This is a genomic window from Erythrobacter sp. W36 (assembly GCF_057364935.1).
The window spans coordinates 1,212,987-1,326,720 of sequence record NZ_CP200281.1 but is presented as its reverse complement, the minus strand read 5'-3'; the positions used below and the strand labels follow the sequence as shown (position 1 = coordinate 1,326,720).

General features: G+C 58.6%; 98 protein-coding genes, 2 tRNA genes and 12 pseudogenes (1 of these 112 running past the window's edge). 63 read left to right on the top strand and 49 right to left on the bottom strand.

All coding sequences use genetic code 11. The features are described from left to right. The 4 genes from AC0V6U_RS06545 to AC0V6U_RS06530 form a co-directional block, all read right to left on the bottom strand. Positions 1 to 883: the 5' portion of a TraB/GumN family protein gene (locus AC0V6U_RS06545; RefSeq protein WP_486169406.1), read on the bottom strand. It extends 74 nt beyond the left edge of the window; only the first 883 of its 957 coding nucleotides appear in the window; it begins with the start codon at positions 881 to 883; the stop codon falls past the left edge of the window. After that, entirely contained in the window at positions 822 to 1,772 is a 951-nt protein-coding gene (locus tag AC0V6U_RS06540) for a TraB/GumN family protein (protein WP_472645366.1), read from the bottom strand. Before AC0V6U_RS06540 ends, AC0V6U_RS06545 begins: the two co-directional genes overlap by 62 nt. 93 nt (positions 1,773 to 1,865) lie before the next feature. Beyond that, positions 1,866 to 2,294 carry a hypothetical protein gene (locus tag AC0V6U_RS06535; protein WP_472645365.1) on the bottom strand — a complete coding sequence of 143 codons (429 nt, stop codon included), beginning with the start codon at positions 2,292 to 2,294 and terminating at the stop codon, positions 1,866 to 1,868. Continuing rightward, positions 2,281 to 2,475, bottom strand: coding sequence for a helix-turn-helix transcriptional regulator (locus AC0V6U_RS06530; RefSeq protein ID WP_472645364.1), 195 nt, complete (start codon positions 2,473 to 2,475; stop codon positions 2,281 to 2,283). Before AC0V6U_RS06530 ends, AC0V6U_RS06535 begins: the two co-directional genes overlap by 14 nt. A gap of 356 nt (positions 2,476 to 2,831) precedes the next feature. Here AC0V6U_RS06530 and AC0V6U_RS06525 point away from each other — a divergent pair, with 356 nt between their 5' ends. From AC0V6U_RS06525 to ppdK, 3 genes and pseudogenes are all read left to right on the top strand, one after another. After that, positions 2,832 to 3,746, top strand: a complete 915-nt coding sequence (locus AC0V6U_RS06525) for a glycine--tRNA ligase subunit alpha (protein ID WP_472645363.1) — start codon at positions 2,832 to 2,834, stop codon at positions 3,744 to 3,746. A gap of 117 nt (positions 3,747 to 3,863) precedes the next feature. After that, the gene (gene glyS / locus AC0V6U_RS06520; RefSeq protein WP_472645362.1) at positions 3,864 to 6,071 is read left to right on the top strand and encodes a glycine--tRNA ligase subunit beta; all 2,208 of its coding nucleotides are present in this window, start codon (positions 3,864 to 3,866) and stop codon (positions 6,069 to 6,071) included. A 61-nt stretch (positions 6,072 to 6,132) separates the two neighbouring features. Beyond that, a pseudogene (gene ppdK, locus AC0V6U_RS06515) lies at positions 6,133 to 8,797 on the top strand (pyruvate, phosphate dikinase). On the opposite strand, the gene AC0V6U_RS06510 reads toward ppdK, so the two are convergent. Next, positions 8,794 to 9,543 (bottom strand): class I SAM-dependent methyltransferase, encoded by a 750-nt coding sequence (locus tag AC0V6U_RS06510; protein ID WP_472645361.1) that lies wholly within the window; start codon positions 9,541 to 9,543, stop codon positions 8,794 to 8,796. The pseudogene ppdK and the gene AC0V6U_RS06510 sit on opposite strands and share 4 nt — an antisense overlap. A 58-nt stretch (positions 9,544 to 9,601) precedes the next feature. Here AC0V6U_RS06510 and AC0V6U_RS06505 point away from each other — a divergent pair, with 58 nt between their 5' ends. The 4 genes from AC0V6U_RS06505 (at position 9,602) to AC0V6U_RS06490 (ending at position 13,541) form a co-directional block, all read left to right on the top strand. Further along, positions 9,602 to 10,396: a double zinc ribbon domain-containing protein gene (locus AC0V6U_RS06505; protein ID WP_472645360.1), complete on the top strand. Its 795-nt coding sequence runs from the start codon at positions 9,602 to 9,604 to the stop codon at positions 10,394 to 10,396. 378 nt (positions 10,397 to 10,774) lie between these two features. Further along, complete coding sequence (hisI, locus tag AC0V6U_RS06500) at positions 10,775 to 11,173, top strand: phosphoribosyl-AMP cyclohydrolase (RefSeq protein ID WP_472645359.1); 399 nt, start codon at positions 10,775 to 10,777, stop codon at positions 11,171 to 11,173. Positions 11,174 to 11,218: 45 nt separating this feature from the next. Continuing rightward, on the top strand, positions 11,219 to 11,689 hold the full coding sequence (locus AC0V6U_RS06495; RefSeq protein WP_472645358.1) for a MerR family transcriptional regulator: 471 nt from the start codon (positions 11,219 to 11,221) through the stop codon (positions 11,687 to 11,689). Positions 11,690 to 11,735: 46 nt separating this feature from the next. Then, complete coding sequence (locus tag AC0V6U_RS06490; RefSeq protein ID WP_472645357.1) at positions 11,736 to 13,541, top strand: acyl-CoA dehydrogenase C-terminal domain-containing protein; 1,806 nt, start codon at positions 11,736 to 11,738, stop codon at positions 13,539 to 13,541. Between the two features lie 77 nt (positions 13,542 to 13,618). Here the strand turns inward: AC0V6U_RS06490 and AC0V6U_RS06485 are convergent, their stop codons facing one another. The 5 genes from AC0V6U_RS06485 to tyrS all read right to left on the bottom strand — a co-directional run bounded on the left by AC0V6U_RS06485 (position 13,619) and on the right by tyrS (position 17,892). Continuing rightward, complete coding sequence (locus AC0V6U_RS06485; RefSeq protein ID WP_472645356.1) at positions 13,619 to 13,804, bottom strand: hypothetical protein; 186 nt, start codon at positions 13,802 to 13,804, stop codon at positions 13,619 to 13,621. Between the two features lie 76 nt (positions 13,805 to 13,880). Beyond that, positions 13,881 to 14,801: a cysteine synthase A gene (cysK, locus tag AC0V6U_RS06480; RefSeq protein WP_472645355.1), complete on the bottom strand. Its 921-nt coding sequence runs from the start codon at positions 14,799 to 14,801 to the stop codon at positions 13,881 to 13,883. A 1-nt stretch (position 14,802) separates the two neighbouring features. After that, positions 14,803 to 16,116: an MFS transporter gene (locus tag AC0V6U_RS06475; protein WP_472645354.1), complete on the bottom strand. Its 1,314-nt coding sequence runs from the start codon at positions 16,114 to 16,116 to the stop codon at positions 14,803 to 14,805. A gap of 91 nt (positions 16,117 to 16,207) precedes the next feature. Further along, complete coding sequence (locus AC0V6U_RS06470) at positions 16,208 to 16,549, bottom strand: PilZ domain-containing protein (RefSeq protein WP_472645353.1); 342 nt, start codon at positions 16,547 to 16,549, stop codon at positions 16,208 to 16,210. Positions 16,550 to 16,662: 113 nt separating this feature from the next. Beyond that, positions 16,663 to 17,892, bottom strand: coding sequence for a tyrosine--tRNA ligase (tyrS, locus tag AC0V6U_RS06465; protein ID WP_472645352.1), 1,230 nt, complete (start codon positions 17,890 to 17,892; stop codon positions 16,663 to 16,665). Between the two features lie 138 nt (positions 17,893 to 18,030). Between tyrS and AC0V6U_RS06460 the strand changes: the two genes are divergently transcribed. Then, on the top strand, positions 18,031 to 18,495 hold the full coding sequence (locus AC0V6U_RS06460; protein WP_472645351.1) for a DOMON domain-containing protein: 465 nt from the start codon (positions 18,031 to 18,033) through the stop codon (positions 18,493 to 18,495). On the opposite strand, the gene AC0V6U_RS06455 is transcribed toward AC0V6U_RS06460, so the two are convergent. Next, positions 18,492 to 18,986 carry a TspO/MBR family protein gene (locus tag AC0V6U_RS06455; protein ID WP_472645350.1) on the bottom strand — a complete coding sequence of 165 codons (495 nt, stop codon included), beginning with the start codon at positions 18,984 to 18,986 and terminating at the stop codon, positions 18,492 to 18,494. The two genes, AC0V6U_RS06460 and AC0V6U_RS06455, sit on opposite strands and share 4 nt — an antisense overlap. Before the next feature lie 94 nt (positions 18,987 to 19,080). On the opposite strand from AC0V6U_RS06455, the gene AC0V6U_RS06450 reads away from it, so the two are divergent. Together AC0V6U_RS06450 and AC0V6U_RS06445 are read left to right on the top strand one after the other, a co-directional pair. Further along, entirely contained in the window at positions 19,081 to 20,286 is a 1,206-nt protein-coding gene (locus tag AC0V6U_RS06450) for an exo-beta-N-acetylmuramidase NamZ family protein (protein ID WP_472645349.1), read from the top strand. Between the two features lie 26 nt (positions 20,287 to 20,312). After that, positions 20,313 to 21,428, top strand: coding sequence for an aspartyl/asparaginyl beta-hydroxylase domain-containing protein (locus AC0V6U_RS06445; RefSeq protein ID WP_472645348.1), 1,116 nt, complete (start codon positions 20,313 to 20,315; stop codon positions 21,426 to 21,428). On the opposite strand, the gene AC0V6U_RS06440 is transcribed toward AC0V6U_RS06445, so the two are convergent. Further along, positions 21,314 to 22,498: a vWA domain-containing protein gene (locus AC0V6U_RS06440; protein WP_472645347.1), complete on the bottom strand. Its 1,185-nt coding sequence runs from the start codon at positions 22,496 to 22,498 to the stop codon at positions 21,314 to 21,316. The genes AC0V6U_RS06445 and AC0V6U_RS06440 overlap by 115 nt on opposite strands. Before the next feature lie 161 nt (positions 22,499 to 22,659). On the opposite strand from AC0V6U_RS06440, the gene AC0V6U_RS06435 reads away from it, so the two are divergent. Further along, entirely contained in the window at positions 22,660 to 24,057 is a 1,398-nt protein-coding gene (locus AC0V6U_RS06435) for a methyl-accepting chemotaxis protein (RefSeq protein WP_472645346.1), read from the top strand. A gap of 21 nt (positions 24,058 to 24,078) precedes the next feature. On the opposite strand, the gene AC0V6U_RS06430 is transcribed toward AC0V6U_RS06435, so the two are convergent. Beyond that, the gene (locus AC0V6U_RS06430; protein ID WP_472645345.1) at positions 24,079 to 24,942 is read right to left on the bottom strand and encodes an AAA family ATPase; all 864 of its coding nucleotides are present in this window, start codon (positions 24,940 to 24,942) and stop codon (positions 24,079 to 24,081) included. Between the two features lie 127 nt (positions 24,943 to 25,069). After that, positions 25,070 to 26,359, bottom strand: coding sequence for a serine hydrolase (locus tag AC0V6U_RS06425; protein WP_472645344.1), 1,290 nt, complete (start codon positions 26,357 to 26,359; stop codon positions 25,070 to 25,072). A 100-nt stretch (positions 26,360 to 26,459) separates the two neighbouring features. Here AC0V6U_RS06425 and AC0V6U_RS06420 point away from each other — a divergent pair, with 100 nt between their 5' ends. Then, complete coding sequence (locus tag AC0V6U_RS06420) at positions 26,460 to 27,680, top strand: bifunctional alpha/beta hydrolase/OsmC family protein (protein WP_472645343.1); 1,221 nt, start codon at positions 26,460 to 26,462, stop codon at positions 27,678 to 27,680. Here AC0V6U_RS06420 and AC0V6U_RS06415 read toward each other — a convergent pair. The 3 genes and pseudogenes from AC0V6U_RS06415 to AC0V6U_RS06405 all read right to left on the bottom strand — a co-directional run bounded on the left by AC0V6U_RS06415 (position 27,677) and on the right by AC0V6U_RS06405 (position 31,300). Next, positions 27,677 to 28,093: a hypothetical protein gene (locus AC0V6U_RS06415; protein ID WP_472645342.1), complete on the bottom strand. Its 417-nt coding sequence runs from the start codon at positions 28,091 to 28,093 to the stop codon at positions 27,677 to 27,679. The two genes, AC0V6U_RS06420 and AC0V6U_RS06415, sit on opposite strands and share 4 nt — an antisense overlap. Next, positions 28,086 to 30,078: pseudogene (gene parE / locus AC0V6U_RS06410) on the bottom strand (DNA topoisomerase IV subunit B). Before parE ends, AC0V6U_RS06415 begins: the two are co-directional and overlap by 8 nt. A 58-nt stretch (positions 30,079 to 30,136) precedes the next feature. Then, complete coding sequence (locus tag AC0V6U_RS06405) at positions 30,137 to 31,300, bottom strand: penicillin-binding protein activator (RefSeq protein WP_472645341.1); 1,164 nt, start codon at positions 31,298 to 31,300, stop codon at positions 30,137 to 30,139. 37 nt (positions 31,301 to 31,337) lie between these two features. On the opposite strand from AC0V6U_RS06405, the gene rsmI reads away from it, so the two are divergent. The 4 genes from rsmI (at position 31,338) to AC0V6U_RS06385 (ending at position 34,125) form a co-directional block, all read left to right on the top strand. Next, positions 31,338 to 32,195, top strand: a complete 858-nt coding sequence (rsmI, locus tag AC0V6U_RS06400) for a 16S rRNA (cytidine(1402)-2'-O)-methyltransferase (protein WP_472645340.1) — start codon at positions 31,338 to 31,340, stop codon at positions 32,193 to 32,195. Further along, positions 32,192 to 32,542 (top strand): YraN family protein, encoded by a 351-nt coding sequence (locus tag AC0V6U_RS06395; protein WP_472645339.1) that lies wholly within the window; start codon positions 32,192 to 32,194, stop codon positions 32,540 to 32,542. The genes rsmI and AC0V6U_RS06395 overlap by 4 nt, the downstream gene beginning before the upstream one ends. 28 nt (positions 32,543 to 32,570) lie before the next feature. After that, on the top strand, positions 32,571 to 33,527 hold the full coding sequence (gene gshB, locus AC0V6U_RS06390; RefSeq protein ID WP_472645338.1) for a glutathione synthase: 957 nt from the start codon (positions 32,571 to 32,573) through the stop codon (positions 33,525 to 33,527). A gap of 85 nt (positions 33,528 to 33,612) precedes the next feature. Continuing rightward, positions 33,613 to 34,125, top strand: coding sequence for a hypothetical protein (locus tag AC0V6U_RS06385; RefSeq protein WP_472645337.1), 513 nt, complete (start codon positions 33,613 to 33,615; stop codon positions 34,123 to 34,125). Between the two features lie 216 nt (positions 34,126 to 34,341). Here the strand turns inward: AC0V6U_RS06385 and AC0V6U_RS06380 are convergent, their stop codons facing one another. From AC0V6U_RS06380 to hemW, 3 genes are read right to left on the bottom strand one after another with little or no spacing between them, the layout of a single operon-like run. Further along, positions 34,342 to 34,725, bottom strand: coding sequence for a hypothetical protein (locus AC0V6U_RS06380; RefSeq protein ID WP_486169405.1), 384 nt, complete (start codon positions 34,723 to 34,725; stop codon positions 34,342 to 34,344). A gap of 49 nt (positions 34,726 to 34,774) precedes the next feature. Next, a complete protein-coding gene (locus tag AC0V6U_RS06375; protein WP_472645335.1) occupies positions 34,775 to 35,677 on the bottom strand; it encodes a tyrosine recombinase XerC in 903 nt (300 codons plus the stop codon). Continuing rightward, the gene (gene hemW / locus AC0V6U_RS06370) at positions 35,674 to 36,825 is read right to left on the bottom strand and encodes a radical SAM family heme chaperone HemW (protein ID WP_472645334.1); all 1,152 of its coding nucleotides are present in this window, start codon (positions 36,823 to 36,825) and stop codon (positions 35,674 to 35,676) included. Before hemW ends, AC0V6U_RS06375 begins: the two co-directional genes overlap by 4 nt. Positions 36,826 to 36,918: 93 nt before the next feature. Between hemW and AC0V6U_RS06365 the strand changes: the two genes are divergently transcribed. Continuing rightward, positions 36,919 to 37,410 (top strand): CAP domain-containing protein, encoded by a 492-nt coding sequence (locus AC0V6U_RS06365; protein ID WP_472645333.1) that lies wholly within the window; start codon positions 36,919 to 36,921, stop codon positions 37,408 to 37,410. Positions 37,411 to 37,441: 31 nt separating this feature from the next. Beyond that, positions 37,442 to 38,095, top strand: coding sequence for a CAP family protein (locus AC0V6U_RS06360; RefSeq protein ID WP_472645332.1), 654 nt, complete (start codon positions 37,442 to 37,444; stop codon positions 38,093 to 38,095). A 9-nt stretch (positions 38,096 to 38,104) separates the two neighbouring features. On the opposite strand, the gene rdgB is transcribed toward AC0V6U_RS06360, so the two are convergent. Then, the gene (gene rdgB, locus AC0V6U_RS06355; protein WP_472645331.1) at positions 38,105 to 38,734 is read right to left on the bottom strand and encodes an RdgB/HAM1 family non-canonical purine NTP pyrophosphatase; all 630 of its coding nucleotides are present in this window, start codon (positions 38,732 to 38,734) and stop codon (positions 38,105 to 38,107) included. After that, the gene (gene rph, locus AC0V6U_RS06350; protein ID WP_472645330.1) at positions 38,731 to 39,444 is read right to left on the bottom strand and encodes a ribonuclease PH; all 714 of its coding nucleotides are present in this window, start codon (positions 39,442 to 39,444) and stop codon (positions 38,731 to 38,733) included. Before rph ends, rdgB begins: the two co-directional genes overlap by 4 nt. A 111-nt stretch (positions 39,445 to 39,555) precedes the next feature. Between rph and hrcA the strand changes: the two genes are divergently transcribed. Both hrcA and grpE read left to right on the top strand, forming a co-directional pair. Further along, positions 39,556 to 40,599: a heat-inducible transcriptional repressor HrcA gene (hrcA, locus tag AC0V6U_RS06345; protein ID WP_472645329.1), complete on the top strand. Its 1,044-nt coding sequence runs from the start codon at positions 39,556 to 39,558 to the stop codon at positions 40,597 to 40,599. 17 nt (positions 40,600 to 40,616) lie between these two features. Continuing rightward, complete coding sequence (gene grpE / locus AC0V6U_RS06340; RefSeq protein ID WP_472645328.1) at positions 40,617 to 41,207, top strand: nucleotide exchange factor GrpE; 591 nt, start codon at positions 40,617 to 40,619, stop codon at positions 41,205 to 41,207. A gap of 7 nt (positions 41,208 to 41,214) precedes the next feature. Here grpE and AC0V6U_RS06335 read toward each other — a convergent pair whose 3' ends face one another. From AC0V6U_RS06335 to AC0V6U_RS06325, 3 genes are all read right to left on the bottom strand, one after another. Next, entirely contained in the window at positions 41,215 to 41,787 is a 573-nt protein-coding gene (locus AC0V6U_RS06335) for a hypothetical protein (protein WP_472645327.1), read from the bottom strand. Then, on the bottom strand, positions 41,784 to 42,239 hold the full coding sequence (locus AC0V6U_RS06330) for a vgr related protein (protein ID WP_472645326.1): 456 nt from the start codon (positions 42,237 to 42,239) through the stop codon (positions 41,784 to 41,786). The genes AC0V6U_RS06335 and AC0V6U_RS06330 overlap by 4 nt, the downstream gene beginning before the upstream one ends. Before the next feature lie 120 nt (positions 42,240 to 42,359). After that, on the bottom strand, positions 42,360 to 42,794 hold the full coding sequence (locus AC0V6U_RS06325) for a copper chaperone PCu(A)C (RefSeq protein ID WP_472645716.1): 435 nt from the start codon (positions 42,792 to 42,794) through the stop codon (positions 42,360 to 42,362). Between the two features lie 170 nt (positions 42,795 to 42,964). Between AC0V6U_RS06325 and dnaK the strand changes: the two genes are divergently transcribed. The 4 genes and pseudogenes from dnaK to AC0V6U_RS06305 all read left to right on the top strand — a co-directional run bounded on the left by dnaK (position 42,965) and on the right by AC0V6U_RS06305 (position 48,343). Then, positions 42,965 to 44,899, top strand: coding sequence for a molecular chaperone DnaK (gene dnaK / locus AC0V6U_RS06320; protein ID WP_472645325.1), 1,935 nt, complete (start codon positions 42,965 to 42,967; stop codon positions 44,897 to 44,899). 87 nt (positions 44,900 to 44,986) lie between these two features. Then, positions 44,987 to 46,128: pseudogene (gene dnaJ, locus AC0V6U_RS06315) on the top strand (molecular chaperone DnaJ). 4 nt (positions 46,129 to 46,132) lie between these two features. Then, complete coding sequence (locus tag AC0V6U_RS06310; protein ID WP_486169404.1) at positions 46,133 to 47,389, top strand: 2OG-Fe(II) oxygenase family protein; 1,257 nt, start codon at positions 46,133 to 46,135, stop codon at positions 47,387 to 47,389. A gap of 66 nt (positions 47,390 to 47,455) precedes the next feature. Continuing rightward, on the top strand, positions 47,456 to 48,343 hold the full coding sequence (locus tag AC0V6U_RS06305; RefSeq protein ID WP_472645323.1) for an MBL fold metallo-hydrolase: 888 nt from the start codon (positions 47,456 to 47,458) through the stop codon (positions 48,341 to 48,343). 14 nt (positions 48,344 to 48,357) lie between these two features. On the opposite strand, the pseudogene AC0V6U_RS06300 reads toward AC0V6U_RS06305, so the two are convergent. Beyond that, positions 48,358 to 50,675 (bottom strand): annotated as a pseudogene (locus AC0V6U_RS06300) (patatin-like protein). A gap of 71 nt (positions 50,676 to 50,746) precedes the next feature. Between AC0V6U_RS06300 and radA the strand changes: the two are divergent. From radA to rnr, 9 genes and pseudogenes are all read left to right on the top strand, one after another. Continuing rightward, a pseudogene (gene radA / locus AC0V6U_RS06295) lies at positions 50,747 to 52,115 on the top strand (DNA repair protein RadA). A gap of 12 nt (positions 52,116 to 52,127) precedes the next feature. Continuing rightward, positions 52,128 to 52,667, top strand: coding sequence for a CvpA family protein (locus AC0V6U_RS06290; protein WP_472645322.1), 540 nt, complete (start codon positions 52,128 to 52,130; stop codon positions 52,665 to 52,667). Between the two features lie 10 nt (positions 52,668 to 52,677). Continuing rightward, positions 52,678 to 53,106 carry an iron-sulfur cluster assembly scaffold protein gene (locus tag AC0V6U_RS06285; RefSeq protein ID WP_472645321.1) on the top strand — a complete coding sequence of 143 codons (429 nt, stop codon included), beginning with the start codon at positions 52,678 to 52,680 and terminating at the stop codon, positions 53,104 to 53,106. Between the two features lie 67 nt (positions 53,107 to 53,173). Continuing rightward, positions 53,174 to 54,849 (top strand): annotated as a pseudogene (locus tag AC0V6U_RS06280) (MFS transporter). After that, on the top strand, positions 54,839 to 55,897 hold the full coding sequence (gene alr, locus AC0V6U_RS06275; RefSeq protein ID WP_472645714.1) for an alanine racemase: 1,059 nt from the start codon (positions 54,839 to 54,841) through the stop codon (positions 55,895 to 55,897). The pseudogene AC0V6U_RS06280 and the gene alr overlap by 11 nt, the downstream one beginning before the upstream one ends. A gap of 75 nt (positions 55,898 to 55,972) precedes the next feature. Next, a complete protein-coding gene (gene phaR / locus AC0V6U_RS06270) occupies positions 55,973 to 56,575 on the top strand; it encodes a polyhydroxyalkanoate synthesis repressor PhaR (protein WP_472645320.1) in 603 nt (200 codons plus the stop codon). A 92-nt stretch (positions 56,576 to 56,667) separates the two neighbouring features. After that, positions 56,668 to 58,212 carry a proline--tRNA ligase gene (proS, locus tag AC0V6U_RS06265; RefSeq protein WP_472645319.1) on the top strand — a complete coding sequence of 515 codons (1,545 nt, stop codon included), beginning with the start codon at positions 56,668 to 56,670 and terminating at the stop codon, positions 58,210 to 58,212. A 39-nt stretch (positions 58,213 to 58,251) separates the two neighbouring features. Beyond that, positions 58,252 to 59,658, top strand: a complete 1,407-nt coding sequence (locus AC0V6U_RS06260) for a M28 family peptidase (RefSeq protein WP_472645318.1) — start codon at positions 58,252 to 58,254, stop codon at positions 59,656 to 59,658. Positions 59,659 to 59,740: 82 nt separating this feature from the next. Next, on the top strand, positions 59,741 to 62,050 hold the full coding sequence (gene rnr / locus AC0V6U_RS06255) for a ribonuclease R (protein ID WP_472645317.1): 2,310 nt from the start codon (positions 59,741 to 59,743) through the stop codon (positions 62,048 to 62,050). Between the two features lie 27 nt (positions 62,051 to 62,077). On the opposite strand, the gene AC0V6U_RS06250 is transcribed toward rnr, so the two are convergent. Next, positions 62,078 to 62,527, bottom strand: a complete 450-nt coding sequence (locus tag AC0V6U_RS06250) for a universal stress protein (protein ID WP_472645316.1) — start codon at positions 62,525 to 62,527, stop codon at positions 62,078 to 62,080. Between the two features lie 121 nt (positions 62,528 to 62,648). Between AC0V6U_RS06250 and AC0V6U_RS06245 the strand changes: the two genes are divergently transcribed. From AC0V6U_RS06245 to lpdA, 4 genes are read left to right on the top strand one after another with little or no spacing between them, the layout of a single operon-like run. After that, positions 62,649 to 63,938, top strand: a complete 1,290-nt coding sequence (locus AC0V6U_RS06245; protein WP_472645315.1) for a pyruvate dehydrogenase complex dihydrolipoamide acetyltransferase — start codon at positions 62,649 to 62,651, stop codon at positions 63,936 to 63,938. A 38-nt stretch (positions 63,939 to 63,976) separates the two neighbouring features. Further along, on the top strand, positions 63,977 to 64,345 hold the full coding sequence (locus tag AC0V6U_RS06240; protein ID WP_472645314.1) for a hypothetical protein: 369 nt from the start codon (positions 63,977 to 63,979) through the stop codon (positions 64,343 to 64,345). Positions 64,346 to 64,378: 33 nt separating this feature from the next. Continuing rightward, on the top strand, positions 64,379 to 64,546 hold the full coding sequence (locus AC0V6U_RS06235) for a hypothetical protein (protein WP_472645313.1): 168 nt from the start codon (positions 64,379 to 64,381) through the stop codon (positions 64,544 to 64,546). Further along, positions 64,539 to 65,951: a dihydrolipoyl dehydrogenase gene (gene lpdA, locus AC0V6U_RS06230; protein ID WP_472645312.1), complete on the top strand. Its 1,413-nt coding sequence runs from the start codon at positions 64,539 to 64,541 to the stop codon at positions 65,949 to 65,951. The genes AC0V6U_RS06235 and lpdA overlap by 8 nt, the downstream gene beginning before the upstream one ends. Before the next feature lie 48 nt (positions 65,952 to 65,999). Here the strand turns inward: lpdA and AC0V6U_RS06225 are convergent. After that, a tRNA-Ser gene (locus tag AC0V6U_RS06225) sits at positions 66,000 to 66,089 on the bottom strand. A gap of 69 nt (positions 66,090 to 66,158) precedes the next feature. On the opposite strand from AC0V6U_RS06225, the gene AC0V6U_RS06220 reads away from it, so the two are divergent. From AC0V6U_RS06220 to mazG, 11 genes and pseudogenes are all read left to right on the top strand, one after another. Next, on the top strand, positions 66,159 to 67,076 hold the full coding sequence (locus tag AC0V6U_RS06220; protein ID WP_472645311.1) for an aminotransferase class IV: 918 nt from the start codon (positions 66,159 to 66,161) through the stop codon (positions 67,074 to 67,076). After that, entirely contained in the window at positions 67,073 to 67,810 is a 738-nt protein-coding gene (locus AC0V6U_RS06215; protein WP_472645310.1) for a sulfotransferase-like domain-containing protein, read from the top strand. The genes AC0V6U_RS06220 and AC0V6U_RS06215 overlap by 4 nt, the downstream gene beginning before the upstream one ends. A 79-nt stretch (positions 67,811 to 67,889) precedes the next feature. Then, positions 67,890 to 68,937, top strand: a pseudogene (locus tag AC0V6U_RS06210) (lytic murein transglycosylase). A 151-nt stretch (positions 68,938 to 69,088) separates the two neighbouring features. Further along, positions 69,089 to 70,171, top strand: a complete 1,083-nt coding sequence (locus tag AC0V6U_RS06205; RefSeq protein ID WP_472645309.1) for a D-alanyl-D-alanine carboxypeptidase family protein — start codon at positions 69,089 to 69,091, stop codon at positions 70,169 to 70,171. Continuing rightward, positions 70,168 to 70,818: a dTMP kinase gene (gene tmk / locus AC0V6U_RS06200; protein ID WP_472645308.1), complete on the top strand. Its 651-nt coding sequence runs from the start codon at positions 70,168 to 70,170 to the stop codon at positions 70,816 to 70,818. Before AC0V6U_RS06205 ends, tmk begins: the two co-directional genes overlap by 4 nt. Then, the gene (locus AC0V6U_RS06195) at positions 70,815 to 71,777 is read left to right on the top strand and encodes a DNA polymerase III subunit delta' (protein WP_472645307.1); all 963 of its coding nucleotides are present in this window, start codon (positions 70,815 to 70,817) and stop codon (positions 71,775 to 71,777) included. The genes tmk and AC0V6U_RS06195 overlap by 4 nt, the downstream gene beginning before the upstream one ends. Beyond that, on the top strand, positions 71,770 to 73,365 hold the full coding sequence (metG, locus tag AC0V6U_RS06190; RefSeq protein ID WP_472645306.1) for a methionine--tRNA ligase: 1,596 nt from the start codon (positions 71,770 to 71,772) through the stop codon (positions 73,363 to 73,365). The genes AC0V6U_RS06195 and metG overlap by 8 nt, the downstream gene beginning before the upstream one ends. Then, entirely contained in the window at positions 73,352 to 74,128 is a 777-nt protein-coding gene (locus AC0V6U_RS06185) for a TatD family hydrolase (RefSeq protein WP_472645305.1), read from the top strand. Before metG ends, AC0V6U_RS06185 begins: the two co-directional genes overlap by 14 nt. Beyond that, complete coding sequence (locus AC0V6U_RS06180) at positions 74,125 to 74,892, top strand: MBL fold metallo-hydrolase (protein ID WP_472645304.1); 768 nt, start codon at positions 74,125 to 74,127, stop codon at positions 74,890 to 74,892. Before AC0V6U_RS06185 ends, AC0V6U_RS06180 begins: the two co-directional genes overlap by 4 nt. Then, positions 74,889 to 75,053: a hypothetical protein gene (locus AC0V6U_RS06175; protein WP_472645303.1), complete on the top strand. Its 165-nt coding sequence runs from the start codon at positions 74,889 to 74,891 to the stop codon at positions 75,051 to 75,053. Before AC0V6U_RS06180 ends, AC0V6U_RS06175 begins: the two co-directional genes overlap by 4 nt. Before the next feature lie 89 nt (positions 75,054 to 75,142). Beyond that, positions 75,143 to 75,919, top strand: coding sequence for a nucleoside triphosphate pyrophosphohydrolase (mazG, locus tag AC0V6U_RS06170; RefSeq protein ID WP_472645302.1), 777 nt, complete (start codon positions 75,143 to 75,145; stop codon positions 75,917 to 75,919). Positions 75,920 to 75,925: 6 nt separating this feature from the next. Here the strand turns inward: mazG and hflX are convergent. From hflX to dusB, 7 genes and pseudogenes are all read right to left on the bottom strand, one after another. After that, a pseudogene (gene hflX, locus AC0V6U_RS06165) lies at positions 75,926 to 77,249 on the bottom strand (GTPase HflX). Beyond that, positions 77,246 to 77,801, bottom strand: a pseudogene (gene hfq / locus AC0V6U_RS06160) (RNA chaperone Hfq). Before hfq ends, hflX begins: the two co-directional pseudogenes overlap by 4 nt. Before the next feature lie 193 nt (positions 77,802 to 77,994). Then, the gene (gene ntrX, locus AC0V6U_RS06155) at positions 77,995 to 79,383 is read right to left on the bottom strand and encodes a nitrogen assimilation response regulator NtrX (RefSeq protein ID WP_472645301.1); all 1,389 of its coding nucleotides are present in this window, start codon (positions 79,381 to 79,383) and stop codon (positions 77,995 to 77,997) included. Between the two features lie 69 nt (positions 79,384 to 79,452). Continuing rightward, a complete protein-coding gene (locus AC0V6U_RS06150) occupies positions 79,453 to 81,597 on the bottom strand; it encodes a sensor histidine kinase (RefSeq protein WP_486169403.1) in 2,145 nt (714 codons plus the stop codon). 140 nt (positions 81,598 to 81,737) lie between these two features. Beyond that, positions 81,738 to 83,150 carry a sigma-54-dependent transcriptional regulator gene (locus AC0V6U_RS06145; RefSeq protein WP_472645299.1) on the bottom strand — a complete coding sequence of 471 codons (1,413 nt, stop codon included), beginning with the start codon at positions 83,148 to 83,150 and terminating at the stop codon, positions 81,738 to 81,740. Continuing rightward, positions 83,147 to 84,268, bottom strand: a complete 1,122-nt coding sequence (locus AC0V6U_RS06140) for a two-component system sensor histidine kinase NtrB (RefSeq protein ID WP_472645298.1) — start codon at positions 84,266 to 84,268, stop codon at positions 83,147 to 83,149. The genes AC0V6U_RS06145 and AC0V6U_RS06140 overlap by 4 nt, the downstream gene beginning before the upstream one ends. After that, positions 84,265 to 85,281 (bottom strand): tRNA dihydrouridine synthase DusB, encoded by a 1,017-nt coding sequence (gene dusB, locus AC0V6U_RS06135; RefSeq protein ID WP_472645297.1) that lies wholly within the window; start codon positions 85,279 to 85,281, stop codon positions 84,265 to 84,267. Before dusB ends, AC0V6U_RS06140 begins: the two co-directional genes overlap by 4 nt. A gap of 80 nt (positions 85,282 to 85,361) precedes the next feature. Between dusB and AC0V6U_RS06130 the strand changes: the two are divergent. From AC0V6U_RS06130 to AC0V6U_RS06120, 3 genes and pseudogenes are all read left to right on the top strand, one after another. Beyond that, a pseudogene (locus tag AC0V6U_RS06130) lies at positions 85,362 to 86,520 on the top strand (bifunctional 2-C-methyl-D-erythritol 4-phosphate cytidylyltransferase/2-C-methyl-D-erythritol 2,4-cyclodiphosphate synthase). Positions 86,521 to 86,532: 12 nt separating this feature from the next. Beyond that, entirely contained in the window at positions 86,533 to 87,099 is a 567-nt protein-coding gene (locus AC0V6U_RS06125) for a hypothetical protein (RefSeq protein WP_472645296.1), read from the top strand. Next, positions 87,096 to 87,596 (top strand): CinA family protein, encoded by a 501-nt coding sequence (locus AC0V6U_RS06120; protein ID WP_472645295.1) that lies wholly within the window; start codon positions 87,096 to 87,098, stop codon positions 87,594 to 87,596. Before AC0V6U_RS06125 ends, AC0V6U_RS06120 begins: the two co-directional genes overlap by 4 nt. On the opposite strand, the gene AC0V6U_RS06115 is transcribed toward AC0V6U_RS06120, so the two are convergent. Together AC0V6U_RS06115 and lipA are read right to left on the bottom strand one after the other, a co-directional pair. Next, on the bottom strand, positions 87,557 to 88,018 hold the full coding sequence (locus AC0V6U_RS06115; protein WP_472645294.1) for a type II toxin-antitoxin system RatA family toxin: 462 nt from the start codon (positions 88,016 to 88,018) through the stop codon (positions 87,557 to 87,559). The two genes, AC0V6U_RS06120 and AC0V6U_RS06115, sit on opposite strands and share 40 nt — an antisense overlap. After that, positions 88,018 to 88,983, bottom strand: a complete 966-nt coding sequence (lipA, locus tag AC0V6U_RS06110) for a lipoyl synthase (RefSeq protein WP_472645293.1) — start codon at positions 88,981 to 88,983, stop codon at positions 88,018 to 88,020. The genes AC0V6U_RS06115 and lipA overlap by 1 nt, the downstream gene beginning before the upstream one ends. Positions 88,984 to 89,094: 111 nt before the next feature. Between lipA and AC0V6U_RS06105 the strand changes: the two genes are divergently transcribed. From AC0V6U_RS06105 to AC0V6U_RS06090, 4 genes are read left to right on the top strand one after another with little or no spacing between them, the layout of a single operon-like run. Then, positions 89,095 to 90,087, top strand: a complete 993-nt coding sequence (locus tag AC0V6U_RS06105; RefSeq protein WP_472645292.1) for a sodium-dependent bicarbonate transport family permease — start codon at positions 89,095 to 89,097, stop codon at positions 90,085 to 90,087. Beyond that, positions 90,084 to 90,392 (top strand): P-II family nitrogen regulator, encoded by a 309-nt coding sequence (locus AC0V6U_RS06100; RefSeq protein WP_472645291.1) that lies wholly within the window; start codon positions 90,084 to 90,086, stop codon positions 90,390 to 90,392. The genes AC0V6U_RS06105 and AC0V6U_RS06100 overlap by 4 nt, the downstream gene beginning before the upstream one ends. Further along, positions 90,392 to 91,033, top strand: a complete 642-nt coding sequence (locus AC0V6U_RS06095) for a carbonic anhydrase (protein ID WP_472645290.1) — start codon at positions 90,392 to 90,394, stop codon at positions 91,031 to 91,033. Before AC0V6U_RS06100 ends, AC0V6U_RS06095 begins: the two co-directional genes overlap by 1 nt. A gap of 55 nt (positions 91,034 to 91,088) precedes the next feature. After that, the gene (locus AC0V6U_RS06090; protein WP_472645289.1) at positions 91,089 to 91,814 is read left to right on the top strand and encodes an NYN domain-containing protein; all 726 of its coding nucleotides are present in this window, start codon (positions 91,089 to 91,091) and stop codon (positions 91,812 to 91,814) included. Positions 91,815 to 91,903: 89 nt separating this feature from the next. On the opposite strand, the gene AC0V6U_RS06085 is transcribed toward AC0V6U_RS06090, so the two are convergent. Next, positions 91,904 to 93,289, bottom strand: a complete 1,386-nt coding sequence (locus AC0V6U_RS06085) for a hypothetical protein (RefSeq protein ID WP_472645288.1) — start codon at positions 93,287 to 93,289, stop codon at positions 91,904 to 91,906. Positions 93,290 to 93,646: 357 nt separating this feature from the next. Between AC0V6U_RS06085 and gyrA the strand changes: the two genes are divergently transcribed. Together gyrA and AC0V6U_RS06075 are read left to right on the top strand one after the other, a co-directional pair. Further along, positions 93,647 to 96,403: a DNA gyrase subunit A gene (gene gyrA / locus AC0V6U_RS06080; protein ID WP_472645713.1), complete on the top strand. Its 2,757-nt coding sequence runs from the start codon at positions 93,647 to 93,649 to the stop codon at positions 96,401 to 96,403. A 224-nt stretch (positions 96,404 to 96,627) separates the two neighbouring features. After that, positions 96,628 to 97,950, top strand: coding sequence for a S41 family peptidase (locus AC0V6U_RS06075; protein WP_472645287.1), 1,323 nt, complete (start codon positions 96,628 to 96,630; stop codon positions 97,948 to 97,950). Positions 97,951 to 97,962: 12 nt separating this feature from the next. Here the strand turns inward: AC0V6U_RS06075 and AC0V6U_RS06070 are convergent, their stop codons facing one another. After that, the gene (locus AC0V6U_RS06070; protein WP_472645286.1) at positions 97,963 to 98,658 is read right to left on the bottom strand and encodes a lysoplasmalogenase family protein; all 696 of its coding nucleotides are present in this window, start codon (positions 98,656 to 98,658) and stop codon (positions 97,963 to 97,965) included. Between the two features lie 65 nt (positions 98,659 to 98,723). On the opposite strand from AC0V6U_RS06070, the pseudogene trmFO reads away from it, so the two are divergent. Further along, positions 98,724 to 100,108: pseudogene (trmFO, locus tag AC0V6U_RS06065) on the top strand (methylenetetrahydrofolate--tRNA-(uracil(54)-C(5))-methyltransferase (FADH(2)-oxidizing) TrmFO). A gap of 7 nt (positions 100,109 to 100,115) precedes the next feature. Here the strand turns inward: trmFO and AC0V6U_RS06060 are convergent. Further along, entirely contained in the window at positions 100,116 to 100,580 is a 465-nt protein-coding gene (locus tag AC0V6U_RS06060; protein ID WP_472645285.1) for a CREC-EF hand family protein, read from the bottom strand. 46 nt (positions 100,581 to 100,626) lie between these two features. After that, a complete protein-coding gene (locus tag AC0V6U_RS06055) occupies positions 100,627 to 101,289 on the bottom strand; it encodes a squalene/phytoene synthase family protein (protein ID WP_472645284.1) in 663 nt (220 codons plus the stop codon). A gap of 188 nt (positions 101,290 to 101,477) precedes the next feature. Here AC0V6U_RS06055 and AC0V6U_RS06050 point away from each other — a divergent pair, with 188 nt between their 5' ends. Genes AC0V6U_RS06050 through AC0V6U_RS06040 form a run of 3 tightly spaced genes read left to right on the top strand, consistent with a single transcriptional unit; the run spans position 101,478 to position 104,841 of the window. Further along, complete coding sequence (locus AC0V6U_RS06050; RefSeq protein ID WP_472645283.1) at positions 101,478 to 103,511, top strand: TadE/TadG family type IV pilus assembly protein; 2,034 nt, start codon at positions 101,478 to 101,480, stop codon at positions 103,509 to 103,511. Beyond that, positions 103,508 to 104,125, top strand: a complete 618-nt coding sequence (locus AC0V6U_RS06045; RefSeq protein ID WP_472645282.1) for a TadE/TadG family type IV pilus assembly protein — start codon at positions 103,508 to 103,510, stop codon at positions 104,123 to 104,125. Before AC0V6U_RS06050 ends, AC0V6U_RS06045 begins: the two co-directional genes overlap by 4 nt. Then, positions 104,122 to 104,841, top strand: coding sequence for a TadE/TadG family type IV pilus assembly protein (locus tag AC0V6U_RS06040; RefSeq protein WP_472645281.1), 720 nt, complete (start codon positions 104,122 to 104,124; stop codon positions 104,839 to 104,841). Before AC0V6U_RS06045 ends, AC0V6U_RS06040 begins: the two co-directional genes overlap by 4 nt. A gap of 84 nt (positions 104,842 to 104,925) precedes the next feature. On the opposite strand, the gene AC0V6U_RS06035 is transcribed toward AC0V6U_RS06040, so the two are convergent. The 3 genes and pseudogenes from AC0V6U_RS06035 to AC0V6U_RS06025 all read right to left on the bottom strand — a co-directional run bounded on the left by AC0V6U_RS06035 (position 104,926) and on the right by AC0V6U_RS06025 (position 107,947). Further along, the gene (locus tag AC0V6U_RS06035) at positions 104,926 to 106,290 is read right to left on the bottom strand and encodes a pyruvate dehydrogenase complex E1 component subunit beta (protein WP_472645280.1); all 1,365 of its coding nucleotides are present in this window, start codon (positions 106,288 to 106,290) and stop codon (positions 104,926 to 104,928) included. 3 nt (positions 106,291 to 106,293) lie between these two features. Next, positions 106,294 to 107,308 (bottom strand): annotated as a pseudogene (pdhA, locus tag AC0V6U_RS06030) (pyruvate dehydrogenase (acetyl-transferring) E1 component subunit alpha). A gap of 321 nt (positions 107,309 to 107,629) precedes the next feature. After that, positions 107,630 to 107,947, bottom strand: a complete 318-nt coding sequence (locus tag AC0V6U_RS06025; protein ID WP_472645279.1) for an FtsB family cell division protein — start codon at positions 107,945 to 107,947, stop codon at positions 107,630 to 107,632. 251 nt (positions 107,948 to 108,198) lie between these two features. On the opposite strand from AC0V6U_RS06025, the gene AC0V6U_RS06020 reads away from it, so the two are divergent. Beyond that, positions 108,199 to 109,113, top strand: a complete 915-nt coding sequence (locus AC0V6U_RS06020) for a haloalkane dehalogenase (RefSeq protein WP_472645278.1) — start codon at positions 108,199 to 108,201, stop codon at positions 109,111 to 109,113. A 5-nt stretch (positions 109,114 to 109,118) separates the two neighbouring features. Here the strand turns inward: AC0V6U_RS06020 and AC0V6U_RS06015 are convergent. From AC0V6U_RS06015 to grxC, 4 genes are all read right to left on the bottom strand, one after another. Continuing rightward, positions 109,119 to 109,195, bottom strand: a tRNA-Arg gene (locus AC0V6U_RS06015). A 62-nt stretch (positions 109,196 to 109,257) separates the two neighbouring features. Further along, positions 109,258 to 109,863, bottom strand: coding sequence for a DUF1178 family protein (locus AC0V6U_RS06010; RefSeq protein WP_472645277.1), 606 nt, complete (start codon positions 109,861 to 109,863; stop codon positions 109,258 to 109,260). 8 nt (positions 109,864 to 109,871) lie between these two features. Continuing rightward, positions 109,872 to 110,702, bottom strand: a complete 831-nt coding sequence (locus AC0V6U_RS06005) for a carbon-nitrogen hydrolase family protein (protein WP_486169402.1) — start codon at positions 110,700 to 110,702, stop codon at positions 109,872 to 109,874. A gap of 10 nt (positions 110,703 to 110,712) precedes the next feature. Further along, positions 110,713 to 110,976, bottom strand: coding sequence for a glutaredoxin 3 (grxC, locus tag AC0V6U_RS06000; protein WP_472645275.1), 264 nt, complete (start codon positions 110,974 to 110,976; stop codon positions 110,713 to 110,715). 208 nt (positions 110,977 to 111,184) lie between these two features. Between grxC and AC0V6U_RS05995 the strand changes: the two genes are divergently transcribed. Continuing rightward, positions 111,185 to 111,661 (top strand): Hsp20 family protein, encoded by a 477-nt coding sequence (locus tag AC0V6U_RS05995; RefSeq protein ID WP_472645274.1) that lies wholly within the window; start codon positions 111,185 to 111,187, stop codon positions 111,659 to 111,661. 375 nt (positions 111,662 to 112,036) lie between these two features. Here AC0V6U_RS05995 and pyrG read toward each other — a convergent pair whose 3' ends face one another. Further along, positions 112,037 to 113,671, bottom strand: a complete 1,635-nt coding sequence (gene pyrG, locus AC0V6U_RS05990; RefSeq protein ID WP_472645273.1) for a CTP synthase — start codon at positions 113,669 to 113,671, stop codon at positions 112,037 to 112,039. Positions 113,672 to 113,734: the final 63 nt, after the last annotated feature.

Sequence of the window (113,734 nt, the reverse complement as noted above, 5' to 3'; positions counted from 1 at the left end):
CGGCACCAACGGCGACGAGCGGACGTTCATCACCTACTAGCATCGTCTCAAGCTGTTTCGCCCAATCGCGATTGCGCCCGACCAGCAAAGCCTCGCGCAATTCCGGATCGGCCATGATGCCTGTCTCGGTCGCGTCGATTAAAGTGGCTGTGTCACCGGTTAGCCAGGCATTGCGCAGGCGTGCTGGATCGGCCTGAAGCTGTTTTGCCTCAGCAATAATGCCGGAAAGTAGATCGCGCTGATCCTGTTCGGGCAGGCTGTCAAAGATGCGCAGCTGCGCGATTGCGCCCTCGAATTCTCGCACGGGTCGGCCCTTGAATTCGCGCACCACCGCGCGGTCAACGCCGTTTGCGGGATCACCTTGTGCGCCAACTTGCGCCAGTTGCAGCGCGGCGGCCCATGTTTCAGTTGATCCGAACTGCGCCGCAGAGAAGTTTGATTTGGATATCAGGTCGAACAGGGCAGGGCGCTTATCCTCGCTAACCCGCATCGCAAGGTCGGGTAGGTTCGGCGTGTAGGCAAGCTGGGCAAAAACCGCGGCGATTGGTTCGTTGTCTTCCAGATTGGCGACCTCAACAACGACCAAGTCGGCGGTATCAATAGCCGTCTTTATCTCAGGCGTGCGCCAGTTCGTGCCATCAGGAAGGGCGTGTATCGTGCCCAGCATCCACCCCTCGGTTTCACCTTGTGCGTTGGTGATTTCAAACAGCGGCGGAGCTGCTTCGTCAGCAGCAGGAGGGGCTGGGTCTGAGCCGCAGCCGGCATGAGCGCCAACAAAGCTGCCAGTGGGGCAGCAATGCGGACGCTCGCCAAGCGGTGCATTATTGGATGCGAGCGGAGACGATGCCGCGCTCTTCGAGATAGTCCTGAACGCTTTTCTCACCGGCAAGGTGACCTGCGCCCACTGCGATAAACAGAGTGCCAGGGGTTTCCATGCGGGCTTCAATCCAATCGGCCCAGTTGCGGTTGCGGGCATAAAGCAATTGCTCTGCCAGTTCTGGATCGCTGAAGCCTTCGTTCATAAGCTCAGCCAATCCGTCGGCATCACCGGCAACCCATTCAGCGACCATTTTGTCGAGGAACGGCTTGACCTCGTCGACGCCTTCAGCGGCCTCCATCAGGAATTCGATTTGCGAGGCCTGCGGCAGCCCGTCAAAAATACCGAACTGAAATTCGATTGTCTCGAGCGCTTCGGTCTTCTTGTCTCCAGCCTTTTCCAGCAGCACGTTTTCAACGCCTGCATCTGGTGAATAGCCCTGCTGAAGTAGCGGCAGGGTTGCGAGCGTGATGCCAGCGAACCATGGTTCGACTTGGTCGAAGGCCGCGGCTGGTGCGCCGAGTTTTGCCAGAGAGGCTTCGTAAACGGCGGTTTGCTCTTCGCTCAGCAGCGAACGCAATGTGGTGCCAGCAGGCAAAATCGCCTTGGACATTACCAATTGCTGGGTTTGCGCTTGCATGTCCGGGCCCATCTCAATCTCTGTGACGATGGTGTCGGAAGAGGTCAGAGCGTTTTCGATAACGCCATCATACCATTCCAGCTCTTTTGGCAGAGCGTGGACGGTGCCGAACAGGTAGATCGTGGTGTCTTCATCAGAGACCGACCAGAGCGCCGGGCCAGAGCCGGTCTCTGTGCCGAGTTCCAGCTCATCTGCAGGCGCTTTGGTGTCCGGGACGGGCGCGGGCAGGGTTTGCGTTTGAGCGCATGCGGCTGTGCCAGCGAGCAGAGTAATCGGGGCGAGGGCAGCGGTGACTGCGCGTGGGAAGTTTTTCATAATGCGTTCCTAGATAGAGAAAGTTGATTGGAAGGGAATGGGTAATTTTGCCCTTGAAGAAGTTGAAAGTGCGACGCGCTAACTACGCCCGCTTCAGACATATTTGCGGTAGAACCAGACAGCGGTCCAAACGACGCAGACAATTGTGAAAACGATCATCGGTTGCTGCTCTGGCACCCAGCCAGCTCGGGTGGCCAGCCACCAGGTTGGCGCCATGAAAAGGTATAGATGCGCAGCAACCATCGCGCCCTCGCGGTAGGCGCCTGCTTCATGTTCATCGACGGCGCGCCACCAAAGCCAACTGATCAAGGGCACAATGACGAGCCAAACAGCGATCGCAATTATCGCGAACGACGGAGAGATAGGGTCGTTTGATAGCATAACGTCCATGTCTCCTTCTGCCGTTGCACCAGAATAGATGCCGAGAACGGCGCCAACGGCGATGGCAATCCAAAGGAGATTGCGCGCCTTGCGGATCTTCGGTGACACAGGAATCGAGGCTTCTTTTTCATTTTTGGTCATCGAAAATCTCCTCGATTTGCATTTCAAACAGGCGCGCAATTCGGAATGCGAGCGGGAGGGAGGGGTCGTGCTTGCCAGTCTCGATGGCATTGATCGCCTGACGCGACACGTCGAGATGAAGCGCCAGTTCGGCCTGACTCCAATCTCGCTCTGCACGCAGCACTTTCAGCCTATTGTTCATGAGGTAAAACTCCATTGGCTCAGAAGCTTATCGCAAGGCGAGCGCGACTGTAGCGGTGATATGGCCTAGGCCATAACCCGCCAGCACGAATGTCATCGTCGCGAGAAATGCAGCTATCTTTTCCTTATGATTGTGATGTTCAAGCACTCAAAACTCCTGTCGCCGGTTTATGACATTATGTCAGGTATACATGACTATATGTCGTGATTTGCTGACTGTGTCAAGAGAACCTGACTTTTTGTTTGGAGAAGTTGACCCCCGATCTGCGGATAAATCCACTTTTGGGTGGGCACATCTGTTCTCATGCTGCGCTGCGGCATTGACGCTGGTTGGGGCATCCGCCAAAGCCTGCCGCCATGACTACCCAGCTTCTTCAGCGTGACCCCAAACGCTCGTTTCAGGACATGATTCTGACGCTGCATGATTTCTGGAGCGCCAATGGCTGCGTTATCTTGCAGCCTTACGATATGCGGATGGGCGCGGGCACGTTTCACACCGCGACAACTTTGCGCGCGCTTGGCCCAGAGCCTTGGAATGCGGCGTTTGTTCAGCCCTGCCGCCGTCCGACCGATGGCCGCTATGGCGAGAACCCCAATCGCCTCCAGCATTATTATCAATATCAAGTGATCCTGAAGCCGAGCCCGTCGGACATTCAGGAACTTTACCTTGAGAGCCTGCGTCAGATCGGGATCGACCCGCTGAAGCACGATATTCGCTTTGTCGAGGATGACTGGGAATCGCCGACGCTCGGCGCATGGGGCCTAGGCTGGGAAGTCTGGTGCGACGGGATGGAAGTCACCCAGTTCACCTATTTCCAGCAGATGGGCGGATTTGATTGCAAGCCTGTGGCCGGAGAGCTGACTTACGGTCTCGAGCGCCTCGCCATGTATATCCAGGGCGTCGACAGCGTCTACGATCTGGCGTTCAACCAGAACGGAGTTTCCTACGGCGACGTGTTTCTCGAAAATGAGAAACAGATGTCGAAATGGAATTTTGAGGTCGCCGACACAGACGCTTTGTTTGACCTGTTCAACAAGGCTGAGGCGGAATGCCAAAATGCCTTGGCGGCCCAAGTGCCGATCGCTGCCTATGAGCAAGCGGTTGAGGCGAGCCATATCTTCAACCTGTTGCAAGCGCGCGGCGTGATCAGCGTGCAGGAACGCGCAAGCTATATGGCCCGCGTCCGCGACCTCGCGCGCGGATCATGCGAGGCGCATATGGAGAAGGAAGCCGCTGACTGGGCTGAGAAATATCCGGAGTGGTCGAAATGAGTGGCTGTTTCGCAGATCCGTCTGCCCTGAGCCTGTCGAAGGGCTGCTCTTCACGTCTGGTACTCCAAATCAAGAAAATTCACTGCTTCGACAAGCTCAGCACAAACGGGAATTGTGATGGCTGATTTTCTCCTAGAACTGCGCAGCGAAGAGATCCCGGCGCGGATGCAAAAGGGCGCGCGCGCTGAGCTGGAAAAGCTATTCCGCCGTGAGCTGGATGCCGCTGGCGTTTCCGTCGGTGAGCTGACCGTGTGGTCGACCCCGCGCCGCCTTGCGCTGATCGCGCGTGATCTGCCGACTGCAACCGAGGCGGTGCGCGAAGAGGCCAAGGGCCCGCCAGAAGGCGCGCCGGATCAGGCGGTCGATGGGTTCTGCCGCAAGAACGGCGTGACGCGCGACCAATTGGAAGTGCGCGAAGTAAAGGGGCGCAACACCTATTTCGCGGTGATCGGAAAGCCGGGGCAGGCGGTCGCTGATCTGCTGTCTGCGGCGATCCCGGCGATTATCCGCGATTTTTCCTGGCCCAAGTCTCAGCGTTGGGGCGCGGCGTCGATCTCGACCGAGAGCCTCAAATGGGTGCGGCCTTTGTCTGGCATTATCGCACTGCTCGATGGCGAAGTCGTGCCGTGCGAAGTGGACGGCATTGTCAGTGGCCGCGAGACCAAGGGGCACCGGTTCCATTCGAACGGCAATATCGAGATTGCGAACGCGGACCACTATGCTGGCGATCTTCGCGAGGCGAGCGTGGTTGTCGATCATGTTGAGCGTGAAGCGATGGTGCGCGAAGGCGCGAAGGCGGCGGCGGAGGCGGCTGGTCTAAAGCTGGTTGAGGACGAAGGACTGGTGGTCGAAAACGCGGGCCTCACCGAATGGCCTGTGCCGCTGCTCGGGCGGTTTGAGGATGATTTCCTCGATGTGCCGCCAGAGACGATCCAGCTGACCGCGCGGGTGAACCAGAAATATTTTGTTTGCGAGGACGCGGACGGCAAACTCGCTAACGCGTTTATCTGCACCGCCAATATTGAGGCGGGAGACCCCGCAGTGGTGGTCGACGGCAATCGCAAAGTTCTGGCCGCGCGGCTGGCCGATGCGCGCTTCTTCTGGGAATTGGATCAGAAGAAAACGCTGGCCGAGCACGCCAAGGGACTGGAGCGGATTACGTTCCATGAAAAGCTAGGGACGGTCGCCGATAAGGTCGACCGCGTGGCGAAGCTTGCGCGCTGGCTGTGCGAAGAGGGTATTGTCGAACCATCCGCGAGTCCTCGCGAAGGCGGGGACCTCCTGCAACAAAGTGCCAATGGGAATGAGGTCCCCGCCTTCGCGGGGACTCGCGAGGAACTAGCCGACCTCACCGAGCAAGCCGCGCGTTTGTGCAAGGCCGATCTGGTCACCGAGATGGTCGGAGAGTTTCCTGAGCTTCAGGGCCTAATGGGCGGATATTACGCGGCGAAAGAGGGCCTGCCGGTCGAAGTGTCAGAAGCCATCCGCGATCATTACAAGCCGGTTGGGCAGGGCGATGAAGTGCCAACTGCTCCGGTGACGGTGGCGGTGAGTCTGGCGGATAAGCTGGATACGTTGATGTGCTTTTTCGCCATCGATGAGAAGCCGACAGGTTCAAAAGATCCGTTTGCACTGCGCCGAGCTGCCTTGGGCGCTATTCGTACGATTCTCGAAAATGCGCTTCGTTTCAGCATCGATCACACCCTTGAGACCATGACCGATGTTGTCGCCGCTAACCGCGACCGTGATGTGGAAACGCCAGAGCAATGTCATTCACGTGATGAAGTCGAGGCAGCGCAGCTTGCGAATATTGCATCGGGTGAGGCCGGGCTACATTGGTTTGTCCTTGAGCGTCTGAAGGTTCAGCAGCGCGAAGTTGGCACTCGGCATGATTTGGTCGATGCGGTTGTTGCACTCAAGGACGACGATCTCGTCCGCCTGCTCGCCCGTGTGAAAGCCCTCCAAGCCTTCGTCGAAACCGAGGACGGCACAAACCTGCTCGCAGGCTACAAGCGCGCGGCCAATATTCTCAAGAAAGAGGAATGGGACAGCGGCGCTTCCAATCCGTCACCTGAACCCGCCGAAAAAGCCCTCATCGACGCACTCGACCTCGCTGCGCCCAAAGCGGCCAGCGCCATCGAAAGCGAAGACTTTGCGGCGGCCATGTCCGCTCTCGCCACATTGCGTTCGCCAATCGACCAATTTTTCGAAGACGTGATCGTCAATGCTCAAGATGCGGATATTCGCAGCGCCCGCCTCGATCTGCTCGACCGGTTCCGCGATGCGGTGCACAAAGTCGCCGATTTCAGCCGGATCGAAGGATAATGTCTCTCCCCAGGACAAACCCGCAAGTGTCCAATTTCGCTACCAAAAAGGTACAAGTAACGTGAACACGGTTTATCCATTTGGCGGAAACGCCGCTCACGATGATGCCCGCCAAAAAGACAAGACCGTCACCGGCGGCAAGGGCGCAAACCTGGCGGAGATGGCGGCGATTGGCCTGCCGGTTCCTCCTGGTTTCACGATCACGACCGAGGAATGCGTCCGCTATTTGCAGGAAGGCGCGGATTTCTCCGATGATCTGCGCGCGAATGTAGCGAAGGCGTTGGCGCATATCGAAAGCGCGGTGGGCAAGAGCTTTGGCGATGCGAGCGATCCCTTGCTCGTATCGGTGCGCTCTGGCGCGCGGGTGAGCATGCCGGGCATGATGGACACAGTGCTCAACCTCGGCCTCAATGACGACACGGTAGAGGGGTTGGCGAAAACGTCTGGCGACGAGCGGTTTGCCTGGGACAGCTATCGCCGCTTTGTGCAAATGTATTCCGATGTGGTGCTGGGCGTGGATCACGGCCTGTTCGAAGAGGCGCTGGAAATCTGCAAAGAAGACAATGGCTTTTACGCCGACACTGAACTGAGCGCGGATGATTGGCGCGCTTTGGTGAGCGAATATAAGGGCATCGTCGAAAGCGAACACGGCAAGCCATTCCCGCAGGATGTCGCAGAGCAGCTGTGGGGCGCAATCGCCGCTGTTTTCGATAGCTGGGATGCGGACCGGGCGAAGGTATACCGCCGTCTCAATGACATCCCCAGCGATTGGGGTACCGCCGTCAATGTGCAGGCCATGGTGTTTGGCAATATGGGGGAAACCAGCGCGACCGGCGTCGCCTTCACCCGCGATCCGGCAACCGGCGAGCGGGCGTATTACGGCGAATATCTGATCAATGCTCAGGGTGAAGACGTGGTCGCGGGCATTCGCACGCCGCAATATCTGACAAAAGCGGCCCGCGAGGCGGCGGGTGCAAAACCGCTATCGATGGAAGAGGCCATGCCGGAAGCCTACGGCGAGCTGGCGCGCGTGTTTGACCTGCTCGAGGGGCATTACCGCGACATGCAGGACATCGAGTTCACCGTGGAGCGCGGCAAGCTGTGGATGCTGCAAACGCGCAGCGGCAAGCGGACCGCCAAGGCGGCGCTCAAAATGGCGGTTGAGATGGTGGGCGAGGGCCTGATCGATCAGAAGACCGCGATCCTGCGGGTTGATCCGATGGCGCTTGACCAACTGCTGCACCCGACACTCGATCCCGATGCGCCGCGCAATGTGATGACGACCGGTCTGCCAGCCTCTCCGGGCGCGGCGGCGGGCAAGATTGTGCTCGATGCCGACACGGCGGAGCAATGGTCTGGCCGAGGCGAGAAAGTGATCCTAGTGCGGGTCGAAACCAGCCCAGAGGACATCCACGGCATGCACGCGGCGCAAGGCATCCTGACCGCTCGCGGCGGGATGACGAGCCACGCGGCGGTGGTCGCGCGCGGCATGGGTCGTCCCTGCGTTTCTGGCGCAAACGGCGTTTCGATTGATCTTGCCTCGCGCAGCTTGCGGATTGGCAATCAGGAGCTGAAAGAGGGTGATGAGATCACTCTCGACGGCGCCAATGGTCAGGTGATGCTGGGCATTGTGCCGACGATTGAGCCAGAGCTGGTCGGTGATTTTGGCACTCTGATGGAATGGGCGGATAGGCACCGCCGGATGCGCGTGCGCACCAATGCGGAAACAGCCGGCGGACTGCAAAATGGCGCGGCAATTTGGCGCAGAAGGTATCGGCCTGTGCCGCACGGAGCATATGTTCTTCGACGCGGGCCGGATCAGCGCGGTTCGGCAGATGATCCTGGCCGAGGATGAGGCTGGACGCCGCGCCGCGCTGGAGAAGCTGCTGCCAGAACAGCGCGCAGACTTTACAGCGATTTTCGAGGTGATGACGGGCCTGCCATGCACGATCCGTTTGCTTGATCCGCCGCTGCACGAATTCCTGCCGCATGGCGATGCCGAGTTTGCCGATCTGGCCGACGCGACGGGCCTTGGCGTTGACCACCTCAAACGCCGGGCGGGTGAATTGCACGAGTTCAACCCGATGCTGGGCCACCGGGGCTGCCGCCTAGGGATCACCTATCCTGAGATCTATGAGATGCAGGCGCGCGCGATCTTCGAGGCGGTTTGCGACGTTCAGGCCTCAAGCGGCGAAGCGCCTCTGCCTGAAATCATGGTGCCTTTGGTGGCGACCCGCAAAGAGCTGGCGATTTTGCGCGAGCTGATTGATCGGACCGCCGAAGAGGTGTTCGCTGAGAAGGGCGCGCGGGTTGAGTATCTGGTCGGCACGATGATCGAGTTACCGCGTGCTGCTTTGATGGCGGGCGAAATCGCGCATGAGGGCGCATTCTTTAGCTTCGGCACGAATGATCTGACCCAAACAACCTTGGGCGTGTCACGCGACGATTCGGCGCGTTTCCTGGCGCCATATGTCGATAAAGGCATTTTTGCGCGTGATCCGTTCGTCAGCCTCGATGTCGACGGCGTTGGCCAGCTGGTCGAGCTCGCGGCGGAACGGGGCAGGGCAACACGCGCCGACATCAAGCTGGGGATTTGCGGTGAGCATGGCGGCGATCCCGCCAGTATCGCGTTCTGCGAAGAGGTTGGCCTGGATTACGTTTCCGCATCGCCATACCGCGTGCCAATCGCGCGGTTGGCGGCGGCGCAATCTGCTCTGCGGGACTAACGCCAGCCAGTAAGCGTTAGCAATTCGAAGGTCTCGGTGACGCGGCCTTCGCTGTCCTTCATCGCTTCGAATGCGTCCTGCGCGCGGGCGAGCGCGCTACGCGTCAAAGGCGGCGGTGCGTCGGCCAGCACGTTGGTGAGGGCCTGTTCGCGCAGGTCCGCGATCAAGCGGTCTAGGCTCCGATAGCTGACCTCTACCGTGTGGCTATCAACCACCTGGCGTTTGAAGCCCGCGCGCTCGAGCAGGCCGGTTGCCGCGCGGCTGTCGATCTGAGGGTGGACGCGCGCAGCTGGACGGTCCGCGTCTGCGGTCATCATAATCTGGCGCAGCGCGGGAAGGCTGCCCGCACCAATCATCTGCGCAAACAAGATACCGCCGTCGGCCAAGGCATTGCGATAGTGGAGCAGCGCGCCGGGCAGATCATTGACCGTGTCGAGCCGGTTTAGACTGATGATCAGATCAAGCTCTGATAGGCCGCTTGGCTGCTCCTCATCATAGGATGGCACGGCAGTGAGATCGGCACCCAATCGGCGCAAATCGGCCGAAAGCTCCCCTGTGATTTCGCTGATCACTAGTGCGCGCGACGGCTCAAGCCGCATAAAGCCAATGCGCTCGATGCAATCCTGCTCCAGCTCTTCCGCAAGCCAGCGCGCAGCCCCATCGGCCTGCGCCAATCGGGAAGCGCGCGCTGCTCTCGCCTCGCGACGCACTTTGGAGAAGATCGTTGGAACTTGGCGTGTTTGCATAATCGGCGCTGCCCTGCCGTGCTTGCCACGGCAGTGCAAGCCATGCGACAGTTTGCGCATGGGTTTGGGTGCGCATATCGCCGAAGGGCTGAAGCCTGTCGTGGACTTGGTCTATCCGCCGCGCTGCCCGCTATGCGGCGATGCGACCGCCGATCAGGGCGGGGTTTGCAGCGCGTGCTGGGGCGATCTGGTCATTCCGGGAGAGCCATCGTGCAATTCCTGCGGCAGGCCATTTGGCTCTGATCAGATGGATGAAGAGGCGCTGTGCGCGCCGTGCATGGCTGACCCGCCCAAGCATTCCGGCATTGTGGCGGCTACAGTCTATAACGATGCCTCGCGTAAGCTGATCCTGACGTTCAAGCACGGTGGCAAGATTTCGCTCGCGGGTTTGCTCGGCCGATTGCTGGCAGCGCGGCTTCCTGATCCGGAGGAGGAGGGCGATGCGCCGCCACTATTGATCCCGGTCCCATTGCATCGCTGGCGCCTGTGGCAACGCGGCTTCAACCAGTCGGGGCTCCTTGCCAAAGAGCTGGCGAAGCGGGGCAAGGGCGAAGTGCTTGTCGATGGATTGGTCCGGCGCAAACGCACCCCGAGCTTGGGCGGCCTTGGCGCGAAGGAGCGGCGCAAAACCTTGTCGGGCGCGATTGCGATTCGAGAATCGCGCAAAGCGGCGATCAAGGGGCGCGAAGTGATCTTGGTCGATGATGTTCTCACCAGCGGAGCGACGAGCGATGCCTGCGTCAGCGTGCTGCTGAAAGCAGGCGCTCGGTCGGTCACGATCGCATGCTTTGCGCGTGTTGTAGACAGCGAGTTTGACGCATCGCTCCACCGTATGAGCGTGGCTGAAACGTAAGAAAAAGAAGCCGGAAAACACAACGCCCGAGGCCATTACGACCCCGGGCGCCACGTGACGAAAAAATACGGACCCGCTCTTAAAGAGCTCAGGCAGCCACCCCCTAACTTGGCTACCAGGATCCAATCCCTCATCGTTCGAACTGTCTCTCGCCAACACCCCGCGGCCAGCAGAGAAACAGTTACCCCCTGAACCTGGCATTCTTAAGACGCCGGTATCCGGTGGACAGACCCGCAAAGGCCTGCTGAGAAGCTTTGTCTCATTGGAGTCTTAATTCGCAAAGGTCGAAACCGTTGCCTGGTGGATTTTGCGTAGGCTCTGTGGTTATCGTGCAACAAGCCATCGCATTAGCGGCCCCATTCACCGAAGGATTAACCATTGAACAACAGTTTTGGCGGCGGCGACGCAGCGGAAAAGCGGAACCGCGAGCAGGGTAGCGAGCTGCTGCCGAAGTTTGATGATCGCGGTTTGTTAAGCGCTGTGGTTACCGATTCGGGCACCGGTGAGGTCCTGATGGTTGCCTTCATGAACGCTGAGGCATTGCAAAAAACGATTGAAACGAACCGCGCGCATTTTTGGTCGCGCTCGCGCCAAAGCCTTTGGATGAAGGGCGAAAGCTCTGGCAATGTGCTTGAGGTACAAGAGATGCTGGTGGACTGCGATCAAGATGCGATTGTGCTGAAGGTTAAGCCAGCCGGGCCGACTTGCCATACGGGCGCGCGCAGCTGTTTCTACCGCCGCATAGACGGCGGGGAATTGGTCGATGCCTCTCGTTAAGGTCAATACTTGACGCTCACGTAAAGGTAAGGTAGATGATGGTGCATGGCTACAGCACACGCACAATCATCTTCCCGTAAAGCCGATGTTTCGGACGAAACCGGCCAGCGCCGCAATGGCGCGCATCTCGACCGCCCGGACAAGCACGAGCGCGAACAGTTTTCGATCTCTGATCTGACCAGCGAATTTGAGTGCACTGCACGCGCGCTGCGCTTTTATGAGGACGAGGGGCTTATCTCTCCCGCTCGTGTCGGGCTGACCCGGGTCTATTCAAAGCGTGACCGGGCGAGGCTTGCCTGGATTATGCGGGCCAAGAACGTCGGCTTTAGTCTGACCGAGATTCGCGAGATGATCGATCTGTATGACCTCGACGATGGCCGCGTTGAACAGCGCCGTGTCACGATTGAGAAGTGCCGCACGCATATTGCCAAATTGAAAAGCCAGAGGGCCGACATCGATTCATCGATCAAGGAACTCACCGATTTTGTGGCTGAGATCGAAAAGCTCGATCTTTGACCGCCTAACCCCCTGAATACTCAACACTCCACTAAGGGATCTAGTGATGCCAACATACACCGCTCCAACCCGCGAAACCCGCTTCATCATCAGCGAAATGCTTGACCTAGCGAGCTACGGCAATCTGCCGGGCTTTGAGAATGCGACGCCTGACATGATCGACACGGTCGTGAATGAAGCTGGCAAATTCTGCTCAGAAGTTCTCGCCCCGCTCAACCAGATTGGTGACGAGCAAGGCTGCACCCGCCACGAAGACGGTTCTGTGACGACGCCGGATGGCTTCAAAGAGGCCTATGAAGCCTTAGTTGAGAGCGGTTGGACGACGCTAACCGGGCCAGAGGAATTTGGCGGTCAGGATCTGCCGCATGTTCTTGGCTTTGCGTTTGAGGAGTACATTGGCACCGCGAACCAGGCGTTTGCGATGTATCCCGGCCTCACCGGCGGCGCGACCGCGGCCTTGCTAGCTGCGGGCAGCCAAGAGCAGAAAGAAATGTACGCGCCTAAGATGATCTCAGGCGAATGGTCCGGCACCATGAACCTGACAGAGCCGCATTGCGGCACCGATCTTGGCATGATCCGCACGAAGGCAGAGCCGAAGGGCGATGGCTCTTACGCGATCACTGGCACCAAGATTTTCATCTCCGCCGACGAGCATGATCTCACCAGCAACATCATTCACTTGGTTCTGGCGAAGACGCCGGGCGCACCGGATAGCTCTAAGGGCATTTCGCTGTTCGTGGTTCCAAAGTTCATCGTTGATGAGAACGGCGAACCGGGTGAGCGCAATGGCGTATCTTGCGGCTCCATCGAGAAGAAGATGGGCATTCACGGCAATGCGACCTGCGTCCTCAATTATGACGGCGCCACCGGTTGGATGCTGGGCGAAGAGAACAAAGGGCTCGCCGCCATGTTCGTTATGATGAATGCAGCGCGTCTTGGCGTTGGCATGCAGGGCCTTGCGCAGGCAGAAGTCGCCTATCAGAACGCTGTCACCTATGCTCTTGATCGCCGTCAGGGCCGCGCACTGACCGGTCCAGCAGACACCGACGCTCAGGCTGATCCGATCTTTGTCCACCCGGACGTTCGCCGGATGCTGATGGACGCGAAAGTATTCAACGAAAGCATGCGTGCACTGTGCCTGTGGGGCGCATTACAGGTGGACCTGACGCACAAGGCGCAAACCGAGGAAGAGCGCCAGCTGGCGGATGACCTCATCGGTCTGATGACCCCGGTCATTAAAGGCTATGGCACCGACAAGGGCTATGACATCGCCAACAACATGCAGCAGGTTTACGGCGGCCACGGCTATGTGACCGAGTGGGGCATGGAGCAATTTGTCCGCGATAGCCGGATTGCGATGATCTACGAAGGCACCAACGGCGTGCAGGCAATGGACCTGTGCGGCCGTAAGCTCGCATCAAAGGGTGGCCGCGCGGTTCAAGCGTTCTTCGCGATGATCGACGAAGAGATCGCCTCTGCGAAAGATTCGCCCGAACTGGCTGATGTTGCGACCAAGCTTGAAAAGGCGCTGGGCGAGCAGAAAGCGGCGACCATGTGGTTCATGCAAAACGCGATGGCGAACCCGAACCACCTCGGCGCGGGCGCGCACCACTACATGCACATCATGGGCATTGTGACCCTCGGCTTTATGTGGCTGAAAATGGGTAAGACTGCGCTTCAGCAACTGGCAACGGACACTGAAGACCGCGCGTTCTACGAAGCCAAGCTGACCTCAGCGGCTTACTATGCCGAACGCTTCCTGCCGGATGCGGGCGCGCTGCGCCGCAAGCTGGAAGCTGGCTCTGATAACATGATGAAACTGTCAGCAGACGCATTCGCCACAGCGGCATAACGCCCAATATCATCGTCACGTGAAAAGGCCCGGGAGCGCAAACTCCCGGGCCTTTTTCGTATCACAGAAGCCTGACCCTAGTTGGAACCCGCTCCGGCCATAACTTTCTCGGCCACTTCCTCAATCGAACCGGTGACGAGCAGCGGGCTGCCCCCGACCATTCCGACATTGGTTTGGCCATTTTCACCGGTGCGGAGCCAGGCGATGTTGTCTGCCACCACCATGTAATTTCCGCCGCGCGATTCAAGTAGGATGAATTTCATATCAGTATCTCCAGACCTCGCTTGTAATGAAGCGATAAGGTCAAGATCAGATTAAACTCGCGGCTTGGATCGGGCGTTATTCCACCGGCAGGAAGTCGGGCACGGAGAGATAGCGCTCGCCCGTATCATAGTTAAAGCCAAGCACACGTGTGCCCGCATCCAGCTCTGGCAGCTTCTTCGCGATCGCAGCCAAAGTCGCGCCGCTGGAGATGCCGATCAGCATGCCTTCTTCAGAGGCTGCGCGGCGAGCCATTTCGCGGGCATCCTCTGCGTCAACCGGGATCGCGCCATCGATGGCGTCGGTATGAAGGTTGCCTGGGATAAAACCTGCACCAATACCTTGGATTGGGTGTGGGCCGGGCTGGCCGCCGTTGATGACTGGGGACAGCTCTGGCTCGACACCGTAGGCTTTAAAGCCGCCCCAGTTCTTTTTGAGCTCTTCAGCGCAGCCGGTCAGGTGGCCGCCCGTGCCAACGCCAGTGATCATCACGTCAATCGGTGCGTCGGCAAAATCGGCGAGGATTTCCTTTGCCGTTGTGCGCGCGTGGACCGCGACATTCGCTGGGTTCTCAAACTGGGATGGCATCCAAGCGCCATCGGTGCTCTCGACAATTTCTGTCGCGCGCTCAATCGCGCCCTTCATGCCTTTTTCTTTTGGGGTGAGGTCAAAAGTTGCGCCATAGGCGAGCATCAGGCGGCGGCGCTCAATCGACATGCTTTCCGGCATGACGAGCACCAGCTTATAGCCTTTGACCGCTGCGACCATTGCGAGGCCAATGCCGGTGTTGCCGCTGGTCGGCTCAACGATTGTGCCGCCCGGCGCGAGTTTGCCTGATTGCTCGGCGTCTTCGACCATAGCTAGGGCGATGCGATCCTTGATCGAGCCGCCGGGATTGCTACGCTCTGACTTCAGCCACACTTCATGATTGGGGAACAATCGCGACAGGCGAATATGCGGGGTGTTGCCAATCGTCTCGAGGATGTTTGCAGCTTTCATCTCAGGCCTCCTGATGGTTTTCCTTGGGGGATTTTTTGTCTGATGGTGTGTCTAGCATGTCTTTTGGCGGATCGAAGCTCTTAGTCATCCGCAACACAGGGAATATTCGGCTCCACAGCCCAACGGTTACAATCGCGCCAATTCCCCCGGCTACAACGGCTGCGACTGGTCCAACGGCGCTGGCGAGGAAACCGGAGAACGCGTCCCCACCTTCGTTCGAGGCGCTGATCGTGAGCAGTGAGGCGGAGGACACCCGGCCGCGCTTGTCATCCGGCGTGTGCAGCTGGATCAGCGATTGCCGGATATAGACGCTGAACATATCCGCTGCGCCCACAATCACGAGCATCGCAAGGCTAAGCGGCATCGAAGTGGATAGTCCGAAGACAATCGTCGCGAGGCCGAACACTGCGACGGCCCACAGCATTTTGGGGCCAACATTGGTCTTGAGCGGCCGGAATGAGAACCACAGGGCCGTAACCGCCGCGCCGACCGCAGGTGCTGCGGCGAGGAAGCCTAACCCAACTTCTCCGGCGTTGAGGATATCGCGTGCGTAGACCGGGAAGAGCGCGGTTGCTCCTGCAAGGAACACGGCGAACAGATCGAGCGTGATCGCGCCTAGCACCATCTTGTTGCGGACAACGTAAGACACGCCATCGATGATTGCGCCAATCGGGCGCTGGTCCTTGCGCGTGGCCGGTTGAGGCACTTTGCCAATGATAGACAGTGCGATCAGCGAGACCGCGAATAAGGCGCATGCGGCGAAATAGGGCAGGGCAGGCCCTGCGCGGTACAGCACGCCGCCAATTGCAGGGCCGATGATCATGCCGACCTGCCAAGCGATGGATGACAAAGCGATCGCGGTCGGGAGAAGCGCCTTTGGCACAAGATTGGGAGCCAGCGCTGACAGAGCTGGGCCAGCAAATCCCCGCGCAATGCCCAGCAGGACCGCTATCGAGAACAGAACTGGAAGCGTGATCGCGCCGCTCCACGTAAACCAGGCGAGGGCGGCGGCGCATGCAAATTGCAACAGCACGGTCAATTGCCCAAGGCGCCGCCTGTCAAACCGATCCGCTGCAAGACCCGTAAACGGTGTCAGCACGAACAATGGCAGGAACTGAAACAGGCCGATAAGCGCAAGCTGGCCGGAGGCCTCGGCAATGGTCATCCCGCCGTCGCGCGCGATATTATACGTCTGCCAGCCAATGATCAGCAGCATGGCATATTGCGCCAGCGTCATCGCAAAGCGGCTCACCCAATAGGCGCGGAAATTGTGGACCCGAAACGGGTGGCTGGGGATTTGATCAGTGTCGCTCACGCATGGGCAATGGCAGGCGCATCATGGCCTGCCAAGGTGCGAGAGCTAATTGTTGCAGCGCCGACCGGTCAAACGGACCGATTGCGAAGGGCTAGCGCTTGCGGCGCAGACGCGGATTGGGCTGAAGCGCGTCAATGATATCGACAAAGTCATCAATCCGAATGATGCGCTCAAACTGAAAGCCTGCGCGCTCTTCGTGAATCCAGATCAAATAGGCTTCGATCCGGCCAACAATCGGCAAGCGGATGATCACGCGATCACCGCGATTGAGATTGCCGCTCGCATCGTCGACCATAAAGCCGTGCGCGGACAGGTTTGATACGTGTAATTCTAGGTCGCCGTGCGCAAAGTGCTCCACAATCACCGGGAAATCCACCGGGTGACGTGCAGCTCGACGCATATCAGTGACGCTCAGATTCGCTCCGGCTGACACAGTTCTCGACCCTCCATTATTGTCCGAGTGACAACCCTAATGGATGGAAAAGGCTGATAATTGGTAAAGCTGGCGAAATAGAGCCGTATTTAGACCTGCCGCGAAGGCGGGAATTAGCGGGTAATCAGCCCGTGCTTCTTCTTGCCAAGGCTCAGTTTGAGTGTCTCACCATCCGCTGGCGCTACAAGAAAACCGGGCTCTGTGATTGCCGTGTCATCGATCTTTACCGCGCCCTCGGCGATCTTGCGTTTCGCCTCGCCATTCGATGCAGTGAAGCCGATTTCGGTCAGAACCGCGCCGATCCGCATACCGTCTGCGCCGACCGCCAATGATGGCAAGTCTTCACCTGCGCCGCCGCCAGCAAAAGTCTCCTTCGCAGTTGCTTCGGCCGCATTGGCAGCGTCATCGCCGCGCACCAGCTTAGTCACTTCGTTTGCGAGCACGATCTTGGCATCGTTGATTTCCGCGCCTTCGAGAGATTCAAGCTTGGCGATCTCGTGTAGCGGCAGGTCGGTGAACAATTTCAGGAAACGGCCCACGTCCCGGTCATCGCAATTGCGCCAATATTGCCAGAAATCATAGGCGGGCAATTGATCATCGTTGAGCCAGACGGCGCCCGATGCGGTCTTGCCCATCTTCGCGCCATCCGCCGTGGTCAGCAGCGGCGTTGTCAGGCCGTAAAGCTCGCGGCCCTCCATCCGGCGCGACAATTCCATACCATTGACGATATTGCCCCATTGATCACTGCCGCCCATTTGCAGGCGGCACTCATATCGGCGTGCGAGCTCTAGGAAGTCATAGGCCTGAAGGATCATGTAATTGAATTCGAGGAAGGTAAGGGGCTGCTCCCGGTCGAGGCGCAGGCGGACCGAATCGAACGTCAGCATCCGGTTGACGGTGAAGTGCGGCCCAACATCGCGCAGCAATTCGACATAGCCAAGCTTTGACAGCCACTCGTCATTGTCGACCATCACCGCATCGCTTGGCCCGTCGCCGAATGTCAGCAAACGCTCAAACACAGTGCGGATCGAAGCGATATTGTCCTGAATTGCGTCCCCGGTCAGCAATTTGCGGCTTTCATCCTTGCCAGAAGGGTCGCCGACCTTTGTCGTGCCGCCGCCCATCACAACAATCGGCTTGTGGCCGGTCTGTTGCAGACGGCGCAGCATCATGATCTGGACCAGGCTGCCCACGTGCAGGCTCGGCGCGGTCGCATCAAAGCCGATATATCCCGGCACAACCTGCTTAGCTGCGAGCTGATCGAGCGCGCCGCTGTCGGTGACTTGGTGGATGTAGCCGCGTTCATCGAGCAGCTGGAGCAGATCAGATTCGTATGCTTTCATGATGGCGAGCGCTTAACAGTGTGCGAAGCGGCGGGAAAGTCATGAATGGCCATTGTCTGCCGCGCGTTGCTCAGCGATAGCCATGCCATGCAACCACTTATGCTTCATCGGACATGCGATCTTGGGCCCATTAACGCGGTGACAGCGCAGATTGCGCCCACGGCGGTAGGCTGTGATGCGGAGTTTCGCTTTGACGGGGCGATTGGCGGGATCAAAGTGCCTCAGCACGCCGGGCCAGAGCGCAAAGACTTCCTGTGGAAGACCACCTGCTTTGAGATTTTCTGGCAGCCGATTGGCGGAACATTCTACCGGGAGTTCAACCTCTCGCCCTCTTCACGTTGGGCGGCCTATGATTTTGATGACTTTCGCGAGGGCGCTTGTGATGCTCCGGTGGATGCGATTGCCGTATCATGCTCGTATAGTGACAATGAGCTGGTGCTAAGGGCCAGCATAGCCGCCGACTTGCCCAGTCCTGCGCAGGTCGCGCTCAACGCAATTGTTGAGCACAATGACGGAGCGATCCAATATTGGGCGCTCGCATTCCCACCGGGAAAGCCGGAGTTTCACAGCGAAGCCTGCCTGCAATTGGTGGTCGAGCGTTAGCTTTCCTGCGCGGCACCATCGCCAAAGGGGCGGTTGAGCTGCACGATCTTCCAATTGAGGAACGCCGCGAAGGTCACCCATGTAAGATATGGCGCATTCAGCCAGCCTGCGAGCGCGGAGTAATTCGGCAAAACCAGCACCAGCGAAAGCACCGAAAGCCACAGAAAGGCGTTTTCAAAAAGAGCCCAATCGGGCCGTTTCGCTTTGAAAAACAGCGGCGACCAAGCAAGGTGCAGCGCGAAGTTCATTCCAAACAGCCCTGCGATAACTCGCTGATCAGCGGGCGAGGGCGCGTTAGCCCACGCGAGATACAGGCTCCAGGCGGACAGGCCGAGGATGATCGTCCATGCTGGACCAAACAACCAATCCGGTGGCTGCCAGCTTGGCTTGTTAAGCTCGCGATACCACTCGCCAATTTCGGTCAGCAGGCCGCCCGCTCCGCCGAGAATGATCGCCCAAAGGGCCGCGATAATAGCGAGGGTCCAGTCCATAAGCCGCTGCTATAACCACAATTGATCAAAGCGCACAAAATCTATGTGCAAAAGCGAGTTGCCTTTGCCGCGCGCCTGCCGCAAATCCGTGCCCATGAAGTTTGGAATTGATCGCCTGTTGGCAGACAAGCAATTGCTCAGCGCCCTGGAGGGCAAACGCGTTGCATTGGTCGCGCACCCGGCCAGTGTCACCGCTGACCTAACCCATTCGCTCGACGCGCTGATCGCCGCCGGGGTGAACGTCACGAGCGCGTTTGGTCCGCAGCATGGGCTAAAAGGCGATAAGCAGGACAATATGGTGGAGACGGCGGACGAGACCGATCCGCAATACGGCATTCCCGTGTTCTCGCTCTATGGCGAAGTGCGCCGTCCGACCGGTCAAATGATGTCGAGCGCCGATGTCTTTTTGTTTGATCTTCAGGATCTTGGGTGCCGGATCTACACCTTTGTGACGACGCTGCTCTACCTACTGGAAGAAGCGGGCGAAGGGGGCAAAGAGGTCTGGGTGCTGGATCGCCCCAACCCCGCTGGCCGACCGGTTGAGGGCACCCTGCTAGTGCCCGGCCACGAAAGCTTCGTCGGAGCCGCGCCTATGCCGATGCGGCATGGCCTGACGCTCGGCGAGATGGGGCACTGGTTCATTGCGCACTTTGGCCTTGATGTGGATTACCGCGTGGTCGCCATGGAGGGCTGGGAGCCAAGCGGTGAGGGGCATGGCTGGCCCACGTCCCGGATCTGGATCAACCCTTCGCCCAATGCCGCCAATGTGAACATGGCCCGCGCCTATGCGGGCACAGTGATGATCGAAGGCGCCACTGTGTCAGAAGGCCGCGGGACCACGCGGCCGCTGGAGGTCTTATTCGGCGCGCCAGACATTGATGCAAAGGCTGTGCTGGCAGAGATGCATGGCCTCCAACCTGATTGGGTTCAGGGCTGCGCTCTGCGCGATTGTTGGTTCGAGCCGACCTTTCACAAGCATACAGGAAAGCTGTGTAACGCTCTGATGATCCATGCAGAAGGCCCGCATTACGATCATGATATGTTTAAGCCGTGGCGTCTTCAGGCACTGGCTTTCAAAGCGATCCGCAGCCTTTATCCCGACTATGAATTGTGGCGCGGGACGGACTTCAAATATGAGTACACCAATGATGTGCTGGCGATTGATGTGATCAATGGCGGACCATCTTTGCGCGAATGGGTCGACGATGCAGCCGCGCGGCCAAGCGATCTCGACGCGCTGGCGTCAAACGACGAGGCAGCGTGGGTGCTGACCGTTAGGGAGCATTTGCTCTACCAATGAGTGACCATCCTTCGCCAAGCCCCACAATGTCTGAAGCCGCCGCAGACGCACAGCTGGCGTCCAATCGGCAGAACCCCGATGCGTTGGCATGTAAGGCTGATCACCGATTACTGGCTGAGGATCACCGTGCTGCCTCCGCCTATTATCGCGCGGCTCAGCAAGCCTTGAACCAGGCTGGACGTGGCTCAGGATGGCTTGCAATGCAGATCGCGACGACCATCGAATGGCTTCACCAGCGCTACATGGACCACATTGTTACAAGCCTGGCCGAGGCGGGGTTTGAGCAATCAGATTGGCACCCACGTTTCGCCAAGTCGCTCGCCATGATGTTTGGCAAAGCCGAACGGCCCGCGGAGACTAGAGCGTACCCGCAAATTCCGATGTCATTTTTCTATGCCGATATGAGCTATTGCGAGTTTGCCTCGCGTGAGCAGTTTGAATGGGCGGAGGCGTTGGAGGCTCAGACCGATGCTATTAAGCGCGAAGCCGAAGTGATATTGCAGAATAATCAGGCGTTTGATGCTTATGTGCAATCGGCCAAAGATCGACCACAGGGCGATGTTCATGGAATGCTTGGGAACGCAGGTTGGTCAAGTTTTGAACTTGCGAACAAAGGCGTATTTGACCCGAAGCAAACGGCATCGTGCCCGGTAACTCACGCGGCGCTTAAGGAGCTTCCACTGTGTCGAATTGCCAATCGCGCGCCGACGCCGATGTTTTCGTTGCTTCGGGCAGGCGAAACGATCCCGCCGCACACTGGCATGATCAACGTCCGTTATGTTTGCCACTTGCCTTTGATAGTGCCCGGCAATGGGGCATTGCGGGTTGGTTCGACCTCACAAGAGTGGCGCGAAGGCCAGCTCATGATGTTTGACGACAGCGTCGAACACGAAGCCTACAATCGCGCTGATACTGATAGACTAGTGCTAATTTTTGATGTTTGGCGCCCAGAGCTTGAATTGGTGGAGCGTGAACAACTCAACGCAATGTTTGAGGCGGTTGATTCTGTACTAATCGAACGTGCCGATCAATGTCCCTGCTTCCTTGAAAGCTCCCGCGTCGCATCGTCCAGGCCATCCAACGTCAGCGGGTACATCCGGTCATTGACCAATTGCTTCAGCATTTTGGTGGATTGTGAATAGCTCCACTGCTTTTCGGGCACTGGGTTCAGCCAGACGGTCGCTGGATAGGTGTTGGTCACCCGGTTCATCCAGATCGCGCCGGCTTCTTCGTTCATATGCTCGACGCTGCCGCCGGCGTGGGTGATTTCATACGGGCTCATTGCCGCATCACCCACAAAGATCACTTTGTAATCATGGCCGAATTTGTGCAGCACATCCCAGGTCTTCGTGCGTTCCTGCCAGCGCCGCGAATTGTCTTTCCACACGCCTTCGTAAAGACAATTGTGAAAGTAGAAGAATTCGAGGTTCTTGAACTCTGAAGAGGCTGCGCTGAACAGCTCTTCGCAAAGCTTGATGAAGGGATCCATCGACCCGCCAACATCGAGGAACAGCAGCAGTTTCACCGCATTGTGCCGTTCGGGACGCATGTGAATGTCGAGCCAGCCCTGCTTAGCGGTGCCATCGATGGTCGCATCCAGATCGAGCTCATCAGCCACGCCTTCGCGGGCAAAGCGGCGCAGGCGGCGCAGCGCCATCTTGATGTTGCGCGTGCCTAGCTCTTTGGTGTTGTCGAGGTTCTGAAACTCGCGCTTTTCCCAGACTTTGATCGCGCGCTTGTGCTTGCTCTCGCCGCCGATCCGAACGCCTTCCGGGTTATAGCCTCCGTGGCCGAACGGTGATGTCCCACCGGTTCCAATCCACTTATTGCCGCCTTCGTGGCGTTTTTCCTGCTCCTCAAGGCGCTTTTTCAGCGTGTCCATAATCTCGTCCCAATCGCCCAGGGATTTGATCTTCTCCATTTCTTCTTCGCTGAGAAACTTCTCTGCCACGGCCTTCAGCCAGTCTTCGGGAATATCGACCGGGTTTTGGCCGTAATCGGACAGAATGCCTTTGAAGACCTTGTTGAACACCTGATCAAAGCGATCGATCAACCCCTCGTCTTTCACGAAAGTCGCCCGGCTGAGGTAGTAGAATGCCTCAGGCGTCTGCTCGATCACATCTTTGTCGAGCGCCTCCAACAGAGTGAGGTGCTCTTTGAAACTGGCCGAAATCCCGGCTTCACGAAGTTCGTCGACGAAATTGAAAAACATGGCCGAAGCTCTAACTGCAGTGGTGCGCTAGCGCTAGTCCTGAATGCAGGACCATGAGCGCGGCCGCCGGCAAATTGAGCCACTTTCTCCGCCTCCTTAAGTCTTCGCTAACCATCACTGGTTACGGGTGTTCGGGACAGAAGATCGGGGACCCGGCGGCTATGAAGCCTATTGAAATTGATAAGACAAATGCAGCGTCGCTTAACGCCATTCCAGAGAGCTGCGCGGCGGTTACCGTTGGCTGCACCGACGTTGCGGGTGTTGTAGCGGAAGTAATCCGTTCGTCTGAAGCCCTGCGTGAAGAGCACGAGGCCCTGCGCGGCACTGTGAGCGCGTTGGAGGCCGACCAAGCGAAAGTGTCAGAGGCGAGTGACGAAGCCCGCCTGCTTTCAGAGCGCGCGATTGAGCGATTGGGCGAGGGCACTTCGTTGATCCGTTCGTCCTTGGGTCAGATTAACGCGGTGCTTGAATTGGTGGACACCCTTGGCCAGCACGTAACGGGTTTTGCGGCGGCGATGGATCAAGTGAGGCGCAGCGCGCAAGATATTGATCAGATTGCTGAAACCACTAATATTCTGGCGTTGAACGCTACGATTGAAGCAATGCGAGCTGGCGAGGCTGGCCGCACATTTGCGGTTGTGGCGGGCGAAGTCAAAAGCCTCGCCAACGACACACGCAAAGCCACCGAAGAAATCTCGAAAACTATCGATACGCTAGGCGCGGAGGCCAGCGTGGTTATTGGGCAGATCGAAGAAGGCTCACTGGCCAGCGACGAAGCGAAAGCCTCTGTTTCGCGGATCGAAACCACGATCAGCAGCGTTGGCGAATTGGTCGAAGAAGTCGATAAGCAGAACGATGTTATTGCGCGTTCGACCGGGACCATCAGCGGTCACGTCTCATCGGTTCAGGACGTGCTTGAGCGCTATGACCTCGCGGCACGCGGCAATGAAAAGCAGCTTGAAGGCGCGCATGAGCGCATGGGCGAATTGGAGCTCACGGCGAGCGAAATGTTCGACCGGATCGTGCAATCGGGAATGAGCCCAGTCGACAGCTCAATGGTCGAAAAGGCACAGGGTGTCGCCAAGAGGATTCTTGGATTGGCCGAGCAGGCAATCGAATCTGGTGAGCTGACCATGGATCAGCTGTTTGACCAGAATTACAAAGAAGTACCGGGCACAAACCCGCAATTGTTCCGCACCGCCTTCAGTGATTGGGCCGATGCCAATTGGCGTCCAATCAACGACACGCTCTATGATGAGCCTGGCGCGGTGATCATGTGTTCTCAGGCTGATATGAATGGCTTCCTGCCAACCCATATCACCGCATGGTCACGCAAGCCAACCGGCGAGCTTGCGCATGATACCAAATATTGCCGCAATGGTCGCAAGATCATGGAGGCGATCGACCACAAAGCGAAAGCCAGCAACGCGCCCTACATGATGGCGATTTACCGCCAGGAGGGGGACGGTAAAACCTATCGTATTGTGCGCAACGTCTACATTCCGCTGGTTATCAATGGCCGCCGTTGGGGCGATTTTGAAATGGCGTACGAACTGTAAGGTTCAATCCGCGCAGCTCGACTAAGTCGGGTTGCGACGCGCCATAAAGGCCAGACGTTCAAACATCATCACGTCTTGCTCGTTCTTGAGCAGCGCGCCGTGCAGTGGCGGAATGGCGCTGTTCGGATTGGCGTCCTGCAGCGTTTCCAGCGGCATATCTTCGTTCATTAGAAGCTTCAGCCAATCAAGCAGCTCGCTGGTTGATGGCTTTTTCTTCAGGCCTGGAACTTCGCGCAGCTCATAGAAGATATCCATCGCCTTTTTGACCAAAGTCTTTTGGATGCCGGGATAATGCACGTCGATGATCGACTGCATCGTGTCGCGGTCTGGAAACTTGATGTAGTGGAAGAAACAGCGGCGCAGGAATGCGTCTGGCAATTCCTTCTCATTGTTCGAGGTGATGACCACAATCGGGCGCTCTTTGGCGGCCACGCGCTCTTGCGTTTCATAGACATCAAAGCTCATCCGATCGAGCTCTTGCAAGAGATCGTTTGGAAATTCGATGTCGGCCTTATCAATCTCGTCGATCAGCAGAACAGGCAGCTGCTCAGAGGTGAAGGCTTCCCACAGCTTGCCCTTCTTGATGTAATTGCGGATGTCGTGGACGCGTTCCTCGCCCAGCTGACCATCGCGAAGACGTGCAACCGCATCATATTCATACAGACCTTGCTGCGCCTTGGTGGTCGATTTGACGTTCCACTCGATGAGCGGCGCGCCAATCGCTTTCGCAATTTCGTGCGCCAGCACGGTTTTGCCTGTGCCCGGTTCGCCTTTGACCAGCAACGGGCGGCGCAGGGTTACCGCAGCATCCACCGCGACTTTCAAATCATCGGTGGCGATGTAATCATTGGTGCCTTCAAAGCGCTGCTGCGTCGTGTCGGTCATGGGTTTTCCTGTAAATCTCAAATGGCAACTGAACTTGATGCGAGCGTTAAGGTCGATCCGTTCGGGTGGCAAGGGTGACGCTACGTAAGCTCGCGTTCAAATTGGAAGGCTGTGCTGGGCGGTGACTTCAGCGGGGCAGGGCAAGGATGCGCTGCGCGATCAGTTCCAACGCTGTGTTATCGAGCGCGGCGTCCGGATTGTTCCAGCTCAAGACGAGAATATGCTGGTTGCCTGACTGATCGGTGAGCAGCCATGTGAGGTAGAGGACGCCGGGCTCTGATCCGCCCTTATAGCCAATATACTCCCAGTCGTCGCGCACGCTGGACTGGACAGAGGGGTTGATGCCCATGATCGCAAACGCATTGTCGTCGGCGACTTCATTCATGTGCAGGAACAGTTTTCGCAGATCATTGGCGCTCGCGAACCACTCGACATCGATCGCGACAGGACCACCCGCGAAAGCCGAGTTCACGTCATTGGCGCTGACAGACGCGCTATCGAGCTCGCTCAGCATCTTTAATTTGCGCTGGGCGTCCGTTTCCGTGCGGTACGCCTCCAGGGTTTCTGGCGCGCCGCCTTTGAGGGTGAAGAGCTCCCTTGTGGTCAAAAACGGATTGGCTTTGCTCAGATCGCTGTGCCCGCTTTCCGCGACCAGCTTGGCAATGCGGTCCCGCCCGAGCGCGTTGATCAACTCGTCAGTCGCGGTGTTATCGCTGATCGAGATCATCATGCTGGCTAGAGTGTGTAAGGTCACCGGAGCGCCTTGCGGCCAGTCTTGCATCATGCCGCTGGGTAAACTCCTTTGACTAAGGGGGATTACCTCATTCCAACTGCGCTTTCCCGCCGCGACGTCCTCTGCGAGAGCTGCCAAGACGTATAGTTTGAACGTCGAGCCAATGGCGAATTGTCGTTCTGGATTGATTGATAGGACAGGGGCATCGCCGCTGATAGGGCCATAATAAACGCCAACTTTGCCTGGTAGTGCAGCGAGATCGGCTTCGATCTTCGCGAGACTGTCATCGATTGCATCAAATTGGCGCAGCAGCAGGCCTTCGATTTTGTGCGGCTCTGTTGCACTCAGCGCCAATGTGCCTTGTCCAATCGCCTTTTCAAATCGGATCGCGATGTTTGCGGTGAACTCACCAGTTGACTCAATGCTTTCAACCCCGATGGCTGCGCCAAATTGCGAGGTCAGCTGCTGGGTTACTGCATTGAACTGCGCTGGAGGCACTGAGGCAAGGAATTGCGGCCCGAACACGTCCTCTGGCGCTTTCTCCTCTTTCAAAAGGGCGACGACATCCTGCGCGCGGGTCTTCAGCGGCTCGGAGACTGTCGTCTCGCTGGCGGGGGCATCCTGCGCCAATATGGAGCTAGGGACGAGCATAAGCGAGAAGGCGAGCGCGAGGTTTTTAAGCATGGGAAGCATAGTGCATCGCGCGGAGGCCTGCTGCAAGGCGTAACCAAATGGCGCAGGCGCGCTAATAGCTCTAGAAGCATCACCCATAGGAGGGCCCGCAATGCCGACAGAGACTTTTTCGATCACGACAACCGCCGGACATAGCCTGGATGGGGCGCTTGAAATGCCCACGGGTCTGGTCAGAGGCGCTGCGGTCTTTGCGCATTGCTTCACCTGCACCAAGCAGAGCCGTGCCGCGATCAGTGTCGCCCGCGCTCTGGCGGCCCAGGGCATCGCGACGCTGCGGTTCGATTTCACCGGGCTTGGCGGAAGCGAAGGCGAGTTTGGCCGCGCCGGGTTTGCGACGGACATTGCCGATCTGGTCTCGGTCGCTGGTGCTCTGCGGTCGCGCTTTGACGCACCGCTGCTGATGATCGGGCATAGCCTAGGCGGAGCAGCGGTGCTGGCCGCAGCGCACGAGCTGGGCGCTGAGAATGTCGCGGCTGTCGCCACTATCGGCGCGCCTTCGGACGTTCCGCATGTGCTGCACATCATCAAAGGCGATCATGAGGCGATCCGCACCGAAGGCGAGGGGCCGGTGACAATTGGCGGACAGAGCTTTTCGGTCAGCCGGGAGTTCCTTGAGCGAACGGAATCGGTCAAATTGCTCGATCTTGTGAAGGAGCTAAGGCTGCCTTACCTCGCGCTGCACTCACCAACCGATACAATCGTCGGCGTAGAGCACGCGGCGGCTCTGTTTCAGGCCGCTTTTCACCCAAAGAGCTTCATCAGCCTGGACGATGCTGATCACCTGCTGACCAAGGCCGAGGATGCTGAATATGCCGCTGTAGCGATCGCTTCATGGGCAAAAAGATACCTCAAGAGCTGCGGTGAGACTCAGCTGCCTGAGGCTGGCGTTTTAGTGAAATCTGGCCACGGTAAGTTTGGAAGCGAGGTGTTCACCACCAGTCACCGTTTCGTGGCCGATGAACCGCGCAGTTATGGCGGTGATGACACTGGCCCGACGCCATATGACTTGCTCAACGCTGCGCTGGGTACTTGTACCGTCATGACCATGAAGATGTATGCAGACCGCAAAGGCTGGCCAGTAGAGGGTTACCAAGTGCATGTGACCCATGAGCGGGATCATGCGAGCGATTGCGATCATTGCGAGGAGGAGGGCGAAGGCGCTCAAATTCAGGCGCTCAATCGCTCGATCACAGTTTTGGGCGATGACCTGACTGATGATCAGCGCGCGCGGATTATCGCGATTGCCGACAAATGCCCGGTGCACCGCACCCTAGAGGGGCATCTGCATATTCATACTGAAATGGCGGGTTAGGTCCCGATAGAGACAACCGCATAAAGGAACGCGAATTGTATCACTAGCATCAGGAATGTACTGATTTTCCAAGCCGTTCCAGCGTCTTTCATCCCGCGCTCCCAAGTCCAATAGCCAATTGCGAAGGATGACACCGAGCAGCAAACAATCGTGAACAGCGGATCTTTGGAAGACAAAGCGGTCGCGATAATTGCCAATGATAACAACTGCAGTAGCATTGCGCCGGTGAACCACACGATTGGTACTGGGCGGTAGGCAGTATCTGGTATGTCCCAATCGGGTAGTAGGCAGTCTTTCCTCGCCAAGCGCCGATCAAAATAAACCGTGTCGGCATCATCAATTTCACGGCCATTGGGTAGGTGCCGCGATTGCCGTTTGAGGCTATTCTCGTCCTTGTCCGCCGGATCAGGCATCAATCGCCTCGCGGTCGACCTCTCCGGCGCGGTTTTGGATGAAATTGAAGCGGTGCTCTGGATTGCGGCCCATCAATTGATCAACGACTTCCTTCACCGCCGCGCGATCTTCAAACTCTTGCGGCAAGGTGATGCGGATCAGGCTGCGGGAGTCTGGATCCATAGTGGTTTCGCGTAGCTGCTGCGGGTTCATCTCGCCGAGGCCCTTAAACCGGCCAACCTCGACCTTTTTGCCTTTGAAAACCGTCTCTTCCAGCTGCGCGCGGTGCGCATCATCATTGGCGTAGCGGCTCTCTTTACCAGCGGTCAGCTTATAAAGCGGCGGCTTGGCCAGGAACAGGTGGCCCTTTTTTACGATGTCCGACATCTCTTGGAAGAAGAACGTCATCAGCAGGGTCGCGATATGCGCGCCATCAACGTCCGCATCGGTCATGATAATCACGCGGTCATAGCGAAGGTTTTCAGCGTCGCAGTCTTTGCGGGTGCCGCATCCCAGCGCGAGTGAGAGGTCGGCGATTTCCTGATTGGCGCGGATTTTTTCAGCGGTTGCCGAGGCCACATTCAGGATCTTACCGCGGATCGGCAGGATCGCTTGCGTCTTGCGATTGCGCGCTTGTTTGGCGCTGCCGCCAGCCGAATCGCCCTCAACGATGAACAGCTCGGTTTCTTTGTCGCCTTCGCCGGAACAATCGGTGAGCTTGCCGGGTAGGCGGAGCTTCTTGGCATTGGTCGCGGTCTTGCGCTTGATCTCGCGCTCTTGCTTGCGGCGCAGGCGTTCATCCATGCGCTCCATAACCTCGCCGAGCAGGGCCTTGCCCCGATCCATATTGTCGGTGAGGAAATGGTCGAAGTGATCGCGCACCGCGTTCTCAACAAAGCGCGCCGCCTCCGGTGAGGTCAGGCGATCCTTTGTCTGCGACTGAAACGAAGGGTCGCGGATAAAGACGCTGAGCATCACCTCACCGCCGGTCATCACGTCATCGGCGCTGATGTCTTTGGCCTTCTTCGTGCCGGTGAGCTCACCAAAGGCGCGCAGGCCCTTGGTTAGGGCCGCCCTAAGGCCTTGCTCGTGCGTTCCGCCATCGGGGGTAGGCACGGTGTTACAGTACCAGCTGGTCGATCCGTCGGAATAGAGCGGCCATGCGATGGCCCATTCGACGCGTCCTTGCGAGGTGCCGCTGTCATCCTCGGGAAAGTCCTGATTGCCGGTAAAGGCCTGCGCGGTGACGCATTCGCGCGCTCCGACTTGCTCCGCAAGATGATCGGCGAGACCGCCAGGGAATTTGAACGTGGCCTCTTCAGGCACGTCTTCTGAGGCGAGGCTAGGCGCGCATTTCCAGCGGATTTCAACAGCCGGCGAACAGATAGGCCTTTGAGCGGGCGAGCTTGAACAGCCGGTGCGGCTTAAACTTGCGGTCGCCAAATATCTCTTCATCGGGCGTGAAGCTGACCTGAGTTCCGCGCCGATTGGGTGTTGCGCCAAGGTTTTCGATCTTGCCAAGCGTTTGCCCTTTGGAGAATTCCTGCGCGAACAATTGCTTGTCGCGCGCAACCTCAACCCGGGTGTGTGATGACAGAGCGTTGACGACGCTGACGCCCACACCGTGCAGACCGCCGCTGGTGGCATAGGCCTTGCCAGAGAACTTGCCGCCCGAGTGAAGCGTGGAAAGGATTACCTCAAGCGTGGATTTGCCCGGGAACTTTGGATGCTCATCAACCGGGATGCCCCGGCCATTATCGCCGATGGTAAGGCGATTGCCTTCCTCCAGACGCACTTCGATCCGGTTGGCATGGCCTGCAACGGCTTCGTCCATCGAGTTGTCGAGCACTTCGGCGGCAAGGTGATGCAGCGCGCGGTCATCCGTGCCGCCAATGTACATCCCAGGTCGGCGGCGCACCGGCTCCAGCCCTTCGAGCACCTCAATCGATGAGGAATCGTAATCACCGCTCGATGACGGAGTACCTTCAAACAGATCATCAGACATGCTTAGGGCTATAGGCCCGGCAGAGAGCCGCTAACAAGCAGGTAGCTCTACGTTTTGCTCAGTCCTCGAAACGTTTGGGTGCCTCATCGACGATTACGACGCTGTTGCCGCGCACTTCGCGCACTTCCATTGAGCGTTCCACTACGCCGTTGCGTTGGAAGCGGAATGGGCCGTCCAGCCCGAGGAAACCGCCGCGATCACGCAGCTGTCGTTGAGGGAACTGGCTGCCAACGCGCCAATCCCGCGCCACTCTGAGAGTGAGCAGGACAGCATCATACCCCAAGGTTGAAATCCGGTAGGGCTGCGAGCCAAAGCGGCCCTCATAGCTTTCGGTAAAGCGCTTATACCGTCCATCAGACACTGCAGAGAACAATGCGCCGCGCATTGCGCTGGAGCGGGTGAGGGCAGTTTCGCCGCTCCACAGCTCTGTGCCGAGGATGCGGGAGTTTACACCGTTTTCTTTCTTGAGCTCGCCAGCAGCCTGAACCGATAGCCGCGCGCCTTCGCCAAGCAGCACCGTGTCATAGCCGCCAGCATCGCGCAGCCGCTGGGCTGCACTGACGATGGAGGTGTTTCCGCGCGAGTAGCGCTGAGTTGTGGTCAGCGATCCGCCGAAATCACGCAGAGCATTGCTGAGCGCGCCCAAAGAGCGATCGCCGTAGTCACTGTTGGACAATAGCGCGGCAAAGCGCGTTGCACCTTGATTGCGGGCATAGCGGACGCTGCGGCGGATTGATTGCTCTGGAATGTGTCCCATCACGAACACATCCGGGCTCGCAACACTGGTGTCGTTCGAGAATGAGATCGTCGTCACACCCGCTGGGCGCGCCTGTGCCTGAACTGCAGACACGTTTTCTGACATCAATGGTCCGAGGATCAGACGGTTGCCGTCGGCGATGGCTCTGCGAGCGGCCGCGCCTGCCCCTTGCGAGGTGTCATAGGTTGTGATGCGCAGATTGTTCGCATTGGTATCGAGCAATGCCATGGTGGTGGCATTCGCCAGCGATTGCCCAACGGCGCCCGTGCTACCCGACATCGGGACGAGCAGAGCAATCCGATGGCGGGTCGCGTCAGTAGGCAGAGCAGTCGCGCTAGGCTCCGTCGATGGGCCGGGATCAGTGGTGGTGGTTGGTCCCGTCTTGGGGATCACCTGACACCCGCCGAGCACAGCGGCAGCGCCCGCAATCACCAGAGTGCGCCGATTAAACCAATTACGCTTCATACTTGCCGACCCCTGTTGGCTGTTCCAAAGAGCTTTGGTGACTGACCCGCACTCTTCATCGCCTGTATCCAAATCACTTGAGCAGGGCCTCTACATTGTAGCAACTCCGATTGGCAATCTCGGCGATATAACGCTCCGTGCTGTCGACATTTTGCAACGCTGCGATGTGATCGCCTGCGAGGATACGCGTGTGACGGGCAAATTGCTGTCGCATCTTAGCATTTCGAAACGGATGCGGCGCTATGATGACCACAGTGAGGAGGGGGCAAGGCGCGAGCTTATTGATGCGGCGCGAGCTGGCTCAGTGGCGCTGGTGAGCGATGCGGGCACGCCGCTGGTTTCTGACCCGGGCTTTCGGTTGGTGCGGGATGCGAGAGATGCAGGTGTAGCGGTTACTACGCTGCCCGGTGCTTGCGCGGCCATTGCAGGGCTGACGCTGGCAGGCCTTCCCAATGACCGCTTCCTGTTCGCAGGGTTTCTACCCGTGAAGCAAAAGGCGCGCGGGGAAGTGCTGCAAGAGCTCGGCGCGGTAAACACAACGCTGATTTTCTACGAAACCGGGCCGCGACTGGTCAAAAGCCTTGATGCCATCGCCGCAGACATGCCGGATCGGCAGGTCGCTGTCGCCCGAGAGCTGACCAAGCTGCATGAGGAATGCAGAGTGGGGACAGCGTTAGAGCTTGCGGCTCATTACACTGAACATCCGCCGAAGGGTGAGATCGTGCTGCTCATCGGCCCTCCATCAGGGGATGCGCCAGTCGGTGATCCGGATGAGCTGCTGAGAGAAGCGCTGGAAACGATGAGCCCTAGCAAGGCAGCGGGACAAGTATCCAAGGCCAGCGGACTGGACCGCAAGACGCTCTATACCCGCGCGGTGGAGCTCAAGGCGCAATGAAGCGTCAGAACGCGGAAAAGAGCGGCCGCGATGGCGAATTGAGGGCGGCCATGTGGCTGCGCCTGAAGGGCTGGCAGGTCCTTGCTCAAAGGGTGAAGACGCCGCGCGGCGAGATTGACCTCATTGCTCGCAAGGGTGCGCTTGTCGCCTTTACGGAGGTGAAATGGCGCAAGAAGAAGGCTGATCTCGACTACGCGATTGATGAAAGGCGTCTAACCCGCGTTGCCGCCGCCGCCGAATGCGTCGCCCATGAATACCTGCGCGAAGGCGATGATATGCGAATTGACGTTATCCTCCTTGCACCGGGCAGCATGCCTCGCCACATCACCAACGCTTGGATGCCTTAGACTGGCACCAGCCTTGAAAGGATTATTGATGAGTCTTCGCATCGCGGTTCAGATGGACCCTATTGAAAACATCAACATTAAGGGCGATTCCAGTTTTGCGCTGATGCTGGCCGCGCAAGAACGCGGGCACTCGATCTATGAGTATCATGTTGAGAGCCTGACGCTGGATGCGAACGACCGCCTGTTTGCCGAATGCGCACCGGTCACGGTGCAGCGGGTTGAGGGCGATCACTTTACCAAAGGCGCAGCTGAGCGGCTGGATCTGGGCAAAGACATCGACGTTATCCTGATGCGTCAGGATCCGCCATTTCACATGGGCTATATCACGGCGACCCACCTGCTTGAGCGGATTGGCAAAGAGACATTGGTGGTCAATGATCCTGCGAATGTTCGCAATTCACCTGAAAAGGTGATGGTGCTCGATTACCGCCGGTTTATGCCGCCGACCCTCATCACGCGCTCCCCAGACGAGGTGAAGCGCTTTATGGCTGAGCATGGGGCCGTGGTCGTGAAGCCCATCCACGGCAATGGCGGCAAAGCGATCTTCCGCGTGCCAGCCGATGGCGACAATCTCACCGCTCTGTTTGAGGTCTTCAACCAGACCTGGCCAGAGCCGCATATGGTCCAGCCATTCCTCCCTGAGGTGGCAGAGGGAGACAAGCGTATCGTGCTGGTCGATGGCGAAGTTGCGGGCGCAATCAACCGGATACCGGGCGAGGGTGAGTTTCGTTCTAACCTGGCCATGGGCGGCAGCGCAGAGAAAACCGGCCTGACCGAGCGCGAGCAAGAGATCTGCGATGCGATGGGGCCAGAGCTTAAGCGGCTGGGCCTGACATTCGTCGGAATCGATGTGATCGGCGGCAAATGGCTGACTGAGATTAACGTGACTTCGCCGACGGGCATTGTGGCTATCGATGCGTTTAATGGCACCGATACGGCTGGAATGATTTGGGATGCTATTGAGGGGCGCCACGCGGGGCTTTGATGTCCGCTATCGAACCACCTTCGGACGCTAGGTTTGGTGAACCAGTTTCTTTGCATTTTGGTTTGACCCCTGACATGTTCTCGCGATGAATAAGGTTCTTTCGTTTGTTGTGTCCTTGGGTGCTGTGGTGACTGGAAGTTGTAGTAGTGCAGATCATAAGGAGACCTACCCAATAGCAGAGGCCCAGGAATCATCCTTCATGGGAAGCACTTCGTCCTTCGGGATTGTGAAGCGCAATGAAAGAGAAAAACTCAGCGAGCGACGCGACAGGGCATATGCATTCTGTTTTGAACAATATGACGATGCGCGGGACCGTCAGCGCTGTTTTGATTGGCAAGATATGTCCATTGTTAAGGCGCGTCGAGCCGAAACCTACGCTGAGAAAATTCGCGCTAATGGCCTCAAAATCGGCGACCACGAATTTGGTCCGTCCACCCCAGAGTTTGTAATCTATCATCACCCTGAAGTTTGGCTTGATGCTCGTGAGTATTGCTATTCAATTTATCGCCATGCTGGCTCGCGAGACGCGAGAATGTTGGGGCCGTGCATTTCAAATGCGGTCGGTTTCGACTATTTTGGAATGAGGCCCATTCCATGACCGCTTTCACCCCAAATTCAGTTAGTTCTTCTTCGCGGATTTTCGCTCTCTGGGATGCGCCGAACGATAATTCTCCTGCATCGTTTCAGGATCAACATTAGCCTCAATCTGCATTGAGCCTTGTGTAGCAGGCCAAACAGTTGCTGCAGGCTTCTGAAACCCGCCCCCGCTCCCAGAAAACCACCTGATCTGGGACGCGATTGAGGGGCGGGTGAGCTAGAACATGTTGCATTGAGCCATGATGGCTTTGCCGCTGGTCTCAATTTTGACATTTGCACTCACTTCGCCGAGCGCGCTGTCGTTGTAAGTCACATTTGAACCCTCAACCTTAGCGCCTGCCTTGCCCATGAATGCGAGGGTCAGGCGGTCTTCAAGAGACTTGTATGCTGCGGCTTGCTGCGATGGCGTTAACTTTTGAAGTTTGTCGTCAAAACACTCGCATTGATTGGATGAGGCGCTGAAACTCAGATAGGGCGCGCTTTGCAAATAGTCAGTGTCGCACTTTGCGTAATAGTTGCCGCGTTCATAACCCTCACTTGTGTGAGAGCCGCCAAACACCCCACTGTAATACGCGAATGCCACTCCGCCCGAAACAACCACGAATATGGCTACCAAATCCAATCTCATGATTTCTCTCCCCTGCCATCGTTTATCTCTTTTTCCAGGCGCGCGGGTGCGCAGCGCGGTAATTTTCTAGCATTCGCGCCGCGTCTACTTGGGTGTAAATCTGGGTTGAGCCGAGTGATGCATGCCCCAACAACTCTTGCAAAGACCTTAAATCAGCGCCCGCTCCCAACAGATGAGTCGCAAAGCTGTGGCGCAGGGCGTGCGGGGTCGCTGTGTCAGGAAGGCCCAGCGCGCGGCGGGCGTTTGCCATCGCTTTTTGCACCATGCCGGGGGACAGCAGGCCGCCCTTTGCCCCTCGGAACAGCGCTTCGCTTGGCTCAGCCTTCCACGGGCAAAGCTCCGCATAGCGCGCCACTGCATCCCGCGTGACCGGCAGGATCGGGACAATTCGCTGTTTTCCGCCCTTGCCGGTGACCTGAAGGGTCTCGCCCAGCTCCGCATCGGACCATTTGAGCGACAGGGCCTCTGCGATGCGCAGGCCCGATCCATAAATCAGCAGCAGAACCGCGCGGTCGCGCGCCCCGATCCAGTCTTCGTCCGGCATTCCGGCGACAAGGTCGGCGATATTGACCGCTTCGTCGGGGGTAACGGGGCGGGGAAGACCCTTCTTGGTGCGCGGGCCGCGCAGGCGCGGTGCGGAGGGATCGGGATCGCCGGTCTGCGCCCGGGCGAAGGTGATGAACGCTTTGAGCGCGGATAGCTCGCGCGCGGTGCTGGCGTTGGAGAGGCCATCATTGCGTCGCGCGGCGAGATGGGCGCGCAGGTCATGCGCCTCCAACCCAGCAACACCATTCCAATCCGTCAGATCGCGGGCCTTAAGCAGTCGCTCCGCCGCGGAGCAATAGGCGCGCACGGTGTGCGGGCTGCGCCGCCGTCCCTCGGCCAGATGATCGCGCCACTCCGACAGAAGATCGTGCAGGCTCACGCGTCCACCAGACTGTCGGCCACCACTTCGCCAAGCAGGGCGTCGAGCAATGGCAGGCCGGCCGGCGTCACGCCGATTGTGTCATCGCGCCGCCACATCAAGCCAAGGTCGCAATTGCGGGCCAATCCGCGCGGGTCAATCAATTGCGCTTCGTTCAGCTCGAAGCGCGCTGACGTTGCGCTAAGGTCGATCCCCTCGATCAGGCGCAGACCCATCAGCAGCGCTTCTGCGGCTTGATCTCTGGGACGAAGCGCCTGTTTCTCCGCTATACCGTGCCCTTGATCACTGACCGCGCGAAGGAAATTTTCCGGCTTTTTATGCCGCGTCGTCGCTATTCCGCCGCGCCGACCATGCGCGCCGGGGCCAATCCCACAATAATCCTGATAGCGCCAATAGGTGAGGTTATGGCGGCTTTCCTCGCCGGGCCGCGCGTGATTGCTGATTTCATACGCGGGCAGTCCAGCTTTGCCGGTCAGTTCTTGCGTGATGGTAAAAAGCTCTGCCGCAGCATCGTCATTCAGCGGCGCAAAGATCCCGCGCCTTACATCGCTGGCAAAGCGTGTGCCGGGCTCAATTGTGAGCTGATAGAGCGAGAGATGCGTGGTGCTGAGCGACAGTGCGCGGGTGAGCTGCGCCTCCCACAATTCTGGATTGTGATTGGGCAGGGCGTAGATCAGATCCAAGCTGACCCGCTCAAAATGCTTCTGCGCAGTGGTCAGCGCGGCGAGGGCTTCATCCGCCCCATGTAAGCGCCCGAGCCATTGCAAACTTTCATCCTCAAGTGATTGAACGCCCAGAGAAACGCGGTTGATCCCCGCGTTGGCTAGCGCCGCAAAATTGCTCGCTTCGACCGAGGACGGGTTGGCCTCCAGTGTGATCTCGATATCAGGCGCAAATCCCCACAATTGCTTCGCTTCTGCGAGCAGCGCCGCAACCAGCTCAGGCGGCATCAGCGAAGGTGTACCTCCGCCAAAAAAGATCGATGTCAGCGGCTCTCCGCCCGCCAATTTCGCCTCAAACCGCATATCGGCGAGCAAAGCAGTCTGCCACAGCTGGACGTCCACGCTGGCGCGGACATGCGAGTTGAAATCGCAATAAGGGCATTTCTTCGCGCAGAAGGGCCAGTGGATGTAAAGAGCACGCGCCATCGCTTCTTTCAGCCTTTGTTAAAGGCTTTAAGTCAAGGTGCGGCCATGCGATTCAGCGCGAAAACTTTCGGATGCCTGGCCCTGCTTGCGAGTGTGAGCGCGCCCAGTGCGCTCGCGCAGGAACGCCATAATACCGCCCCACAGGCGGACCGCTTTGCCAGCGAATTGCTACACGCCCACAACGTAGAGCGCACCGAATTCGGTGTTCAGAGGCTATCTTGGTCTCCGCAGCTCGCCAATGAGGCTCAGGATTGGGCCAATCAGCTCGCGCGCAGGGGCGTGATGCAGCACGCCTCGCTGGATCAGCGCAGAGGGCGGGGCGAAAACCTCTGGATGGGCACTGCAGGCTATTTCAGCCTGAGCGCGATGATCAACTTCTTTGCCGAAGAAAAGCGGCACTTTAGGTCTGGCACTTTCCCGAATGTCTCACGCACCGGGAATTGGGCGGACGTCGGTCATTACACCCAAATGGTCTGGGCTGAGACGCGCGAAGTCGGCTGCGCGATTGCGCATGGCAGAGGCAATGAATTCCTGGTGTGCCGCTATTGGCCCGCAGGAAACACATATGGCCGCAAGGTGGGTTGAGCGCCGCGAGCGCTTTGGGGAAGGTCGATTAATGTCAAAGATGTCGAAAACATGCAGCAAAATGGTCGCGCCGGTCGCGATCATCCTCGTCGCGTCTGGTTGCGGAGGCGGCGAGAGTGGCTCTTCGCCGAGCACTAGTACGGCTGCAACCGGCGGAACCTCGTCGTCACTGCCGCCTGCTCCTCCCCCGCCACCGCCTCCTCCTCCTCCGCCGCCACCAACCGGCGGAACGCAAACGACGCGTCAGGACGATATGCTTCGGGTGATGCTGGCGGAGCACAATGACGCGCGTCAGGAAGTTGGTGTTGGGCCAATGACTTTGGACGATGATCTAAGCCGCCAAGCGCTTGCTTATGCTGAAGAACTCGCCCGCACGGGCCGGTTTGAGCACAGCACCAGCGCCTCACGCCCGAACCAAGGCGAAAACCTATGGGCGGGTACCGAGGGCGCATTCACCTACGAGGTGATGGCGAATGGTTGGATTAGTGAAAAGCAGTATTACGTCCACGATCGCTTCCCCTATGTGAGCAATACGGGTGATTGGACCGATGTCGGCCACTACACCCAGATCATTTGGGCAAACTCAACGGAACTTGGATGCGGGGTAGCGACCGGTTCGGGCCGCGACTACCTCGTCTGCCGTTACTCGCCGCCGGGTAATGTTTCGGGGCAATTCGCCTACTGATCCCTCTGATCAGCCGCTGAATTGATCCGCAACCAGCTTGGCAAAAGCGTCTGCACGGTGGCTGATGCTGTGCTTTTCCGCTGGATCGATCTCGGCAAAGGTCTGGTCCCGGCCATTCGGCACAAACACGGGATCATAGCCAAAGCCCATTTCCCCGCGCGGGGGCCAAGTTAGGCTGCCCGGGCATGTGCCCTCATAGACGACATGCTGGCCATCGGGCCATGCAATGGCGAGCACGCAATGGAACGCCGCGCTGCGGTCGACATCTGCGCCGTGCTGGGCCAGCAATCCCTCAACCTTGCCCATCGCCATATACCAATCGCGGCCAGGATCGCCTTCAAACCATTGTCGCTCTGCCCAATCGGCGGTGTAGACGCCTGGCCGTCCATCCAGCGCATCCACAGACAGACCGCTATCATCGGAGAGGGCAGCCAATCCCGATGCTTCAGCGGCAGCCCGCGCCTTTATCATGGCGTTATCAGCGAAGGTTTTGCCCGTCTCCGGCGGCTCCGGCAGGCCGAGTGACCCGGCGGAAATGCACTTTATCCCATAAGGATCGAGCAGGGCCGAAATCTCGTTCAACTTGCCTGCATTATGGGTCGCAATGACCAGCGATCCGGAGCCAAGTTTTGTTGTCACTTCACTGCCTTCAGCTGCTCCGCGAAAATACCATCGCAGCCGATATTGGCGAGGCGCAGCAGGCGCAGCAGGCCTTCCTCGTCATAGGTTGCGCCTTCTGCGGTCGCCTGAACCTCAGCGATTTGGCCGCCAGAGATCAGCACGAAGTTTGCATCCGCATCCGCATCGCTGTCTTCAGGGTAATCGAGATCAAGCACGGGTGTGCCCTTGTAGATACCGCAGGAAATCGCCGCGACCTGCGCGGTGATCGGGTCTTCTTTGATGTCGCCTGAAGCGATCAAGCCGTTGACCGCGAGGCGCAGGGCCACCCATGCGCCCGAGATCGAGGCCGTACGCGTGCCGCCATCGGCCTGAATCACGTCGCAATCCAACGTGATTTGCCGCTCGCCGAGCTTCTTAAGGTCGACCACAGCGCGCAAAGAGCGCCCAATAAGTCGCTGAATTTCTTGGGTGCGTCCCGATTGTTTACCGCGTGCCGCCTCGCGAGAGCCGCGAGTGTGCGTTGCGCGTGGCAGCATCGAATATTCACCAGTGACCCAGCCTTCGCCTTTGCCGCGTAGCCATGGCGGAATGCGTTCTTCGACGCTGGCCGTGCACAGCACGCGGGTGTCGCCAAAGCTGATCAGGCAAGAGCCCTCTGCATGTTTGGTGAAGCCGGTTTCGATTGTGATTGCGCGCATTTCGTCGGGCGCGCGGCCAGATGGTCGCATGATGTTTTCCTATGTTCGATCTCGCTTGGCGCACGGTTTGGCCGGACAAAAGAGTGGCGGCAAGGGCACGGGCGGGCTTGGCTCGGGATAGTTTCACGCTAAATAGCACGCATGGCCTCACCACCAATTTCAGAAATGACGGACCGGGCGCGCGAGATTTTCCGCCGCGTGGTGGAAGGCTACATGGATAATGGCCAGCCCGTTGGTTCGAAAACGCTGTCGGGCGATAGCGGCCTGAACCTCTCGCCAGCCTCCATCCGCTCTGTGCTGGCGGATTTGGAGGGGCTTGGGCTGCTCGCCGCGCCGCACACCAGCGCAGGGCGCTTGCCGACGGAAATCGGCCTGAGATTGTTTGTCGACGGCATGATGCAGGTCGCTGAACCCACACCAGAAGAGCGCGCGCAGATTGAGCAGCGGCTTGGCGAGCCTGGCCCAGTAGAACAGGCGCTGGAGCAAGCAAGCTCTGTGCTCTCCGACCTTTCAGGCGCTGCGGGCATGGTTATGGTGCCCACGCGGGAGCAGCAATTGGCGCAGTTCAATCTCGTTGATCTGGGCCAGGGCAGGGCGCTCGCCGTTCTTGTTGGCGAGGATGGCGGGGTGGAAAACCGTGTGCTTGAGCTTGGAGGCGCGGTTTCACCGAGCGCGTTAGAGGCGGCAACCAATTACATTACTGCGCGGCTTTCCGGCAGGACGCTGAGCGATGCGGCCGCGGCGATGCGGCAAGAGATCAAAACCGGCCAGTCTCAGCTGGATGATGCGAGCAAGGATCTGGTTGAGCGCGGGCTGGCCGTGTGGAGCGAGGACACAGAGGAACGCCCTGTGCTGATCGTTCGCGGCGCGTCCAACCTGCTGGATGATGCGGCGATGGAGGATATCGACCGAGTTCGCTCGCTGCTCGATGACCTCGAAAACAAACAATCGGTTGCCGCTCTGCTCGACAATGCGCGCGAGGCGGAGGCAACGCGCATTTTCATCGGCAGCGAGAACCGCTTGTTCGGACTTTCCGGCTCTTCCGTCATCGCCTCGCCCTATCGCGACCGCGAGGGAAGGGTGGTAGGAGTTCTGGGTGTGATCGGGCCGACGCGGTTGAATTACGCGCGCGTGGTCCCCATGGTGGATTTAACAGCCCGTTCTTTGGGCAAACTCATTGCATAATTGGACACAAGACGACGATGATCGACAACGATAAGCCGCACGACGAAGCGGCAGAAGCAGAACTGAAGGGCGTGCCAGAGGAATTTCTGGAAGACGCGGATGCACCGGACGGTGAAGACGGCGAAGAGGATGATCTGAACGAGGCGCTGGAATCGCTGCGCCGCGATCTGGAAGAATCCAAGCAAGAGACGCTGTACGCCAAGGCAGAGACGCAAAATGTGCGCCGCCGGATGGAAAAAGACGTCGCCGATGCGCGCGCCTATGCCGCGACCGGATTTGCGCGTGATGTGCTGAGCGTGGCGGACAATCTCTCCCGCGCGATTGAGGCTATTCCAGAGAGCCTGCGCGAAGATGAGAAGATGAAGGGCCTAGTTACCGGTATTGAGGCCACTCAGCGCGAGCTGGAAAAGGTCTTTAAGAGCCACGGCATTGAGCGCGTGGCCGCGGTTGGCCTACCCCTCGATCCGAACCAGCACCAGGCTATGCTCGAAGTGCCCAGCGACGAGCACGAGCCGGGTACGATCATTCAGGAAATGCAAGCAGGCTGGATGATCAAAGATCGCCTGCTGCGCCCAGCTATGGTTGGTGTCGCTAAGAAGCCGGATTGATCACCCTCTAAACGAGGTAAATCACTAGATAGCGAAGGCTGAGCGCGACCAACAAAACCGCTTGTATACGGCGGTTCTGGAAGATCATAGTGGCTGCCATCATTGCAACGAGCATTCCCGTCAAGGCCATAGCAGCCGGTGTAAGAAGTTGATCGCGCAACGGCTCTAGTGTCATCAAATACGTCCATTGCGCGAATACAAGAGCAATGAGGATGCCCATCACGGTGCGCCGGACGCGGAAATAGTGCGTGTCCAGATCTTCAAACAGCGCCGGCTTGGTCGGAAAGACCAGCCTTGCTGCAAGGTAGTAACTCGCTGAAAACGCCACTACCCCGAGCAAGACCTCTGAGCTGACAGTGATTTGTTCTCGCAGTAGCCACGCAAACAGCCAAAACGACATCAGGTCCAGCATAACAAACAGGCCGAGCAAAGGGGTAAGCCACCCGATCTTGAAGTGGCGCCCATCAGCCTCTGTTTCGAATTCATTTTCGAGCGTTCGACCAAATCCAGACAACAGCTCGACCATGGAAAGGCCAAGCAGCAAAGCGTAGAGAACTAGGATAAATTCGAAGTCGGTCACAAACTTGCGCCTTTGAAGTTCACCAAACCATCATAGGCTGATTTATCGGCCACTCCGGTAACGCGCACGCCTTGTCGCATCCAGAACGCGTGCTTTACGATCTCAGCCTGCTGCTCAATCCCATAAGCGGTGAAGGGCTGGCCCGGTTTGAGCGTGTATCCATAGCGGCAGAAGGGATGGCGGTGCAGCAGCAAATACCAATCGCCGCGCGTTTGGGTTTGCCAGACATGGGTGAGCTCGTGGATCAGCAGGCCTTGGCGGATCAGCCCTTCACCTGAAAAATCGTCGCAATAGGCCGCCCCATCGGGATGAAAGTGCACGTGGCCGCGCGGGGCCATAGTGACTTTGCGCGGCTGAAAAGGAAACCATTTGCGGCGCCGGATACGCACCGCCTCATAATCGATCGCAGTGCCAAAAACGGTCTTTGCAATGCCAATTTCACCGGGCGTCAAAGTGCGCTCGCCGCCGACCGGGCAGGCCGGGACGAGTGCGTGACTTTGAGCCGTAGGTGAGGGCGTGTCGCTCAGCGCTCTTCGCCCGCCGCGCGCACTTCGGCGTCGAACTTATGCCGCTTACCGCCTGAAATCTTGAGCGTAACTTCGGCGGTGCCGCCTAGCCTGAACGCTGTCATCAAGCTCGAATGCCATGACGTGCTTTGCGCCGGGTTCAAACGCTACCTCGGTGCCATTGGTGAGCGGAACGGGGCCAGCCTCAGCCATGGTCATCTTGAAATCATATTCCATCATATCATGAACCGTTGCGCTTTTCGCGCCCGCCACCTCAGCGCCGCTGACCGCAATGCCGCGATCACCATCATAGCTGAGGTTGAAATAGACCGCCGCCGGATTGCCAGACACCGGCGGGAGCACAAGGCGTGCATCCGTAATCGTGATCCCTTCAATCGTATCGACCGGCTCCGGGGCAGGTGCCTCTTCGCCGCAGGCCGCCATGCTAAGGCAGGCCGCCAAAGCAACGGCGCGCAGAAAGCCAGACGATGTTTGTGTCATTTTCACGTTGTAGTCCCCTTGTTGGATGGTGCGAAAAGTAGGCGCGTCCATCCCTTGTGCCAAGCAAAACCGCACCTATATCCCGCCTACAAACGAGTTGCCAAACGGTTCCGCCAATTCTGGGGAGCGCCACAGGCAACGTCCAACAACCTGTAATGGATGGGGAAATAATGGGTAAAGTAATCGGCATCGACCTCGGCACCACCAACTCGTGTGTGGCTGTAATGGACGGGGGCAAGCCTAAAGTTATTGAAAATTCTGAAGGCGCGCGCACCACGCCTTCTATCGTTGCCTTTACCAAGGACAGCGAGCGTCTGATCGGCCAACCGGCCAAGCGTCAGGCAGTTACCAATCCAGACAACACTCTGTTCGCGATTAAGCGCCTGATTGGCCGCCGCTTCGACGACCCGCTGACGAAGAAAGATATGGGCCTCGTCCCTTATGACATCGTCAAAGGAAAGAACGGTGACGCATGGGTGAAAGCCGGCGGTGAAGATTACTCGCCGAGCCAGATTTCAGCTTTCATTTTGCAGAAAATGAAAGAAACCGCCGAGAGCTATCTCGGTGAGACTGTCGACCAAGCCGTCATCACGGTTCCTGCATATTTTAACGATGCTCAGCGTCAGGCGACGAAAGATGCAGGGCAAATCGCGGGCCTTGAAGTGCTGCGGATCATCAACGAGCCGACCGCTGCGGCGCTCGCTTACGGCATGGACAAGAACGACGGCAAGACCATCGCTGTCTATGATCTTGGCGGCGGTACGTTTGACGTTTCCGTGCTCGAAATTGGCGACGGCGTGTTCGAAGTGAAGTCGACCAATGGCGACACATTCCTTGGCGGCGAAGACTTCGACAGCGCGATTGTCGAATGGCTTGCTGCTGAGTTCGAAAAGAAAGAGAACATGGACCTGCGCAAGGACAAGCTTGCGCTCCAGCGTCTCAAAGAAGCGGCTGAAAAGGCCAAGATCGAGCTTTCAAGCTCGGCCACGACCGAAATCAACCTGCCGTTTATCACTGCCCGCATGGATGGCGGATCAAGCACTCCGTTGCACTTGGTTGAAACGCTCAGCCGTTCTGACCTTGAAAAGCTGGTCGGCGATCTGATCAAGCGCACGCTTGATCCATGTAAGAAAGCCCTCGCAGATGCGGGCGTGTCTAAAGACGACATCGATGAAGTGATCCTGGTTGGCGGTATGACCCGCATGCCGAAGGTTCGCGAAGTCGTTGAAGGTTTCTTTGAGGCAAAGCCGCACACTGGCGTGAACCCAGACGAGGTCGTTGCCATGGGCGCGGCCATTCAGGCTGGCGTTCTGCAGGGCGACGTGAAAGACGTTCTGCTGCTCGACGTGACGCCATTGTCGCTCGGCATTGAAACCCTGGGCGGTGTCTTCACCCGGATGATCGATCGCAACACAACGATCCCGACCAAGAAGACGCAGACCTACTCAACCGCTGAAGACAATCAGAATGCGGTGACCATTCGCGTGTTCCAAGGTGAGCGCGAAATGGCTGCGGATAACAAGATGCTGGGTCAGTTCGATCTGGTCGGCATTCCGCCTGCACCGCGCGGCGTTCCGCAGGTTGAGGTGACCTTTGACATTGACGCGAACGGCATCGTGAACGTCTCTGCTAAGGACAAGGGCACTGGCAAAGAACAGACGATCAAGATCCAGGCATCGGGCGGACTGTCCGACAATGACATTGATCAAATGGTTCAAGACGCTGAGAAATTCGCTGAAGAAGACAAGAAGCGCCGGGCCTCTGCTGAAGCTCGCAACCAAGCCGATAGTCTTGTTCACGCGACTGAGAAGCAGCTCGAAGAGCACGGCGATAAGGTTGATGCCGATACCAAGTCTGCGGTGGAAACCGCCCTTGGCGAAGCGAAAACCGCGCTGGAAGGCGATGATGTTGATGAGATCAACGCCAAGTCTCAGGCTCTGACCGAAGCAGCCATGAAAATGGGTCAGCAAATCTACGAGAAAGAGCAGGCTGAAGGCGCTGCTGCTGGTGACGGCGGCGACGGCGATGCCTCTTCGGATGCGTCCGGCGACGAAGATGTTGTCGATGCTGAATTCTCCGAAGTGGACGAAGACAACAAGGACTGATGTCCTCATGAAAAACTATCCTGCCGTCAGTGTGGTCCGCCAAAGGTCTGCGCTGACGGCAGCTAGGTTTTAGGGACCAAGGTCACCATGGCTGCTACCCAATTAGATTATTACCAATTGCTCGAAGTGGGCCGCGACGCTGATGCGGCGGCACTGAAGAGCGCCTATCGCAAGCTGGCGATGAAGTTTCACCCCGATCGCAATCCAGGCGATGGTGAAGCGGAGGCGAAGTTCAAGGCGATTGGCGAGGCCTATGAAGTCCTCAAAGACCCGCAAAAGCGCGCGGCCTATGATCGCTATGGTCATGAGGCATTCCAGCAAGGGATGAGCGGCGGCGGAGGCGGCTTTGGCGGCGGACGCGGCCAGGCAGACTTCGGCGATATTGGCGATATTTTTGAGACCATCTTTGGCAGCGCTTTTGGCGGGGCCGCAGGCGGACGGCAGCAGACCCGGCGCGGTGCCGATCTGCGCTATGACATGCAGGTTACCCTCGAAGAGGCGTTCCACGGCAAGTCGACTGAGATCGAAATTGAAGTCTCGCAAGCCTGCGATACCTGCGATGGTTCAGGCGCGGCGCCCGGTACCAGTGAGCGGCAATGCAATTTATGCCACGGGCATGGCTCTGTGCGGGCAAAGCAAGGGCTGTTCGTGGTTGAACGGCCTTGCCCAACCTGTAGCGGCCGCGGCGCTGTTTTGGAGGAACCATGCGGTTCATGCCGCGGGGAAGGACGCGTTGACCGCGCTCAGGCCCTATCGGTGGAAATCCCGCCCGGCGTTGATACCGGCACGCGCATCAGGCTGACCGGCAAAGGTGAAGCGGGCGCTCGCGGTGCCCCCCTGGCGATCTCTACATTTTCGTGCATGTAACCCCGCACGAGCTGTTCCAACGCGAAGGCACCACTTTGGCCACGCGAGTTCCCGTCAGCTTCACGACGGCGGCTCTGGGCGGCAGCGTTGATATCCCGGATCTTGATGGTTCGACCAATTCCGTCGACATCCCAACTGGCATCCAATCGGGCAAGCAATTGCGCGTGCGCGGGGCCGGTATGCCAGTGCTGCAAGGGCGCGGGCGCGGTGATCTGGTGGTCGAGATTGCGGTTGAAACACCGACAAAACTCAGCCGCAAGCAAAAGGACATTCTCGAGGAGTTTCGCGAGACCGAAACTGGCGACGAATGCCCTGAAAGCCGCAGCTTTTTTTCCAAATTGAAAGATGCCTTCGGCGGTTGATGCGATGTCTGGCACTGGCCCCGCAGGCAGCGCCAAACAGTTAGCGCTCACCGCATACCGGCAAGGCGCCGCCAATGCGGGTGAGTTGCTTTCCGCTGCACTAAAAGACGAGCCGCATGACGGCGAATTGCTGATTGCGGAGGCTTCGGTCCGTGCCTCTTGCGGCGACATATTGCCTTTGGACCGATTGGAAGCGGTGCTTGCGCGGGCACCTGAGTGGGTGTCTGGCCACAGGGCATTGGCTCAATTGAAGGCCATGCTGGGCGATCCAGCCCCCTTTAGCGCCATAGAATCCGCGCTTGAGACGCGGCCTGACGATCCAAAATTGGCACTCGCTTTTCTTGCTCTGCTGGGCGGTGCAGGGCGCTATGAGGATGCTGCGCAAAAGGCGTCTGAATTGCGCCGCCGCATCGGTGATATTCCAGGCTTGAAATTGATTGAGGCCCGGTTCGCAGGCTTTGCCGGACGCTGCGAAGATGCGGCCGACTTGCTGCGAGATTTGCCTGCAGACCTTCCGGAACTGGAATATGAGAAAGCGCGCAACTCCCTTCGGCTAGGCGAGTTTGGAGACGCCAGCGCCGCAATTGATCGCGCACTTGCTTTAGATAAAGCTGATATCGGCGTCTGGGCGCTGGCCGAGCTGTGCTGGCGCATCCAAGGCGATCCGCGTCATCAATGGCTTTATTCGGAGGCGATTGCCGCAGAACAATTCGACCTAGGGCTCAGCGCAGATGAGCTGTCCGAGATGGTCGGGCTGCTACGCGGATTGCATGATATGAACGCTGCGCCACTCGGCCAAAGCGTTGAAGGCGGCACGCAGACACTCAATGATCTGCGGCACCGCAGCGATCCTTGCTTGCTTGCGCTGTTTGAGCGCATCCATGCGGTGCTGGCCAAATACACAGGTGAAATGGCGTCTCTGCCAACCGATCATCCGCTCGCTGCGTTAGGGCAGCGGCAAGCTGAAATCACCGCGAGTTGGTCGATCCGCCTGTCCGCCGGTGGTCGCCATTTCCCGCATATGCACGACAGTGGTTTGATCAGCTCGGCGGTCCACCTCGCGGTGCCGGATACCCTTGGTAAAGGCGAGGGGGAGCTGGAGCTTGGTCGGCCCCCTGAGGACATCCCAATAGACCTCGCGCCGGTCGCAAGCTTCGCGCCCAAGCCCGGTCACCTGATCTTGTTCCCAAGCTTTCTCTATCACGGCACCTCGCGTTTCGGCGAAGGCGAGCGACTCACTGTCGCATTTGACGCCGCCTAGGGCGCGCTTAGCCAACTCGACAACCACGCGGCTTATGGTTACTTCGCAGGCGACTGGAGAAGAATTATGAACCGTTTTGCCGTTTTCGCCCTCGCTGCTGCAACCCCATTTCTGGCTGTGCCGAGCTATGCTCAGCGCAATTTTGATGATGTGGAAATCACGGTCGAAGAAATCGCACCCGGCGTCGCGGTTCTGTTTGGCGCAGGCGGCAATATCGGGGTCAGCTACGGTGATGATGCGACGGTCATGATCGATGACCAGTTCGCGCCGCTGTCAGAAAAGATCGAAGCTGCTGTCGCAGGCCTAGGCGCAACTCCGGTGAAATATGTTGTCAACACGCACTGGCACGGTGACCACACCGGCGGAAACGAGAATTTCGGCAAGACCGGCGCGACGATCTTTGCGCATGACAATGTCCGTGTGCGCATGGCTGATCCATCGCTATCTGGCCGCGACGGGGAGCCTGCGCCAGATGTCGCTCTGCCGGTTGTGACCTATGGCCAGGGCCTTCGCTTCCATCTCAATGACGACACCATCAACCTCGCCTTTTTGGGCGGCGGCCACACTGATGGCGACAGCGTGGTGATGTGGGATAAGGCCAATGTCGTTCACATGGGCGACCTCTATTTCAACATCCCGGGCTATCCCTTTGTCGACACCCGATCTGGCGGCAGCGTCTATAACCTGATGTCCACACTCGATCTCGCGATTGCGATGATCAATGATGAGACCAAGGTTATTCCGGGCCATGGCGGCATGTCGAACAAGGCCGAAATGGTCGCCTATCGCGCGATGATCGGCGAGGCTGTGTCCCGCGTGGAAGCGCTCAATGAAGCTGGCAAGACGCTGGAAGAAGCGGTTGCAGCCAAGCCATTGGCAGACTTTGACCGAGGTGAGGGCTTTATCAGCGATGACGCATTCGTGACTGCGATTTGGCAGAGCATCGAAGGCTAAGCGAGCGCTTGGTCTTACTCAAAGCGCGCGAGGATCTCGTCTCTTAGCCCGCGCAGCAAATGCTCGCGGCACCGGCCAACCTCCAATTCCTCGTCAATGATGGCGAGGAATGCGGAACGTTTGGCTGATCGGATGGCTTCGGGTTTCATCCCGGCATCGACCGTTGAGGCGATCAGATCGATCATGCGTTCCGCGCCGTGCAGACGGCCCCAGACATAGTCGTTTTCCCGGTAGGATCGGCTGAAGAACGCGCCGAAATTGTAGAACTCTATGCCGCGCAATGTCGCGCGCGTGCCCCCCTCGCGGATCGAGCGCGCATCATCAGGTGAAATGCGATCAACCTTGACCGGATTGTACTCGGTCAGTCCTTCGTTTTGCAGCAGGGGCAGGGTGGCGACATCGTAGAACGGGAAGCCAAGATAGGTCAGCAGCATTCGCCGCTTCAGATTCTTGGGCATTTGCGCCAGCGCCTCTGCGAATATCCGCTCCGCCTCAAGATCAGTTTCTGGCAGCAGGCGCTGCTCAGCGAGATAATCCAGCAAGGCACCCGGATCTTTCAGCGCATTCCGTGCATGGCCCGCGAATTCCTCGCTCAAACCAGAGATGTCATCGGCTGAGAAATAGAGCGCGAGAATGTCGTAGATTTTCTCCCTCGCAATATCGAGCGCATCGTCCGGTATCTCCGGATCGGTTTCCCAATCTCGCGCCAGCCTACGCGCGAGCAGGCGCAAACGGCGAATGCGGAAACCGATGTCATGCGCCCTGAAAAACTGGATCGCTGCCTCGCTGGCGCCGCCGCTGCCGTCGGATAATTCACTCAGGCCCCGGCGCTCCAACTCGCGGCGCATAGCGGCGGCAATCGGCATGCTGTCGGCGAGCGACAGCTCGGGCGCTGCTTCGAGAGCTAGCTCTGCCAGACGATCGATGATGCCGCTGAACTTGGTTTGCGCATAGGCTTGAAACGCATAGCCGGAGCGCTCAGCCGCCGCCTGCTGCGCTTTGGCTCGCCAATTGTGCAGTCGCTTTGGGCTTGGGCTGTCGAGGAAGAACGTCATCCCGAACAGCTTCTCAACCGCCCGGTCGATCTCAGGTCTCAGGCCTAGGACGATCCGGCTCAGCCGCTCGGCATCGCGGGATTGCTGCTCGATCCGTTCCAGATTGTCGCGGATGGGTTGCTCGCGCGGGATGGTCGATAACGAACCGAAGATCGCACCGAAGAAGCCGATGGGCGTATCGTGGTTTTCGTTGACCGAACCGGCGCGGTCGGGGCGCGGATCAATATAGACAAACCGGCGATCAACCTCGCGCTGGGCAGGGCGACCATGCAGCGCCTTGATCGCCCCGCCAAATGGCGCATTCACCAGAACGGACCCGTCGATCAGCGACACGCCATCCTGCGTCCCGTCGCGCATATGGACAGGCATGATCCGGTTGAGAAAACTCGCGCGCGACGTCCAATCCACTCCTTTGCGCTCCGCCAAACGGTCAATTTCCGCCAGTTGCAGCGGTGGGAAGGCTCCCGGGAAACTGGCCGTCGCCCGCGCCGCGAGCACCAGCTCCAGCGGATTGGTCAGCCCTTCGCTGCTCTGCGCAGGTGTGCTCGCGCGCAGGCTGATCGGCGTGCGATGCTCGGTTTCTTCAACGATCGGCGGACTGTTAAGGCGCAGCATTTCCACATGGCCGCGAAAGTCAGTGGTGGTGACAAACAGATCAATTGGGTGACCAGGCGGCAGCAAAGGATCGCCGCGCTCGCCCGCGCGCATTCCTTCGAGCGCTTCAAACAGCAAGCTGGAGAACTTATCGCCAGAAAACGGGGGCTGAACCAGCGGCCACGGACCAGGCGGGAAACCTTTTGCCGTACCTCGGAGCGTGTCTCTGGCGACACGCTTTCGCTAACCGCATTGCCGGGACGGCTGAGCACCCATTCCGCAATCGGCTGAGCCCAGATCTTTGCATAGCGCCACATCGGCTGCGCCTTGGGATCGGTCAGCTCTTCGACATCGGCGGTTTCCAGCCACAGGTCTGTGAGCGGCTCGAGCGAATGGCCAGAATGGATGGCCTGCGCAAGGAACACGGCGTTGATCCCTCCAGCGCTCGCCCCGGTGAGAATGTCCGGCATAACGCGCAGGCGAAGTGAGTAATCGCGCTCAATTTCGCGCAGCAGGTCGCAATAGACTTGGGCGACCCCGCTGCACGGCGCCTCGCGATTGGCATGAAACGCCCGGCTTGCGCGGGCCAGATGCCAAATCTCTTTGGTGACCCCGTGCATATACACCGCAAGGCTGACACCGCCGTAGCAAACCAGAGCGAGACGAAGTTCTTTTTGCCGCATGAGAATCGTGATGACGTGGAAAGTCGGGAATGGCAATTGCGTTCCGCAAATGTTCCGTCTACGAAATCCGAATGGCAAAGACCAAACGGCGATATGTATGCGGTTCATGCGGCTCTGTTTCGCACCGCTGGCAGGGGCAATGTCCTGACTGTTCTGAATGGAACACGATGACAGAGGATGCACCAGCGACGGTGTTCTCTCAGAAGCATGATCTGTCGCGCGGAGGGCGGGCGCTGGAGTTCGTGCCGCTTGATGGCCCTGCGCAATTGCCTCAGCGGCGGCCGACTGGTCTCGCGGAGTTTGACCGCGCGCTGGGCGGCGGCCTGGTGCCGGGTTCGGCTGTGCTGATGAGCGGTGATCCGGGGATCGGCAAATCCACCCTGCTGATCCAAACGGCGGCGACAATCGCGCGCTCAAATGGTGATGTGGTTTATGTCAGCGGGGAAGAAGCCGCGGGGCAAGTGCGCCTTCGTGCTGCGCGCTTAGGAATTGCCGATGCGCCGATCCGGCTCGCGTCAGAAACCTCGGTGCGCGATATTCTGACCACCCTCGGTGCTGGTGATCCGCCCGCTCTGCTGGTGATCGATCTCGATTCAGACCATGCATTCCGACACGATCGAAGGCGCGCCGGGAACCGTCAGCCAGGTGCGCGGCTGCGCGCTCGAACTGATCCGCTACGCCAAGGAAAACGGCACCGCGTTGGTGCTGGTCGGGCATGTCACCAAAGACGGCAATATCGCTGGCCCGCGCGTGCTGGAGCATATGGTCGACGTGGTTATGAGCTTTGAGGGCGAGCGCAGCCATCAATATCGGATCCTGCGCGCGCTTAAGAACCGGTTCGGCGCGGTCGATGAGATTGGCGTGTTCGCAATGGCGAATGAAGGGCTGGAAGAGGTGACCAACCCTTCCATGCTATTCCTGTCTGGGCGGGACCATCCACTGGCAGGCAGCGCAGTCTTTCCCGCTCTTGAAGGAACAAGGCCCGTTTTAGTCGAGATACAGGCATTGATCGTTAGGTTGCAATCGGGCGCCACGCCGCGCCGCGCAGTGGTTGGCTGGGACAGCGGTAGGCTGGCGATGCTGCTGGCCGTGCTCGAATCGCGCTGCGGCCTCAATTTCTCCTCTGCTGAGGTCTATCTCAATATCGCTGGCGGATACCGACTGGCTGATCCCGCCGCTGATCTGGCGGTCGCAGCGGCTTTGATGTCTGCGCTTGCCGATAAGCCGCTGCCGGATAAAGCCGTTTGGTTTGGCGAGGTTTCGCTTGCTGGTGAAATTCGCCCGGTTTCTCATGGAGATCTGCGTCTTAGAGAGGCGGTGAAGCTGGGGTTTGCGAGAGGCTATGGCCCATCTGATAAAAAGCTCGGGTCGTCCAAGCTCAATTATCACGGTTTGGGACAACTTTCGAACCTCGTTGACCAAGTGATTGGGACGGAATAACCCAAGCCTGTAATGGCTATATTTGACATAATTGTGCTGATAATCGTGGGGGTCGCTGCGATTGGTGGTTTCATGCGGGGCCTCGTGCAAGAGGTCCTGTCTCTGGCGGCGTGGATGCTGTCGGCCTTTGCGATCTACTATTTGCATTCGCCGCTGACCGAAGGCCTGCGTGATTTTATCGACGCAGACCCGGGAACGCCGATCCTCGCTTTCGCGCTCCTGCTCCTCATTCCATATGCGGCGATGAAAGTGATCGCGAACAATGTGGGGGAGGCTTCGCGCAATTCCATCCTTGGCCCGATTGACCGTGTGCTTGGTTTTGGCTTTGGCGCGGTTAAAGGCGCGCTTATAGTGGTGTTTGCGTTCTCTGTCCTGGCGCTCGGCTTTGATACGGTTTGGGGCTTCAAAGGTCGTCCGACATGGATCACGACCGCGCGCACCTATCCGGCGGCTGATGCGTTCTCCCGCCAATTGGTGTCCGCCATCGCGGAACGTCGCGCAAAGCTCTCCGACGAAGAAGAGCCTGCCGACGAAGCCAGCCTGATCGAATGACGGATCGCTCGTGGCAGGCGTAAAAGCGACCAAGCTTTACTCGCCGCAATTGCTTGGTCTCGCCGCGGGGCTTGCCAATTATCCGCTCAGCAATGCGTCGCAATTCCCCGGCGAAGCACGCTCTCGCACGTGTGGCAGTTCAATTGAGCTTGCGGTCGATTGCCGCGAAGACGGATCGGTTGAGCGCATCGGCATGCAAGTGACGGCCTGCGCGATCGGACAGGCCTCTGCCGCGATCATGGCCGCAGATGTCCAAGGGCGCAGCGCAGCCGATATAATCACCAAGACGCGTGAAATAGAGCAATGGCTGAGCGGCGAGGGCAACCTACCAATTTGGCCGGGCTTTGATGCTTTGGCACCAGCGTTGGAGCATCCCGCGCGCCACGGCGCATTGATGCTCGTGTGGAAGGCTGCGAGTAACGCGCTTTCCTCTCGGTAAACGAGCAGCTAGTGCTACCCGCTAAGGCCAAGGGAAACTGGCCAGTCAGAAGAGGATCACGGGGCTTATGGTCGATGCAGAAGCGCTAAAGCAGCGCGAGCCAAGCGAAAAAGAAATCAAACTGGTGATCGGTGCGAGCAGCGCCGGGACCATCTTTGAATGGTACGATTTCTTCATCTACGGCACGCTTGCTTACATCCTGAAGGATGCGTTTTACGACGTGAATGACCCGACGCTGGCGCTGCTTCTGGTGTGGTCCACCTTCGCGCTCGGCTTTGCGTTTCGCCCGATTGGCGCAATTCTGTTCGGCTTTCTCGGCGATAGGCTGGGGCGCAAATACACCTTCCTCGTGACTGTCACTCTGATGGGCATTGCGACCGCCGCAGCGTCGGGCTGATTCCCACGGTCGACACGCTCAAAGAAAACTATGGTGAGGGGTATGTGATCATTGCCCCCATTATCGTCATATTCCTGCGGGTGCTCCAGGGCCTGGCCTTGGGCGGCGAATATGGCGGCGCGGCGATTTATGTCGCTGAACATGCGCCGCCTGAAAAACGCGGATTCTACACCAGTTTCATTCAGGCGAGTGTGGCGGGCGGCTTTGTGCTTTCCATCATCGTTGTCTTGCTGTGCCGCTGGATCATCCCTGAGGAAGCCTTCGCCGATTGGGGCTGGCGCGTGCCATTCCTGCTGTCGATCATCCTGCTAGGGATCTCGCTGTGGATGCGTCTCAAACTGTCTGAAAGCCCCGTGTTCCAAGCCATGAAGGAATCGGGTGAAACCTCGGGCAATCCGTTCATTGAAAGCTTCACCTATCCCGGCAATAAGAAGCGCATCTTTGTCGCTCTATTCGGTGTCAGCGGCATTCTGACGACCATTTGGTACACCGCATTCTTCTCAAGCCTATCCTTCCTGAAGGGTAATATGCGGCTTGATGAGGGGACGGTTGAAGTCATCCTGCTGATCGCGGGTATGCTGTCGCTCGGGCTGTATCTGATCGTTGGCAAATGGTCGGATACGGTCGGACGTAAGATGCCGATCATCATTGGCGCTTTGGCGACGCTCGCGACGCTGTTCCCGATCTTCTGGTTCATGGGCAGCCTGGCCAACCCGGGCCTAGCCGAGGCAGCGGAGCGCACGCCGGTTGTTGTCAGCGGCGATCAATGCGTCACCGATCCATTCGCCGAATTGTTTGACCGCGAACAGACGCCTTGCGGCAAAATCTTGAGTAGCCTGACCGGCAGCGGTGTATCCTACACGCTTCAGCCGGGCGGCGATCTGGGCGTTACAGTGGGCGGCGAACCGGTTGCCATTGCGCCGGAATGGCTCGAAGAAACCGAAGAGGGCGCGACTGCGCGGACAGCAGGCTTGCAAGAGGCACTGACCAAATCAGGGTTCGATTTCTCGCGTCAAGTTCCGCCACTGATCAACATCGTGGGCATCATCGCTGCGCTGCTGGCTCTCGGAGTTCTGTCCGCGCTGACCTATGGCTCGGTTGCGGCGCTGCTCTCAGAGATGTTCCCGCCGCGCATCCGCTACAGCTCGATGTCGATCCCCTATCACATTGGGGCCGGTTATCTTGGAGGGTTCCTGCCGCTGATCGCTGGGGTGATCGTCGCGAGCACGGGCAACATCTATTCCGGGCTTTGGTACACCTGGATCGTTGTCGCCTTTGGGCTCGTCGTCGCCTGGTGGGGCCTGCCGTCTGGGCCGCCGCGTGACTTCTCCGACGATGTCGGTTGATATCCCGCAACCAAGTCTTCGCCTGAGGATTGATCATGCGGCACTGACCAGCAATTGGCGCGCGCTTGATGGTATGTCAGGTGACGCCTCTGCGGGCGCTGCGGTCAAAGCCAATTGCTATGGCTTGGGCGTGGAGCGCTGCCTTCCAACGCTTCGTGATGCCGGGGCGGAGGAGTTCTTCGTCGCGCATTGGAGCGAGGTCGAAGCGGCGGCGCAACATGTTCACGCGGGCGATATTGCTGTGCTGCATGGTCCGATGACGCCGCAAGATGCCGCCTATGCCAAGGCCAGCGGAGCGGTGCCTGTCATCAACTCGCTGGAGCAGGCGCGCCGCTGGAATGATGTAGGGGGCGGTCGTTGTCATTTGATGGTCGATACCGGGATCAACCGACTTGGCATCGCGCCTTCTGAGGTTGGCGATGACGCTATTAAGGCACTCGACGTTGATGTGCTGATGTCGCACCTTGCCTGCGCTGATGAAGACAGCGAAATGAATGCGCAGCAATTGGCGCGCTTTCGTGAGGTTCAGGCGCATGTCGATTGGAATTCCCTTAGCCTGGCCAACAGCGCCGGGATCGCTTTGGGCAGCGAGTACGCCTTTGACCTCACGCGGCCAGGCCTTGCTCTGTACGGCGGCATCGCGCGGGAAGAACTTGCGGGCGTCATCAAACAAGTCGCCTTTCCAGAGGCCGCCATCATCCAGACGCGCGACCTAAAAGCTGGCGATGCGGTTGGCTATAACGGCGAATTCACTGCGCCGCGAGATATGCGGGTTGGCACTGTTTCACTGGGCTATGCCGATGGGTTCCTGCGCAGTTGGGGCAATGTGGATGGGCGCAGCGGCGCACATTTGCTGCACGCTGAGACGCCGCTGCCGCTGCTCGGCAAGGTCTCCATGGATATGGTGGTGGTCGACCTCAGTGCAGCGCCAAGCCTGCGCGAAGGCGATTGGCTATCTGTGCCCTATGAATTGCAAAATGCTGCGCAGCAAAGCGGCTTATCGCAATATGAATTGCTGACCATTCTGGGACAGCGTTTCGGATCCTAGAAAACGTTCATGTTGCGCTGCACATTGTGCAGATGCTAAGCGCGCTGCAACGCAAAAATTCATGGGATCCAAATAATGGCAGGCAAGTCAAAAGCCGCAAAGTCAGGCTCGCGCAAAACTGGCGAGGCAGGCGATGCGATCATCATCAAGAAATACGCCAACCGGCGGCTCTACAACACCAGCTCTTCAAGCTACATCACGCTTGATGATCTGGCTGAGATGGTGCGTGAGAATGTTGAATTTCAGGTACTTGATGCAAAGTCGGGCGATGACATCACGCATTCGATCCTGACCCAGATCATTATGGATGAAGAAGCCAATGGCGAGCAAATGCTGCCCGTGGGTTTCCTGCGGCAATTGATCGGCATGTACGGCAATTCCATGCAGGCGATGGTGCCGTCTTACCTCGAGGCGAGCATGGCCAATTTCCGCGATAACCAAACGAAGATTCGCGAAGCCTTTGAAAAAGGCATGTCGAACAATCCGATCTCGGCGATCCACGAAACCAATATGGCGATGATGCGCGCTGCGGCGGATGTCCTCATCCCGGGTGTTGCGAATAAGCGCAAATCTGCTGCGCCGAAAGCCGCTGCTGGTGCTAGCTCCAATGGTGAGATCGACGCGCTGCGCGAGCAAATGGCCGAGATGCAAAAGAAGCTTGATGAGCTGAGCAAATAGCCCAGCCACCATTTGCGAATTGCGAGCGGCAGGCCTAGCGCTACCGATCGATCAACCCAACACCCGCTCTATGATTTTGAGAGAGACCCGCTGTGTCTAACATCCGCCACGCTCTGAATGTGAAGCGCGAAGACGACTTCGCCAAATGGTATCAAACCGTGATCGCCGAGGCTGATCTGGCCGAAGAATCCGGCGTGCGTGGGTGCATGGTGATCAAGCCATGGGGTTACGGCATTTGGGAGCGTATTCAGCGCCTGCTCGATGATCGGATCAAAGCCGCTGGCGTGCAAAATTGCTACTTTCCGCTGTTTATCCCGCTTAAGAATTTTGAGCGTGAGGCGGAGCATGTTGACGGCTTTGCAAAGGAAATGGCGGTCGTCACCCACCACCGCTTGATCGCCGATGGTGAGGGCGGATTGGTGCCCGACCCGGAGGCAAAGTTGGAGGAGCCTCTGGTCGTTCGGCCAACCTCGGAAACCATCTTTGGCGATGCGATGGCGCGCTGGATCCAGAGCTGGCGCAACCTGCCGCTGCTGACCAACCAATGGGCCAATGTTGTGCGCTGGGAAATGCGCACGCGGATGTTCCTGCGCACCAGTGAGTTCCTATGGCAGGAGGGGCACACTGCGCACGAGAACCAGGATCAAGCCCAAGAAGAAACGCACCGCGCGCTCGAAATGTACCGCGCCTGCGCTGAAGAAGATTTGGCCATGCCGGTGATCGCTGGCGAGAAGCCAGAGAATGAGCGTTTCCCGGGAGCGGTCGAGACGTGGTCGATCGAGGCGATGATGCAGGACGGCAAGGCGCTGCAAGCGGGCACATCGCATTATCTCGGCACCAATTTTGCCGAGGCGGCGAACATCCAGTTTCAGGATCGCGAGGGCGCTCAGCAATATTGCCACACGACCAGCTGGGGCGTTTCGACCCGCATGGTCGGCGGCGTTATCATGACCCACGGTGATGACGATGGCCTGCGTGTGCCGCCCGCGATTGCACCGCACCAAGTCATCATCCTGCCCATGCTGCGCGACAAGCCAGAGGATGAGGCGCTGCTCGAATATTGCCGCGAGCTCTATGGCCAGCTGACTGCGCAAACCGCACTGGGCGAAAAGACCCGCATCTGGCTCGACACCGCGCCGGGCAAAGCAACCGCCAAGCGTTGGGATTGGGTGCGCAAGGGCGCGCCGGTTATCATCGAGGTTGGCGGGCGCGATATGGAGGCGGGCGTCGTCAGCCTGCTGCGCCGCGATAAGATGTGGAACCCAGAGAACGGCAAAGTCGCCTTTGCTGCGCCGAAACGCGATGATGTTGCGGGCGAAATTGGGGCGATGCTGGAAGACATTCAAGCGAACCTCTTTAATGAGGCGCGCGAGCGGCGTGATGCGAATATCACCCGCGGGATCAGCGATTGGGCTGATGTCGCCAGCCACTTTGCCAGTGGGGGCAAATATCCGGGCTGGGTCGAGGTTCAGTGGTCAAAGCCAAGCGGCGACGCCTTGGAAAAGGTGGTTGAGCGCTTGAAAGAGCACAAGCTCACTTTCCGCAATGTCCCGCGCGGCAGCGATGCGGCAGACGGCACCTGTATCTTCACCGGCGAACCTGCCGTGGAGCGAATTCTGGTGGCGCGCGCTTACTAGAGCTTGCACGCACTCGCATGTCGCGGCAAACATCGCGGCATGATCAAAAAACTCGCCATTCTCGCCTCGCTAGTTGCTGCGCCGCTGGCCGCTGATGACCATGTTCCTGCCGCGACTGACGACAGTCTTGCGGCTCAGGTTTCCGAAGAGCGCCTGCGCGCGGATATGGACAAGATCGTCTCGTTCGGCACGCGGCATACCTTGTCGTCACAAACTGATCCGAAGCGCGGTATTGGCGCGGCGGTCAATTGGGCGCTGGATGAGTTTCGCCAGATCGGGACGGGCTGCGATGACTGCCTGGAAGTTCAATCGGTCGAGCGTGTGGTCGAGCCCGATGGACGGCGCATTCCTCAGCCAACCTTGGTGCGCAATGCGGTCGCGATCCAGCGCGGGACCGAGCGTCCCAATGAAGTGATCATCGTGCAGGGGCACTATGACAGCCGGGTCACCGATCCGCTTAATGGGACCGACGACGCGCCGGGCGCGAATGATGATGGATCAGGCAGCGTGATGATCCTTGAGGCGTCCCGTATTCTGTCGAAGCAGCAATATCCCTCCACCATCATTTACGCGCTGCTGACCGGTGAGGAGCAGGGCCTTTATGGCGCGCGCATCCTGGCCGATTGGGTGGAGGAGCAGGGCATGACCGTGAAGGCCGTGCTGAACAACGATATGATCGGCAATTCCTGCGGGTCGGACGGCGTGTGCGACGCAAAGCATGTGCGCGTCTTCTCCGAAGGGCCACGCGCCGATTCCACTGAGCAGCTGCGCGCAAGACAGCGCCGCTTTGGCGGTGAGAACGACATGCCGGGTCGCAATCTCGCCCGCTGGCTTGGTGATCTGGCTCAGGCCAATCCTGACGGCATGCAAGTGCGGCAGATCTGGCGGACCGACCGCATGGGCCGGGGCGGGGATCAGATACCATTCCTCGACAAGGGCTATCCAGCGATCCGTATCGCGGTATCCGTCGAGGACTATGAACACCAGCATCAGGACCTCCGCACCGAGAACGGCATCAAATATGGCGATACGGTGGACGAGATCGACTTTGATTATCTGACCCGCTCTTCACAATTTAACGTCCGCGCGCTTCACCGTCTGGCAAAGGCGCCCATGCCGCCAGCGGTCACCGCCGATGCGGCTGTGCGGGTGGATACGGCGCTTGAATGGGACGCGGTTCCAGGGGCGGATCGCTATGTCATCAAGGCGCGCCGCACCGACGAATCCTATTGGCGCGGTGTCTTGCCTAATGGAACCAAGGGTGAGGATATCCAAAGCGCTATCCCGGCAACCGATACCTCCAAAATTGAGCTGGCGGTTCCCCTGCGCGGTGACGACTGGCTGCTGGGTGTGGCCGCTTGCTCAGGCAGCTATTGCTCACCCGTTTCCAGCGCGGTCCCCGGCGGAGCATTCGCGCCGGTGGCGAAAGCTGCCGATAACGATTAGAGACCGCTCGTCCTGAGCTTGTCGAAGGGCGAGCCCAGTCAAGTGTTTGTACGTCGACAGGCTCAGCGCGAACGGAATTCTCATGGCCAAAAGACAAATGAAACGCCCCGCGGGCATGCCGAGTGCGAAGCAGGTGCTGGAGTTCATTCAGACTGCTCACGGCCCCACGGGGAAGCGTGAGATCGCAAAGGCGTTTGGCCTGAAAGGGCAGGAGAAGATCGCGCTCAAGCGGTTGCTCAAGGACATGGCCGAAGAAGGCCTGATCGACGGGAAAACGACCGCCTATCACCGAATGGGCGGCGTTCCGAAAGTGACCGTTCTGAAGGTCGTCGATATCGAAGACGGCGAAGCGATTGCGGTCCCGGAGAATTGGGATTCCGACGCGCCGGATAAGCCGCCGCGTTTGACGGTCAAAGAGCTGAAAGGTGGGCGCGGCGCGAAAGGCATGCCGGCGCTCAAACGCGGCGACCGGGTGCTGTCCCGCACCGAAGAAACCGATGGTGGGTGGATCGCCCATCCGATGAAGAAATTGCCCGCGCGCAGCGAAGGTCTGCTCGGCGTAGTTGAGCTCGATGGACGCGGCAAGGCATGGTTGGCGCCGGTCGATAAACGCATCCGCAATTCCTCTCCCATCGCCGATGTGGGCGAAGCGGAAGAGGGGCAGCTGGTGCTGTGTGAGCGGGTGGGCCGATCTGAACGGGCTGGCGTCAAAGTTGTCGAGGTGATCGGCGATCCGCTGGCTCCCAAAAGCTTCAGCCTGATTGCGATTGCCAAGCATGGCATCCCGCAAACCTTCCCCGAAGAGACCTCGGCCGAGGCGCAGGCCGCGACCGAGCTGACATTGTCCGAGGAAAAGCGCGAGGACTTGCGTGATTTGCCCATCGTCGCAATCGATCCCGCCGATGCGCGCGATCACGATGATGCGATCTGGGCAGAGCCTGATGGCGAGGGCGGCTTCAAAGCGCTCGTCGCGATTGCTGACGTATCCTACTATGTCCGTCCCGGCGGCGCGCTCGATAAGGAAGCGCGAAAGCGCGGCAATTCGGTCTATTTCCCTGACCGTGTCGTACCGATGCTGCCAGAGATACTGAGCGCCGATGTGTGCTCTTTGCGCGAAGGCGAAGATCGCGCGGCGATGGCATGTCACCTGCGGATCAATTCCAAGGGCAAGATCACCAGCCACCGCTTTACCCGGGCGATTGTCCGCATTCATCACAATATCGCTTACGAAGATGCACAGGCGGCGGTGGACGGTGACAACACGCCGGAATTTCTTGGCAATCTATGGGCCGCGTGGAAGGTTCTGGCGGCTGCCCGCGCTGCGCGTGATCCGCTCGATCTGGACCTGCCGGAACGACGAGTTGTGCTCAATGAGCAAGGTCAGATCGCAGAGATTGCCGTGCGCGAGCGGCTCGATGCCCACCGCGTGGTGGAAGACTTTATGATTGCGGCCAATGTTGCAGCGGCACAGGCGCTCGAGGCCAAGAGCTCACCCGTGGTCTACCGCGTGCATGAGACACCAAGCCGAGAGAAGCTGATTGCGCTGCGCGATTATCTGGAAACGTTCGGGCAAAAGCTCGCGCTGGGTCAGGTGATCACGCCGAGCCTGTTCAACCGGATGCTCAAAGATGTGAGCGACGAGGATGAAAAAGCGCAGGTGATGGAAGCCGTCCTGCGCACTCAGATGCAGGCCTATTATGGCCCGGCCAATTCGGGGCACTTTGGCCTGGCGCTCGGTTCTTATGCGCATTTCACATCGCCCATTCGCCGCTACGCTGATCTTCTCGTGCACCGCGCGTTGGTGGATGCGTATAAGCTGGAGCAGCCAAAGCCGAAGGTGTCTCTGCCAGAGAAAAGCGGGCTGTCAGAGCGTGACCGCGACAATCTGCAACAGATTACCGATGCGATCAGCCAGACAGAGCGCCGGGCGATGGAGGCAGAACGCGATACAATCGATCGCTATGTCGCCGCATGGCTATCGGGCAGAGTTGGTGAGAATTTTGAAACGCGCATCACTGGCGTTCAGGGCTTTGGTTTCTTTGCCACCATCGTCGGCCTTGGCGGTGATGGCCTCGTGCCGGTTTCCACATTGGGCGCAGAGCACTTCCGCTATGAAGAAGCAGCGCAATCCTTGGTGGGAGAGGACAGCGGCACCAGCTATTCACCCGGCGACAAGCTCACGCTGCAATTGGCGGAGGCGAATGCGCTCACCGGTGCGCTCAAATTTGTGCCGGTCGATGCCGATGGCCAAGCGATCGAGCCGCGCGGGAACCGACCGCCGCCGCGCCGGGGCAAGCCGAGTTACAAAAAGGGTCCGCCGAAAAAGGGGAAATATGCCGCTGGTAAACGCGGCCGCCCTGGCAATATCCGCCATCAGGGACGGCGAAAATAGGCCCGGTAAACCCTGGCTAAATCGCAATTACACTTCGTGGTCGCTGCTTGTTTCGTCGTAATCATTCGGGATGATATAGACCGGGCAGGGCAGCTCTCCCGCATGCGCTGAAAAGTGCGTAACCAATGGGCCGGGATTGCCGCTCGCCGCGCCCAGCACCAATGCGGCGACCTCATTGTGGTTCTTCAAAAAGTCGCTGACAATTGACTGGTTGTTGCCGACCTTCACCGAGATTGTCGGCATAATCCCGCTTTCCGCCAGCAGATTTCCGCCGATCCCATTGGCCAGCATTTCTGCCCGATCATGCGCCTCTTGCTCAATGGTATCCTGAACCGCGCCAAACGCACTCACGTTTTGCTGAGCGACCACCGCCAGGATGTGCACCGCGCCTTTCACCGCGACGGCGCGCCGCGCGGCATACCGCAATGCGGCCCGCGCTTCTTGGCTTTCGTCCATCACAACCAGGAATGTACGCATATTCTTCGCTCCCCTTTGGGTAGCTATCCTTTCAAATGGTTTCGTATGCAAGGCCTTGCCCGAAGCGGCTGAATTCGTCACACGGGCAAAACAACACCAGCGACGAGGATTTGACCGCTCCATGGCCGTAGAAATCAAGATGCCCGCTCTCTCTCCAACAATGGAGGAGGGGACGCTTGCCAAATGGTTGGTGAAGGTTGGCGATACTGTGAACTCCGGCGAGATCATGGCCGAGATCGAGACCGACAAAGCGACGATGGAATTCGAAGCGGTCGACGAAGGCATCATCGCGGCGATTTTGGTCGAGGAAGGCAGCGAAAACGTTGCGGTCGGCACGGTTATCGCAATGCTGGCGGAAGAAGGCGAAGATATTGGCGATGTGAGCGCACCAGGCGCCGCGCCTGCGCCAAGCGCCCCGGCAGAGCCAGAGCCAGCGGCTGAAGCGACTGCTGCACCAGCGGCCTCTCCCGCTCCTGCGCCCGCAGCAAAACCTGCGCCTGCATCATCGGAAGGGCGGATTGTCGCCTCTCCTCTGGCGAAGCGCATTGCCGCGCAAAAGGGTGTCGACCTCTCGCAAGTTACCGGCTCTGGTCCGAATGGCCGTATCGTGAAGGCGGATGTTGAGGGCTCCAGCGCCAGCGCGCCCGCTGCAAGCGTGGCTGCACCTGCGGCTCAGCCTGCGGCTGCGCCCACGCCATCTATGTCGCCCGATGATGGCGGCGCTCCTTATACTGAGGCGAAGCTCAACAATGTTCGCAAGGTTATTGCTCGCCGCCTGACCGAGGCGAAGCAGCAAATCCCGCATATCTATTTAACCGTCGATGTTCAGCTCGATGCGCTGCTGAAACTGCGCAAGGAACTCAACGCATCGCTTGAAGCAGACGGAGTGAAACTCTCTGTAAACGACCTGATTATCAAAGCGCTGGCACGCTCGCTGCAACGCGAGCCGCAATGCAATGTCAGCTTCCAAGGCGATGTCATGCATGAATACAGCCGCCAGGATATCTCCGTCGCGGTGGCTGCGCCTTCTGGCCTGATCACGCCAGTGATCCGCGATGCCGGACGCAAGGGGCTCGCGGAAATCTCAACCGAGATGAAGGAGCTCGCTGGCAAGGCGCGCGATGGCAAGCTGATGCCGCATGAATATCAAGGCGGCACAGCCTCGCTCTCCAACCTCGGGATGTTCGGTACAAAGCACTTTGATGCCGTGATCAATCCGCCGCAGGGGATGATCTTGGCCGTCGGCGCGGGCGAACAGCGACCTGCGGTTGTTGACGGCGCGCTTGGTATTGCCACCGTGATGACTGTGACGGGCAGCTTCGATCACCGCGCAATTGACGGCGTGGACGGGGCGAAATTGCTCGCTCAATTCCAAAGCCTGATCGAAAATCCAATGGGGCTGGTGGTGTGACAATTGCCGTTTTGGGCAAGGCGATCATAATAGCGTTCATGGCCGCTCTTGCCGCTTGGCTCTTTCCCATCGCCTACCTGATTTCTAACGGGAATAGCCTTGATCTCAATCCTGCCTCGCCGGTTCGTCAAGGGAGCACCATTGCCTTGCTCGGCAGCTATTGTGTTGGCCTGCCGGTGTCGCTCCTCACTTACTTCCTTGCGCGGCGGCATCTCATGCAATCGCCGTTGACTTTGTTCACTATTGCATCGCTCGCTGGGGTGATGATGATCCTCGTCTGCCTCGTGTTTGGTGATGGGTTCTTGGCGCTGATGTTTGGCGTGCCATCTCTGATCGCAGCGCTGGTTTTCGCCACACTTGGTTGGTTCTGGATTCTAAAGCCGGAGCGTGAGGCTGCAAATGCCTGAGGGCCTGAACGTGAATTCCAGAGGACCATTGTCATGATGCTGTCTGGCCTTCTTCTCTTTTCTTCAGCGCCTGCTGAATTGGCAAGCGTCGGGCTCGGTAAAGTTGATCCAAGTGAAGGCTTAGAACGATTGGCAGTTGCGCAAGCCGCGACCAACTTGATGGAACAAAATTTTCTCCCCAAGGAAACCCAAAATGGCTGACAATTCCTACGATGTAATAGTTCTTGGCTCTGGCCCCGGCGGCTATGTTGCGGCGATCCGCTGTGCGCAGCTGGGTCTCAAAACGGCGATTGTTGAGCGTGAGAACCTCGGCGGTATCTGCCTCAATTGGGGCTGCATCCCGACCAAGGCGCTGCTGCGCTCGGCCGAGATATTCCACTATATGCAAAATGCGGGCGATTACGGCCTGAAGGCGCAAGGGATTGAGGCCGATTTGGAGGCTGTGGTGAAGCGCAGCCGCGGCGTCGCAAAGCAGCTTAATCAGGGCATCGGCCACCTGATGAAAAAGAACAAGATCACCGTCCATATGGGCGAGGGCAAGCTGACCGGACCGACCAGCCTCACTGTGAAGGGCGATAAGGGCGAGGAGAAACTCTCTGCCAAGCATGTGATTGTCGCCACTGGCGCGCGGGCGCGCGACCTGCCGTTTGCGCCCGCTGATGGGAAGCGCGTGTGGACCTATCGCCACGCGATGACTCCGTCGGAAATGCCGAGCAAGCTGTTGGTAATCGGTTCGGGTGCGATCGGGATCGAATTTGCGAGCTTCTTTAACGATATGGGTGCGGATGTGACCGTGGTCGAAATGCTCGACCGGATCGTGCCAGTTGAGGATGCCGACGTCTCCACTTTCCTCGAAAAATCGCTGACCAAGCAAGGCATCAAAGTGATGACCGGCGCCGGGGTCGATGAGCTGAAAGTCGGCGCAAAAGGCGTCACCGCGACGATCAAGGACAAGGCTGGTAAAGCATCGACCACAGAATTCAGCCATGTGATCACCGCCATCGGAATTCAGCCCAACACTGAGAATATCGGTCTGGAGAAGCTGGCGGAAATGGACCGCGGCTTTATTCAAATCGATCCGTTTGGCCGCACCAAAACTAAAGGCCTTTGGGCGATTGGCGATTGCACCCCTGGCCCATGGCTTGCGCATAAGGCCAGCCACGAGGGCGTGAGCTGCGCCGAGGCGATTGCTCAGGAGCTGGGCAATAAGGATGTGCACCCGCACCCGCTTGATCGCAGCAACATTCCAGGCTGCACCTATTGCCACCCGCAAATCGCCAGTGTCGGCATGACCGAGGCGGCGGCGAAGGAGGCAGGGCATAAGGTTCGTGTCGGCAACTTCCCTTTCATCGGCAACGGCAAAGCAATCGCGCTGGGCGAAGCGGAAGGCTTCATTAAAACAGTGTTCGATGCGGGCACCGGTGAGCTGCTGGGCGCGCATATGATCGGCGCGGAAGTGACCGAGCTGATCCAAGGCTACACCGTGGGCAAGACCTTGGAGACGACCGAGCAAGAGCTGATGCAAACGGTCTTCCCGCATCCGACACTGTCAGAAATGATGCATGAGAGCGTGCTAGACGCCTATGGCCGCGCGCTGCATTTTTAGGGCCAGCCTCTAAACGCAAAAAGGCCCCACAAATGTGGAGCCTTTTAGTGGCGGACAGTCAGGGATTCGAACCCTGGAAGGGCTTGCACCCTTGCCGGTTTTCAAGACCGGTGCATTCGACCACTCTGCCAACTGTCCGCGCTGGGGACGCTCGCTAGCGACTGAATTCGCTGTTGTCACCCATAAAGGTCAGCCTAAAACGCAAATATGGCAAAAGGCACTCATGATTACGCGGCTGACCCGCGCAATGACACCATACTGATCAACGTCAACGGGGCGCTCGTCCGGCGAGCAGAGGCCAGCGTTTCCGTGTTCGACAGCGGATTTATGCTGGGCGACGGCGTGTGGGAGGGGCTGCGCGTTCACAAGGGCAAGGTCGCGTTTCTTAAAGCGCATCTTGACCGTCTGTTTGAGGGGGCAAAGGCAATTGCTATGGACATTGGCCTGTCGCGAGAGGAACTGACAGAGCGGCTTTATGAAACCATCACCGGCAATGCGATGGAGGGCGAAGAAGGCGTGCACATTCGCCTGATGGTGACGCGCGGCATTCGCTCAACGCCCTATCAAGACCCGCGCGTTGTCATCTCGCCTGCCACTATAGTAATTATCCCTGAATATAAGACGGCGCTGCCCAGCACGATTGAGGACGGCATTCGGTTGTTCACCGTGCATGTGCGGCGCGGCGACCCGGCGGTTCAGGATCAGAAACTGAATTCGCATTCAAAGCTCAATTGCATCACCGCCTGTATCCAGGCGACGCAGGCGGGCGCGGACGAGGCGTTGATGCTCGATCCGCATGGCTTTGTCGCGACCTGCAATTCGACGCATTTCTTCATCGTTCGCGGCGGCGAGGTTTGGACCTCCAGCGGGGATTACTGCCTCGGCGGGATCACTCGGTCCAACGTCATCCAGATATGCCGGGAGCAGGGCATCCCGGTGTTTGAGAAGAACTTCTCGCTCACCGATGTCTACGGCGCGGATGAGGCGTTCGTCACCGGAACCTTTGCTGGCGTTGTCCCGGCCACCGAGGTGGATGGCCGGGTGCTGACGCAGGGGAGGGGCCTGATGGTTGAACGCTTGCAAGGTCACTACCGCGAATTGATCGACCGGGATGTCGCGCAATGACAGCGCCAATCCGCATCGCAATGTGGAGCGGGCCGCGCAATATCTCTACCGCCATGATGCGCAGCTTTGGAGCGCGCGCCGACTGCGCGGTCAGTGATGAGCCCTTTTATGGCGCGTTCCTAAAGCACAGCGGTGAACCCCATCCCATGGCGGAGGAGACGATCGCCGACATGGATTGCGACTGGCACAGCGTGCTGGCGGCGCAATCTGGCCCTGTACCGGGCAGCACGGCTGTCTGGTATCAGAAGCATATGCCGCACCACATGATTGGCGGCGTGGATATTCGCGATATGCCGGATCACACCCACGCATTTCTAATCCGCGCGCCAGAGCGCGTGGTGGCGAGTTACCGCGCCAAGAATGAGCTGAGACGCCCGGAAATGCTGGGGTTTGCGCAGCTGCGCGAATATTTCGATATCGAGGCCGATCGCAGTGGGACAGCGCCCGTGGTGGTGGATTCCGATGCGATTTTGCGTGACCCGCCAAAGGTGCTCGCGGGCCTGTGCGCTGCTTTGGGGATTGCTTGGGATCAGGCCATGCTCACATGGCAAAAGGGACCGCTGCCTGAGGATGGCGTGTGGGGCGCGCATTGGTATGACAAGGTCAACGCCTCGACCGGCTTTGGTCCAGCGCCCGGCCCATTGCCAGAGCTGGAGGGGGAATATCGCAAAGTCGCCGATGCCTGCCGCGAAGATTACGAATATCTCGCAAGCCACGCCTTAAATGCCGGTTGACACATTTTTTCGTGAAGTCTGTCGATTAGATCGCATTCGATAATTGGCAATTCATGTTGGCTGTGAGAATAACTTGGTTATGGCTTTGAACAAACTCGCAATCACCGCTGCCGCTCTCATGGGGGCCCTCGGCACCTCTTCGGCGCCCACTCCAGCAATCGCTCAGCAGAACAGCTCTGCGACGCAATCGTTTGGGGCCTATATGGAAACGCTGAAAGCGCGCGCGCGGGCCGAAGGTGTCAGCGAGGCGACGATCCGGCGCATGACGACCGATCTGACTCCGAACGACCGCGTGATCCGGCTTGATCGCGGACAACCGGGCAGCCCGACACGGCGCGGCTATCCCGCGCTTGCTCCCTACATCTCAAAGCACGTGAACCCGACCCGCATTGCCGCATGGGCGCCGAGTATTTGGCGAAAACCGCACAACCCTGCGCCGGATAGAGGCCGAATATGGCGTGCCAGCGCAAATCATGGTCGCGATTTTCGGGCATGAGACCAGTTATGGCCGGATCCGCGGCAATTTTGACCTGTCGCGCAGCCTCGCAACGCTCGCATGGGAGGGGCGCCGCCGCGAACTTTTCTCTGGCGAATGGGTCGCGCTGATGAAGGTCGCGGATAAAGGCTATTCGCGTCAGCAATTGGTTGGCAGCTATGCCGGGGCCTTTGGCAATCCGCAGTTCTTGCCCTCTGTTTATCTGCGTCTGGCCGAGGACGGCGACGGCGATGGCCGGGCGAACATCTTCTCCAACCGCGCGGATACATTTGCCTCGATTGCGAACTATTTCAAAGACGCCGGTTGGCGCACTGGCCAGCCATGGGGCGTGCGTGCGCGCGTGCCGAGTGGTTTCAACGTCGATGCCTATAAGACGAAGCTGCGCGCGCCGGTGTGCCCGCGTGTCCATGAACGCCACAGCCAGTGGAAGACCGTGCGCGAATGGCGCGAGCTTGGTGTTCAACCGCAGCGCCCGCTGGCGGATGATACGCTCGCCTCGCTGTTCCAGCCCGATGGCCCGGGGCGGCCCGCATGGCTGCTCACCAGCAATTACCGCGTGATCCTGGAGTACAATTGCTCCAATTATTACGCGATGAGCGTTGGGCTGCTGGCTGACGAGATCGTGAACTAAACCGCGCGGCGTCTCGCCAAGGCGAAAGGCTGTGGTTATAGCTGAGCTGGTGAGTGTCAGCGTCTCAAATTTGCAAACTAAAGCCCGGATCGCGGCGGCTTTTATAGCCGTGCTATGCGCCCCGAGCGTTGCGTCTGGGCAAAGCGGGCTTTTGCCTGCGGTTCCGACCGACAGCGAAGCGCCAATTGCACTATTGGTGGATGTCACCAGCGGGCAAGTCCTGCATGCACGCGAGGAAAACCGCCGTTTTGTGCCCGCCTCCATGACGAAGGCGATGACGACCTTTCTCGCTTTTGAACTGATGGAAGAAGGCGTGCTCCAGCCCGCTGAAGTTTTCACCATTCGCCCCGAGACTTGGCGCGAGTGGAACGGCAAGGGTTCGACCATGTGGCTCCCCGCCGATGCGCGCATTCGGGTTGATGAATTGCTGACCGGGATCACGACCGTCTCGGCCAATGATGGCTCAATCGTTTTGGCAGAGGGGCATGCTGGATCGGTTGCCGCGTGGACGGCGCTGATGAATGAAAAGGCGCTGTCGATTGGAATGACGAACAGCCGCTTTGGCACGCCCAATGGCTGGCCGGATGAGGGCAAGACCTTTACGACAGCGCGAGATCTGGTGACACTGGGCGCGGCGCTGACATCGAAGCATCCGCAGAAATACACGCGCTTCATCGGGCGCGGTCAGTTTACTTATAACGGCATCACGCAAAGCAATCGCGATCCTTTGGTCGGATCGTTTGAGGGCGGGGACGGGATCAAAACCGGCTACACTAACGAATCCGGCTTTGGCTTTCTCGGCACGGCGCAACGCGACGGCCAGCGGCTCGTGATGGTGATTGGCGGGGTCAGCAGCCAAAGCGCGCGGGCGCGGCTAGCCAAAAGCTATCTCGAATGGGGATTTTCTGCGTTTGACAGCCGCCGCGTTGTTGGCGGCGATAAGCAAGTTGGATTTGCGCGGGTGCAAAATGGCACAGGTCGGCGGGTCGCTCTGGTCACAGACGGTCCAGTGTTCGTGAATGTGCCGAAGGGGCAATCGCCTGAGGTTTCAGTGGCGATCACTTATGATGGCCCTCTGCGCGCGCCGATTGCTGCCGGTGAACAGGTCGCCAGCCTGCAGATATCAGTCGAGGGTATGGAACCTGCGAATGTCCCATTGCTTGCAAAAGAGGACGTAGGCGAGGCTGGCGTGTTTGACCGGCTGATCAATGGCCTGACCGGGTGGTTGCCATGAGCGGGGGCGCTCGAAATGGCCGTTTTATCGCCTTTGAAGGCGGTGAAGGGGCGGGCAAATCAACTCAGGCCCGAATGCTGGCCGGGACGCTAGAAGCGCGCGGGATTGAGGCGGTCCTAACCCGTGAACCGGGCGGTACGCCAGGCGCGGAAGCGATCCGTAATTTGCTGCTTGATCCTCCCGGGGAGGGTTGGGGCGCAGAGGCCGAGGCGTTGTTGTTCGCCGCCGCCCGCGCCGACCATGTCGCCCGCGTCATCCGCCCGGCGGTAGAGCGCGGCGCATGGGTGATCTGCGACCGATTTGTCGATTCAAGCCGCGCCTATCAGGGCGGGGCAGGGCATGTCGGCGATGAGGCGGTGCAAGCACTCCACCAGATCGGCAGCGGCGGCCTGCGACCGGATCTCACCATCCTCGTGGAAATAGATGAGGCGCGCATGTTGGAACGCTTGGCCGAGCGGGACGGCGATGCCAGCGACGCGATTGGCGGACGCAGCCGCGACTATCACCGCGCCGTTGCGGACGCGTTTCGCGCTCTCGCAGCGGGCGACCCTTCCGGCATTGCAGTGATCGACGGCGGCGGCTCACCTGAGGCAGTCCAAACCCGTGTTCTCGCGGCTCTTCAGCCATTGCTGAGCGCTTCCGCATGAATTGGCCCAATCACGATGGCCCGTGGCGGCAATGGCGCGATGCCTTGACCAGCGAGCGGATGCACCATGGTTGGCTGCTCGCGGGCAAAAGCGGGCTTGGCAAACATGATTTCGCATTGGCCGCCGCGCGCGAGCTCGTTGATGAGCGCGGCGTGCCGCAACCTGCTGGCGAGCATCCCGATATCATCACGCTCACGCATTTGCCCAAGGACGATAAGGAAGAGAAGAAGCGCGAAGAGGGCAAGCCCTACCAAACCAAGCGCAATATCTCCGTGGCGCAGATCCGCGCGATGCAAAAGCGTCTGAACACTCGGCCAACCCTGGGTTCGCGGCGCGCCATCATTGTCGATCCGGCGGATGATATGGAGACCTCAGCCTCCAACGCTCTGCTCAAAAGCCTCGAAGAACCGCCGCAGGGCACGTTTTTCCTGCTGGTCACACACCGTCCATCGCGGCTTTTGCCGACCATCCGCTCGCGCTGCCGCATCATGCGCTTTCCTGTGCTGGACGCGCGTCAGCTGGAGGAGATGCTAAGCGAGCAATCGGGCGAGACCAATCCGGCGGCACTGGAGGCGGCGCGGCTAGCGAGCGGCGGGTCTTACGGCGCGGCTTTGCGCTTTATGAATCAAGACCTCGCGCCGATCGCGGCTAGCATTGGCGGTTTGCTGCGCGAAGGCGACCCGCAGTTTACGGGGCGGGGAGAGCTTGCCCGCTTGATCGGCGGCCGCCCAGACCGCGAACGATTGCAAGCGGTGCTCGAATTGGCTCAGGCCATCACCGCACAAGCCGCACGCACTGCCGATCCGGCTCAGCGCATGGCTCTGATCGATGCGCATGGAGAGCTTGTTGCGCTTGCGGGCCAGGCGCCGACCTTCAACTATGACGCCGGCCTGCTGGCGATGGAGATCGGAACCTTGCTTGTCTCCGCCTCTAGCGCTAGCGCACGGCCCAATGTCTGAGCCTCAAAACACCGATCCGTTCTACGTCACCACCGCGATCAGCTATCCCAATGGGCGGCCGCATATTGGCCATGCCTATGAGGCGATTGCCGCCGATGTGATCGCCCGTTTCCAGCGCCTGCAGGGGCGCGATGTGCGGTTCCAAACCGGCACGGACGAGCATGGCCTCAAAATGGCGCGCAAGGCCGAGGAGCAAGGCCGCACCGCGCGCGAGTTGGCGGATGAAATGTCCGGCTATTTCCAAGACATGTGCGACGCGCTGAATGTGAAATATGACCGCTTTATCCGCACGGTTGAAGACGATCATCACCGCGCGAGCCAAGCCATTTGGCAGGCGATGGAGGCCAAGGGCGACCTTTACCTCGATCGCTACGAAGGTTGGTATTCGGTCCGCGACGAGGCCTATTACGATGAAGACGAGCTGAAAGAGGGCGAGGGCGGGGAAAAGCTTTCACCGCAAGATACGCCTGTCGAATGGACCGTTGAGGAAAGCTGGTTTTTCCGCCTGTCGAAATATCAGGACCAACTGCTCGATCTGCTGCGCACGCCGGGCTTTCTCGAGCCTGCGAGCCGCCGCAATGAAATGATCGCCTTTGTCGAGGGCGACCTGCGCGATCTCTCGGTCAGCCGCACCAGTTTTGATTGGGGTGTGAAGGTGCCCGGTTCAGACAATCACGTCATGTACGTCTGGGTTGATGCGCTCACCAACTATCTCACCGGGCTCGGCTATCCGGACAAGACCGGCGATTATGCGAAATACTGGCCCGCCGATCTGCACTTGATCGGCAAAGATATCGTCCGCTTCCACACCATCTATTGGCCTGCGTTCTTGATGAGCGCGGACCTGCCGACGCCTAAGCGGGTATTCGGCCACGGATTCTTGCTCGCTCGCGGCGGCGAGAAGATGAGCAAGAGTGCCGGGAATGTCGTCGATCCAATTGAATTGGCAGAGACTTTTGGTGTGGAGCCGCTGCGTTATTTCCTGTTGCGCGAGGTCGCCTTTGGCCAGGACGGCAGCTACTCGCCTGAGGCAATTGTGAACCGCGCCAATGCGGAACTCGCCAATTCCTTCGGCAATCTGGCGCAGCGCACTTTGTCGATGATTGCCAAGAATATGGATGGTGTGCTGGAGGATTTCGAGCGAACCGAAGTTGATATGAAGCTGCTGGAAACGGTGCGGCACCATTGCGGCCTTAATCTGCCTCTCAATTTTGAAAAACTCGCCTTCTCTGTTGGTTTGGAGGAATGGATCAAGGCCGTTTATGCGTGCAACCAATATATTGATGAGCAGGCACCATGGACGCTCAAGAAGACCGATCCAGATCGCATGAAAGCGGTTCTGCTTACGATTTTCATGGCGTTGCGCGATCTCGCAATCGCGGTTCAGCCTGTTGTGCCTGAAAAGGCTGGAGTACTGCTCGATCAGCTTGGCATTCCTGAGAACGAACGCGATTTTTCTCGTTTTCAAGACGGCGGGGACTGGTTCTATGGACTTGTCGAAAGCGGTTTCGTAGTCGGCAAGCCCACGCCGATCTTCCCGCGGCTCGAACTGCCAGAGGGCGAGGGGGCGAATAATGCTCGTCGATAGCCATTGTCACCTTGAATATAAGGGCGTGATTGAGGATCAGCAGGGCGTGCTGGAGCGTGCGCGCGGCGCCGGAATTGGCGCTTTTCTCAACATTTCGACCAAGAAAAGCGAATGGGATCAGGTGGTTGGCACCGCCAATCGTGAGGCAGATGTGTTTGCCAGTGTCGGTATCCACCCGCACGAGGCAGATAAGCACGCTGATCTAACTCGAGCAGAATTGCTCGCGGCGACGGACAATCCTAATGTCATTGGCATTGGTGAAACCGGCCTCGATTATTATTACGAGCATTCCGACAGAGAGACGCAAAAGCGCCTGTTCCGCATGCATATTGATGTCGCGCGCGAGGTTCAGCTGCCGGTGATTATTCACACGCGCGATGCAGAAGAAGACACGCTGGAAATCCTCACGGACGAGATGGAGAAGGGCGCGTTTCCGGCGCTAATCCACTGCTTCACGGCCTCGGCTGAGTTTGGACAGAAAGTGCTCGATCTGGGCCTGTCGATCTCGATCTCTGGCATCGTAACATTCAAGAACGCCAAAGACTTACAGGCCGTGGTTAAGGATGTGCCGTCGGACCGCTTGCTGGTTGAAACAGACAGTCCGTTCCTTGCTCCGGTGCCGCATCGCGGGCATCCATGCGAGCCAGCCTTTGTCGCTGACACGGCGCAGTTTATGGCGGAGCTGAGAGGTCAAGAACTCTCAGAACTGGCGGCGCAAACCACCGCGAATTTCAAACAATTGTTCAGCAAGGCGGCGCTGTGAAGGTCATCATGCTCGGATCGGGCACCTCGACAGGGGTCCCGCGAATTGGCGATGATTGGGGCGATTGCGACCCGAATGAGCCGAAAAACCGCCGCACCCGCGTTTCGATTGTGGTTGAGAGCAATGATGGATCGCGCGTGCTGGTCGACACTTCGACTGATTTGCGCGCGCAATTGCTGGCGAACAAGATTGGCAAGGTTGATGCGGTGTTCTGGACCCATGATCACGCCGATCATTGCCATGGGATCGATGACCTGCGCGTGATGCGTTATGGCCGAGCCGCGCCGATACCGGGCTTTGCCGGTGAGGACACCGCGCGGCGGCTGCGCCAACGTTTCGGCTATGTGTTCGCTGGGCAAGAAGGTTATCCGACCATCGCCAAGCTGGAAACGCTCGATACCATCCGGATGGCCGCGGGTTTCGGCGTAGAGTGGTGCCAGATGGAGCACGGACCTGGCGAGACGACCGGTTACCGGTTCGAAGCGGACGGCAAATCAATCGCTTACGCAACAGACTTTAGCGCGATTTCGGAAGAGATGGTTGAGCTCTATGAGGACGTCGATATCCTGGTGAGCGATTGTTTGCGGCGTGATCCGCATCCAACGCACGCCAATCTCGCCATGGCTTTGGAGCTGGCCGAACGTTGCGGCGCCAAGAAATTGGTGCTGAGTCATCTGGATAAGAGCATGGATTATCAGACGCTGGTAGATGAGACGCCGGATCACGTGGTGGTCGGCTATGATGGATTGGAGCTTGTCGCATGACTGAGATGGCGGTTTTGCAGATCGTCTTGGCGATCGGTTGGCTGGTTTTGGTTGGCAGCGCTTATGCGTCTTACCAAAAAGACTGGGGTAAGACCGCGCAACAGGCTCTAACTTGGGTTGCGATCTTTGGCGGAGCCTTTCTGTTGGTAAGCCTGATCTGAGGCTGAGGGGCATCATAGGCCACTGGCGCACTGTCAGCTATTTAACATAATATATATTATCAATCTTACATTACAGAACTGCGGGTCCCATGAGCGATACTCCCCCATCCAGCCAAATTAATCGATTGCTCGGTATTATGGCGCGGTTGCGCGATCCAGAGACTGGCTGTGAATGGGATGTCGCGCAGGACTTCAAGACAATCGCGCCGTACACAATCGAAGAAGCCTACGAAGTTGCCGATGCGATTGAGCGCGCGGATATGGATGACCTGCGCGGTGAACTAGGCGATCTGCTGCTGCAGGTCGTGTTTCATGCGCGCATGGCCGAGGAAGAAGGCGAATTCGCCTTTGAGGACGTTGCCCGGTCAATTTCAGACAAGATGGAGGCCCGCCATCCGCATATCTTTGGCGGCGAAGACGGAACCATGGGTGAAACCCGCTGGGAGAACCTGAAAGAAGCCGAACGCAGCGAAAAAGGCGAAACGAGCGCGATGGACGGCGTTGCCTTGGCGCTGCCAGCGCTGATGCGGGCGCAAAAGCTGCAAAAGCGCGCCGCGCGAACGGGGTTCGACTGGCCGGACACCGCAGGACCAGCGGCAAAAATAACCGAAGAGATGCAGGAGCTTGAGGCGGCATCCTCTGATATTCACAAGGCTGAGGAAGCGGGCGATCTGCTGTTTGCGGCGGTGAATTACGTCCGCGCGCATGGGATCAGCGCCGAGGATGCTTTGCGAGCGGCCAATGCCAAGTTTGAGCGGCGGTTTCGCAGCATGGAGGCGCTGAGCGAAGGCGCTTTCGCCGATCTATCGCTCGATGAGCAAGAACAGCTGTGGCAGCAGGTAAAACGAAACGAAAAGCCTGATTAAACGGCGTTAAAGCGTCTCATATTGCCCCAATTCCTTGGGATTGAGCCGCACGGTTAGCGCTCTTAAAGGGCCGGTGTCCCCTTCCCCAGCGTCGCTTTCATCCACCACATCGCCGTGGGCATGCAGCCATGCGATCCATGCGGCCGTCGCTGGCGGGCAGTGTTACGGTGATCACTTGGGCCTTCGATGTCAGCAAATCGGCAACCACGGTGAGAAGCTCGTCGATGCCTTCGCCGCTAATCGCTGAAATCACGGAGCAATCATCATGCGCCTCGGCCGCTGTGCGCAGCTCCTCGGCGCGCTCAGGCTCTGCGAGATCAATCTTGTTCCAAACCTCAAGGATCGGAATATCGCTCGCGCCTGTGGTCGGCTCAACCACTCCGAGCTCGCCGAGCACGTCCATAACCTGCTTCTTTTGGGCTTGATGAGCCGGATTGGCCATGTCGCGCACATGCAGGATGATGTCCGCGCCAGTGACCTCTTCCAAGGTGGCGCGGAATGCCGCGACCAACTGTGTCGGCAGGTCAGAGATGAAACCAACAGTGTCGGACAAGATTGCCTTTTCAACGCCGGGCATGCTGATCGCGCGCATCGTCGGGTCGAGCGTGGCAAACAGCAGGTCTTCCGCCATCACCTCTGCGCCCGTCAAGCGGTTGAAAAGTGTGGATTTCCCCGCGTTCGTATAGCCGACCAGCGCGATGATGGGCCACGGCGCCCTTCCCCGCCGGTCGCGGTGCAATTGCCGGGTCTTGCGCACATGCTCCAGCTCGCGGCGCAATCGGCCCATGCGCTGGCGGATCATCCGCCTGTCGGCCTCAATCTGGGTCTCACCTGGGCCGCCGAGGAAGCCGAAGCCGCCGCGTTGCCGTTCTAAGTGGGTCCAGCTGCGCACCAGGCGGCTCTGCTGATAGTCCAAATGGGCAAGCTCAACCTGCAAACGACCTTCCGCTGTCGCCGCGCGCTCACCAAAAATTTCCAGGATCAGGCCGGTGCGGTCGATCACCTTGCGCTTGAGCCGATCCTCAAGATTGCGCTGCTGGATCGGCGTCAGCGCGCCATCGACCACCACCAATTCCGCCTCATGCAGTTCGCACCAGGCGGCGATATTCTGCACCTGTCCCGAGCCAAACAATGTGTTCGGCTGCATCTGGCGAATGGGCAGAATCTCGGAATGCGCGATGACCACGCCAATCGCGAGCGCGAGGCCCTGCGCCTCTTCGAGCCGTTCCGGCGCGTCGAGATCGTATTTGAGCGTGCGGATATCCGGGCACAGCACAAGGGCCCGCGCCCCGCGAGTTACCTCGTCCTGTAGGTCGTCATCAAAACTCAGCTGCCGAACTCTTCGCCATCATCACTGAGATCAACCGGCCCGGCGGGCTGAATGGTCGAAACAGCGTGCTTATACGCCAATTGCACAGCGCCATCACGCTCCAGCAGCATGCAGAACAGATCGTAAGACGCGATGCGGCCTTGCAACATCACGCCGTTGACGAGGAACATTGTGACCTGCACCTCGGCCTCGCTCACGCGGCTAAGGAAGATATCCTGCAGCAGTCGCTGACGCTTATTGCTTAGCGCGGATCTGAAACTGATCGGCGTCCATATCCTGGCCCGGCATGATCGTAGAGATCGCGTGCTTATAGACCAATTGCGATTGGCCATCGCGGCGCAGCAGGATCGAGAAATTGTCAAACCACGTGATGATTCCTTGCAGTTTCACGCCTTTGACGAGAAACATCGTCACAGGAATCTTGTTCTTGCGCAGCATGTTAAGGAACACATCTTGCAAATTGGCTTGCTTGCCATCTTTTGCAGCTGCTTTGCCTTCTGGCTCAGCCGGTTCGCTGCGGGGGCGCGGGGAGAGAGTTCGCCCGTCGGACATTTTCATGCTCCTATTGTTTTTGGCGGCCGGTTTGTGCGGTCCGCAATCTGGCCGAGGGATAGCCCACCCATCCTTCATGCCGTTTCGCCCATAACATGGCGATTGCTTTGCCTTGGGGCAATGGCTGAGTTTTATGCAAGCTTCGTGTTAATCGGCGCGAGTGGCCGGTTGGACGAAAAACTTGAAGCCCGCGCTAGCCTTTGCGCGCAGTTTCGCGCCGTTCGGCCATGCCGAGCAGCTTGAGCTTACGGTGCAAGGCGGAGCGTTCCATCCCGATGAAAGTGGCGGTTTTGGAGATATTTCCGGAGAAACGGCGGATCTGGATGGTCAGGTACTCGCGTTCAAAGCTCTCACGCGCCTCGCGCAGTGGGACTCCCATCATGGCGGAGAAGCCTTGACCGGAAGCAGAAAGCTTTCCTCCCGTGATTTCTGAGGGAAGCATCTCGGTTTCGACCACCGTCAGCTTTTCGCGCGGGGTCATGATGATGGTGCGCTCCACAACATTGCGCAATTGGCGAACATTGCCGGGCCAATCATAGGCCTGCAGTGCGCCCATTGCCTCCTCAGAGATTTGTGGCGGCGCGATCCCTTGATCGGTCGAGTAACGCGTGAAGAAATGCTCCGCGAGCGCGGGTATGTCGTCGCGCCGCTCGGCCAATGACGGAATGGTGATCGGCACCACGTTGAGGCGATAAAACAGATCTTCGCGGAAGCGTTTTTCCTCCATTTCAAGTGCTAGGTCGCGCGAGCTGGCGGACACCACGCGGACATCGACGCCGATCTGGCGTGTGCCCCCTACCCTCACGAAGCTTTGTTCGGTGAGGACCCGCAAAATGCGCGCCTGGGTCGACATCGGCATGTCGGCGATCTCATCGAGGAACAAGGTCCCGCCATCGGCTAGCTCTAGCAGGCCAGGTTGAACCAGCTTGCCGTTCGTCTCCTCGCCAAACAGCTCGCGCTCAAAGCGTTCTGACGTGATCCGTGCGGAATTGACCGTGACAAAGGCGCTCTCTGCGCGCGGACTCCAGGAATGAAGCAAGCGCGCGGCGACCTCTTTGCCCGCCCCCGCCGGGCCGGAAATCAGCACCCTGCTGCCAGTGTTAGCAACCCGTTTGAGGGTCGCGCGAACGGTGTTGATGGCGGAGGAATTGCCGGTGAATTCAGCGCCTTCCACTGTGCCCTCGCGCAGCCGCGAGTTTTCACGGCGCAGACGCTCTGTTTCGGTGGCGCGTTCGACCAGCAGCAGCAAACGCTCAGCCTCAAACGGCTTCTCAATAAAGTCCATCGCCCCGCGGCTGACCGCAGACACAGCGGTGTCGATATTGCCGTGGCCAGAGAAGATGATGACCGGCAGGTCCGGCTCGCGCAGTTTGATTGCATCGAGCAGTTCCAGCCCGTCCATCTCGCTGCCGTGCAGCCAGACGTCGAGCAAAATCAGGCTTGGGCGGCGTTCATCAATCGCGGCCAGCGCGCCGGTGCTATCGGCGGCGGTTCGGCATTCATAGCCTTCATCGCCGAGCACTCCGGCGACCAGCTCACGGATATCACGTTCATCATCGACAACCAGGATTTCAATAGCCATTTTTGGCTTCTCCCTGAGGCATTTTTGGGGGCATTGGGGGGAATAGTGTTTGGGTGAATTTCAACGGCATCATGCAGGCTCGCTTTCGGTCACTTGCGGATCGCGGGCAAAGCGCAATTGCACGCGGGTGCCGCCGCTGGGGGCGGATGCAAAGCTCATATCGCCGCCGTGCTCATCGACGATCTTATTGACGATCGCGAGGCCGAGACCGGTGCCCTTCTCTCGGGTCGTCATATAGGGTTCGGTGATCCGTTCGCGCTCTTGTGGCAGGCCAATCCCGTTGTCCTCAACCGAGATCGTGAATGTCGTTTCATCGCTGGCCATTTCGACTGTGACCTGACCTTGGAAATCAGGCCCCGCATCGGCCCGGCGCGATTCCACCGCTTCTACCGCATTCTTGAGGATATTGGTCATGGCCTGGCCAACCTGATGCCGGTCACAGCTCAGCGTCTTGTGCAAGATATCCTCGCGCATCAGCTGATCATAGTTGAGCTGGAAGTTAACCCATGGGTGGGCGACATCCTGCAAAAACAGCGACTGGCGAACCAGATCGAGAGCGTCTTCATTGCGAAACACCGGCTTGGGTAGGCGCGCAAAGGAAGAAAACTCATCGACCATTTTGCGTAGGTCGCCGACTTGGCGCACGATTGTGCTGGTCAGCTCGTCGAACAGTTCGCCATCGGTCTCAATCTGCTTGCGATACCGACGTTTGAGCCGCTCGGTCGCGAGCTGAATTGGGGTGAGCGGGTTCTTGATCTCGTGCGCAATGCGGCGCGCAACATCGGACCAGGCGGCCTGACGCTGGTCGAGCAATTGGCGCGTGATGTCCTCAAAGGTGATCACATGGCCGCGCATCCCAGGCGCAATCTTAACCGCGAGTGTCAGCAGCTCTGATCCTTTGGCATGGGTCACAAGGCCGCGTTCTTTGCCTTCTTTCAGGATCGCACAAATCTCTGGCGACAAATCCGACATTGAGCTGCCGGTCAAATCCGTGTCGGTGTCATCAGCGAGCAGCGCTTGGGCGGAATTGTTCATCAGCATCACACGGCTCTCATCGTCGACGGATATGACGCCCGCGCTGACCGATTCCAGCACCGCTTCTGTGAACATCCGCCGATCATCGATCTGGCGGTTGGCGTTCATCAGATCATCGGTTTGCTTTTCCAGCTGCGATGTCATGCGGTTGAACGCGCGGTTGAGCAGTCCGATCTCATCCGCACCGGTACGCCCTTCCACCCTAAGCGCGAAGTTGCCCTGCCCCACTTTGCGCGCGGCTCCGACCAGATCGGTGAGTGGTTCAACCTGACGGTCGGCAAACCGCAGAGCGAACCAAATGGCGAGACCCACCAGCAGCAGGCTGACCACCACCAGCGCGAGGTTAAACCGCAATTGCAGGGTGCGCGCATCGGCCGTTAGCGCATTATAGCTGGCGGCAACAGATTGCGCCTTTTCCCAGTAAACAAAGGAATCTTCTTCGGGTGTCCTTGCATTGTAGAGGTAGATTCCGCTCTCACGGTCAATCGGTGCGAGCGCCACAATCCGTTCAGGACTGCCCTGAACAACAACGAATTCGCCCGCGTCTAGCCTCGGGAGCGCGCCCTGACTGAAAGCGAGCGGACTGTTGTCCTCCGTCAAGTTCATGATGGCGGCAGTTCTCAGCGTGTTGTCATCGAGCCGCTGGAGCACTGCGCTTTCAGAGATCTCGCGGGCCTGCGCCTGATAAGCATAGCGGTCGGCAAAGCCCTCATCGGCAATAGAAATGCGCTCCAGAATGAAGCGCATATCGCTGGCCATGGTGATGGTTTCTTCCTCCACATCGCGCTGGTTTTGATCGTAATAATTCTGCGCCAGCTCATTGGCATTGCGCATCAACCCTCTGGAATCGTCGCTTACCCAGAAATCGACGCCCGATTGGAATAGGAATGCGGCAAAACCCGATACGAGCAGCGTCGGGATCGCGGCAATGATTGAGAAGAAAAACACCAAGCGCACGTGCAGGCGAGCGGTGCTGCCAGCTGCGCGCCTCAACGCGAGCCGCCGACCGATGAGGACGAGCAAAGCCATCGCCGGAACCAAAGTTGCCATCAGCAGCAGCGAAACCTGCAAGCTGGGCAGCAATTCGTCTTCTTGCGGCGCAGCGGAATAGGCGAACCAGGTGGCCCACAGGGCAACGATGAGAGTGATTGCTGAGAGCGCTTCGAGCCAGGCGAACATGTTGGCGCGCCGCGAACGAACGATGAGCCGCCGCCACCAGCGCGGTGAGCGCTGAGTTGATGTTGCTATCGCCGTATCCATCGTTGCGAGTTTACAACGCCAGTGTTGCTCAATTGCAAGACTAAACTGTGGCGATTGCGTTAAAGCGGTCTTGTGAAGCGGTCAGGCTCGATCTCAAGATCGCCAATGCGCTTGCGCAAAGTGTTGCGATTGATCCCCAGCAGCTTGGATGCGCGCAGCTGATTGCCGCCTGTTTCGGCCAGTGCGTGTTCGATCAACGGCTTTTCAAAAGCGGCCAAAGCGCTGTGGTAAAGCGCGCCGTTTTGCGGATTGTTCTCTGCCAGCCATTGGTCGAGCGCACCGGCAAAACCGCTCGGTGCGCCCTCGCCGCCAGGCTGCGTTTCCGCACCGATAATGTCGGACATGCTCGCGCTATCGATCAAATCATCACGCGCCATTAGCGCCAGACGATAAACGACATTGCGCAGCTCGCGGACATTACCGCGCCAATTGCGCGCCTCCAGCATTTCGACCGCCTCTGGCGCCAATTGTCGGCGAGGCAGGCCATCTTCCGCCGCCTGAGCGAGGAAGTGCTGTGACAAGACTTCAATGTCCTCACGCCGCTCACGCAAGGGCGGCAGCTCAATCGGAACGACGTTGAGGCGGTAGAACAAGTCTTCGCGGAAGTTCCCCGCAGCGATCATCGGGGCAAGGTCGCGGTTGGTCGCCGCGATAATGCGCACATCGACAGCGATTTCCTGCCGCCCGCCAACGCGGCGGATCTGGCCCGATTGCAGCGCGCGCAGCAGACGGGTTTGCGCCTCTGCGGGCATGTCGCCAATTTCGTCGAGGAACAGGGTACCGCCATTCGCCTGCTCAAACTTACCAATGGCCTGAGCGATCGCGCCGGTAAACGCGCCCTTTTCGTGCCCGAACAGCTCGCTTTCGATGAGGTCAGCTGGGATCGCGCCCGCGTTTACCGCCACGAAAGGCCCGGTACGGCGCGAGCCGAGCTCGTGGATCGCCTCTGCGACCAATTCCTTGCCTGTTCCGCTTTCGCCGGTGACCAACACGGTGAGATCATTACGCAGGACGCGCGTGATCATCCGGTAGACGCCCTGCATGGCCTGGCTGCGCCCGACCAGAGGCATGCCGTCGCCTTCCATCTCCGGCGCGGCGGCGGTCTTGCTGCGTTGGCCAGCGGCCTGACGCACGGCCTGGACCAGCTCGTCGAGGTCAAATGGTTTGGGGAAGTATTCAAACGCCTCGCTGTCGCTAGCGCGCACGGCGGTATCAAGGGTGTTTTGCGCTGAAAGGACGATGACCGGCATATCAGGGGCACGTGATTTGACCTCGTGCATGGAGGCAAGCCCGTCGCCATCCTCCAGCATCACATCGGTGCACATCACGAGGTATTCGCCTGCATCGAGCAGCCGGTTTCGGTCCGCAATGCTGGCACAGCGATCGATCTGAAAGCCCTCGTCTTCGAGCGCGGCGATAATCACGGTGGCGATTGCGCCATCATCTTCGACAAGCAAGATTCTGCCGCTCATGTCGCCGCTCCCTTCGCGCCAGGCTTGGCTTGGCGTAGGTGCATGCGGAAATGCGTGAGGCCAGCGCGGGTGTCACGCTCGTGGCCAATCCGGCCCTGCATATCGCGCACCAGCTTGCGCACGAGCGCGAGGCCCAGCCCCTGGCCCGATTTCTTGGACGACACGAACGGCTCAAACACATGATCGCGCAGCGCCTCTTCGATCCCCAGCCCGCTGTCGCTGACCGTAATCTCAATCGGCAGGCGGACCGCGCGGCCCATGCGGATGGCGTTGAAGGCGAGCCCACTCACAAACCGAGTTTGCACAATTATTCGAGGGTTTTCATGATCCTGCGCGGCATCACGGGCATTGGATATGAGATTGATGAGGACTTGCTCCAGCGCATCCTGATTGGCCAATACCGGTGGCAGAGAAGGATCAAACTCCTCAATGATTTCCACTCCATTGCTGCCCGCGGCGCGTACGGTGGCGATGGCGGATCGGATCGCCTCATGCGGGTTGCAAGGCGCGACCGGGTCCGTTTGCTTGCTGCCCAATTGCTGCATCCGGTCGATCAAGCGCGCAATGCGGTCCACCTCGTCAGTGATCATCCGCGCGAGCGATTTGTCGGCGTGGGGCAATTTGCGCGCGGCGAGCTGACCTGCCCCGCGAATGGCGGCGAGCGGGTTCTTGATTTCATGCGCCAGGATCGCTGGTCCGCCGAGTGTCGCTTCGCTCTGCTCGTCGCGGCCAGTGTCATCACGCGCGCTTTCCGACAGGGTGATCACCCGCCATCCGGGGTGCTGTGTCAGCGGAGAAATCGTGAGGTTTACGCGCTTTTCCGCGCGGTTAACGCGCAAGGTCACATCGCGCGCAACCACCGCATCTTGCGACGTGCGAATATGGTTGAGGACGCGCGCATCGAGCAATTCAGCAACCTCGCGCACAGATTTGCCAATTAGTCGTTTCGCGCTTTGGCCCAGCAGGTTTTCCGCCGCGTGATTGGCCTCCGCAATGCGCGTGTCGGGATCGACCAGCACCACGGCAAAGATCAATCCGCCGATTTGCGAGGCAGCATCGGGCCTGTTGCTATGATCAGTGACGGGGTCTTTTGAAGGCCGCGTTTCGGCCATGCTCATGCCGCTCTGCGCCGCAGGAATGGCTCATAAAAACGCTCAATCTCGCCGAGCACTTGCTTGGGATCATCGATGAAATTGGCCTTGTTGCGGAACTCGGCCGAGCCATGCATTCCTTTGGTGTACCAACCAATATGTTTGCGCGCGACTTTGCTGCCGACCTCGCTGCCATAATGGTCGAGCATGCGTTCATAATGCTCAACAAGTGTCTCATATTGCTCGTCAAAGCTGGGGCTTTCGAGCGCCTCGCCGGTTTTCCACCAATGCATGACTTGGCCCAGCAACCACGGCTTTCCGTAAGCGCCGCGGCCAATCATCAGGCCGTCTGCGCCCGATTGCTCAAGCGCGGTCGCAGCATCATTGATGGTGCAAATGTCGCCATTGACGATGACCGGAAGGGAGACCGCCTCTTTCACCTTGCGGATGAAGGACCAATCGGCGTTGCCCTTATACATCTGATTGCGCGTGCGGCCGTGGACGGTGATCATCTTCACCCCGAGGTCCTCGGCAATGCGGGCCATTTCCGGGGCGTTGAGGCTGTCGTGATCCCAGCCCATCCGCATTTTCACGGTCACTGGCACGTCGACGGCTTTGACCGTCGCTTCCATCAGCTTGGTCGCCAGCGGCACTTCCCGCATCAGCGCGCTGCCCGCCATGCCATTGGTGACTTTGCGCACCGGGCAGCCGAAATTGATGTCGATGATCGCGGCGCCATTGTCTTCCTGCAACTTGGCCGCTTCGCCCATGCTGACGGGATCGCACCCAACCAACTGCATCGACACGGGTTCCTCGATGGGGTGCCATTCCGCCTTTTGCACAGATTGCCGAGTTTCGCGGATGGCCGCTTGGCTTGCGATCATCTCGGTCACATTGAGGCCAGAGCCATAGCGGCGCACAAGAGTGCGGAACGGCATGTCCGTTACGCCCGTCATCGGGGCGAGAACCACAGGATCGTCGATCTGGACAGGGCCGATCTGGATGGGCTTAAGGGCCGGAGGAGTTGGAAGCGCGGTCATATTCGTAATTGTGCCTAAAATTTGGGCAGCGCATAGTGGATTGCGCAAATTCCGTCCAGACCTTAAGCGCGCTGGACCGTATGAGTGATGAACCCGCCCTCCCCCAATTCGCTGCGATTGTTGTTGCTGCTGGCAAGGGCCTGCGCGCGGGCGGCGAATTGCCGAAGCAGTTTCGCACGTTTCGCGGAAAACCGCTGATCCGGCACTCGGTAGAGGTTTTAGCCGCCGCCGGAGCTGACCCGATTGTGGTGGTCCTGGCCGAGGGGACGCGTGAACTGGCCGAAGCAGCACTCGCTGGGATCGGCGGGATTGAATTTGTCGGCGGCGGCGCAACTCGGCAGGAATCGGTCGCCAATGGGCTCGAAGCGTTGGTCTCTCATTCTCCGAAAACTGTGCTGATCCATGATGCTGCGCGCCCTGATCTGCCGAACGAGGTGATCCGCCGCCTGCTAAAGGCGCTGCAAACCCATCCTGGCGCTATTCCGGCGCTGCCCGTGGTCGACAGCCTCGCTGTGGCGCGCGATGGCGATGTCATGGCGGGCAAGGCGGACCGTGAGGCTTTGCGCCGGGTGCAAACCCCTCAGGCGTTCCGCTACGCTGATATCCTCGCCGCGCACCGCGCATGGGATGGCGCAAAAGACGCTGGCGATGATGCGCAGGTGTTGACCGAGAACGGCGGCAGCATTGCCCTTGTCCAAGGCGACGAGCGCCTCAAAAAGATTACATTCGCAGAGGATTTCATGACCGCACATTCAGCGCCATTCAGGGTAGGTCAGGGTTTTGACGTCCATCGTCTGGTCGAAGGCGAGGAATTATGGCTGTGCGGCGTGCAAATACCCCATGACAAAGGTCTATCCGGCCACAGCGACGCCGATGTCGCTTTGCATGCGATCACCGATGCGGTGCTTGGCGCGATTGGCGACGGGGATATCGGCACACATTTCCCGCCCAGCGACCAGCAATGGGCCTAGCGCGCGCTCTGCGCAATTTCTGGAGCATGCGGTCAAATTGGCGGGCGAAGCGGGCTTTGCCCTCGGCAATATCGACCTCACCCTCATTTGCGAGGCGCCCAAGATCGGCCCCCACCGCGACGCCATGCGCACGGCGGTGGGCGCGATGACGGGTCTGGAAGAAAACGCCATTAGTATCAAAGCAACCACGACCGAGAGGCTGGGCTTTACCGGTCGCGGCGAAGGTATCGCGGCGCAGGCTATCATCAGCCTGTATGCCAGCGCTTAGAAGGACAGATATATGAAACGCACATTCACCAAAGCGGCCGCATTTGCACTGGCCAGCGGGGCATTGATGCAGGCTCAGGTTGTGCAAGCTCAGGCCGCCTGCGTCGATCAAGCGGACCTCAGCGATGCGGCAATTTATGCGATGCCGCTGGTCAGTCAGGCGCTCGACCTGACCTGCGCAAACGAACTGTCGCCCGATGGTTTCTGGGCGACCGAGGGCGCAGCCTTCACGGCGAAGTTCGCTGGTCTGCAAGAAAGCAGCTGGCCCGGCATGTCGCGCATGTTCGGTGTGTTCATGGACAAGACGATGGCCAAAGAGGGCGGCGAAGCCAATCCGTTGGCTGGGTTGCTCAACCCTGGCGACCCAGAGAGTATGAGCGTTTTTCGGCCCTTGATCGATGCTGTCCTTGTTGAACAGATTGCGGGATCAATCAAACCGGCGGACTGCACGAAGGTAGAGCGCGGCATGGCTCTGGTTGCGCCTTTGCCGCCGGAGAACATTGGCGGTCTGGTGAGCTTCATTGCTGATATGGCTGACGTTAAAGACCCCGAAGTCTGCCCATTTACGGGTGACGAATGACTGGTAGCCTGCTGCCCGATGATATCACCGCGCTGGCTCAGCGCGTTGTCGATGAGAATAAGGCCGCTGGCCGTGTGCTCTCGCTCGCCGAAAGCTGCACCGGCGGGCTGGTGGCGGCGGCGCTGACCGAGATCCCGGGCTCGTCTGCGGTGCTGGATCGCGGGTTTGTGACCTATTCGAACGAGGCCAAGATGGAATCGCTCGATGTGGCGCGGGACATTATCGAGACCTTCGGCGCGGTTTCCATCGCCTGCGTCTGGGCGATGGCTCAGGGTGCGCTCAAGAATTCCAATGCGGACTGCGCAGTCGCGATCAGCGGCGTTGCCGACCCCGGCGGCGGCACTCAGCTAAAGCCGGTCGGTACGGTCGTGTTCGCGCGCGCAATCCGCAATTCGGATGGCGAGCCAGAGGGCGAGCTAAAGCACTTTGATGTGAAAGATCGCGCCGCGATCCGCCATCAGGCGGCGCTGGTCGCGCTCGAGCTGCTGCTGCCGTAGAGCGCGGCTGCGCGCTGTTCAAAAGCCTCCACCATACGCCGAAACGCGCGGTCAAAGTACTGTCCAGCTATCGCTTCGAACATGCGGTTTTTAAAGGTGAAATCGACTGAGAAGTCGATCTCGCAACCGCCATCATCCAGCGCGCGAAAAGTCCAGGTGTTGTCGAGGTCTTTGAGCGGGCCATCCATGTAATGCACATCGATCAACTTCGCGCGCTCCTTGTGAACGCGTGAGGTAAAGCTTTCCCTCAGGCTCTTAAAACCCACCACCATATCGGCGACCATTTCGGTCTCGCTGTCAGAGCGCACCCTCGTGGCGATTACCCAGGGCAGAAACTCGCGATATCGGCCCACATCTGCGACCAGATCGAACATCTGCTCCGCGCTGTATGGCAATCTGCGAGTTTCGCGAATTCCCGGCATCAGATTTTGAGCGTATCCGCTTGGCGTTTGGCCTGCTTTGCGAACTTTGCCGCCCTCGCCGCTTTCATCTCGGCAAAATCCTCGCCTGCGTGATAGCTGGAGCGGGTCAGCGGGGTCGATGCGACCTGCAAGAAGCCTTTGGCCCGGGCGATTGAGCCATAAGCTCCAAACGCCTTGGGCGTGACGAACTCCTCAACCGCGGCATGTTTCGGCGTGGGTTGAAGATATTGGCCCATGGTCATGAAATCCACATCCGCGCTGCGCATGTCGTCCATCACTTGGTGGACCTCAAGGCGTTGTTCACCCAGCCCCAGCATGATGCCGGACTTGGTGAAGATCATCGGATCGTGGGATTTGACCTCTTCAAGCAGGCGCAGCGAAGCGTAATAGCGCGCGCCAGGGCGAATGGTTGGGTAAAGGCGCGGCACAGTCTCTAGGTTGTGGTTGTAAACATCTGGGCCAGCAGCACAAATTGCCTCCACCGCGGGGCGCATCTTACCGCGAAAATCAGGGGTGAGGATCTCAATCGTGGTGTCCGGCGTGGTCCGGCGCAGGGCCTCAATCACCTTCACAAACTGCGATGCGCCGCCATCGGGCAGATCGTCGCGGTCGACGCTGGTGATGACAATATGCTCCAGCCCCATCTTCGCCGCTGCAATCGCGGTGTGCTCTGGCTCCAGCGGGTCAACCGCGCGCGGCATCCCGGTTTTGACGTTGCAGAACGCGCAGGCCCGCGTGCACACATCGCCCAAAATCATGACGGTCGCGTGCTTCTTGCTCCAGCATTCTCCGATATTCGGGCACGCCGCCTCTTCACACACTGTGTTAAGGTTGAGCTCGCGCATCATGCGGCGCGTTTCCTGATATCCCTCGCTCACAGGCGCGCGAACGCGGATCCAATCCGGTTTGCGCTGGCGCGGCGGGCGTTCTGGGGTCTTGCCAGGGGTGTTCGCTAGGTCGTTCATGCCTGCCCACTTAGGCAATGCCTTGCTGCTTCGCAATGGCCCGAAATGCCTGTGTATGGCCGATGCAACGTGGCTTGTGAGAATTGCATCTCCCCACTAGGCCGTAGCGTCATGGATGCAGCCACTCTTCAGACGTTCACCTCGCCCGTGGTGCTGTTCTTTGTGCTCGGGCTGCTTGCGGCCTTTGCGCGTTCCGATCTCGCCATTCCAGAGGCGATTGCGAAGGGCATGTCGCTGTATTTGATGGCGGCGATTGGCCTGAAGGGCGGCGTTGCCGTTTCCAAATCGGGGATCGATTCGACCGTCTTGATTGCCTTGGCGCTGGGGATAGCGGCCAGTTTCCTGATGCCTTTCATCGCCAATATTGCGCTCAAAGGCTTTGCAAAGCTTGACCGGATCAATGCCGGCGCGGTCGCGGCGCACTATGGCTCGGTCAGCGTGGTCACCTTTGTGACAGCGGTTGAGATATTTGAGGCGCAGGGCAAGCCACCGGGCGGCTATATGGTCGCTGTGATGGCCGCGATGGAAACACCCGCGATCCTAACCGGACTGCTGTTGGCACGCGGCTTGGGCTCGAAAGACGGGCAGAAAACCGGCGATCTGCTGCATGAGGTGTTTTTCAACGCCTCGGTCGTCTTGCTGCTGGGCGCCTTCGCTATTGGCATGATTTCCGGCGCAAAGGGATTTGGCGAGGTCGCGCCGTTCTTTGAAGCTGGGTTTAAGGGCGTGCTGTGCCTGTTCCTGCTCGATATGGGCCTGATCGCAGCGCGGCGGATGATGGATGCCCGCGCGATCACTTGGAGGCTCGTGGTGATCGCGATTGGCCTGCCGCTGCTCAACGGCTCGATTGGTACCGCAGCGGCCGCCGCCTGCGGGCTTGATGTCGGTTCTGCCGCGGCGCTCGGCGTGCTGTGTGCCAGCGCCAGCTATATCGCCGTACCAGCCGCCATGCGGCTCGCTCTGCCAGAGGCGGATCCGGGGATTTACCTCACCATGTCGCTGTCGATCACCTTCCCGTTCAACATCCTGATCAATATCGGCTTGATTAGCATGCTGGCGAGCGCTCTAACGGGCGATCCGGGCAGCGTAGGAGCAATTCCATGATTGAAACCGTCATTCGCAAGCGGATTGAGATCCTCACCGATACCGCGCTGGTCAAACGCGTCACCGATGCTGTCGATAAGGCGGGCATCACCGGTTGGACTGTTGTCCCAGTCAGCTCTGGCAAAGGCCGCGATGGGCGTTGGCGCGAAGAGCGGGTGATGGGCACGGACAAGGTATTTGTCCTGACAATCGCCGCAGAGGATAAGGCGCAAGTTCTTGCCGAAGACCTCGCCCCCGAACTCACCAAATATGGCTTCATCCTATCGATGTGGGATGTGGAGGTTATTCGCGGCGAGCGCTTTTAATGCCTGAGTTTGCTGAACTGCTGGAAGGCTATAAGCGCTTTCGCCAAGACGTTTACCCGGCCAAGCGTGCGCGCTTTGACGAGCTGGTCGCTGATGGACAGCATCCAAAACTGATGATCATCGGTTGCAGCGACAGCCGAGTGGACCCAGCGCAGATTTTCGACGTCGACCCCGGCGATATCTTCGTGGTGCGCAATGTGGCGGCGCTGGTTCCTCCGTTTGAGACAGCCCCCGGCCACCACGGCGTCTCCGCTGCGGTCGAGTTTGCGGTGCAGATGCTGGAGGTCAAACAGATCGTGGTGATGGGCCACGGCATGTGCGGCGGCTGTAAAGCGGCGCTGACGGGTGATTTGGACGGCGAAAACCCCGGCGCTGGCGGGTTTATTGCGGATTGGATCCGTCTGCTTGATCCGGTGCGCCAGCCGGTTGTGCACGAGCACGGGACGACCGGACGCGATGCAGAGCGGGCGATGGAGCTCGCTGCGGTAAAGCTCAGCCTGGAAAATCTGCGCACCTTCCCATGGGTCCGCGAGAAGGAGCAATCCGGCGAGCTTAAGCTGCGCGGCGCGTTCTTTGCGATCACAGAAGGCGTGCTGAAAGTGCTGGACGAGGCGAGCGGGGAATTCTTGCCTGAGGAATAGGCGCTATTCCCATCGGGGCTTGTGCCCCCTGCCCCGCGCGCCCATCTAACGTTCCATGTCTAATACAGAACTGAAAAATATCGCTCTGCTGATTGATGCAGACAACACCACGCCGCAGGGCATTGACCCTGTGCTGACCGTTATGGCCGAGCTGGGCCAGGTCAACATCCGCCGCGCCTATGGCAATTTCGCCAAGGATAATCTGGCGCGCTGGGACAAGATCACCAACAAATTCGGCATTCGCCCTCAGCAACAATTCGACGTGTCTAAGGGGAAGAATGCCACCGATATGGCGATGACGATCGATGCGATCGACTTGCTCAATCAGGGCAAGGTTGATGGCTTTGGCATTATGACCTCTGACAGCGATTTTACCCCGCTTGTCACGCGCCTGCGCCAGGATGGGATACTCGTCTATGGCTTTGGCGAGGCGAAAACGCCGGAGGCCTTTAAATCGGTGTGCACGCGCTTTATCGATATCAAGCAGCTGATCGATACCTATGCGGCTGACAAATCGGGCGATAGCACCTCAGCTGACGCTCATTCGAGTGAGCCGCTTGATCAAGATCTGCTCGAGCTGATCACCGCCGCCTATTCCGAGGCATCACGCGATGAGGAAGGGTTTGCGCGGCTCCAACAGGTTGGCCAAATCGCAGGCAACCGTTCCAGCTTCGATGTGCGCAATTATGGGTTCAAGAGCCTCAGCGACCTGTTCGCCTCGCTCGATACCTTCAAGGTGAAGCGCCAAGACAAGCAGGTCTATGTGAAACGCTTGCGCTAGCGCCGTTCCTACTTAATCGTTTGGCCCAAACAAAAGGGGCGCCAGGATTTCTCCCAGCGCCCCATTTTTGTGCGTGCATATGAGCGGTCTTAGCCGCCCGTTGCAGGTGCCTCAAGCGTGTCCGCTGGGGCAGCCGTGGCCGCAGCGGGCGCTGCAGGCGAAGATTTTTGACCAGCATAAGCAGCCCACAATTGTGCGATTGGCTTGCGCGGGCCTTCGACCTTGGCAAAGCTCTCTTTCGCAGCGTCATACTGGCCCATGCCAGCTTGCGCGATGCCGAGGCGGGTCAGAGTTTCCGCCGTATCAACACCGGGCATGCCCAGCGTCTTTTGGAAGAACTCAGCAGCCTTCGCGTGCTCGCCATAGCTCAGGAAGGTGTCGCCAGCCGCTTTGATCGTGCGCAGACCAGCGCCAGCGGCGCGCGCATCACGCTCGAGCGCGGGCAGGTCAGAACGGTCTGACGCGACCCGGCCTTTAGCGACTTTAAGCGAGTCAGCGACATAAATGTCATCCCGGCTCACCACACCGCTGGCATAACCTTCTTCAATAAGGTCAGACACTTCCTTTGGCAGCAGGCGGGCGTCCGCCGCTTCGATATATTCGATGTAGTCCTGCTTGTTCTGCAATGACTTCACCCGATGGCCGAGACGCATAAGGTCGAGCATTTCTGCGCCCTGATAGTCGCTGAGATTACGGGTCAGGTTGATCGCATCGCGCCAGCTGGTCTCTGATGGATAATCGGCAATCCAAGCGGTTGCGATATCATAGACTTCTGGAACGATTTCATTGTTGTAGGCAACGGTCAGCCCGCGGCGATACCATTGCTCGTTCACCGCACCACCAGCCGCTTTCGTACTGGCGATTGCGTTGTCGAGATAGGACAGGCCTTCACGGTAGAGTTCTTCGGAGAAGAAGCTCTCAGCCATGGCGATCTGGAGGTCAGCTTTGGTGACCGTGTCAGTCGTGAAATTGTTGTCGATGGCAGCCTCGAGGTAAGGACGCGCCTCCGCAAACTGGCTTTCGGCATTCTTCAGCTGATAGGCGATGAAATTGAAACGCCCGAGGTTGGCAGCTTCGACCTTACCGCTGGCCAGCATCATTTCCATGCCCTGGATTTGCAGCGAACGATCGCTCGTTTTTGCGCCAGCGTTGTAGATCAAGCCGCCAGCGGCGATTTTCTCATCCGGTGAGACCGACAGCGATGCCAAAGAAACGAGCTGAGGCTTAAGCGCCGCAACGTCTGCGCCTTCTTCATTCACCGAGGTGTTCAGAGGCTGATAGGCTGCAACAAACTCCTCAGAGTACTGCGCCTTCTCCTCGTCCTTTTTCTTCTTCTTTTTCTTTTTATCCTGCGCATAGGCGGTGTCCGCGAACGCGGTTGAGCCGATTACGGCCGTTCCGGTTGCCAGAGCAATCGCGAGTGCGAAGTGTGATCCGGTCTTCTTGCGGGCGCTGCCCGTGTTAAAAATCCGCATGTGGTCTCTCCTGAAACAATTTAGGGTGTGGCGCGTGCGATCGCGCTGATGATTCATCTCTGTCTAACGCCATTAACGCAGGCGGGCAGATTTGCAATTATGGCTTAGCCTATGGCGCCTGAATGGCCTTTGAATGGTTCTTTACTTGCGCCGAAATGAGACGCGCCCGCCTCCCCTCGCCCCTTACCCGTGTCAGGTGTGGAAAACCAGGCGTTTGGGCCTGCTTACTGGCTTTCCAAGGTGGCGGAACGCCGTGCTGAGGCGTAAGCTACGAGGCTTCTAAATACCTGATACGGCAACCACAGAAATGGCCCTACATTGAGCGACGACAGCGAAACCCTAACGCCCCCGACCCCAATGGAAGAATTTGAGCGCATCGACATCGTCGATGAGATGAAGACGAGCTATCTCGATTACGCGATGAGCGTGATCGTCAGCCGCGCTTTGCCTGACGTGCGCGACGGGCTGAAACCGGTGCACCGGCGCATTCTCTACGCCAGCCAGGAAGGCGGCTTTGTCGCTGGTAAGCCCTATCGTAAGAGCGCCAAGATCGTCGGCGACGTGATGGGCAATTATCACCCGCATGGTGACAGCGCGATTTACGATGCGCTGGCCCGTATGACCCAGGATTGGTCGATGCGCGTGCCGTTGGTCGATGGCCAGGGTAACTTTGGCTCGATGGATCCTGATCCGCCCGCGAGTATGCGTTACACCGAGGCGCGCCTTGCCCGTGTCGCGAACAGTCTGCTCGACGATCTCGACAAGGATACAGTCGACTTCCAACCGAACTATGATGGGCAATTGACCGAACCTCAGGTTCTGCCAGCGCGTTTTCCCAATCTGCTGGTCAATGGTGCCGACGGTATTGCGGTTGGCATGGCCACGAACATCCCGCCGCATAACCTTGGCGAGGTGATCGACGCCTGTTTCGCCTTTATGGACAACCCGGCGATCACGACCGAGGAATTGATCGAATATGTCCCCGGCCCTGATTTCCCCACTGCCCCGCTGATCCTGGGCACCAGCGGAGCGAAATCCGCTTACACGACGGGCCGCGGATCGATCCTGATGCGTTGCCGCCATGAGATTGAGACGAAGCGCGGCGATCGCGAGAGCATCGTGCTTACGTCAATCCCTTATCAGGTCGGCAAATCCGGCTTGGTCGAGAAAATCGCCGAGGCCGCTAAGGACAAGCGGATCGAAGGTGTTTCGGACATTCGCGATGAAAGCTCACGCGAGGGCATGCGTGTTGTCGTTGACCTAAAACGCGATGCCAGCGCCGAGGTCGTGCTCAACCAAATCTGGCGCTACACACCGGCGCAATCAGGCTTCCCGGCCAATATGCTCGCGATCAGAGGCGGACGTCCAGAGACGTTGATGCTGCGCGATATCATTCAAGCCTTCATCAGCTTCCGCGAGGAAGTGATCACGCGCCGCACCAAGTTTGAACTGAACAAAGCGCGTGAGCGCGCGCACCTCTTGCTTGGCCTGGTGGTTGCGGTGTCGAACTTGGATGAGGTCGTCGCGATGATCCGCGGGGCGCCCAATCCGGCGGCTGCGCGGGCGACCTTGTTGGCTAAAGAATGGCCAATTGGCGACATTGCGCAATATATCAGCCTGATCGAGGCAATCGAGCCGACCGCTGATCAGGAGGGCGGCACATACACCCTCTCAGAGAAGCAGGTGCGCGCCATTCTCGAACTGCGCTTGCACCGCCTCACGGCGATGGGCCGCGACGAGATCGGCGGCGAACTGCAAGAGCTGGCCGATAAGATCGAAGGCTACCTCGCGATCCTTGCCGACCGGGTGAAGCTCTATGCGGTGATGCGCGAAGAGCTGGAAGAAGTGCGCGCGACCTATGCGACGCCGCGCGTTTCCGAAATCGCGCCTGCTTGGGATGGTCTGGATGATGAGGACCTGATCGAGCGCGATGAGATGGTCGTCACCGTTACGCACGATGGCTATATCAAGCGCACCCCGCTATCCACATTCCGCGCGCAGAATCGCGGCGGCAAAGGCCGTGCGGGCATGTCGACCAAGGATGCAGATGCAATCTCGGAAATGTTCGTCACCTCGACGCACAATCCGGTGCTGTTCTTCTCCACCTCGGGTAAGGTTTACCGCTTGAAAGTCTGGAAGCTGCCCGAAGGCGGTCCGGCAACACGCGGGCGGCCGATCGTCAACCTGCTGCCATCGCTGGATGACGGAGAGACGATCCGCACGGTTCTGCCTCTGCCAGAGGATGAAGACAGCTGGGAAGCGCTCTCTGTCGTGTTCGCCACCGCCAAGGGCCGCGTGCGCCGCAACTCGATGGGATCATTCACCAATATTCCGTCGAACGGTAAGTTCGCGATGAAATTTGACGCCGATAGCGATGATAAGCTGATCGGTGTCGCCCTGCTCGATGCGACCGACGATGTTCTGCTCGCGTCGCGCCAGGGTAAGGCGATCCGCTTTGCCGGCATGGATGTGCGCGAGTTCACCTCTCGCACCTCAACCGGTGTGCGCGGCATGAACCTGAAGCCTGATGATGAGGTCGTATCGCTCTCAGTCTTGGGGGCAACAGGGACCACTCCTGAAGAACGCGAGCAATATCTCAAGTTCGCGCCGTGGAAGGCTGACCGGGAAGGCTCGCCAGAGCTGACCGAAGAACGTTTTGCGGAGCTTGAAGAGAAGCAGCAGTTCATCCTCACCGTCTGCGCCAATGGCTATGGCAAGATCTCCAGTGCCTATGAATACCGCCGGATCGGTCGCGGCGGCATGGGTATCACCAATATCGATAACATCGCCCGCAATGGACAAGTTGTGGCGAGCTTCCCCGTGTCATCGGGCGAGCAATTGATGCTGGTCACCGATCAGGCGAAGCTGATCCGTATCGGCCTCGATACCTTGCGCGTTCTGGGGCGCAACACCGCCGGTGTGCGCCTGTTCGACGTTGGCAAAGGCGAGACCATCGTCAGCGCGGTGAAGATCGACGAGACGGAGGAGCCAGAGGATGCCGCCGAAGAAGCGGTGACTGAGGAAATGGCCGATCGCCGGGGCGGTGATGATGAAACCACGCCGCACACCCCGCCGCAAAGCGATGATGACATTGGCAAAGACCCGCCGGAATAGCGGGTTTGAGCGCAAGATAGAGGGTGCGTTTCCGTGCGCGGGGCGGCGGCTTGTCGTTGTCTCGGCGGCTAAGCTGTTTGTCGGCTGTCATGAGCCGTTAGCAGAATGCACATATCGCGATGAAAGCACCCCTTTATCTACATCTGTAGTCGTGAATTGAGGGGCGATTTCAAATGTTTCGTTACGCTATCTCTGCAAGCTTGCTCTCCCTAGCTATAGCACCAATGCCCGTCCTTGCAGCGCAAAGCCAAGAACAAGCGGCCTCAGCGGTATCTGAAAGGGTCGCCGGCTATCACGCCGATTTGCGTGAGCTCAGTGCTCGCATCAAGACAGAGCACCCGCGGCCATTCCGGACGCTCACGGAAGCTGCGTTTGATGCCTTGGTCGACGAAGAGATTGCGGGCCTAAACGAAGCATCCACGCGCGCTGATTTTCTATGGGCGATGACGCATGTGATTGCCTCTATTGGCTGCGGGCACAGCCAAATGCCGTATTTCGGCCAACAGGACAGCGAGATAGCAGTAGAGGACCGCTTTCCAATTGATGTGAAGTTTCATGACGGTCGGCTGTATGTCTATCGTCCGAAAAACAACCTTGAGGCTCTGTCGCCGGGCCAGGAAATCGTGCTGATCAATGGCCAATCCGTTTCGCAGATCCGAAATACGATTTTCTCGCGTATCCCAGCAGACGCGCATCTTCCCACGTCGAAAGAGCTGATGGCCAATGTTTGGCTCACATCATACCTCACCTATGCGCTCGGCTTTCCAGAGACATACGAAGTGGTCATGCGCGGGAGCACAGATCCGATCACGCTTACGCCTCTGAGCGAGTGGGAGTTCGAGCCCATTTTGAGCCCCAAGGACCCCTGCCAGGAAGAGCTTTGCTACGAACGCGATGAAGAGCGAAACCTAGGTATCGCAACTCTGCACAGGCTGGACTTTTACGGCGGAGAGCGCGGCAATCAGTTTGTTGCTTGGTGGGCGGAAGTGATGGATGACCTGCAAACCAATCAGCGCGACGGTTTGCTGATCGATATGCGAGGGGTCCTAGGCGGCTCCGGCAATGCGGGCAGCTATATGCTGCGGCATCTCACAAGCGAAGGGTTTGCCTATTACTCAGAAAACTCCGATCCGGGCGGCCGCGAGAGCTTGTTCCTAGAGCAGCAACCGATTGGAGATGGCTTCGACGGTGAAGTCTTTATCCTGATGGATGGGCTCACATATTCTGCCGCGCCGCACATTTTTGCGATAGCGCAGGCCAATGGCATCGCAACCTTGGTCGGCACCCAGGCTGGGGGCGGCAAATCCACCAATGACGGAAAAGTGCCTTTCACCTCCACCCACGAGGGGGTCGAATACCTTGTTTCGCGTATGATCTTTGAGGTTGATGCGCCGCAATTGGGGCCAACTGAGCCCGTTCAGCCTGATATTACGCTCGCCTATTCGCTTGAGGATACGCTTGAGCGCACGGACAGCATGCGAGAACGCGCGGTGGAATTGCTTGGTCTTAGGGCGAGCCAGCGCGCAGCGCAGCGTAAGGCGAACTAGTCTGCTGGGCGGCTAAGCCGCGGCTTTGTCCGCGGGCAAATCCCCGCGCAGGGTTTGTACCACGCCGGTCGCGATCAGGAATTGGCCGAGATAATATAGCGGCCAGATCGCCACATCGGGTATCGATCCCAGATCCACGCTGCCCATCCGGCTGAAGATCAGCATATCAGACAGCACGAACAGCACGGCACCGATCCCAACGCGGTAGCGGGAGAATCGGCTGATCCAAGCGGAACCCGCCATTGCGCCAAGCCCCAGACCATAGAGGCCGACAAGCGGGTCTTTTGCGATCAGATAGGAGATGACGGGCACCCCGATCAGCAAAGCGGCGGCGCAAAGCTTTTGACTGAGCACCGTTTTCTCCCGCCGGTTGCGCAGGAACAGGGCGATTGCGGCCAGATGCGCGGCAAAGAACACTGCTCCGCCCACGTTAAAGCTGAGCTCAATCGCCATATCTGCGCCCGCGCATAGGGCCAGGAACACAGCGATCAGCGCGGCATCTACGCTTTGCTCTACCTCGCGAGTGCGGCGCATGGCGTAGAGCGCCAGAAAACCAACCCCTGCCCCCTTCAGCGCAATCAGCCACACGCCGCCGATGGGATTGTTCCATAGGAAGTAATAGGCAATCGCCGCCGCCAGGCTCACCAGCAGCCATGGACGATGCGCGGCAAGCGCGTGATCGGAAGAGTTTGCTGCATCTTTTGCCATTGTGAACCCCTATTTGCGCTTCTTGGACTTGAAGTGTGGGGCGTGCAAGCACTAGGTCCGTGCGTATGAAATCACACGATGTTCACATAATCGGCGGCGGTCTCGCGGGCAGCGAGGCGGCCTGGCAACTGGCTCAGCGCGGGGTGCGGGTGCGCCTGTCTGAAATGCGCGGTGCGCCGGAGGACAAAGGCGGCGAGATGACGCCTGCTCACCAAACGGACGGGCTGGCAGAGCTGGTGTGCTCCAATTCCTTCCGCTCCGATGATGATACCAAGAATGCGGTCGGCCTGCTGCACCATGAGATGCGCGCGATGGACAGCATTGTGATGCGTGCAGGTGAGGTCGCCCGCGTGCCGGCTGGCAGCGCGATGGCAGTGGACCGCGATGTCTTCTCTGCCGAGGTGCAAAAGGCGCTGAGCGAGCATCCCAATATCGAGATCGTGCGGGAACGGGTCGATGCCCTGCCCGATAGCGGTATGACGATTGTCGCCACCGGGCCGCTCACCGCGCAATCGCTGGCTCAGAGCATTGTTAAGGCGACGGGTGAAGAGCGGCTGGCATTTTTCGACGCGATTGCGCCGATCGTTCACCACGACAGCATAGATATGGACATCTGCTGGATCCAATCGCGCTGGAACAAGACGACCTCTGCCTCAAACGAGGGCGGCGATTACATCAATTGCCCGATGACAAAAGAGGAATATCTCGCTTTTCATCAGGGGCTTATCGACGGCGATAAAACCGAATTCCAGGAATGGGAGAAGGACACGCCCTATTTCGATGGCTGTATGCCGATCGAAGTGATGGCGGCGCGCGGAGTCGATACCTTGCGCTTCGGTCCGATGAAGCCGGTCGGGCTCGATAATCCGCGCGATGTGACCGAGGAATTCCCGCAAGGGCGCTGGCCCTATGCCGTGGTCCAGCTGCGGCAGGATAACAAGCTGGGCACGCTTTGGAACATGGTCGGCTTTCAGACGAAGCTGAAATACGGCGCTCAGGTGGAGTTGTTTCGCACCATCCCTGGCCTGGAGAACGCTGAGTTTGCGCGCCTGGGCGGCCTACATCGCAACACTTTCCTGAATTCACCGATGGTGCTCGACCGTCAGCTGCGTCTCAAAGCCGCGCCGCATATCCGCTTTGCCGGTCAGGTGACCGGGTGTGAGGGCTATGTCGAAAGCTCGGCCGTTGGCCTGATCGCGGGGATGATGGCGGCCGAGGAGCTGTCGGGGCGCGATTGGTCCCCTCCCCCGCGGCATCAGCAATCGGCGCCCTGCTAAGCCATATCACTGGCGATGCAGAGGCGGATACGTTCCAGCCGATGAATGTGAATTTCGGCCTGTTCCCGCCGCTGCATGAGGTCGGCAAGAAACAGCGCAAGGAAGCCTACACCAATCGGGCCAAGGCGGAGCTGGCCGAATGGCTCAAAGCTGGAGAGCCGGTTCCCGCCTAGCCGCGCACTAGCAGCGGCAGGTTGGCCGACGGGTCGAGCGTTTCGGAGCGGTGCTGGCGAATTCGGCCGTGGTCAGCTGGCCATTGCCGTCGGCATCTGCGCCCTCGAAACGTTTTGAGGTTGTCACCGCCCATTCCTCAAAAGTCAGCAGATTATTACCATCCACGTCTAGTTTGCGAAACGCATCAGAGCGGGTCGAGAGCATCTCGTTGCGGGTGATGATCCGGTCGCGATTGCGGTCATAGCGGAAGAACCGGCGTTCTTCCTTGGTCAGCTCGCTCGCCTCTGGCGGCGCGGGGCCGGTAAGATCGCCCGGATCGGCCTCTGGTAAGACATCGGGAGCAGGCGCGGTTTCTTCCGGCTCAGGCGGCGGCGGCGCGTTTTCCTCCACCTGAGCGCGGCCTTGCCACCAAAATGTGCCAACACCGGCCATGATCAAGCCAAGAAACGCCCCGAGAACTACTTGTCGCATGGGCCCCTCCCCATGAATTGCACCGAAGCGCGAATACTAGCGTGTTTTACTTACCAAGCAAAGCGGCACGAAAAGCGGTAAAACCAGCGCCGCGTCCTTCCATCAGTGGTCGCCCACCATTTGCAATGGCCCGCCGCCCCAAAGCAGAAAGCACGGCGAGGCCTTTAAAACCGCTCAGTTTTTCTGGCTTTTGAGCGCACAGCCGATGCCCAATATCGAGGAGCAGATTGCGTTCGGTATCCGAGTGCACCTTGGCCGCGAGGTCCGCAATCGCCCAGATTTGAGCCGCAAGGTTAACACGGTCGTATGCCCTCTCCCCCGGCGAAACCCTCGCAAAGGCGCAAAGCGCGCTCGCTCGCGCCTCAATGAATTTCTGCGCTTCAGCCTCCGGCAGTGGCGGATCGGCCAGCAAATGTTCCCAACCGTTAACAACATCGCGCAAGGCGGCCTCTTCTCCGGCCCAGTTTTCGCCAATCGCATCAAGCACCGCGTCCCCCTGCGGCCGCTGCGCCAGTTCCTGCTCCAACATCTCACGCCACCACGACAGGCGCATCTGAGCCAGCATCGGCTCGGTCGCCTTACCAATAATGCGCGCAAGCCGTTGATCGAGCCCAAATAAAGCGCGCAGCCGAGGGCGCGTGCCCGTCGGCGTATGCGCCAGCGCCAGCTCAAATTCGCTGGTCAGAGTGTCAGTTTCAATCGTTTCCACGGGCCCTGCGCTAGCGGCAAAATGCCCGCTTTCACACCCCTTTTACGGCTCGCCTTTCGCCCACAAAATCATGGTTAAACGCAATCTGCGTATTCACTCAAAATTTACCATGCACGTTGAGATTGCACTTACCTAGTGCCGCTATGTCAGCCCTACACACGTGTTTTCTCGCAAGGATATCGAAAGTCATGGGCAACCCATCGTTTTTCAGGGCGCTAGCAAAAGACCCGACAGCGAATACCATCGTCATCGCAGCAGCTACTATGGTGCCACTCGTGGCAATGGTGGGCGGCGCGGTTGACGCGAGCCGTTACTACATGGCCTCCACCCGTTTGCAGGCAGCCTGCGATGCTGGCGCTCTCGCCGCTCGCCGAGCAATGGGAGATGCGACCGCGTTCGATTCTACCACTCACGGCGGCGTGGGCACGGACTTTTTCGAAGAAAATTATGAAGATGGCCTGTTTGGTCTCGAGAGCTTGACTCATTCATTTACTGCGCCGGATGACGACCGCGTCGAGGGCACAGCAAGCGGCCGTTTGCCGACATCGCTAATGCATATTTTTGGCTTTGAGGGCTTTGATCTCACGGTCGCATGTTCCGCTGAGGTCAACATCGCCAATACCGATGTGATGTTCGTCTTGGATGTGACCGGCTCAATGGACGATCCGTCAGGAACACCAGGTCAAACGCGTATTCAAGCTCTGCGGGCTGCGGTTCTTGATTTTTATGACTCTGTTGAAACAAATAGTGCGCGAAGTGCCCAGATTCGCTACGGGTTTGTACCGTTCGCCAATAACGTGAATGTGGGCGCCTCGATCCCAATAGAGTTTATGGCAACCGAAGCAACTTATCCCACGCGCTATGCGAACTTTGATGTCAGATGGGATCGGGTTAGCCTCGAGCTGGACGATATTACTGACCCTGGCACTGAAACACTTGATCGCTTTTTGACCACAGCTGCAGGCTACGTGAGCGAAAGCCGTTGTGAAGAAGCTGTGCCTGAGTTTACGAGCGGGCCTAGTGAGACCATTGACGAAAGTTCGTTGGACATTTCCTCTGGCAACGTAACGAGCCAAAATGTCTCAGGAAATTTCCGCACCACCACTGGCAGCAACGCGACTGTTGAGATTGAGCGGCGCGATCCAAACTATCGATATGGTAACGATGGATATTGCCGGGTCGGATATGATATTTTTGAATCAACCGCGCAGGTGGATTATACCCTCATTGAGGAGCAGGTCCAGACCTTCGCAGATTACACCTATTTAGACCTCGACACTGCCAATGTTCCCGCTGAAGCGACGGATTGGCAAGCTGTTGATTTTTCATCGATTTACACAAACAATCAGATCAACCTTCCTGTTGGTGACGATGGGACATTCACGAATGTAAGTTGGCCCGGATGTATTCTGGAGGCAGACACTGACAACAGCGTCGCCAACTACAATCCGATCCCGGATAGCACGCCTGATTTGGACATCAACTTGCGACCCTCTACCGAGGCAGAAAGATGGAAGCCATGGTTGCCTGGTGCGGTATTCTACCGGGTGAATGATACAAGCCCCCAAAGTTTCGCCAATGAAAATCGCCGGGTCAGGGGGGCCGTAGAGAACACCACTGCGGAATTTGAGTCAGTAACTTCAAGTGGGTTTGATCTATGTCCTGCTGCGGCGAGGACGCTAGAGCCCATTGGCCCAAGCGAAGCCTTTACTCGTGGCGATTTGGTCAGCTACCTCAATGGTTTGCAGCCCGACGGAGCGACTTATCATGACATTGGAATGATCTGGGGCGCTCGCTTCATCTCTCCAAATGGGATTTTTGCAGATCAGAACGCAACTGCGCCAAATGGTGATGCGATTGCACGGCACATTGTCTACATGACGGATGGGGATCTTCAGCCACGGGAGTGGGTTTACTCAACATATGGTCTCGAATGGTGGCAGCAGACGGTCACTGAAAACGGCCTAGAAGATCAGCAAATGGAACGACACCAAAGGCGGTTCCAGGCTGCTTGTCAGGCTGCGCGCCAGGAGAACATCACTGTCTGGGTGATTGGTTTCAGTGATGGTATTGATGCAGATGATCCCACTGATCCAACTGTCGTTAGTCTGACTGCATGTGCGAGCCCTAACCGAGCTTACTTCCCGCGAGACGGAGCCAGCCTGGCTGATACCTTCGCGGAAATCGCAGAAGAAATCGCTGCATTGAGGCTGACATCATGATCGGACAAATGTTTGAGAACTCTCGCTTGAGCATGCGCAAGCTAGCTAGTGATGAGCGCGGGGCGACCTTGGTCGAATTCGGCTTTGTTGCACCCATCCTTGTCGTTCTGGTTATGGGTGTGTTTGACCTTGCTCATACGCAATACACCAGTGCCTTGCTCAATGGCGCGATGCAGAAAGCTGGACGGGACCTGACACTAGAAAGTGCAGGTAGTCAGCAAGATACGATTGATGGGCAAGTGATCAATATCGTCTCAGAAGTGTTACCCAACACTGCTGAAGTGGATCTGGAGAAACTCTCACACTTTGATTTCTCCGATATAGGGCAGCCCGAAGACTTCAATGACGATAATCTGGACGGGATTTGTAACAACAACGAGTTGTTTTTCGATATGAACGACAATGGCCAATGGGACCCTGATCGCGGTCAGGCTGGTATCGGTAGTGCGCGAGACGCGGTACTTTACACTGCAACCGTCACCTACCCACGGGTATTCCCGATGGCTGGTCTGATAGGCCTTGACGAGAATGTAACCCTAGCGGCCTCAACGGTACTTCGAAACCAACCGTTTGATGAACAAGATCGCACACTCGAAACAGGAAATTGCGCATGATCGCCCGTTCGAAAAAAGCACTCAGGGCACTTAAAAATGGTGCAGCACGACTGCCTTTGTTGCGCGATGATACCTCGGGTCTGGCGCTGACGGAATTTGCCTTCGCTATGCCAATTGTCCTTTCATTGGGGATGTTTGGCACCGAAGTTGCCAATTACACCGTTACTCACATGCGCATTAGTCAGGTCGCTGTGCAGCTGGCCGATAACGCGTCGCGAGTGGGCTCTGAAGAAGTGCTGCAAGCACGCCGGGTAACTGAGGCTGATATCACGGAAGTGTTTATCGGTGCATGGAAGTTGGGCGGCGGTTTGGACATCCTAGACAATGGCCGTGTCGTCCTCTCTAGTCTTCAGGAATATGACCCAACGCCCAGCGATGGCGTCGACGATTCTCAGCAATTCATCGCTTGGCAGCGTTGTATGGGGTTGAAGAATATCGGCTCCAGTTATGGTGTCGAGGGCGACGGTCAGAACGGGGAGACCTTCGAGGGTATGGGCGATCCGGGCAGCGAGATTACCGCAGCGCCTGGTACGGCTGTGATGTTCGTGGAAGTCTTTTACGACTATCCCGGGCTGACGCCATTTGATGAGATTATTTCGACCAAACAAATTCGCTACACTGCAGCGTTCAATGTGCGGGACGTGCGCGATTTGGCTCAGCTTTTTGAATCGGACGGCGTCACGCCTGCAACTTGTAACCGCTTCGACACGTTCTAAACATCTTACGACACAAAACACAAAAAGGGGCTGAGCCGCATTCGTGCAGTTCAGCCCTTTTTCGTGTGTCGGTTATGAGCGCCTTTAGTCGGCGTAGCAAACCTTCTTCGCGGCCTCGACGATGGAGCTGGCGTTGATCAGCGCCAGTTCCTCTAGGTTCGCGGCATATGGCAGCGGGACGTCCTCGTTGCAGACGCGCAGGACGGGGGCGTCGAGATCGTCGAAGCCTTCCTCCATGCAGATCGCTTGAATCTCAGATGCGATGGAGCATGTTGGCCAGCCCTCTTCCGCCACGATCAGACGGTTGGTCTTGGCAAGGCTCGTCAGCACCGCTTGCTTGTCCAGCGGACGCAGAGTGCGCAGATCGATGACTTCTGCGTCGATGCCCTCGCCTGCCAGTTCTTCAGCCGCCTCAAGCGCGAGGCCAACGCCGATGGAATAGCTGACGATGGTCACGTCAGAGCCCTCGCGCATGATCCGCGCCTTGCCGATTGGCAGGACATGGTCATCGAGGTCTGGGACATCAAAGCTGCGCCCGTAGACCAGCTCGTTTTCCAGGAAGACGACCGGATCTTCGCTGCGGATGGCGGCCTTCATCAAGCCTTTCGCATCGGCGCTGTCATAAGGCGCGATCACGATCAGGCCCGGAACGCTCGCATACCATGGGCCGTAGTTCTGGCTGTGCTGCGCGCCAACGCGGCTCGCCGCGCCATTGGGGCCGCGGAACACAATCGGACAGCGCATTTGGCCGCCCGACATGTAGTTGGTCTTCGCGGCGGAATTGATGATGTGATCAATCGCCTGCATCGCGAAGTTGAACGTCATGAATTCGACGATTGGGCGCAGACCGCCCATCGCCGCGCCAGTGCCAATGCCGGCAAAGCCATATTCGGTGATTGGCGTATCAATCACGCGCTTTGGACCGAACTCGTCAAGCAGGCCCTGGGTGACCTTATAGGCGCCCTGATATTCGGCGACTTCCTCGCCCATCACGAACACGCGTTCGTCGCGGCGCATTTCTTCCGCCATGCCATCGCGCAAGGCTTCACGCACGGCGGTGCTGGTGAAGCTGGTGCCTTCCGGGATTTCTGGATCGTGTGCAGGCGCCCATGGCGCTGGCTTTTCCGCTACAGGCTTTGGCGCAGCGGCCGGTGCGGCAGCAGCCGCAGGGGCAGGTTCAGGCGCGCTGGTGTCGTCCGCCTCTTCGCCCTCGCCCGTCATCATCGCGATTACGGTGCCAACAGCAACATCTTCTGTGCCCTCCGCGATCATGATCTTGGACAATACGCCCTCATCAATCGCTTCAAATTCCATTGTCGCCTTGTCGGTTTCGATCTCGGCAATGATATCGCCCGGCTCAATCGTGTCGCCCTCGGCCTTTAGCCATTTGGCGAGCGTGCCCTGTTCCATAGTCGGAGACAACGCCGGCATCTTGAGTTCAATACCCATGGCTCAATACTCCTCCACCAGAACATCGGTGTAGAGCTCGCTTGCCTCTGGTTCGGGCGAAGTCTCTGCAAAATCAGCGGCTTCGGCAACGACCTTGCGAATGCCTTTATCGACAGCCTTGAGGTCTTCCTCCGACTTGCCGCCTTCGATCAGCGTCTTCTTCAAGCGTTCGATCGGATCATGCGTGTCGCGTTGTTCCTGCACTTCTTCGCGGGTCCGGTATTTGGCCGGATCCGACATTGAGTGCCCGCGATAGCGATAGGTGTTGAGCTCCATCAGAACAGGGCCCTTGCCATCGCGCACGTGCTTGAAGGCAACCTCGGCTGCGGCGCGCACTTCGAGCACGTCCATGCCGTTCACTTCCATGCCTGGGATGCGGAACGCCGTGCCGCGGCGGTGAAAACGGGTTTCCGCTGAACTGCGCGAGCTTGCTGTGCCCATCGCATATTGATTGTCCTCAACCACGAACACGATTGGCAGGTTCCACAGCGACGCCATATTGAAGGTCTCATAGACCTGGCCCTGGTTCGCCGCGCCATCGCCAAAGTATGCCAGGCACAGCCCGCCATCTTCATTGTATTTGTGCGCCAGCGCGAGCCCGCCGCCCAGCGCAACCTGTGCGCCGACGATACCGTGACCGCCGTAGAATTTGTGCTCGGTGCTGAACATGTGCATCGAGCCGCCCTTCCCCTTGGAAATGCCCGCTTCGCGGCCGGTCAGCTCAGCCATGATGACCTTGGGATCAATGCCGTAAGCGAGCATGTGGCCGTGATCGCGGTATCCGGTGATCACGCTGTCACGGTCATTGTCGAGCGCGCTTTGCAGTCCAATCGCAACCGCTTCCTGACCGATATACAGGTGGCAGAAGCCGCCGATCAGACCGAGGCCGTAAAGCTGGCTAGGCCTTCTCTTCAAAACGTCGGATCAGCAGCATCTGCTCATAGAATTTGAGCATTTGTTCCGGCGTCGCGTTAAAGCGCTTTTGCTCTTCAAATTCCGCCTGCAACGAATGCAGGATGAAATCGGGATCATCAGACGGAGCGGCAACGGTGCTGGGGCTCGCGGCCTTCGCCTTAGTCTTACTCTGTTTTGCAGAAGCAGTGGTTTTTGAGGGCTGTTTAGCCAATGCGTTTTTCCTTTGATTGGCCGCGCGCACAGCGCCGCCATTGGGGAGAAGATTGCTAGCGCGCTATAATCGCGTTTTCGGGCAAGACGCAACGTAAAGCAGACCATTTCTTGGCCAAATTTGTCTCAGCATACGTATGTGAAAGGGGTGCGCTGGTTCACCAGATTGGTGCGCTGCATTTTGAGAAAGGTGCAAATGTGTGCGATCAGCCCATCACTCGTCTTCGACGGTGATCACCACCTCATCCGGGTGCACAACATTCATATTGCGGCGCAGCAGTTCGCCAACCAGATCGGGATCGGCCGCGCCGGGATCAAGCAGGCTCACGCGATTGCGCAGCTCATCCCGCTCTGCCGATAGCATCGCGATTTGCGCCTGACGCTTGTCCAAAAGGTTCGCGTTTTCATTCCACGCGAGCAGGCCGGTTGGGCCAGCAATGGCGAGCGCTGTGAGCACAAGCAGCACCAGCAGAGCCAGGCCTTGCTTGGCCTGATCCGCTGGCAATTGCTGAAGTTTTCCCCGACGTCCCATAAGTCTCACAGAATCATAGTTAACTGCGCGGTTCAAGCACAAAACGACAGACACGGTCATAAATGTGACTTTAATTTACAACTAGCGCCAAATTGCCGCTTTTGCGGGTCCAAACAAGCGGTGTTTGATCGGAAATGGAGCGCTGCGGAACAACTCCTCCGAAGCGAGCCTCGATGTCGCGCAATAACTCAGATTGTGGCTGTTGATCGCGGCGCTCTATGATACCCAGCGGGGATAGAGGAGACCCGTTGATGCAAGTTCTGTCCTACGATCCCGCCCGCTTTGCTGACCTGCCCGATTATCCCTTCGCGGAAAATTGGTGCGACATTGATCTGGGCGATGGGCATTCTGGACGGATGCATTACCTCGACGAGGGGGCGAAGGATGCCCCGCCGGTCCTGCTGTTTCATGGCGAGCCGAGCTGGAGCTATCTCTATCGCAAGATGATCCCGGTTCTGGTTGACGCTGGGTTCCGCTGTCTCGCGCCGGATCTGATCGGGTTCGGCAAGAGCGATAAGCCCGACGACATCGGCTTTTACACCTATCAGCGGCACATGGATTGGCTGGGCCAATGGCGTTCGAAGGTTGTGCCTCAAACCGCCGCGCTGTTTTGCCAGGATTGGGGCGGATTGCTTGGCCTGCGCATGGTTGGTGAGGCGCCGGACAGTTTCGCCTGTGTCGTGGCCAGCAACACGTTCCTGCCGACCGGCGGCACCCCCTCGCCCGCGTTTCTGGCGTGGCGCGAATTTGCCAAGGCCTCACCCGATTTCCAGATCGGCGACCTGCTCCAACGCGCCACGGCGACGGAGCGGACCGCAGCAGAAATCGCGGCCTATGATGCGCCCTTCCCCGATGAACCAAGCAAGGCCGGCGCGCGGGCTTTCCCTCAGCTGGTCCCGGTGGAAGATGGCATGGCTGGCATCGCGGAGAACACCGCCGCTTGGGAGGGTTTAAGCGCATTCGATAAGCCATTCCTCACTCTGTTTGGCGAAGATGATCCGGTGACCGGCGGACTTGGCGAGGCGCTTTCCGCGCGGATTGCCGGGGTCAAGGGACAGCCGCATGCGATGCTCTCCACCTGTGGGCACTTCTGTCAGGAAGATCGCCCGGTTGAGCTGGCGCAAGGCGTAATCGACACCGCGAAAAAGGCCGGTTTTCTGATCTGAGATAGTGGTGACCCCGGCGTGATTCGAACACGCGGCCCCCAGATTAGGAATCTGGTGCTCTATCCGGCTGAGCTACGGGGCCCCGGACAGGCAATTAGCAGCGTTTGCTGTTAGCGCAATATCGCGCCGCGCCGGTCATCCCACTCAATTCAGCTTTTCTGGCGGTGCAACCGGGAATGGCAGCGGCGCAATCGGCACGCCTTCTTCGGCTAGAGCCTTGGCTTCATCGAGGCTCGCCTGCCCGTGGATTGGGGCTTCATCACGCTCGCCGTAATGCATTTCGCGGCTCTGCTCGGCGAACTTATTGCCGACCCACGTGCTGTCCTTGAGCGCCTTTTCCTGAGCCTTTGCGAGGCTAGCGATGGCCGATTTCATTTCTGCGGTCATCGGTGTGTTGGACAGCTGCCCAGCCCTCGCAGGGACCGCCTGAGTGTCGGGCGTCTTGATTAGATCAGACGACAGTTTGGCAGTGTCGCCTGCGCCAGAAGCATCCGATTTCTTGGTTGCAGCAGCAGCTTGCGATGCCGCCTCCACCGCTTCCTTCGCTGCCTCGGCCTTTTTCACATCGCTGCGCGCGCTGTTGCCCTTTACCGGAACAGCTGGCGCCATGGGCGCTTTGGCGACACGCGTGGTTCCGCATTCCGGACAGGCGACATAGCCCGCCTCGCTCTGGTCGAGAAAGTCGCTGGACGAACGGAACCAGCCTTCAAAGCGGTGGCCGCTTTCACAATGGAGGTCAAAGACGATCATGATGCGCCCTATTTGGGGATTTCCCGCTTATTAGCAAGGCTGGGCAGCTGACCGCGCACCTCTTTAATCCGGTCCAAATCAATGTCGCAAAAGCCGAGGCCCGGCCCCTCACCGCCCATATCGAGCAGAACTTCGCCCCAGGGGTCGACCACGAGGCTGTGCCCATAGGTTTCGCGGCCATCTTCGTGCTTGCCAACTTGCGCAGCGGCGATGACAAAGGCCTGCGCCTCGATTGCGCGGGCGCGCAGCAGAACATGCCAATGCGCTTTGCCGGTGGGCACGGTGAAAGCGGCAGGAACAGCAATGGCATCGCATTGACGCTGGCCCAGAGCCTCGAACAATGCTGGAAAGCGCATGTCATAACATATGGTGAGGCCGAGCTTGCCAAGCGGGGTGTCGGGAACGGTGACGACCTGATCGCCCGGTTTGTAAGCACTGCTCTCGCGCCAGCTTTCACCAGTCGTAAGATCAACATCAAACATATGGATCTTGTCGTAGGTCACCGGATCAACTGGTCCGTCGCATTGATGATCGAAATACATCGATCGGTTCGCCCACATTCCGTCACTTGCGCTGACGGCCATGGATCCAAGGGCGATGTCGATCTCGTTCTGCGTAGCGGCGTTAGTCAGTTTCTCCATGACTTCCCATGATGCCGAACTATCGTCGATCCAGTCTGCCGCTCGCTTTCGATTACTGTCGAGGAGGATCGACATCTCCGGAGTAAAAAGAACCTGCGCGCCTTCTTGCGCGGCCCGTTCGGCAGCCTCCTCTACAGCGAAGAAGTTAGCCTCTAGGTCGATGCCCGAGGTCATTTGCAAGACAGCAATCTTGGGCACGTTAGAAGCCCTATCCCGCGAGCAGGGCGTCAAGCTGGCCCGAGCTTTCCAGCGCCGCCAAATCGTCAGAGCCGCCCACATGCAGATCGCCGATGAAGATTTGCGGCACGGTGCGGGCGTTCGGTGCGCGTTCCAGCATCTCCGCCTTCTTCGGGCCGCCCATGGTGATATCAAACTCGTTGAATTCTGCGCCCTTGCTCTTCAGCAAATTCTTAGCGCGAACGCAGAATGGGCAAGTGAATTTGGAGTAGATATCGATATTGGGCTGGGTCATTAAAAACTCTTCTTTTCTTGTTTAAGCGACTGAAAGTGCGCCTCTTTTATCCGGCGCACTGCCTCTTGAAAGGCACTGTATGGCACCCTAGATATGTCCTGTCAGCACGATCCGCCAGTCTTGGGGATTAATGCTGGCGCAATTGGGTGCTGCATTCGGCAGGCCCGCTTTGAAAATACAGATTGCTCAAACACGAGGATTTGAAATTATGTCACGTCTAGATTTTACCCCTTATCGCCGGACCACCGTTGGTTTTGACCACTTGTTCGACCTGCTCGAAAGCCAGGCTCGCAGCAATTCCAGCGATAATTACCCCCCGTTTAACATCGCCCGCAGCAGCGAAGACAATTACCGCATCACGCTGGCGATTGCAGGCTTCCGCCCGGAAGACATTGAGATCACTGCTCAGCAAAACCTGCTGACTGTGCAGGGCAAGAAGCGCGAGGAAAGCCACGAGGCGGCAGAGATGCTGCATGTGGGCATCGCCAATCGCGGCTTTGAACGCCGCTTTGAGCTGGCCGATCACGTCCGGGTAGAGCGCGCCGATCTGGCCGATGGCCTGCTGGTGATCGATCTGGTGCGCGAAGTGCCAGAGGCGATGAAGCCGAAGAAGATTGCAGTGAACGGCGCGGCCACTCTGACCGCGGTTCCTGACGCATCAGAAGATGACGCGAACGCGGCCTAAGCCGCTCGCTTCACCAACTTACAAACTCTCTGAAAAAAATGTGGGGGCGGACCGTTAAAGTCCGCCCCCGCGACATTTGCCGCCTCTAGCAAGGCTTACCGTCTGGGTCGCAGAAGACGGTGAGACTCGCGTCGAGCAGTGCACGGGCCGCCAATGCGGTCCCGCTATTTGCATAAGGCGAGTTGCCCCCAACCCCCTGTGAAAGCCGCTAGGCTCCTTACCGCGTCGGTAAGGGTAAACTTGCAATCGGTGCAAGGTCATTTTTGTAGGGCTTTAAGAACACTACAAAAATAGGTTGCAGATGACGAACTGATGGTCGGTTTTGCGTTGGATAGACCGCGAGTCGCACCGCAAATGTGTGGCCTCAAAGCGCGCTCAAACGAGGCGAGATTGCTCCAGCGCGGCTGAGATAAAGCCCGCGAACAAGGGGTGCGGATCAAACGGACGCGACTTCAGCTCGGGGTGGAATTGCACGCCGACGAACCATGGATGGTCGGGCCGCTCCACGATTTCTGGCAGCAAGCCATCAGGTGACATGCCGGAGAATACGAGGCCCCCCTGCTCAAGCGGTTTGATGTAGGCGCCATTGACCTCGTAACGGTGGCGGTGGCGCTCAGAGATTTCATCTGCACCGCCATAAATGCGCGAGACGTGGCTGTTCGCGCCTAGCTTCGCATCATAAGCGCCAAGCCGCATGGTCCCGCCCAGATCGCCGCCATCTTCGCGGGTTTGCAGGCCCTCTTCGGTCATCCATTCGGTGATGATCCCGACCACAGGCTCGCTGGTTTCACCAAATTCGGTCGAGGATGCCGCATCGATCCCGGCATCGCGCGCGCCTTCGACGCAGGCCATTTGCATGCCGAGGCAGATGCCAAAGAAGGGAACGTTGCGCTCGCGGGCAAATCGCACGCTAGCAATCTTGCCCTCGCTGCCGCGCTCGCCAAATCCGCCGGGCACCAGAATGCCGTGCAGCGGCTCCAGCTTGGCGATGATTTCTTCCTCATCGCCTTCAAAGATTTCTGCATCGATCCACTTGATGTTGACCTTGACCCGGTTGGCCATGCCGCCGTGGACCAGCGCCTCGTTGAGGCTCTTATAGGCGTCTTGCAGGCCGACATATTTGCCGATCACGCCGATTGTCACTTCGCCCTCTGGATTAAAGTAGCGATCGGTGACGTCGTGCCATTGTGACAGGTCAGGCTCAGGCGCGTCAGTGATACCAAAGCCGCGCAGAACCTCGGCATCAAGGCCTTGCTCGTGATATTGCAGCGGTACGGAATAGATCGAGGGCGCATCGAGCGCGGGGATCACCGATTCCATCCGCACATTGCAGAAATTGGCGATTTTGCGCCGCTCGCTGTCCGGGATTGGATGCTCTGCCCGGCACAGCAGCACGTCAGGCTTGATCCCAAGGCTGGCGAGCTCGCGCACAGAGTGCTGCGTCGGCTTGGTCTTCAACTCACCCGCCGCCGCGATGTAAGGCACCAGCGTTACGTGCACGCTTAGGGTTTGTAGCGGCTCGAGATCATTTCTGAGCTGCCGGATCGCCTCCATAAACGGCAGAGATTCGATATCGCCCACTGTTCCGCCAATCTCGCACAGGATGAAATCAAGATCGTCCTGATCATCGAGCGCGAATTGCTTAATCGCGTCGGTCACGTGCGGGATCACCTGCACGGTCGCGCCCAAGTAATCGCCCCGGCGTTCTTTCGTGATGATATCGCGGTAGACCCGGCCAGAGGTGATGTTGTCGCTTTGCCGCGCAGAAACGCCGGTAAAGCGTTCATAGTGGCCAAGGTCGAGGTCCGTTTCGGCCCCGTCATCGGTCACATAGACCTCGCCATGCTGATACGGGCTCATCGTGCCGGGATCGACATTGAGATACGGATCGAACTTGCGAATGCGGACTTTATACCCGCGCGCCTGTAGGAGGGCAGCAAGACTTGCTGCCATGAGACCTTTGCCGAGCGAGGAGACCACGCCGCCGGTTATGAAAATGTACCGCGCCATGGGAGTTGGGGATTAAGCCTCGAAGTGGATTCGTGGCAAGCGAATTGCGCACTGAAAAGTGCG

Coding starts and splice junctions, on each gene's coding strand:
- AC0V6U_RS06245 (WP_472645315.1), top strand. CDS start 62,649: ATGGCCGTAGAAATCAAGATGCCCGCTCTCTCTCCAACAATGGAGGAG.
- AC0V6U_RS06240 (WP_472645314.1), top strand. CDS start 63,977: ATGGCCGCTCTTGCCGCTTGGCTCTTTCCCATCGCCTACCTGATTTCT.
- AC0V6U_RS06325 (WP_472645716.1), bottom strand. CDS start 42,794: ATGACACAAACATCGTCTGGCTTTCTGCGCGCCGTTGCTTTGGCGGCC.
- AC0V6U_RS06090 (WP_472645289.1), top strand. CDS start 91,089: ATGTCTAATACAGAACTGAAAAATATCGCTCTGCTGATTGATGCAGAC.
- rph (WP_472645330.1), bottom strand. CDS start 39,444: ATGCGACCATCTGGCCGCGCGCCCGACGAAATGCGCGCAATCACAATC.
- AC0V6U_RS06025 (WP_472645279.1), bottom strand. CDS start 107,947: ATGGGACGTCGGGGAAAACTTCAGCAATTGCCAGCGGATCAGGCCAAG.
- AC0V6U_RS06085 (WP_472645288.1), bottom strand. CDS start 93,289: ATGCGGATTTTTAACACGGGCAGCGCCCGCAAGAAGACCGGATCACAC.
- AC0V6U_RS06175 (WP_472645303.1), top strand. CDS start 74,889: ATGACTGAGATGGCGGTTTTGCAGATCGTCTTGGCGATCGGTTGGCTG.
- AC0V6U_RS06440 (WP_472645347.1), bottom strand. CDS start 22,498: ATGTTTTTCAATTTCGTCGACGAACTTCGTGAAGCCGGGATTTCGGCC.
- AC0V6U_RS06525 (WP_472645363.1), top strand. CDS start 2,832: ATGACTACCCAGCTTCTTCAGCGTGACCCCAAACGCTCGTTTCAGGAC.
- AC0V6U_RS06360 (WP_472645332.1), top strand. CDS start 37,442: ATGTCAAAGATGTCGAAAACATGCAGCAAAATGGTCGCGCCGGTCGCG.
- AC0V6U_RS06455 (WP_472645350.1), bottom strand. CDS start 18,986: ATGGACTGGACCCTCGCTATTATCGCGGCCCTTTGGGCGATCATTCTC.
- rnr (WP_472645317.1), top strand. CDS start 59,741: ATGGCCAAAAGACAAATGAAACGCCCCGCGGGCATGCCGAGTGCGAAG.
- AC0V6U_RS06250 (WP_472645316.1), bottom strand. CDS start 62,527: ATGCGTACATTCCTGGTTGTGATGGACGAAAGCCAAGAAGCGCGGGCC.
- AC0V6U_RS06535 (WP_472645365.1), bottom strand. CDS start 2,294: ATGACCAAAAATGAAAAAGAAGCCTCGATTCCTGTGTCACCGAAGATC.
- AC0V6U_RS06040 (WP_472645281.1), top strand. CDS start 104,122: ATGATCGCCCGTTCGAAAAAAGCACTCAGGGCACTTAAAAATGGTGCA.
- AC0V6U_RS06235 (WP_472645313.1), top strand. CDS start 64,379: ATGATGCTGTCTGGCCTTCTTCTCTTTTCTTCAGCGCCTGCTGAATTG.
- AC0V6U_RS06020 (WP_472645278.1), top strand. CDS start 108,199: ATGCAAGTTCTGTCCTACGATCCCGCCCGCTTTGCTGACCTGCCCGAT.
- cysK (WP_472645355.1), bottom strand. CDS start 14,801: ATGAAAGCTGCAAACATCCTCGAGACGATTGGCAACACCCCGCATATT.
- AC0V6U_RS06385 (WP_472645337.1), top strand. CDS start 33,613: ATGAATAAGGTTCTTTCGTTTGTTGTGTCCTTGGGTGCTGTGGTGACT.
- AC0V6U_RS06100 (WP_472645291.1), top strand. CDS start 90,084: ATGATTGAAACCGTCATTCGCAAGCGGATTGAGATCCTCACCGATACC.
- AC0V6U_RS06115 (WP_472645294.1), bottom strand. CDS start 88,018: ATGCCGGGAATTCGCGAAACTCGCAGATTGCCATACAGCGCGGAGCAG.
- AC0V6U_RS06185 (WP_472645305.1), top strand. CDS start 73,352: ATGCTCGTCGATAGCCATTGTCACCTTGAATATAAGGGCGTGATTGAG.
- AC0V6U_RS06430 (WP_472645345.1), bottom strand. CDS start 24,942: ATGACCGACACGACGCAGCAGCGCTTTGAAGGCACCAATGATTACATC.
- glyS (WP_472645362.1), top strand. CDS start 3,864: ATGGCTGATTTTCTCCTAGAACTGCGCAGCGAAGAGATCCCGGCGCGG.
- AC0V6U_RS06095 (WP_472645290.1), top strand. CDS start 90,392: ATGCCTGAGTTTGCTGAACTGCTGGAAGGCTATAAGCGCTTTCGCCAA.
- AC0V6U_RS06505 (WP_472645360.1), top strand. CDS start 9,602: ATGGGTTTGGGTGCGCATATCGCCGAAGGGCTGAAGCCTGTCGTGGAC.
- AC0V6U_RS06435 (WP_472645346.1), top strand. CDS start 22,660: ATGAAGCCTATTGAAATTGATAAGACAAATGCAGCGTCGCTTAACGCC.
- AC0V6U_RS06510 (WP_472645361.1), bottom strand. CDS start 9,543: ATGCAAACACGCCAAGTTCCAACGATCTTCTCCAAAGTGCGTCGCGAG.
- grxC (WP_472645275.1), bottom strand. CDS start 110,976: ATGACCCAGCCCAATATCGATATCTACTCCAAATTCACTTGCCCATTC.
- lipA (WP_472645293.1), bottom strand. CDS start 88,983: ATGAACGACCTAGCGAACACCCCTGGCAAGACCCCAGAACGCCCGCCG.
- AC0V6U_RS06445 (WP_472645348.1), top strand. CDS start 20,313: ATGTCTGAAGCCGCCGCAGACGCACAGCTGGCGTCCAATCGGCAGAAC.
- AC0V6U_RS06530 (WP_472645364.1), bottom strand. CDS start 2,475: ATGAACAATAGGCTGAAAGTGCTGCGTGCAGAGCGAGATTGGAGTCAG.
- gshB (WP_472645338.1), top strand. CDS start 32,571: ATGAGTCTTCGCATCGCGGTTCAGATGGACCCTATTGAAAACATCAAC.
- AC0V6U_RS06150 (WP_486169403.1), bottom strand. CDS start 81,597: ATGTTCGCCTGGCTCGAAGCGCTCTCAGCAATCACTCTCATCGTTGCC.
- AC0V6U_RS06405 (WP_472645341.1), bottom strand. CDS start 31,300: ATGAAGCGTAATTGGTTTAATCGGCGCACTCTGGTGATTGCGGGCGCT.
- AC0V6U_RS06045 (WP_472645282.1), top strand. CDS start 103,508: ATGATCGGACAAATGTTTGAGAACTCTCGCTTGAGCATGCGCAAGCTA.
- AC0V6U_RS06260 (WP_472645318.1), top strand. CDS start 58,252: ATGATCAAAAAACTCGCCATTCTCGCCTCGCTAGTTGCTGCGCCGCTG.
- AC0V6U_RS06060 (WP_472645285.1), bottom strand. CDS start 100,580: ATGCGACAAGTAGTTCTCGGGGCGTTTCTTGGCTTGATCATGGCCGGT.
- metG (WP_472645306.1), top strand. CDS start 71,770: ATGTCTGAGCCTCAAAACACCGATCCGTTCTACGTCACCACCGCGATC.
- tmk (WP_472645308.1), top strand. CDS start 70,168: ATGAGCGGGGGCGCTCGAAATGGCCGTTTTATCGCCTTTGAAGGCGGT.
- AC0V6U_RS06310 (WP_486169404.1), top strand. CDS start 46,133: ATGTCTGGCACTGGCCCCGCAGGCAGCGCCAAACAGTTAGCGCTCACC.
- AC0V6U_RS06490 (WP_472645357.1), top strand. CDS start 11,736: ATGCCAACATACACCGCTCCAACCCGCGAAACCCGCTTCATCATCAGC.
- AC0V6U_RS06540 (WP_472645366.1), bottom strand. CDS start 1,772: ATGAAAAACTTCCCACGCGCAGTCACCGCTGCCCTCGCCCCGATTACT.
- AC0V6U_RS06215 (WP_472645310.1), top strand. CDS start 67,073: ATGACAGCGCCAATCCGCATCGCAATGTGGAGCGGGCCGCGCAATATC.
- AC0V6U_RS06145 (WP_472645299.1), bottom strand. CDS start 83,150: ATGAGCGGCAGAATCTTGCTTGTCGAAGATGATGGCGCAATCGCCACC.
- hemW (WP_472645334.1), bottom strand. CDS start 36,825: ATGGCGCGTGCTCTTTACATCCACTGGCCCTTCTGCGCGAAGAAATGC.
- AC0V6U_RS06050 (WP_472645283.1), top strand. CDS start 101,478: ATGGGCAACCCATCGTTTTTCAGGGCGCTAGCAAAAGACCCGACAGCG.
- tyrS (WP_472645352.1), bottom strand. CDS start 17,892: ATGAAAGCATACGAATCTGATCTGCTCCAGCTGCTCGATGAACGCGGC.
- AC0V6U_RS06290 (WP_472645322.1), top strand. CDS start 52,128: ATGGCTATATTTGACATAATTGTGCTGATAATCGTGGGGGTCGCTGCG.
- pyrG (WP_472645273.1), bottom strand. CDS start 113,671: ATGGCGCGGTACATTTTCATAACCGGCGGCGTGGTCTCCTCGCTCGGC.
- grpE (WP_472645328.1), top strand. CDS start 40,617: ATGATCGACAACGATAAGCCGCACGACGAAGCGGCAGAAGCAGAACTG.
- AC0V6U_RS06070 (WP_472645286.1), bottom strand. CDS start 98,658: ATGGCAAAAGATGCAGCAAACTCTTCCGATCACGCGCTTGCCGCGCAT.
- AC0V6U_RS06305 (WP_472645323.1), top strand. CDS start 47,456: ATGAACCGTTTTGCCGTTTTCGCCCTCGCTGCTGCAACCCCATTTCTG.
- AC0V6U_RS06105 (WP_472645292.1), top strand. CDS start 89,095: ATGGATGCAGCCACTCTTCAGACGTTCACCTCGCCCGTGGTGCTGTTC.
- AC0V6U_RS06495 (WP_472645358.1), top strand. CDS start 11,219: ATGGCTACAGCACACGCACAATCATCTTCCCGTAAAGCCGATGTTTCG.
- alr (WP_472645714.1), top strand. CDS start 54,839: ATGTCGGTTGATATCCCGCAACCAAGTCTTCGCCTGAGGATTGATCAT.
- AC0V6U_RS06220 (WP_472645311.1), top strand. CDS start 66,159: ATGGCAAAAGGCACTCATGATTACGCGGCTGACCCGCGCAATGACACC.
- AC0V6U_RS06140 (WP_472645298.1), bottom strand. CDS start 84,268: ATGAGCATGGCCGAAACGCGGCCTTCAAAAGACCCCGTCACTGATCAT.
- AC0V6U_RS06035 (WP_472645280.1), bottom strand. CDS start 106,290: ATGGGTATTGAACTCAAGATGCCGGCGTTGTCTCCGACTATGGAACAG.
- AC0V6U_RS06485 (WP_472645356.1), bottom strand. CDS start 13,804: ATGAAATTCATCCTACTTGAATCGCGCGGCGGAAATTACATGGTGGTG.
- AC0V6U_RS06450 (WP_472645349.1), top strand. CDS start 19,081: ATGAAGTTTGGAATTGATCGCCTGTTGGCAGACAAGCAATTGCTCAGC.
- AC0V6U_RS06125 (WP_472645296.1), top strand. CDS start 86,533: ATGAAACGCACATTCACCAAAGCGGCCGCATTTGCACTGGCCAGCGGG.
- hrcA (WP_472645329.1), top strand. CDS start 39,556: ATGGCCTCACCACCAATTTCAGAAATGACGGACCGGGCGCGCGAGATT.
- AC0V6U_RS06415 (WP_472645342.1), bottom strand. CDS start 28,093: ATGCCTGATCCGGCGGACAAGGACGAGAATAGCCTCAAACGGCAATCG.
- ntrX (WP_472645301.1), bottom strand. CDS start 79,383: ATGGCTATTGAAATCCTGGTTGTCGATGATGAACGTGATATCCGTGAG.
- AC0V6U_RS06395 (WP_472645339.1), top strand. CDS start 32,192: ATGAAGCGTCAGAACGCGGAAAAGAGCGGCCGCGATGGCGAATTGAGG.
- dnaK (WP_472645325.1), top strand. CDS start 42,965: ATGGGTAAAGTAATCGGCATCGACCTCGGCACCACCAACTCGTGTGTG.
- dusB (WP_472645297.1), bottom strand. CDS start 85,281: ATGACCGCGCTTCCAACTCCTCCGGCCCTTAAGCCCATCCAGATCGGC.
- lpdA (WP_472645312.1), top strand. CDS start 64,539: ATGGCTGACAATTCCTACGATGTAATAGTTCTTGGCTCTGGCCCCGGC.
- AC0V6U_RS06195 (WP_472645307.1), top strand. CDS start 70,815: ATGAATTGGCCCAATCACGATGGCCCGTGGCGGCAATGGCGCGATGCC.
- gyrA (WP_472645713.1), top strand. CDS start 93,647: ATGGAAGAATTTGAGCGCATCGACATCGTCGATGAGATGAAGACGAGC.
- AC0V6U_RS06420 (WP_472645343.1), top strand. CDS start 26,460: ATGCCGACAGAGACTTTTTCGATCACGACAACCGCCGGACATAGCCTG.
- AC0V6U_RS06010 (WP_472645277.1), bottom strand. CDS start 109,863: ATGATCGTCTTTGACCTCCATTGTGAAAGCGGCCACCGCTTTGAAGGC.
- mazG (WP_472645302.1), top strand. CDS start 75,143: ATGAGCGATACTCCCCCATCCAGCCAAATTAATCGATTGCTCGGTATT.
- AC0V6U_RS06425 (WP_472645344.1), bottom strand. CDS start 26,359: ATGCTTAAAAACCTCGCGCTCGCCTTCTCGCTTATGCTCGTCCCTAGC.
- AC0V6U_RS06120 (WP_472645295.1), top strand. CDS start 87,096: ATGACTGGTAGCCTGCTGCCCGATGATATCACCGCGCTGGCTCAGCGC.
- AC0V6U_RS06075 (WP_472645287.1), top strand. CDS start 96,628: ATGCCCGTCCTTGCAGCGCAAAGCCAAGAACAAGCGGCCTCAGCGGTA.
- AC0V6U_RS05995 (WP_472645274.1), top strand. CDS start 111,185: ATGTCACGTCTAGATTTTACCCCTTATCGCCGGACCACCGTTGGTTTT.
- phaR (WP_472645320.1), top strand. CDS start 55,973: ATGGCAGGCAAGTCAAAAGCCGCAAAGTCAGGCTCGCGCAAAACTGGC.